Source organism: Actinomadura sp. HBU206391, from assembly GCF_014323665.1.
GTDB lineage: Bacteria > Actinomycetota > Actinomycetes > Streptosporangiales > Streptosporangiaceae > Actinomadura_C.
Window position 1 is genome coordinate 167,144 of the sequence record NZ_JABVEB010000001.1, and the last position, 112,613, is coordinate 279,756.

113 protein-coding genes, 1 tRNA gene and 2 pseudogenes (2 of these 116 running past the window's edge) are annotated in these 112,613 nt (G+C 69.5%); 68 read left to right on the forward strand and 48 right to left on the reverse strand.

What is annotated here, in order from left to right; genetic code table 11:
* The 6 genes from murJ to trxA form a co-directional block, all read left to right on the forward strand.
* Nucleotides 1-9: the 3' end of a murein biosynthesis integral membrane protein MurJ gene (murJ, locus tag HKK72_RS00870; protein WP_187232245.1), read on the forward strand. It extends 1,716 nt beyond the left edge of the window; only the last 9 of its 1,725 coding nucleotides appear in the window; its start codon lies beyond the left edge, outside the window; its stop codon occupies nt 7-9.
* Nucleotides 10-219: 210 nt separating this feature from the next.
* Nucleotides 220-1,908 (forward strand): protein kinase family protein, encoded by a 1,689-nt coding sequence (locus HKK72_RS00875; protein WP_187232246.1) that lies wholly within the window; start codon nt 220-222, stop codon nt 1,906-1,908.
* The gene (sigM, locus tag HKK72_RS00880) at nt 1,908-2,534 is read left to right on the forward strand and encodes an RNA polymerase sigma factor SigM (protein ID WP_187232247.1); all 627 of its coding nucleotides are present in this window, start codon (nt 1,908-1,910) and stop codon (nt 2,532-2,534) included. The genes HKK72_RS00875 and sigM overlap by 1 nt, the downstream gene beginning before the upstream one ends.
* Nucleotides 2,531-3,364: an anti-sigma factor family protein gene (locus HKK72_RS00885; RefSeq protein WP_187232248.1), complete on the forward strand. Its 834-nt coding sequence runs from the start codon at nt 2,531-2,533 to the stop codon at nt 3,362-3,364. The genes sigM and HKK72_RS00885 overlap by 4 nt, the downstream gene beginning before the upstream one ends.
* Before the next feature lie 107 nt (nt 3,365-3,471).
* A complete protein-coding gene (gene trxB, locus HKK72_RS00890) occupies nt 3,472-4,428 on the forward strand; it encodes a thioredoxin-disulfide reductase (protein WP_187232249.1) in 957 nt (318 codons plus the stop codon).
* Nucleotides 4,429-4,473: 45 nt separating this feature from the next.
* Nucleotides 4,474-4,788 (forward strand): thioredoxin, encoded by a 315-nt coding sequence (gene trxA / locus HKK72_RS00895; RefSeq protein WP_187232250.1) that lies wholly within the window; start codon nt 4,474-4,476, stop codon nt 4,786-4,788.
* A 101-nt stretch (nt 4,789-4,889) separates the two neighbouring features.
* Here trxA and HKK72_RS00900 read toward each other — a convergent pair whose 3' ends face one another.
* The 4 genes from HKK72_RS00900 to rsmG form a co-directional block, all read right to left on the reverse strand.
* On the reverse strand, nt 4,890-5,507 hold the full coding sequence (locus tag HKK72_RS00900; protein ID WP_187232251.1) for a GNAT family N-acetyltransferase: 618 nt from the start codon (nt 5,505-5,507) through the stop codon (nt 4,890-4,892).
* A gap of 250 nt (nt 5,508-5,757) precedes the next feature.
* Complete coding sequence (locus HKK72_RS00905; protein WP_187232252.1) at nt 5,758-6,705, reverse strand: ParB/RepB/Spo0J family partition protein; 948 nt, start codon at nt 6,703-6,705, stop codon at nt 5,758-5,760.
* Nucleotides 6,706-6,812: 107 nt separating this feature from the next.
* On the reverse strand, nt 6,813-7,634 hold the full coding sequence (locus HKK72_RS00910; protein ID WP_187232481.1) for a ParA family protein: 822 nt from the start codon (nt 7,632-7,634) through the stop codon (nt 6,813-6,815).
* Between the two features lie 422 nt (nt 7,635-8,056).
* Complete coding sequence (rsmG, locus tag HKK72_RS00915; RefSeq protein WP_315987022.1) at nt 8,057-8,659, reverse strand: 16S rRNA (guanine(527)-N(7))-methyltransferase RsmG; 603 nt, start codon at nt 8,657-8,659, stop codon at nt 8,057-8,059.
* Here rsmG and HKK72_RS41960 point away from each other — a divergent pair.
* Together HKK72_RS41960 and HKK72_RS00920 are read left to right on the forward strand one after the other, a co-directional pair.
* Nucleotides 8,591-8,731, forward strand: coding sequence for a hypothetical protein (locus tag HKK72_RS41960; RefSeq protein WP_315987024.1), 141 nt, complete (start codon nt 8,591-8,593; stop codon nt 8,729-8,731). The genes rsmG and HKK72_RS41960 overlap by 69 nt on opposite strands.
* Nucleotides 8,732-8,913: 182 nt before the next feature.
* Nucleotides 8,914-9,414: a DUF6458 family protein gene (locus HKK72_RS00920; protein ID WP_187232254.1), complete on the forward strand. Its 501-nt coding sequence runs from the start codon at nt 8,914-8,916 to the stop codon at nt 9,412-9,414.
* A gap of 68 nt (nt 9,415-9,482) precedes the next feature.
* Here HKK72_RS00920 and HKK72_RS00925 read toward each other — a convergent pair whose 3' ends face one another.
* The 5 genes from HKK72_RS00925 to rpmH all read right to left on the reverse strand — a co-directional run bounded on the left by HKK72_RS00925 (nt 9,483) and on the right by rpmH (nt 11,940).
* Nucleotides 9,483-9,965, reverse strand: coding sequence for a protein jag (locus HKK72_RS00925; RefSeq protein WP_187232255.1), 483 nt, complete (start codon nt 9,963-9,965; stop codon nt 9,483-9,485).
* Nucleotides 9,966-9,996: 31 nt separating this feature from the next.
* Nucleotides 9,997-10,962 carry a membrane protein insertase YidC gene (yidC, locus tag HKK72_RS00930; RefSeq protein ID WP_187232256.1) on the reverse strand — a complete coding sequence of 322 codons (966 nt, stop codon included), beginning with the start codon at nt 10,960-10,962 and terminating at the stop codon, nt 9,997-9,999.
* Nucleotides 10,952-11,278, reverse strand: a complete 327-nt coding sequence (gene yidD, locus HKK72_RS00935; RefSeq protein WP_187232257.1) for a membrane protein insertion efficiency factor YidD — start codon at nt 11,276-11,278, stop codon at nt 10,952-10,954. Before yidD ends, yidC begins: the two co-directional genes overlap by 11 nt.
* Nucleotides 11,275-11,664, reverse strand: coding sequence for a ribonuclease P protein component (rnpA, locus tag HKK72_RS00940; RefSeq protein ID WP_187232258.1), 390 nt, complete (start codon nt 11,662-11,664; stop codon nt 11,275-11,277). Before rnpA ends, yidD begins: the two co-directional genes overlap by 4 nt.
* Before the next feature lie 138 nt (nt 11,665-11,802).
* Nucleotides 11,803-11,940, reverse strand: coding sequence for a 50S ribosomal protein L34 (gene rpmH / locus HKK72_RS00945; protein WP_187232259.1), 138 nt, complete (start codon nt 11,938-11,940; stop codon nt 11,803-11,805).
* Between the two features lie 478 nt (nt 11,941-12,418).
* On the opposite strand from rpmH, the gene dnaA reads away from it, so the two are divergent.
* The 10 genes from dnaA to HKK72_RS00995 all read left to right on the forward strand — a co-directional run bounded on the left by dnaA (nt 12,419) and on the right by HKK72_RS00995 (nt 26,929).
* A complete protein-coding gene (gene dnaA / locus HKK72_RS00950) occupies nt 12,419-14,437 on the forward strand; it encodes a chromosomal replication initiator protein DnaA (protein WP_187232260.1) in 2,019 nt (672 codons plus the stop codon).
* A gap of 491 nt (nt 14,438-14,928) precedes the next feature.
* Nucleotides 14,929-16,056 carry a DNA polymerase III subunit beta gene (dnaN, locus tag HKK72_RS00955; protein ID WP_187232261.1) on the forward strand — a complete coding sequence of 376 codons (1,128 nt, stop codon included), beginning with the start codon at nt 14,929-14,931 and terminating at the stop codon, nt 16,054-16,056.
* A gap of 50 nt (nt 16,057-16,106) precedes the next feature.
* Nucleotides 16,107-17,003 carry a phosphogluconate dehydrogenase (NAD(+)-dependent, decarboxylating) gene (gnd, locus tag HKK72_RS00960; RefSeq protein WP_410050272.1) on the forward strand — a complete coding sequence of 299 codons (897 nt, stop codon included), beginning with the start codon at nt 16,107-16,109 and terminating at the stop codon, nt 17,001-17,003.
* 125 nt (nt 17,004-17,128) lie between these two features.
* On the forward strand, nt 17,129-18,268 hold the full coding sequence (recF, locus tag HKK72_RS00965) for a DNA replication/repair protein RecF (RefSeq protein WP_187232263.1): 1,140 nt from the start codon (nt 17,129-17,131) through the stop codon (nt 18,266-18,268).
* Complete coding sequence (locus HKK72_RS00970; protein WP_315987006.1) at nt 18,258-18,785, forward strand: DUF721 domain-containing protein; 528 nt, start codon at nt 18,258-18,260, stop codon at nt 18,783-18,785. The genes recF and HKK72_RS00970 overlap by 11 nt, the downstream gene beginning before the upstream one ends.
* 269 nt (nt 18,786-19,054) lie before the next feature.
* Nucleotides 19,055-20,995 carry a DNA topoisomerase (ATP-hydrolyzing) subunit B gene (gyrB, locus tag HKK72_RS00975; RefSeq protein WP_187232264.1) on the forward strand — a complete coding sequence of 647 codons (1,941 nt, stop codon included), beginning with the start codon at nt 19,055-19,057 and terminating at the stop codon, nt 20,993-20,995.
* A gap of 61 nt (nt 20,996-21,056) precedes the next feature.
* Nucleotides 21,057-23,564, forward strand: coding sequence for a DNA gyrase subunit A (gene gyrA / locus HKK72_RS00980; RefSeq protein ID WP_187232265.1), 2,508 nt, complete (start codon nt 21,057-21,059; stop codon nt 23,562-23,564).
* 48 nt (nt 23,565-23,612) lie between these two features.
* Nucleotides 23,613-25,019 carry a DUF3566 domain-containing protein gene (locus tag HKK72_RS41965; RefSeq protein WP_315987007.1) on the forward strand — a complete coding sequence of 469 codons (1,407 nt, stop codon included), beginning with the start codon at nt 23,613-23,615 and terminating at the stop codon, nt 25,017-25,019.
* Nucleotides 25,020-25,120: 101 nt separating this feature from the next.
* A tRNA-Ile gene (locus HKK72_RS00990) sits at nt 25,121-25,194 on the forward strand.
* A 304-nt stretch (nt 25,195-25,498) separates the two neighbouring features.
* On the forward strand, nt 25,499-26,929 hold the full coding sequence (locus HKK72_RS00995) for a Crp/Fnr family transcriptional regulator (protein WP_187232266.1): 1,431 nt from the start codon (nt 25,499-25,501) through the stop codon (nt 26,927-26,929).
* On the opposite strand, the gene HKK72_RS01000 is transcribed toward HKK72_RS00995, so the two are convergent.
* Complete coding sequence (locus HKK72_RS01000) at nt 26,898-27,884, reverse strand: phosphotransferase (protein ID WP_187232267.1); 987 nt, start codon at nt 27,882-27,884, stop codon at nt 26,898-26,900. The genes HKK72_RS00995 and HKK72_RS01000 overlap by 32 nt on opposite strands.
* Before the next feature lie 190 nt (nt 27,885-28,074).
* Nucleotides 28,075-30,858, reverse strand: coding sequence for a tetratricopeptide repeat protein (locus HKK72_RS01005; protein WP_187232268.1), 2,784 nt, complete (start codon nt 30,856-30,858; stop codon nt 28,075-28,077).
* A gap of 196 nt (nt 30,859-31,054) precedes the next feature.
* Between HKK72_RS01005 and HKK72_RS40465 the strand changes: the two genes are divergently transcribed.
* The 3 genes from HKK72_RS40465 to HKK72_RS01020 all read left to right on the forward strand — a co-directional run bounded on the left by HKK72_RS40465 (nt 31,055) and on the right by HKK72_RS01020 (nt 35,180).
* The gene (locus tag HKK72_RS40465) at nt 31,055-33,040 is read left to right on the forward strand and encodes a maleylacetate reductase and hydroxyquinol 1,2-dioxygenase domain-containing protein (protein WP_187232269.1); all 1,986 of its coding nucleotides are present in this window, start codon (nt 31,055-31,057) and stop codon (nt 33,038-33,040) included.
* A gap of 19 nt (nt 33,041-33,059) precedes the next feature.
* Nucleotides 33,060-33,440, forward strand: a complete 381-nt coding sequence (locus HKK72_RS01015) for a S26 family signal peptidase (RefSeq protein WP_187232270.1) — start codon at nt 33,060-33,062, stop codon at nt 33,438-33,440.
* Between the two features lie 105 nt (nt 33,441-33,545).
* On the forward strand, nt 33,546-35,180 hold the full coding sequence (locus HKK72_RS01020) for a Na+/H+ antiporter (protein ID WP_187232271.1): 1,635 nt from the start codon (nt 33,546-33,548) through the stop codon (nt 35,178-35,180).
* Between the two features lie 38 nt (nt 35,181-35,218).
* Here the strand turns inward: HKK72_RS01020 and HKK72_RS01025 are convergent, their stop codons facing one another.
* Nucleotides 35,219-35,554 carry a winged helix-turn-helix transcriptional regulator gene (locus HKK72_RS01025; RefSeq protein WP_187232272.1) on the reverse strand — a complete coding sequence of 112 codons (336 nt, stop codon included), beginning with the start codon at nt 35,552-35,554 and terminating at the stop codon, nt 35,219-35,221.
* Between the two features lie 117 nt (nt 35,555-35,671).
* Here HKK72_RS01025 and HKK72_RS01030 point away from each other — a divergent pair, with 117 nt between their 5' ends.
* The 14 genes from HKK72_RS01030 (at nt 35,672) to HKK72_RS01095 (ending at nt 49,122) form a co-directional block, all read left to right on the forward strand.
* Nucleotides 35,672-36,520, forward strand: a complete 849-nt coding sequence (locus HKK72_RS01030) for an MBL fold metallo-hydrolase (RefSeq protein ID WP_187232273.1) — start codon at nt 35,672-35,674, stop codon at nt 36,518-36,520.
* Nucleotides 36,521-36,567: 47 nt separating this feature from the next.
* Nucleotides 36,568-37,581, forward strand: coding sequence for an alpha/beta hydrolase (locus tag HKK72_RS01035; RefSeq protein ID WP_222720165.1), 1,014 nt, complete (start codon nt 36,568-36,570; stop codon nt 37,579-37,581).
* A gap of 10 nt (nt 37,582-37,591) precedes the next feature.
* Nucleotides 37,592-38,095, forward strand: coding sequence for a hypothetical protein (locus HKK72_RS01040; RefSeq protein WP_187232274.1), 504 nt, complete (start codon nt 37,592-37,594; stop codon nt 38,093-38,095).
* A gap of 249 nt (nt 38,096-38,344) precedes the next feature.
* Nucleotides 38,345-39,304, forward strand: a complete 960-nt coding sequence (locus HKK72_RS01045) for a TRAP transporter substrate-binding protein (protein ID WP_187232275.1) — start codon at nt 38,345-38,347, stop codon at nt 39,302-39,304.
* Nucleotides 39,301-39,828 (forward strand): TRAP transporter small permease, encoded by a 528-nt coding sequence (locus tag HKK72_RS01050; protein WP_187232276.1) that lies wholly within the window; start codon nt 39,301-39,303, stop codon nt 39,826-39,828. The genes HKK72_RS01045 and HKK72_RS01050 overlap by 4 nt, the downstream gene beginning before the upstream one ends.
* 5 nt (nt 39,829-39,833) lie before the next feature.
* A complete protein-coding gene (locus HKK72_RS01055) occupies nt 39,834-41,096 on the forward strand; it encodes a TRAP transporter large permease (RefSeq protein WP_261986445.1) in 1,263 nt (420 codons plus the stop codon).
* A gap of 109 nt (nt 41,097-41,205) precedes the next feature.
* Nucleotides 41,206-42,183: a LacI family DNA-binding transcriptional regulator gene (locus tag HKK72_RS01060; protein ID WP_187232278.1), complete on the forward strand. Its 978-nt coding sequence runs from the start codon at nt 41,206-41,208 to the stop codon at nt 42,181-42,183.
* Between the two features lie 102 nt (nt 42,184-42,285).
* The gene (locus tag HKK72_RS01065) at nt 42,286-43,809 is read left to right on the forward strand and encodes an acyl CoA:acetate/3-ketoacid CoA transferase (RefSeq protein WP_187232279.1); all 1,524 of its coding nucleotides are present in this window, start codon (nt 42,286-42,288) and stop codon (nt 43,807-43,809) included.
* A 64-nt stretch (nt 43,810-43,873) separates the two neighbouring features.
* The gene (locus HKK72_RS01070) at nt 43,874-44,938 is read left to right on the forward strand and encodes a zinc-dependent alcohol dehydrogenase (protein WP_187232280.1); all 1,065 of its coding nucleotides are present in this window, start codon (nt 43,874-43,876) and stop codon (nt 44,936-44,938) included.
* The gene (locus HKK72_RS01075; protein WP_187232281.1) at nt 44,935-45,978 is read left to right on the forward strand and encodes a Gfo/Idh/MocA family protein; all 1,044 of its coding nucleotides are present in this window, start codon (nt 44,935-44,937) and stop codon (nt 45,976-45,978) included. Before HKK72_RS01070 ends, HKK72_RS01075 begins: the two co-directional genes overlap by 4 nt.
* Nucleotides 45,975-46,739, forward strand: a complete 765-nt coding sequence (locus HKK72_RS01080) for an enoyl-CoA hydratase/isomerase family protein (RefSeq protein ID WP_187232282.1) — start codon at nt 45,975-45,977, stop codon at nt 46,737-46,739. The genes HKK72_RS01075 and HKK72_RS01080 overlap by 4 nt, the downstream gene beginning before the upstream one ends.
* Nucleotides 46,732-47,514, forward strand: a complete 783-nt coding sequence (locus HKK72_RS01085; RefSeq protein WP_187232283.1) for an SDR family NAD(P)-dependent oxidoreductase — start codon at nt 46,732-46,734, stop codon at nt 47,512-47,514. Before HKK72_RS01080 ends, HKK72_RS01085 begins: the two co-directional genes overlap by 8 nt.
* Before the next feature lie 52 nt (nt 47,515-47,566).
* Nucleotides 47,567-48,001, forward strand: coding sequence for a MaoC family dehydratase (locus HKK72_RS01090; RefSeq protein WP_222720167.1), 435 nt, complete (start codon nt 47,567-47,569; stop codon nt 47,999-48,001).
* Nucleotides 47,998-49,122: an acyl-CoA dehydrogenase family protein gene (locus tag HKK72_RS01095; RefSeq protein ID WP_187232284.1), complete on the forward strand. Its 1,125-nt coding sequence runs from the start codon at nt 47,998-48,000 to the stop codon at nt 49,120-49,122. Before HKK72_RS01090 ends, HKK72_RS01095 begins: the two co-directional genes overlap by 4 nt.
* A 279-nt stretch (nt 49,123-49,401) precedes the next feature.
* Here HKK72_RS01095 and HKK72_RS01100 read toward each other — a convergent pair whose 3' ends face one another.
* Nucleotides 49,402-50,289: an LLM class flavin-dependent oxidoreductase gene (locus HKK72_RS01100; RefSeq protein WP_187232285.1), complete on the reverse strand. Its 888-nt coding sequence runs from the start codon at nt 50,287-50,289 to the stop codon at nt 49,402-49,404.
* Between the two features lie 175 nt (nt 50,290-50,464).
* Here HKK72_RS01100 and HKK72_RS01105 point away from each other — a divergent pair, with 175 nt between their 5' ends.
* The gene (locus tag HKK72_RS01105) at nt 50,465-51,259 is read left to right on the forward strand and encodes a thioesterase family protein (RefSeq protein WP_187232286.1); all 795 of its coding nucleotides are present in this window, start codon (nt 50,465-50,467) and stop codon (nt 51,257-51,259) included.
* 201 nt (nt 51,260-51,460) lie between these two features.
* On the opposite strand, the gene HKK72_RS01110 is transcribed toward HKK72_RS01105, so the two are convergent.
* From HKK72_RS01110 to HKK72_RS40475, 3 genes are all read right to left on the reverse strand, one after another.
* Nucleotides 51,461-51,847: a RidA family protein gene (locus HKK72_RS01110; protein ID WP_187232287.1), complete on the reverse strand. Its 387-nt coding sequence runs from the start codon at nt 51,845-51,847 to the stop codon at nt 51,461-51,463.
* Nucleotides 51,848-51,966: 119 nt separating this feature from the next.
* A complete protein-coding gene (locus HKK72_RS01115) occupies nt 51,967-53,187 on the reverse strand; it encodes a YbhN family protein (protein WP_187232288.1) in 1,221 nt (406 codons plus the stop codon).
* Between the two features lie 136 nt (nt 53,188-53,323).
* On the reverse strand, nt 53,324-53,446 hold the full coding sequence (locus tag HKK72_RS40475; protein WP_261986413.1) for a hypothetical protein: 123 nt from the start codon (nt 53,444-53,446) through the stop codon (nt 53,324-53,326).
* Between the two features lie 131 nt (nt 53,447-53,577).
* On the opposite strand from HKK72_RS40475, the gene HKK72_RS01120 reads away from it, so the two are divergent.
* Nucleotides 53,578-54,195, forward strand: a complete 618-nt coding sequence (locus HKK72_RS01120) for a dihydrofolate reductase family protein (protein WP_187232289.1) — start codon at nt 53,578-53,580, stop codon at nt 54,193-54,195.
* A gap of 126 nt (nt 54,196-54,321) precedes the next feature.
* Here HKK72_RS01120 and HKK72_RS01125 read toward each other — a convergent pair whose 3' ends face one another.
* The 6 genes from HKK72_RS01125 to HKK72_RS01150 all read right to left on the reverse strand — a co-directional run bounded on the left by HKK72_RS01125 (nt 54,322) and on the right by HKK72_RS01150 (nt 60,235).
* Nucleotides 54,322-54,858 carry a hypothetical protein gene (locus tag HKK72_RS01125; RefSeq protein ID WP_187232290.1) on the reverse strand — a complete coding sequence of 179 codons (537 nt, stop codon included), beginning with the start codon at nt 54,856-54,858 and terminating at the stop codon, nt 54,322-54,324.
* A 111-nt stretch (nt 54,859-54,969) separates the two neighbouring features.
* On the reverse strand, nt 54,970-57,426 hold the full coding sequence (locus tag HKK72_RS01130; RefSeq protein ID WP_187232291.1) for an FtsX-like permease family protein: 2,457 nt from the start codon (nt 57,424-57,426) through the stop codon (nt 54,970-54,972).
* The gene (locus HKK72_RS01135) at nt 57,426-58,199 is read right to left on the reverse strand and encodes an ABC transporter ATP-binding protein (protein ID WP_187232292.1); all 774 of its coding nucleotides are present in this window, start codon (nt 58,197-58,199) and stop codon (nt 57,426-57,428) included. The genes HKK72_RS01130 and HKK72_RS01135 overlap by 1 nt, the downstream gene beginning before the upstream one ends.
* Nucleotides 58,200-58,311: 112 nt before the next feature.
* Complete coding sequence (locus tag HKK72_RS01140; protein ID WP_222720168.1) at nt 58,312-58,920, reverse strand: helix-turn-helix domain-containing protein; 609 nt, start codon at nt 58,918-58,920, stop codon at nt 58,312-58,314.
* 69 nt (nt 58,921-58,989) lie between these two features.
* Nucleotides 58,990-59,247 carry a hypothetical protein gene (locus HKK72_RS01145; protein ID WP_222720169.1) on the reverse strand — a complete coding sequence of 86 codons (258 nt, stop codon included), beginning with the start codon at nt 59,245-59,247 and terminating at the stop codon, nt 58,990-58,992.
* Nucleotides 59,248-59,368: 121 nt separating this feature from the next.
* Nucleotides 59,369-60,235 (reverse strand): SDR family NAD(P)-dependent oxidoreductase, encoded by an 867-nt coding sequence (locus HKK72_RS01150; protein ID WP_187232293.1) that lies wholly within the window; start codon nt 60,233-60,235, stop codon nt 59,369-59,371.
* 136 nt (nt 60,236-60,371) lie between these two features.
* On the opposite strand from HKK72_RS01150, the gene HKK72_RS01155 reads away from it, so the two are divergent.
* The 6 genes from HKK72_RS01155 (at nt 60,372) to HKK72_RS01180 (ending at nt 66,162) form a co-directional block, all read left to right on the forward strand.
* Complete coding sequence (locus HKK72_RS01155; protein ID WP_187232294.1) at nt 60,372-60,941, forward strand: TetR family transcriptional regulator; 570 nt, start codon at nt 60,372-60,374, stop codon at nt 60,939-60,941.
* Nucleotides 60,942-60,976: 35 nt separating this feature from the next.
* Entirely contained in the window at nt 60,977-61,585 is a 609-nt protein-coding gene (locus HKK72_RS01160; RefSeq protein WP_261986414.1) for a DUF1349 domain-containing protein, read from the forward strand.
* Between the two features lie 209 nt (nt 61,586-61,794).
* Nucleotides 61,795-63,411 (forward strand): alpha/beta fold hydrolase, encoded by a 1,617-nt coding sequence (locus tag HKK72_RS01165; RefSeq protein ID WP_187232295.1) that lies wholly within the window; start codon nt 61,795-61,797, stop codon nt 63,409-63,411.
* A gap of 269 nt (nt 63,412-63,680) precedes the next feature.
* Nucleotides 63,681-64,526: a class I SAM-dependent methyltransferase gene (locus HKK72_RS01170; RefSeq protein WP_187232296.1), complete on the forward strand. Its 846-nt coding sequence runs from the start codon at nt 63,681-63,683 to the stop codon at nt 64,524-64,526.
* The gene (locus HKK72_RS01175; RefSeq protein WP_261986415.1) at nt 64,490-65,536 is read left to right on the forward strand and encodes a saccharopine dehydrogenase family protein; all 1,047 of its coding nucleotides are present in this window, start codon (nt 64,490-64,492) and stop codon (nt 65,534-65,536) included. The genes HKK72_RS01170 and HKK72_RS01175 overlap by 37 nt, the downstream gene beginning before the upstream one ends.
* Complete coding sequence (locus HKK72_RS01180; protein WP_187232297.1) at nt 65,536-66,162, forward strand: TetR/AcrR family transcriptional regulator; 627 nt, start codon at nt 65,536-65,538, stop codon at nt 66,160-66,162. Before HKK72_RS01175 ends, HKK72_RS01180 begins: the two co-directional genes overlap by 1 nt.
* Nucleotides 66,163-66,262: 100 nt before the next feature.
* On the opposite strand, the gene HKK72_RS01185 is transcribed toward HKK72_RS01180, so the two are convergent.
* Entirely contained in the window at nt 66,263-66,589 is a 327-nt protein-coding gene (locus HKK72_RS01185) for a tetratricopeptide repeat protein (protein WP_187232298.1), read from the reverse strand.
* 82 nt (nt 66,590-66,671) lie between these two features.
* Here HKK72_RS01185 and HKK72_RS01190 point away from each other — a divergent pair, with 82 nt between their 5' ends.
* Together HKK72_RS01190 and HKK72_RS01195 are read left to right on the forward strand one after the other, a co-directional pair.
* Nucleotides 66,672-67,874 carry a DUF6183 family protein gene (locus HKK72_RS01190; RefSeq protein WP_187232299.1) on the forward strand — a complete coding sequence of 401 codons (1,203 nt, stop codon included), beginning with the start codon at nt 66,672-66,674 and terminating at the stop codon, nt 67,872-67,874.
* Nucleotides 67,875-67,996: 122 nt separating this feature from the next.
* Nucleotides 67,997-69,154: a M4 family metallopeptidase gene (locus tag HKK72_RS01195; RefSeq protein ID WP_187232300.1), complete on the forward strand. Its 1,158-nt coding sequence runs from the start codon at nt 67,997-67,999 to the stop codon at nt 69,152-69,154.
* Between the two features lie 528 nt (nt 69,155-69,682).
* Here HKK72_RS01195 and HKK72_RS01200 read toward each other — a convergent pair.
* A complete protein-coding gene (locus tag HKK72_RS01200) occupies nt 69,683-69,919 on the reverse strand; it encodes an acyltransferase family protein (protein WP_187232301.1) in 237 nt (78 codons plus the stop codon).
* Between the two features lie 123 nt (nt 69,920-70,042).
* The gene (locus HKK72_RS01205; protein WP_187232302.1) at nt 70,043-70,690 is read right to left on the reverse strand and encodes a TetR/AcrR family transcriptional regulator; all 648 of its coding nucleotides are present in this window, start codon (nt 70,688-70,690) and stop codon (nt 70,043-70,045) included.
* A gap of 112 nt (nt 70,691-70,802) precedes the next feature.
* Between HKK72_RS01205 and HKK72_RS01210 the strand changes: the two genes are divergently transcribed.
* On the forward strand, nt 70,803-71,573 hold the full coding sequence (locus HKK72_RS01210) for a TIGR03086 family metal-binding protein (RefSeq protein WP_187232303.1): 771 nt from the start codon (nt 70,803-70,805) through the stop codon (nt 71,571-71,573).
* A gap of 4 nt (nt 71,574-71,577) precedes the next feature.
* On the opposite strand, the gene HKK72_RS01215 is transcribed toward HKK72_RS01210, so the two are convergent.
* Nucleotides 71,578-72,297, reverse strand: coding sequence for a hypothetical protein (locus HKK72_RS01215; protein ID WP_187232490.1), 720 nt, complete (start codon nt 72,295-72,297; stop codon nt 71,578-71,580).
* A 199-nt stretch (nt 72,298-72,496) separates the two neighbouring features.
* Between HKK72_RS01215 and HKK72_RS01220 the strand changes: the two genes are divergently transcribed.
* Nucleotides 72,497-73,927: an HNH endonuclease gene (locus HKK72_RS01220; protein ID WP_187232304.1), complete on the forward strand. Its 1,431-nt coding sequence runs from the start codon at nt 72,497-72,499 to the stop codon at nt 73,925-73,927.
* Here HKK72_RS01220 and HKK72_RS01225 read toward each other — a convergent pair.
* The 4 genes from HKK72_RS01225 to HKK72_RS01240 form a co-directional block, all read right to left on the reverse strand.
* Nucleotides 73,906-74,583 (reverse strand): hypothetical protein, encoded by a 678-nt coding sequence (locus HKK72_RS01225; protein WP_187232305.1) that lies wholly within the window; start codon nt 74,581-74,583, stop codon nt 73,906-73,908. The genes HKK72_RS01220 and HKK72_RS01225 overlap by 22 nt on opposite strands.
* Before the next feature lie 236 nt (nt 74,584-74,819).
* A complete protein-coding gene (locus tag HKK72_RS01230; protein ID WP_187232306.1) occupies nt 74,820-75,329 on the reverse strand; it encodes an FBP domain-containing protein in 510 nt (169 codons plus the stop codon).
* A gap of 188 nt (nt 75,330-75,517) precedes the next feature.
* A complete protein-coding gene (locus HKK72_RS01235) occupies nt 75,518-76,966 on the reverse strand; it encodes a TROVE domain-containing protein (protein WP_315987008.1) in 1,449 nt (482 codons plus the stop codon).
* Between the two features lie 564 nt (nt 76,967-77,530).
* Nucleotides 77,531-78,142, reverse strand: coding sequence for a hypothetical protein (locus HKK72_RS01240; protein WP_187232307.1), 612 nt, complete (start codon nt 78,140-78,142; stop codon nt 77,531-77,533).
* Nucleotides 78,143-78,240: 98 nt separating this feature from the next.
* Between HKK72_RS01240 and HKK72_RS01245 the strand changes: the two genes are divergently transcribed.
* Together HKK72_RS01245 and HKK72_RS01250 are read left to right on the forward strand one after the other, a co-directional pair.
* Nucleotides 78,241-78,942 (forward strand): helix-turn-helix domain-containing protein, encoded by a 702-nt coding sequence (locus tag HKK72_RS01245; RefSeq protein WP_187232308.1) that lies wholly within the window; start codon nt 78,241-78,243, stop codon nt 78,940-78,942.
* A gap of 109 nt (nt 78,943-79,051) precedes the next feature.
* Nucleotides 79,052-79,606 (forward strand): dihydrofolate reductase family protein, encoded by a 555-nt coding sequence (locus tag HKK72_RS01250; RefSeq protein ID WP_187232309.1) that lies wholly within the window; start codon nt 79,052-79,054, stop codon nt 79,604-79,606.
* On the opposite strand, the gene HKK72_RS01255 is transcribed toward HKK72_RS01250, so the two are convergent.
* Nucleotides 79,588-80,067, reverse strand: a complete 480-nt coding sequence (locus HKK72_RS01255) for a DUF3592 domain-containing protein (RefSeq protein ID WP_187232310.1) — start codon at nt 80,065-80,067, stop codon at nt 79,588-79,590. The genes HKK72_RS01250 and HKK72_RS01255 overlap by 19 nt on opposite strands.
* 179 nt (nt 80,068-80,246) lie before the next feature.
* On the opposite strand from HKK72_RS01255, the gene HKK72_RS01260 reads away from it, so the two are divergent.
* Nucleotides 80,247-80,879 (forward strand): LysE family translocator, encoded by a 633-nt coding sequence (locus tag HKK72_RS01260; protein ID WP_187232311.1) that lies wholly within the window; start codon nt 80,247-80,249, stop codon nt 80,877-80,879.
* Here HKK72_RS01260 and HKK72_RS01265 read toward each other — a convergent pair.
* A complete protein-coding gene (locus HKK72_RS01265; RefSeq protein ID WP_187232312.1) occupies nt 80,842-81,285 on the reverse strand; it encodes a winged helix-turn-helix transcriptional regulator in 444 nt (147 codons plus the stop codon). The genes HKK72_RS01260 and HKK72_RS01265 overlap by 38 nt on opposite strands.
* Before the next feature lie 116 nt (nt 81,286-81,401).
* Between HKK72_RS01265 and HKK72_RS01270 the strand changes: the two genes are divergently transcribed.
* The 4 genes and pseudogenes from HKK72_RS01270 to HKK72_RS01285 all read left to right on the forward strand — a co-directional run bounded on the left by HKK72_RS01270 (nt 81,402) and on the right by HKK72_RS01285 (nt 83,602).
* Nucleotides 81,402-81,692: an NAD(P)-binding domain-containing protein gene (locus HKK72_RS01270; RefSeq protein ID WP_187232313.1), complete on the forward strand. Its 291-nt coding sequence runs from the start codon at nt 81,402-81,404 to the stop codon at nt 81,690-81,692.
* Nucleotides 81,693-81,787: 95 nt separating this feature from the next.
* Nucleotides 81,788-81,961 (forward strand): annotated as a pseudogene (locus HKK72_RS40480) (DUF664 domain-containing protein); the annotation flags it as partial.
* Nucleotides 81,962-82,148: 187 nt separating this feature from the next.
* Nucleotides 82,149-83,114, forward strand: coding sequence for a hypothetical protein (locus tag HKK72_RS01280; protein WP_222720170.1), 966 nt, complete (start codon nt 82,149-82,151; stop codon nt 83,112-83,114).
* 170 nt (nt 83,115-83,284) lie between these two features.
* Nucleotides 83,285-83,602, forward strand: a complete 318-nt coding sequence (locus tag HKK72_RS01285; RefSeq protein WP_261986416.1) for a hypothetical protein — start codon at nt 83,285-83,287, stop codon at nt 83,600-83,602.
* A gap of 106 nt (nt 83,603-83,708) precedes the next feature.
* Here the strand turns inward: HKK72_RS01285 and HKK72_RS01290 are convergent, their stop codons facing one another.
* Genes HKK72_RS01290 through HKK72_RS01310 form a run of 5 tightly spaced genes read right to left on the reverse strand, consistent with a single transcriptional unit; the run spans nt 83,709 to nt 87,830 of the window.
* Nucleotides 83,709-84,629: a patatin-like phospholipase family protein gene (locus HKK72_RS01290; protein WP_187232314.1), complete on the reverse strand. Its 921-nt coding sequence runs from the start codon at nt 84,627-84,629 to the stop codon at nt 83,709-83,711.
* 26 nt (nt 84,630-84,655) lie between these two features.
* A complete protein-coding gene (locus HKK72_RS01295) occupies nt 84,656-84,853 on the reverse strand; it encodes a ferredoxin (RefSeq protein ID WP_187232315.1) in 198 nt (65 codons plus the stop codon).
* 24 nt (nt 84,854-84,877) lie between these two features.
* Entirely contained in the window at nt 84,878-86,122 is a 1,245-nt protein-coding gene (locus tag HKK72_RS01300) for a cytochrome P450 (RefSeq protein ID WP_187232316.1), read from the reverse strand.
* A gap of 7 nt (nt 86,123-86,129) precedes the next feature.
* Nucleotides 86,130-86,618: a MarR family winged helix-turn-helix transcriptional regulator gene (locus tag HKK72_RS01305; protein WP_315987009.1), complete on the reverse strand. Its 489-nt coding sequence runs from the start codon at nt 86,616-86,618 to the stop codon at nt 86,130-86,132.
* Between the two features lie 57 nt (nt 86,619-86,675).
* Complete coding sequence (locus HKK72_RS01310) at nt 86,676-87,830, reverse strand: hypothetical protein (protein ID WP_187232317.1); 1,155 nt, start codon at nt 87,828-87,830, stop codon at nt 86,676-86,678.
* Between the two features lie 194 nt (nt 87,831-88,024).
* On the opposite strand from HKK72_RS01310, the gene HKK72_RS01315 reads away from it, so the two are divergent.
* The 3 genes from HKK72_RS01315 (at nt 88,025) to HKK72_RS01325 (ending at nt 90,896) form a co-directional block, all read left to right on the forward strand.
* Nucleotides 88,025-88,465, forward strand: coding sequence for an SRPBCC family protein (locus HKK72_RS01315; RefSeq protein ID WP_187232318.1), 441 nt, complete (start codon nt 88,025-88,027; stop codon nt 88,463-88,465).
* A 114-nt stretch (nt 88,466-88,579) separates the two neighbouring features.
* Nucleotides 88,580-89,248, forward strand: coding sequence for a hypothetical protein (locus tag HKK72_RS01320; protein WP_187232319.1), 669 nt, complete (start codon nt 88,580-88,582; stop codon nt 89,246-89,248).
* A 190-nt stretch (nt 89,249-89,438) separates the two neighbouring features.
* Nucleotides 89,439-90,896 carry a DHA2 family efflux MFS transporter permease subunit gene (locus tag HKK72_RS01325; RefSeq protein ID WP_315987010.1) on the forward strand — a complete coding sequence of 486 codons (1,458 nt, stop codon included), beginning with the start codon at nt 89,439-89,441 and terminating at the stop codon, nt 90,894-90,896.
* Between the two features lie 108 nt (nt 90,897-91,004).
* Here HKK72_RS01325 and HKK72_RS01330 read toward each other — a convergent pair whose 3' ends face one another.
* Nucleotides 91,005-92,219, reverse strand: a complete 1,215-nt coding sequence (locus HKK72_RS01330) for an FAD-dependent oxidoreductase (RefSeq protein WP_187232321.1) — start codon at nt 92,217-92,219, stop codon at nt 91,005-91,007.
* Between the two features lie 239 nt (nt 92,220-92,458).
* Entirely contained in the window at nt 92,459-93,106 is a 648-nt protein-coding gene (locus HKK72_RS01335) for a PadR family transcriptional regulator (RefSeq protein WP_187232322.1), read from the reverse strand.
* Nucleotides 93,107-93,326: 220 nt separating this feature from the next.
* Here HKK72_RS01335 and HKK72_RS01340 point away from each other — a divergent pair, with 220 nt between their 5' ends.
* A complete protein-coding gene (locus HKK72_RS01340; protein ID WP_187232323.1) occupies nt 93,327-94,877 on the forward strand; it encodes an FG-GAP repeat protein in 1,551 nt (516 codons plus the stop codon).
* A gap of 76 nt (nt 94,878-94,953) precedes the next feature.
* Here HKK72_RS01340 and HKK72_RS01345 read toward each other — a convergent pair whose 3' ends face one another.
* Together HKK72_RS01345 and HKK72_RS01350 are read right to left on the reverse strand one after the other, a co-directional pair.
* Nucleotides 94,954-97,272: an ABC transporter permease gene (locus tag HKK72_RS01345; RefSeq protein WP_187232324.1), complete on the reverse strand. Its 2,319-nt coding sequence runs from the start codon at nt 97,270-97,272 to the stop codon at nt 94,954-94,956.
* Complete coding sequence (locus tag HKK72_RS01350; protein ID WP_187232325.1) at nt 97,269-97,940, reverse strand: ABC transporter ATP-binding protein; 672 nt, start codon at nt 97,938-97,940, stop codon at nt 97,269-97,271. Before HKK72_RS01350 ends, HKK72_RS01345 begins: the two co-directional genes overlap by 4 nt.
* Before the next feature lie 138 nt (nt 97,941-98,078).
* Between HKK72_RS01350 and HKK72_RS01355 the strand changes: the two genes are divergently transcribed.
* Both HKK72_RS01355 and HKK72_RS01360 read left to right on the forward strand, forming a co-directional pair.
* A complete protein-coding gene (locus HKK72_RS01355) occupies nt 98,079-98,918 on the forward strand; it encodes a sensor histidine kinase (RefSeq protein ID WP_222720171.1) in 840 nt (279 codons plus the stop codon).
* The gene (locus HKK72_RS01360) at nt 98,915-99,565 is read left to right on the forward strand and encodes a response regulator (protein ID WP_187232326.1); all 651 of its coding nucleotides are present in this window, start codon (nt 98,915-98,917) and stop codon (nt 99,563-99,565) included. The genes HKK72_RS01355 and HKK72_RS01360 overlap by 4 nt, the downstream gene beginning before the upstream one ends.
* A 101-nt stretch (nt 99,566-99,666) precedes the next feature.
* Here HKK72_RS01360 and HKK72_RS01365 read toward each other — a convergent pair whose 3' ends face one another.
* Nucleotides 99,667-100,236, reverse strand: a complete 570-nt coding sequence (locus HKK72_RS01365) for a TetR/AcrR family transcriptional regulator (RefSeq protein WP_187232327.1) — start codon at nt 100,234-100,236, stop codon at nt 99,667-99,669.
* Between the two features lie 119 nt (nt 100,237-100,355).
* Between HKK72_RS01365 and HKK72_RS01370 the strand changes: the two genes are divergently transcribed.
* Complete coding sequence (locus tag HKK72_RS01370; RefSeq protein WP_187232328.1) at nt 100,356-101,330, forward strand: oxidoreductase; 975 nt, start codon at nt 100,356-100,358, stop codon at nt 101,328-101,330.
* Nucleotides 101,331-101,404: 74 nt separating this feature from the next.
* Nucleotides 101,405-102,043, forward strand: a complete 639-nt coding sequence (locus tag HKK72_RS01375; protein WP_187232329.1) for a hypothetical protein — start codon at nt 101,405-101,407, stop codon at nt 102,041-102,043.
* Nucleotides 102,044-102,103: 60 nt separating this feature from the next.
* On the opposite strand, the gene HKK72_RS01380 is transcribed toward HKK72_RS01375, so the two are convergent.
* A complete protein-coding gene (locus tag HKK72_RS01380) occupies nt 102,104-102,478 on the reverse strand; it encodes a nuclear transport factor 2 family protein (protein WP_187232330.1) in 375 nt (124 codons plus the stop codon).
* A 97-nt stretch (nt 102,479-102,575) separates the two neighbouring features.
* Between HKK72_RS01380 and HKK72_RS01385 the strand changes: the two genes are divergently transcribed.
* On the forward strand, nt 102,576-102,938 hold the full coding sequence (locus HKK72_RS01385; protein ID WP_222720172.1) for a nuclear transport factor 2 family protein: 363 nt from the start codon (nt 102,576-102,578) through the stop codon (nt 102,936-102,938).
* A gap of 5 nt (nt 102,939-102,943) precedes the next feature.
* Nucleotides 102,944-103,564 carry a suppressor of fused domain protein gene (locus tag HKK72_RS01390; protein ID WP_187232332.1) on the forward strand — a complete coding sequence of 207 codons (621 nt, stop codon included), beginning with the start codon at nt 102,944-102,946 and terminating at the stop codon, nt 103,562-103,564.
* Nucleotides 103,565-103,670: 106 nt separating this feature from the next.
* Here HKK72_RS01390 and HKK72_RS01395 read toward each other — a convergent pair whose 3' ends face one another.
* Entirely contained in the window at nt 103,671-104,018 is a 348-nt protein-coding gene (locus tag HKK72_RS01395) for a YybH family protein (RefSeq protein WP_187232333.1), read from the reverse strand.
* Nucleotides 104,019-104,154: 136 nt separating this feature from the next.
* Between HKK72_RS01395 and HKK72_RS01400 the strand changes: the two genes are divergently transcribed.
* Both HKK72_RS01400 and HKK72_RS01405 read left to right on the forward strand, forming a co-directional pair.
* Complete coding sequence (locus tag HKK72_RS01400) at nt 104,155-104,571, forward strand: MarR family winged helix-turn-helix transcriptional regulator (RefSeq protein ID WP_187232334.1); 417 nt, start codon at nt 104,155-104,157, stop codon at nt 104,569-104,571.
* Between the two features lie 203 nt (nt 104,572-104,774).
* Nucleotides 104,775-107,489: a penicillin acylase family protein gene (locus tag HKK72_RS01405; protein WP_187232335.1), complete on the forward strand. Its 2,715-nt coding sequence runs from the start codon at nt 104,775-104,777 to the stop codon at nt 107,487-107,489.
* 16 nt (nt 107,490-107,505) lie between these two features.
* On the opposite strand, the gene HKK72_RS01410 is transcribed toward HKK72_RS01405, so the two are convergent.
* The 3 genes from HKK72_RS01410 to HKK72_RS01420 all read right to left on the reverse strand — a co-directional run bounded on the left by HKK72_RS01410 (nt 107,506) and on the right by HKK72_RS01420 (nt 110,692).
* Nucleotides 107,506-108,045, reverse strand: a complete 540-nt coding sequence (locus tag HKK72_RS01410) for a hypothetical protein (protein WP_187232336.1) — start codon at nt 108,043-108,045, stop codon at nt 107,506-107,508.
* A gap of 40 nt (nt 108,046-108,085) precedes the next feature.
* Entirely contained in the window at nt 108,086-109,288 is a 1,203-nt protein-coding gene (locus tag HKK72_RS01415; protein ID WP_187232337.1) for a hypothetical protein, read from the reverse strand.
* 114 nt (nt 109,289-109,402) lie between these two features.
* A complete protein-coding gene (locus tag HKK72_RS01420; RefSeq protein WP_187232338.1) occupies nt 109,403-110,692 on the reverse strand; it encodes an SMI1/KNR4 family protein in 1,290 nt (429 codons plus the stop codon).
* A 272-nt stretch (nt 110,693-110,964) separates the two neighbouring features.
* Between HKK72_RS01420 and HKK72_RS01425 the strand changes: the two genes are divergently transcribed.
* On the forward strand, nt 110,965-111,105 hold the full coding sequence (locus HKK72_RS01425) for a hypothetical protein (protein WP_187232339.1): 141 nt from the start codon (nt 110,965-110,967) through the stop codon (nt 111,103-111,105).
* On the opposite strand, the pseudogene HKK72_RS40485 reads toward HKK72_RS01425, so the two are convergent.
* Nucleotides 111,102-111,299, reverse strand: a pseudogene (locus tag HKK72_RS40485) (glycoside hydrolase family 15 protein); the annotation flags it as partial. The gene HKK72_RS01425 and the pseudogene HKK72_RS40485 overlap by 4 nt on opposite strands.
* A gap of 384 nt (nt 111,300-111,683) precedes the next feature.
* Between HKK72_RS40485 and HKK72_RS01435 the strand changes: the two are divergent.
* Nucleotides 111,684-112,613 carry the 5' portion of a DUF7003 family protein gene (locus tag HKK72_RS01435; RefSeq protein WP_187232340.1) on the forward strand. It continues 501 nt past the right edge of the window, so the window shows 930 of its 1,431 coding nt (coding positions 1-930); the start codon lies at nt 111,684-111,686; its stop codon lies off the right edge, out of view.

The window sequence follows — 112,613 nt, forward strand, 5'->3', positions numbered from 1 at the left end:
CGCGGTTAGATCTAGCTGCAAGCGATGTAAGTCACAACAATTCGGGCAAGGACGCGGCAGGCGCGGGGAGAAGCTGAGTTAAGTGACAGGGCAAGCCATTACCATGTTGGTGACCTTGGCTCGCCGGGCAACCCCCGCGGGAACGCAAAAAGGAGGGTCGGAGGCGCAAGCTGCCACGCCACTGAGAATGGGACGCGACCACCTGCGCAGGATGACGCCTTGAGCACGTCCGTGATCGAACCTGGGACCCGCCTCGCCGGTCGCTATCGACTCGAAACTCGAGTCAGCGAAGCCGGCGGCTCGACATTGTGGAAGGCGATCGACGAGATCCTGGCCCGAGCCGTGGCCGTCCGGACCTTCGCGCCCGACTTTCCGCACATCAACGCGGTCGTGACCGCCGCCCGCGCGGCGAGTCGGCTGACCGATCCGCGACTGACGCAGGTCTTCGACGCCGACGACAGTGACGAGCTCGCGTACGTCGTGAGCGAGTGGGTCAGCGGCGAGACGCTGCACGCCATGGTCGCCTCACGCGGACCGCTGGAGCCCGGCCGTGCCGCGACGCTGCTGTGCGAGGCCGCCGAGGCCATCGCCGCCGCACACGCCGCCGGTCTCGCCCACCTCAAACTCACCCCGCGCGACCTGCTGTGGACCACCGGCGGCACGGTGAAGCTGCTGGGCCTCGGCGTAGAGGCGGCGCTGGACGGGGTCGCCTCCGAGGCCCCGGCGCTGGTCGACGCGCAGGGCCTCGGCCGCATGCTCTACCTGGCGCTCACGGCCCACTCGGTGGTGGCCGACGAGGGCGACCTGCCCGTCGCCGCCACGGCCGACGGGCGGCTCCCGGCGCCGCGCACCCTGCACGCCGGGGTTCCGCAGGGGCTCGACACCATCGTGCGCCGCACACTCGACATCGATCCGGCCCCTGATCAGGAGCCGTTGACCACTCCCGCCGCCCTGGCCAAGGCGCTGCGCGGAGTGCCCCGCACACCGCTGCCGCTCTTCGCCGGGCTCGGCACGCACCCGACCCCGGCGGTGCCCCGACCGGCTCCGCCGCGCACCCCACCGCCCCGGCAGGCATCCGGCTCACCGACGCAGACGGTCCCCGACCCCGCCCGCCGGCAGCCGCCCTCGCCTCGGCCCGCTCCCCAGGCGGGCTCGTCGCGGAGCGGGCCGAGGCGACCGGCCGCCCAGCCCGCCAGACCCGGGGCCACCCGGGCCACCCCGACCGCGCACGGCTCTACCGGGCACGGCTCTACCGGGCACGGCTCGGCCGGCCGGGGCACGCCGAACGAGTTCACGCGCCCCGCTCCCGTGCGGCCGCCGGTCAACCGGCCGCTCATCGCGGTGGCCGCGGCCGTCGCGACCATCGTCGTCGGCATCGGCGCCTGGAAGATCACCACGATGGGCGACGGCGGTCAGGGTTCGACGGCGACCACCAGCCCCCCGGCGACCTCCGCGCCGCCGGCTCCGGGCAAACTGCAGATCGCCCGCGCGTCCGGATTCGACCCCACGCAGCCCGACCATCCCGACCCGACCGCGCAGTCGACCGGCCAGGAGGCCGTCGACAGCAGCCCCTCGAGCGCCTGGCGCACCCAGACGTACGCCTCCGCCGACTTCGGCAGGCTCAAGGGCGGTCTCGGCGTAATGCTCGACATGGGGCGCCCAGTGAAGATCGATAACGTCCGCGCGACCCTCCCGGGCGGTGGCGGCGGAACTCTGCAGCTACGGGTGGGATCCGCGCCCGAGCTCGCATCGCTCAAGATGGTCGACCGATCGAGCTCCTCCGGCACGGTCACGCTCAAGCCCACGCAGCCGGCCGAAGGCCAGTACGTCCTGCTCTGGTTCACCAAGTTGCCCAGCGGGCTCAAGGCACAGATCAGCGACGTAGACGTCTTCGGCTGGACCGGCTGATGACCTTCGTGGGGGGCAGGCAGGCCGAGGTCGTGCCGGACAAGGAGCTGCTCTCCCGGCACGCCGCAGGTGACCCCCATGCGTTCGCCGAGCTGGTGCATCGCCACCGGGATCGGATGTGGGCGGTGGCTCTGCGGACGCTCGGCGACCCCGAAGAGGCGGCCGACGCGCTGCAGGACGCGTTCCTGTCGGCCTTCCGGGCTGCGGGCCGGTTCCGCGGCGACGCCGCCGTCACGACCTGGCTGCACCGGATCGTCGTCAACGCCTGTCTCGACCGGCTGCGCCGCAAGACCCTGCGGCCCGCGGTGTCGATGGGAGACGACGCGGCACTCGACTCGGTGGCGCCCAAGAGCGTCGACCCGACCTCGGCGCACGAGCTCGCCCTCGACGTGACGGCGGCGCTCCAGCAGCTGCCCTTCGAGCAGCGGGCGGCGCTGATCCTGGTAGACATGATGGGGTACCCGGTAGACGACGCCGCGAAGGTCCTCGAGGTGCCCGCTGGAACGATCAAGAGCCGCTGCGCTCGTGGTCGCGCTCGCCTCGCACCACATCTTCTCCATCTCAGGAACCGACGGCTCGCCACGAACGTCGAATCTGCGGAGGAAGGAGGTGGCAATCCCAAGTGAACTCTGCTCACCCTGACCACGAGGCTCGCCTTGACCACGAGGCTCACCTTGACTACGAGACCCTGGCCGACCTGGCCGAGGGCATACTCGATGACGACCACGCCGCCTCCGCCACCGAGCACCTGGCGGACTGCGACGAGTGTCGCGAACGCTCCGCCGAGTTGGCCGACGTGTCCCGGTTGCTGGCGGAGAGTCCCGTGCCGCCCATGCCGGCGAAGCTGGCCGCTCGCATCGATGCCGCCATCGCGGCCGAATCGGTGTCGACGGCCACTGTGGCGAGCCTGCAGGCCCGGCGTGGACGAATGCATCTGCGGATGCTGTCGGCCGCCGCAGCCGCGATCGTCGTGGTCGGTGGCGCGGTGGCGGTAGGCCGCACGGCGATGGACTCGCCCTCGACGCCGTCGGACGTCAACGCCCGGGTCCCGGTTCATCAGGAGCGTACGGACCGGTCGGAGGGCACGTCGTCGCCCGAGGCTCCCGGCGTCGCGAGCGTGGCTCCGAAGACGGCGCCACTGAGTTCCGCGAAATACCGGGTCACCCGGACCGGCACCGACTACCGCGACACCACCGTCGGCTCCCAGATCACCGACATGCTGCGCCGCGGCGATCTGCCGGTGACACAGCCGACCGAGCAGCTGTCCGCCTGCGTCGACCGGATCGCCGGCGGCAGGCAACCGCTGCTGGTCGACGTCGCCGACTACGACGGCGAGCCCGCCACCGTCATCGTGCTGCCGACTCAGAACCGGTCGGACCTGGACGTCTGGGTCGTCGGCTCAAAATGCTCCACGAAGGCATCGGACGTCCTCATGCGCACCCGCGCTTCACGCTGAAGGGCGCCGTTACCGCCCCAGGGAATCTCCGCGCCATAGGATCGGTTGTCGCAACTGGCGGCATGGGATGTGAAGCATCCGGTCCCGATCCATAGGAAGGCGCAGGAGTGAACGACGTTCGCAATGTGATCATTATCGGCTCGGGCCCGGCCGGTTACACGGCGGCCATCTACGCCGCGCGGGGCGATCTCAAGCCTCTCCTGATCGAGGGCTCGGTGACCGCCGGCGGGGCCCTGATGAACACCACCGACGTCGAGAACTTCCCGGGCTTTCCTGACGGCATCCTCGGCCCGGACTTCATGGACAACCTGCGCAAGCAGGCGGAGCGCTTCGGCACCGAGTTCATCACCGATGACGCGACCGAGGTCGACCTCACCGCGTCGCCCAAGGTCGTGAAGGTCGGTGACGAGGTCTACCTGACGAAGGCCGTGATCATCGCGACCGGCTCGAAGTACCGAGAGCTGGGCCTGCCGAAGGAGAAGCAGCTCTCGGGCCGCGGCGTCTCCTGGTGTGCGACGTGCGACGGGTTCTTCTTCCGCGACCATGACATCGCGGTGGTCGGCGGTGGCGACTCCGCCATGGAGGAGGCCATCTTCCTGAGCCGGTTCGCCCGGTCGGTGACCGTGGTCCACCGCCGTGACTCGCTACGCGCCAGCAAGATCATGCAGGACCGCGCGATGGCCAACGAGAAGATCAAGTTCGCCTGGAACAGCGAGGTCGTGGACATCGTCGGCGACGACCGGGTGAGCGGAATCAAGCTGCGCGACACCGTCACCGGAGACGAGAGCACTCTCGAGATCACCGGCCTGTTCATCGCCATCGGGCACGAGCCGCGCAGCGAGCTGTTCGTCGATGTGCTCGACACCGATGACGAGGGCTACCTGACCGTCGAGTCGCCCACCACCCGGACGAAGATCCCGGGCGTCTTCGCCAGCGGCGACGTGGTCGACCACATCTACCGTCAGGCCGTCACGGCCGCCGGCAGCGGATGCGCGGCCGCCCTCGACGCCGAGCACTGGCTCCAGGACGAAGACCTCGCGAAGCTGACCCACCAGAACGTCTGACGTCGACGCCAACGACCGCCGACGAGTGAAGGAGACACCCTCGCCATGAAATCCGTGAACGATGCCGACTTCGAGACCGAGGTCCTCAAGAACGACAAGCCGGTCCTGGTCGACTTCTGGGCGGAGTGGTGCGCCCCGTGCCGTATGGTCGCTCCGGTCCTCGAAGAGATCGCCAAGGAACACGGCGACAAGATCAGTATCGTGAAGCTGAACATCGACGAGAACCCTCAGGTGCCGGCCAGGTACGGCATCATGCAGATCCCGACCATGAACGTCTACTCCGGCGGCGAGGTCGTAAAGCAGATCATGGGAGCGAAGCCCAAGGCTGCCATGCTCCGGGAACTCGCAGAGTTCATCTGACGACCGGCCGACCGGCCGACGCGACATCTCACGCTACGGCGATGACGGCTCCGCACCCCACCCGGTGCGGGGCCGTACGCGTTCAGAGGGCTGAGAGCCGCTCAGGCGGGACGGAGTGCGCCTTCTGGGGTCATCGAGCCGAGAAGGCGCTCCAGGGCCACCTCGACGTCCTCACGCCACGAGAGGACCGACTTGAGCTCGAGGCGGAGCCGCGGGAACCGATGATGCGGCCGGACGGTCTTGAAGCCGACCGAGAGCAGATAGTCGGCGGGGACCATGCAGCTGCCCGCCTCGCCCTTGAGGTCGCCGAAGGCCTCGATCGCCTTCACTCCACGCCGGGTCAGATCCTTGGCGACGCCCTGTACGAGCATCCGGCCGAGCCCGCCGCCGGCGAACTCGGGCAGCACGTGCGCGGTCATCAGCAGCACGGCGTCCGCGCTGACGGGGCTGGTCGGGAAGGCCACCGAGCGCGGTACGTAGAGCGGCGGCGCGTAGAGCACGAAACCGGCCGGTGCACCGTCCACATAGACGATCTTCCCGCAGCTCCCCCACTCCAGCAGAGTCGAGGAAACCCAGGCCTCCTTCTCCAGCGCCGGATCGCCGGCCTCCATGGCCCGTTCCCCGTTGACGGGGTCGAGCTCCCAGAAGACGCAGCGTCGACAACGACGCGGGAGATCATCGAGATTGTCCAACGTGACGCTGACGAGACGACGCGACACCAGCAGGCACCCTTCTGGTACAGACCGCCTTCACGGAATTCCCGATTACCGATCAGATCCAGGGGCATCGTATCGGAGAGTCCGGCACGTCCACCGGCCACTCGCGCCTCGTGCGGGTCAAGCGATGTTTCACGTGGAACCGTGACCCGACCCAACATCGCGCCATGCCTGAGCCGCCGACTCCCCCTCTGCGGGCAAAGAAAGACCCGGAAGCCGGTAGCGGCTTCCGGGCCTTTTCCGGCAGAACCGATCAGTCTTCTTCGAGGGCGGTAAAGCCGGCAGCGTCCGGTGCCATGACCTTGATGATGCGCTCGAGGTCGTCGATGGAGGCGAACTCGACCACAATCTTTCCCTTGCGCTTACCTTGGTCGACCGAGACCTTCGTCTCGTACCGGTCCGAGAGCCGGTCGGCCAGCTCCCGAAGTACGGGTTGCACCGGCCTCCGAATGCCCACCTTGCGGGGAGTCGACGTCTTCGGCTCGGCGTCGCGGGTCGCGATGATCTCCTCGACCGCTCGTACGGACAGCCCCTCGGCCACGACCCGATGGGCGAGATGTTCCTGAGCCTCCGTGCTGTCGAGTGCCAGCAGAGCCCGCGCATGACCGGCGCTGAGAACGCCCGCGGCGACCCGCCGCTGCACGGCCGGCGGCAGGTTCAGCAGGCGGAGGGTGTTGGAGATGTGCGGACGCGAACGCCCGACGCGTGTGGCCAGCTGCTCATGAGTCGCGCCGAAGTCGTCCAGCAACTGCTGATAGGCGGCCGCCTCCTCCAGAGCGTTCAGCTGTTGCCTGTGGAGGTTCTCCATGAGGGCGTCCCGCAACATGTCAGTGTCGCTGGTCTCCCGGACGATCGCGGGAATGCTCTCCAGACCGGCCACCTGGGACGCCCGCCAGCGCCGCTCGCCCATGATGAGCTCATAGCGTTCCGGGCCGACCTCTCGCACGACCACCGGCTGTAGAAGGCCGACGATCCCGATCGAGGCGGCCAGCTCCTCGAGCGCCTCCTCATCGAACTGCTGCCGCGGTTGCCGCGAGTTCGGGCCGATCGACGTCACCGGAAGCTCGGCGAATCGCGCCCCGTTCACCTCCGCCAGAGGCGCGGACTCGGGAGAGCCGCCCACCGGCTCACTCCCCGGCACCGGCCCCGTGGGAATGAGAGCTCCCAGGCCCTTACCGAGTCCCCGTCGCTGCTGACTCACCACACCTCCTGTTGATCTGCCGCGCTCCGCGCGGCGGCTCGGGGCGCCTTTTGAGGCGCCCCTCGCAGTGCTGTTCGGTATCGACAACCCAGCGTTGACCGGGTCGGTCACGACGGTCGGCCGATGCGCTGTTGGGCCATTTCCGCTGCGGCCTCGTTGTAGGCCAGCGCACCGCTCGAACCGGGATCGTAGGTCATGACCGACTGCCCGTAGCTCGGTGCCTCCGACACCCGGACGCTGCGGGGGATCACCGTGTTGAGGACGACCTCGCCGAAGTGGGTGCGGACGTCCTCAGCCACCTGGGCGGCGAGGCGGGTCCGAGCGTCGTACATCGTCAGCAGGATCGTGGAGACCTGGAGCTGCGGATTCAGATGAGCCTTCACCAGGTCGACGGTCCGGAGCAACTGCCCCAGCCCCTCGAGCGCGTAGTACTCACACTGGATCGGAATGAGCAGTTCGTCGCCCCCGACGAGCGCGTTCACGGTGAGCAACCCGAGTGAGGGCGGACAGTCGATGAGGACGTAGTCGAACCTGCCCTTGTCGTAGGCGTCGAGCGCCCGCCGCAATCGCGACTCGCGTGCGACCTTCGAGACCAGTTCGATCTCGGCGCCCGCGAGATTCAGCGTGGCCGGGGCGCAGTAGAGGTTGGGCAGCTCGGGGGCGGCCACGACGATGTCGCTGAGCGGCGCGTCCTCGATGAGCACGTCGTAGACGGAGGGGACGTCGGCGTGGTGCTCGACACCGAAGGCGGTCGAGGCGTTGCCCTGAGGGTCCAGGTCGATGACGAGCACCTGGGCGCCGTGCATCGCGAGGGAGGCCGCGAGATTGACCGAGCTCGTGGTCTTGCCCACACCGCCCTTCTGGTTGGCGATCGTGATGACCCGACAATGGTCAGGGCGCGGCCAGTCGCCGTCGCCCCTCTTGGCCATCGCCTTCAGCGCGGCCGCGGCGACGGTCGCGGCCGGCGCCTCCTCGGGCAATGTTTCCCGTGAAACAGTGGCGTTCTTCAGTGCCTCGCGCACAAGCTGCGACTCCCCCTGGTTCGGCCCTCGACGTGGTGCCGATGCTTTTCCGCCGCGGCCGTTCGTCGGCACATAGCCGGTCTCGGCGGTCCCGGACGACGTGTTCCCCCACCCGGCATGTCCAGGCGGCGGGCCGTCGGACGGTTCTGACGCCGTACCGGCCGGCTTCACCGAGCTCTTCGAGGCGCTCTTGCCGCGTGACCTGGCCGGCGAGGTCCCCGGCTGCGGTTCAGCCTCCGTGGCGAGTTCGCCCGGCCACCCAAGGCCCGACACGTCGTCGCTCATCTCGTCGCCGGCATGGTCAGGCCAGCCCAATCCTGGTGCCGTGTTCATTTCAAACCTTTCCGCCGCTTTGACCGCTTCGACGCAGCGGCCCGCCGGGGGGCGCGTTCGGCGACCACACGCACAATCGTTGTCGGCGGATCGACCTTACCGTGGCCCACCTGTAGCAGCTCGGCCGTACGGATACCGAAATCCTCCAGAACTGGTCCGGCTTCCTTCAGTTCCGCTCCCGCACGTTCGCCCTTCAGCGCGAGAAGCTCTCCACCGGGCCGCAGAAGCGGCAGTGCCCAGCGGGCCAGCCGGTCGAGCGGCGCCACCGCTCTGGCGGTCACCACATCCGCGGCGAAGTCCTTGGTGACCTCCTCTGCGCGGCCGCGCCGTACCTCGACGTTGTCGAGGCCCAGCATCGTGACGCACTCGGAGAGAAAAGTCGTCCGGCGGAGCAGTGGCTCCAGCAGGGTGATCGAGAGATCGCGGCGTACGATCGCCAGCACGATGCCGGGCAACCCCGCTCCGGAACCGATGTCGACGACACTCGCCCGCTCGGGAATCACCTCGGCGAGCACCGCACAGTTGATCAGATGGCGATCCCAGAGACGGTCGACCTCACGGGGGCCGATCAGCCCGCGCTGAACGCCGGCCTCGGCCAGAAAATCCGCGTATCGCTCCGCGGCAGGCAGCGCGTCACCGAAGACCACGCGGGCCTCCGGCGGCGCCGGTAGTGAAACTCCCACTGAACGAATCGTCCCATAGACCGGACGGGCCGCGCACTCACTGAGTGCCGACGCATGTTTCCCGTACGTCCACCGGGTATCGACAACGCGAGAGCGGGACGGTCCGCCGGCGCGGGCGAGTCCTCGTACCACCCGGCAGCGAACTGTGCTCAGAAGGAGGGACCACCACAATGGGTCTCGGAGTAAGCCTGGCATTCGTTGCGATCGGCGCGATCCTCGCCTTTGCCGTTCGCTTCGATCTATCCGGAATCGACATCCATATGATCGGCTGGATCCTCATCCTGGTGGGCTTGGCCAACCTCGCCTTCACGCTGATGTACACGCGTCCTCGGCAGCGCGCTCGGCTGGCCGGGATGGTCGACGAGGATCCGCTCTACGTCGTGCGGCCCGAGGAGCCGACGCCGCACGTTCATATCGAGCAGCCGCATGTGCATGTCGACCAGCCGGTCGAAGAGACCGTGGTCGAGCGGCGTGTCGTCGAGACCCCCGTCCAGGAGACGCGTCCGCGCACCGAGCCGGCTCAGCCCGTGCCGCCGCAGCCGGCACAGGCGCCACAACAGGTGCCGCCGCAGTCGACGCGGCCGGTGCCGCCGCGGCCCGCTCCGACGCAGGAGCAGCCCGAGACGGCCGCGCCGCGGCAGACCTTCAGCCGACGCGATCTCAGGTCGTGAAACGCGAACGGCCGCGGTCCCGCTTCAGGCGGGGCCGCAGCCGTGGAGAACGCGTACTGCAGTGAACGTTATTGCGGGAAGACGACGACGTACCGGGTCGGCTCCTCGCCCTCGGACTCGCTGCGCAGACCCGCGGCCGCGATGGCATCGTGCACGATCTTGCGCTCGAACGGCGTCATCGCGGCCAGCGGCTTCGGCTCGCCGGTGCGCGTGACCTCGGCCGCCACGTCCTCGCCGAGCTTGGTCAACTCGGCCCGGCGACGCTCCCGGTAGCCGCCGATGTCCAGCATCAGCCGGGTGCGGTTCCCGGTCTTGCGGTGCACCGCGAGACGGGTCAGCTCCTGGAGTGCTTCGAGCACCTCACCGCGCCTGCCGACGAGCTCGTCGAGAGACGCGCCCACGACCGCGACCATGGCACGCTCGCCTTCGACGTCCATGTCGATGTCACCATCGAAGTCACCGATGTCGAGCAGGCCCTCGACGTAGTCGGCGGCGATCTCGCCTTCCTGCTCCAAGTCCTGCACGTTGACCTCGGTATCGGCCTGGCTCACGCGTCCTCCTCCTCGCCTAGCTGGTAGAAATCTAGCGCTTGGGGGATCCACTGCGCTTGCTGCGCGGCTTCTTCACCGGCTGCTGACGGATCACCTTGGGCTTGGCCTCCGGCTCGGGAGCCGGCGCGGGCGGCTCCTTCTTGAGCCTGCCCTTCAGCCCACCGGCCGGTGCGGGCGCGGTCTTGGTGGTACCGGGCTTGGCGCCGTTCTTGGCGGCGGCCCCCTGGGCGGCGCCGTTCGTCGTGATCGGGTACTTCTTGTGGATGTAGTGCGTCTGCGCCAGCGTCCACGAGTTCGAGGTCACCCAGTACATCAGCACGCCCAGCGGGAAGCCGAGGCCGAACAGACCGAAGATCGGCGCCAGGTAGACCATCATCTTCTGGGCCGACGCCATCGGGTTGTTGTCGTCCATGACCGGCTGCCGGCTCATGCTCGCCTTGACGCTGAAGTACGTGGTGGTGGAGCTGATCAGCACCGCGATCCCGCAGACGACGATGCCGCTGATCGTCCCGGCGCTCCACGCGTCGAGGAACTTCGTGGAGATCGAGGCGCCGAAGATGTCGGCGTGCTGCGCGCTGTGCACCAGGGCGGGGGAGATGCCGTGGCTGCCGTTGCCCTCCTTGGCGGTGGCGACGCCGTTGAGCACCCGGAACAGTCCGATGAAGATCGGCATCTGGACCAGCAGGGGGAGGCAGCCGGACAGCGGGTTGGCCCCCGCCTCCTTGTACAGCGTCATGACCTCTTGGTTCATGCGCTGCTTGTCGTTCTTGTACTTCTTGCGCAGGGCCTGAACCTGGGGGTTCAGCTCCTGCATCTTCCGCGTGGAGTGAATCTGCTTCACGAACAGCGGGAAGATCAGAAGTCGCATGAGAACGGTGAGCAGGATGATCGAGCCACCCCATGCCCAGCCGCTGTTGGCATCGAAGACGTAGCTGAGACCGGTGTGAATCTGAACGATCACCCAGGCCACGGCCCGGTACAGCGGATCAAGAGTCACCGGTCAGCTCCTTGTGCTCTATGAGGCGGTGCCGCTCTCCGCGCGGCTGAAGGTCTTCGTACGGTGCCACAGCGCCCTTCGGCGGTGGCACCGGGTCGTGCCCCCCTGGATGGAACGGATGACAGCGGCCGATCCTCAGCACGGTGAGCCAAGTGCCTCGCGCTGCCCCGTGCACCTGGAGCGCCTCCAGGGAGTAGGCGCTGCAGGTCGGATGGAACCGGCACTGCTGACCGAGCAGGGGGCTCAGGAAGCGGCGGTAGGCGGCGACGAAGAGCATGAGCACCCGCGCCACGGGCGTCGGCTTCCGCACTGTCATGTCCGCCCCTTGTCAGTCCGGACCCCGCCACCCCTGCCTGGGGACTGATCGCGCAGCAGGCGGTCGAGGGCCGAGTCGAGATCTGCGGCCAGGTCGTCATGGCCCGCGGACGCGGCCTTGGGGTTCGCGCGCACCACAAGCAGGCTACCTCGCGGAAGCCGTGCGACGCGGTCCGCGACCAGATGGCGCAGGCGGCGCCGCACTTTATTGCGTACGACCGCGTTCCCGACGGTGCGGGCGACGATGAAACCGGCCAGGGGCTCGGCATCGATCTCATCTCTGCGTAGCAGGTGGGTGACGATGTTCGGCCGTCCGGCGCGGCGTCCGCGCCTGACGGCCAGGGTGAATTCGGCCCGCTGCCGCATCCGTTGCCCGGACGGCAGCATGGCTATGCTCCACGTCGCACTCCGCGCGGCACCCGGCGGGCGGTCCACGGCCGTATGCCGCGTCGTCGCGCCGGGTCGCCGTGCTCGCGGGCGCTTCCCGGTTCAGACATGGTCAGCATCAGCCCGCTCGGAGATCGATCAGACCGCGACGCGGTCGCGGCCCTTGCGGCGCCGCGAGCCGAGAATGGCCCGGCCGGCCCGGGTGCGCATGCGCAGCCGGAAGCCGTGCTTCTTGTGGCGGCGACGGTTGTTCGGCTGAAATGTACGCTTGCTCACTCGAGACTCCAGGGCTGCGGTCAGGTTCAGGGTATGGATGACGCCGCATCACGGGGCGCGTGGGGTCCCCCGCAGCGAGGGCCCATGCCTTTGGGCATGCGACACCACATCGATGCGACTCGACCGTAGAACGTTACGGGTTATCCGCCCGTCCGGTCAAACGGGGGCAGCGCGGACGCGGCGTCCGTACCCTTGGAGGCGGGTCGGACAGGGCGCCCCGTCGCGTCTTGCACGCGTCGTAGAGGAGGGACTACCGTCACCCGGACGGAGCGTTGCCGGGAAGCGTTGCCGGCAGACGCTGCCGGCATCTGGCGGGGCACCCGGCGCCATGCGGACCTTTCCCCGGTCTAGACCCGTCCATCTCGCGGAGTATCACACCCGCTCGGTGACCGTGCACAACGTGTGGACAACTCTGTGGACGACGCGTGAGAGAGTAGGTCACTCCGCATCTCGGATGTGACAGGAGGGGAGCTTGCGCATGGACGGTCAGGACCTCGCTTCAGCGTGGGCACGGACACTCGAAGCCCTCTCCGCCGGCGAGCTGCCGCCGAACTACCGCGCCTGGCTGCCCCTTACCCGCCCGTTGGCCCTGGTAGAGGACACCGCGCTGCTCGCGGCGCCGAACGAATTCGCCAAAGAGGCGTTCGAGGTCCGGATGCGTGCCCTGATCACCCGGGAGCTCTCCCGGGAGCTGGGCCGGGAGATCAGGATCGCGGTGACCGTACAGCCTGATCAGCCGCGGTCCGCGCCGACCGCCGAGCCGTCCGGTTACGAGAACCAGCCGCAGCAGGGTTTTATCCACAACCCCGTCCCCAACCAGCAGCCGCCTGGTGGATATCCCGCTCCCGACGGCCGCGGCCACGAGCCTCCGTATCCTCCCTCGTTCCAAGAAGGTCAGCCGAGAGAGACGATCCACACCCCGCCGACCCACACTCCGGCGTACGGCACCGGCCAGCCCGGCGGATATCCGGGCCCGCCCGGGCCGGCGGACGGTGCGCAGAACGGGCCGCAGCAGGGCGGCGGTCATGGTCGGTCGCACATCACCGGGCACACGCTCGGCGGATCCCTCGGCAACGGCGGCGCCCCGCGCCAGTCCTCCGACTCTTTCGAACAGCCCGACCGATCGCGGTCGGATCGCCCGCGATCGGATTTCCCGCAGTCGGAGTACCCGCAGTCCGAGTACCCGCAGTCGGACTATCCCCAGTCGGAGTACCCGCAGTCGGAGTACCCCCAGTCCGACTATCCGCAGTCCGACTACGCGCAGCCCGATCGCAGGCGGTCGGACTACAACCGGTCCGACTACCCGCAGAGTGAGCGGGATCCCTTCTCGCTCGGGCCCTCGGCGGACCGGGCCGAGTCCGATCCCGCCGCACCCTGGCAGCCGCCCCGCCGGGCCTCCGTGCCCGAGCCGCGCTCGCCGCGGAACAAGGCGGGGGCCGAGCCCCAACCGCGGCCCGAGCAGGCGCGGCTGAATCCGAAGTACACCTTCGAGACCTTCGTCATCGGCTCGTCCAACCGGTTCGCGCACGCCGCCGCGGTGGCGGTGGCGGAGGCTCCCGCGAAGGCCTACAACCCGCTCTTCGTGTACGGGGAATCGGGCCTGGGCAAAACGCACCTGCTGCACGCGGTCGGTCACTACGCGCAGAGCCTCTTCAATGGGGCGCGCGTGCGTTATGTGAGCTCCGAGGAGTTCACCAACGACTTCATCAACGCCATCCGGGACGGCAAGGCGGACGGGTTCCGCCGCCGATACCGGGATGTGGACATCCTCCTCGTCGACGACATCCAGTTCCTCGAGAACAAGGAGCAGACGCAGGAGGAGTTCTTCCACACGTTCAACACCCTGCACAACGCGAACAAGCAGATCGTGATCTCCAGTGATCGGCCACCTAAACAACTGGTGACGCTCGAGGATCGGCTGCGCAACAGGTTCGAGTGGGGACTGATCACCGATGTTCAGCCGCCCGAGCTCGAGACCCGTATCGCGATCCTGAGCAAGAAGGCGGCACAGGAGGGACTCGCGGCGCCCCGCGACGTGCTGGAGTTCATCGCGTCGAAGATCTCCACCAATATCCGCGAGCTCGAGGGTGCCCTCATCCGGGTCACCGCCTTCGCCAGCCTGAACCGCCAGTCGGTGGACATGCAGCTGGCCGAGATCGTGCTGAAGGATCTGATCCCCGACGCCACCGGCCCGGAGATCACGTCTGCGACGATCATGGCGCAGACGGCGACCTATTTCGGGATCGCGATCGAGGACCTGTGCGGGCCGTCACGGTCCCGGGTACTCGTCACCGCTCGGCAGATCGCCATGTATCTGTGCCGGGAGCTGACCGAAATGTCGCTGCCCAAGATCGGACAGCAGTTCGGCGGCCGTGACCACACCACGGTCATGCACGCCGAACGCAAGATCCGCTCACTGATGGCGGAGCGTCGGTCCATTTACAACCAGGTCACCGAGTTGACCAACCGGATCAAGCAGCAGGCCCGCAACCGCTGAGTTCGGCGACTTTCACTCGACTTTCACAGGCTGGGGAAAACTCTGTGGATCCGTGTGGACGACCCGGGGGACAAGCTGCGGACAACTTGAGGACAATTCGTGGATGGACTGGGGACGCCGTGGGGACGAGCACAGGCGTGTTCGCGGCGTGTCGCCGGCCTCGGTGAATCCGCGGGGGACAACCTGCGGACAAGGCGTGGACAACCAGGGGACAGCGTGCGGACAACCGGTGGGAACAATCTGTTCATCCTCAGGCGGGGCCTCGCCGTCCACCCGGCATGCACACTGGCAGTGGATAGAAATTCGGGGTCTGAGCTGCGGAAACGACCTCTGTCCACACTGTCCACGGCCCCTATGACTGTTACTGCTCTTTCTATCTCTACAAGAAAAAATCTAGAACCATCTAAGGGCCTGGGGATCAAGCGTCCCGAGCGCCTCATAGATCTCTTCCACCACACCCTGAGTCCAAACCCAGCAGGAGGCGGGTCCACGTGAAGTTCCGCATAGATCGAGACGCCCTCGCCGACGCCGTCGCCTGGACCGCACGCACGCTGCCGGTCAGGCCTCCGGTCCCCGTGCTCGCCGGCATGCACATCGAGGCGGGAGACAGGCTGAAGCTGTCGGCGTTCGACTACGAGGTGTCCGCTCAGGTCGCCACGGACATCGATGTGGAGGACCCCGGCACCGCGCTGGTGTCCGGACGCCTCCTCTCCGAGATCTGCCGCAGCCTGCCGCCGCACCCCGTCGAGGTGACGACCGACGGTGCCAAGGTGATGCTCACCTGTGGAAGCGCGAAGTTCACCCTGCTGACGATGCCTGTGGAGGACTACCCGAGCCTGCCGGAGATGCCGCCGGCGGCGGGATCGGTGGGCAGCGACGAGTTCGCGGCCGCCGTGGGACAGGTGGCGATCGCGGCCGGCCGCGATGACACCATCCCCATGCTGACCGGTGTGCGTGTGGAGATCGAGGGCGAGACCGTCACCCTCGCCTCCACCGACCGCTACCGGCTGGCCGTACGGGAGATGCACTGGAAGCCGGAACGCCCGGACTTCTCCGCGGTGGCCCTGGTGCCCGCCAAGACCCTTGCCGACACCGCCAAGTCGCTGACCTCGGGCGCCGAGGTGGCGATCGCCCTCGCCGGCTCGGGCGGCCCCGGTGAGGGGATGATCGGTTTCTCTGGCGGCGGACGGCGGACGACCTCCCGGCTCCTCGACGGCGATTTCGTGAAGTACCGGTCGCTGCTGCCCAGCGAGTACGCCGGGCTGGCCGAGATCCAGACCGGAGCGTTCATCGAGGCGGTCAAGCGCGTCTCGCTGGTGGCCGAGCGCAACACCCCCGTACGCCTGTCGTTCAGCCAGGGCGAGGTGGTCCTCGAGGCCGGCACCGGCGACGAGGCTCAGGCCGTGGAGGCCCTGGAGGCGACGCTGGAGGGCGAGGACATCAACATCGCGTTCAACCCCGGCTTCCTCCTCGACGGGCTGTCGGCGATCGGCTCTGACACGGCGAGGCTGTCCTTCACGACGCCCACCAAGCCGGCGGTGCTCACGGGCAAGCCCCCGGAGGCGGGCGCCAACCCCAACTACCGCTACCTGATCATGCCGGTGCGGCTCTCGGGTTAGTACCCGATCATCGACGGGAAACCAGCCTCACCAGGCGCTTGAAAACACATATGAGGGGTGATCCGAACATGGAGCTGGGGATGATCGGCCTCGGCCGCATGGGCGGCAACATGGCCGAACGGCTTCGCCGCGGCGGGCACACAGTGATCGGTTATGACCGTGACCCGAAGATCAGCGATGTCGATTCCATGGAGGAGCTCGCGCAGAGGCTGGCCAAGCCCCGCGCGGTGTGGGTGATGGTCCCCGCCGGAGAGCCCACGCGGCAGACCGTCCACAGCCTTGGGGAAATCCTCGAGCCCGGGGACGTCATCATCGACGGCGGCAACTCCCACTACCTCGACGACCGGCGCCACAGCGAGGATCTCGCCGTCAAGGGGATCGGCTTCGTGGACGTCGGGGTCAGCGGCGGCGTGTGGGGCCTGCAGAACGGCTACGCGCTCATGGTCGGCGGGGAGGACGAGCATGTGAAGCGGCTCATGCCGATCTTCAACACCCTCAAGCCGGAGGGCGAGTACGGCTTCGTCCACAGCGGTCCGGCCGGTGCCGGCCACTTCGCCAAGATGGTCCACAACGGCATCGAGTACGGCATGATGCAGGCCTTCGCCGAGGGCTATGAGCTGCTCAAGGCCAGCGACGTCGTGCACAACGTGCCCGAGACCTTCCGCAGCTGGCAGGAGGGCACCGTCATCCAGTCGTGGCTGCTGGAGCTGCTCAACCGGGCGCTGGAAGAGGACCCGAACCTCGAGCGCCTCCGCGGCCGTGCCGACGATTCCGGCGAGGGCCGGTGGACCGTGCAGGCGGCCGTGGATCACGCCGTCCCGATGCCGGCGATCAGCGCGGCGCTGTTCGCCCGCTTCGCCTCCCGGCAGGACGACTCGCCGGCCATGAAGGTCATCGCCGCATTGCGCAAGGAGTTCGGGGGGCACCCGGTCGAGCCGGTGGCCTGACCCCGGCGGTACCACATGCACCGCCCCCGTCCACAGGTCTGTGGAGAATCGTCCACAGACTGGGGATGGACGGGGGTGTTCTCCCTTGGCTGCCGAGGCGGCGTGAAGGCCCTACCCTCGATCCCGTGCACGTCGCCCACCTCGCCCTCCAGGACTTCCGGTCGTACGCGTCCGCGGAGCTCCCGCTGGACCCGGGCGTCAGCGCGTTCGTCGGCCCCAACGGGCAGGGCAAGACCAACCTGGTCGAGGCGATCGGCTACATCGCCACGCAGAGCAGCCACCGGGCGGCCACCGACGCGCCGCTTGTGCGTCACGGGGCGCCGCGGGCGATCGTCCGGGCGGGAGTCGTGCGCGATGACCGGCAGGCACTGATCGAGATCGAGGTCAACCCGGGCCGGGCCAATCGCGCCCGGCTCAACCGCTCCCCCGTCCCCAGGCCGCGGGAGATCCTGGGGATCTTGCGGACGGTGCTGTTCGCGCCCGAGGACCTCGCCCTGGTGAAGGGCGATCCGGGTGAGCGGCGCCGGTTCCTCGACGAGCTGCTGACCGTACGCGCGCCCCGGTTCGCGGGGGTGCGCTCCGACTACGACCGGGTGCTCAAGCAGCGCAACGCGCTGCTCCGGTCCGCTGCGGCGCACCGGCGGGCGCCCGGCGCCGAGATGCTGGCCACCCTCGACGTGTGGGACTCCCATCTGGCACGGGCGGGCGCCGAGCTGCTGGGCGGCCGTCTCGAGCTGGTCGCGGCGCTGCGCCCGCTGGTCGCGAAGGCCTACGACTCCCTCGCCCCCACAGGCGCCACCGAGCTGGTCTACCGCAGCTCTGTCCACGGGGGTGGGGACGGCGACGGCGAGTTGTCCACAGACCGTGGATCATTGGTCGCGGCGACCGAGGCGGCGCTCGCCGAGTCGAGGCGCGCCGAGCTCGAGCGTGGCGTCAGCCTGGTCGGCCCGCACCGCGACGAGCTGCACCTGCGGCTCGGTGATCTTCCCGCGCGGGGATACGCGAGCCATGGCGAGTCCTGGTCGTTGGCGCTCTCGCTCCGGCTGGCGGCCTTCGAGCTGCTGAGGGCCGAGGGTGACGACCCGGTGCTGATCTTGGACGACGTCTTCGCCGAGCTCGACACGGGCCGGCGCAGCCGGCTCGCCGAGCTCGTCGCCCCCGCCGAACAGGTCCTGGTGACCGCGGCGGTTCCGGCGGACGTGCCGAGTGAGCTGAGCGGAGCCGCGTACGACGTTGCGGACGGAGATGTGACCCGTGCCCGATGAACCTGTGTCCGAGGAGCCGCGCGAGCGGAGCGAGCGCAATCCGACACAGCGGAGCGAGGCCGCGAACTCGGCGATCAGTATGGCGCGTGAGGCGCTGGCGCAGGCGAAGGCCGACGCCCGAAAGCGCGGGTCCGTGCCGGGATCGCAGCGGAGGAAGGCCCCGAGACCGGTGCGCGAGCCCGGCCGCGGCGGCGACCCGCGGGCGTTCGGCGCGGCGATCCGCGACCTGCTGGCCGAGCGCGGCTGGGAGCAGCGGGCCGCCGTCGGCGGGGTGTTCGGCAACTGGCGCGGGATCGTCGGACCGGAGCTGGCCGAGCACACCAGGCCGGAGCGGTTCGAGGACGGCGAGCTCGTCGTGGCCGCCGACTCCACGGCCTGGGCCACCCAGCTCCGACTGCTCGCCGCCACGCTGGTGCGCAGGCTGAACGAGGAGCTCGGCGACGGCACTGTACGCCGGGTCAAGGTCACCGGACCGGCGTCGGCTCCTCGACGGCGGGGCGCCTGGCGCGTTCGCTAACCTGTTCGTACGGCTACTCCCGAGTTTCGCGGTGAGCGCCACACACGGCCGAGGAGCCCCGGGGACGAGTAGGGGGATGTCAATCTTGCCCAGTTCGGCCGCCACACGCGACTTCAGCGCCCGTCAGTGCCACTTTTGGGTCGCTCACCAGATAGAATGTTTCTGACTTAGGACACTGCGCCGTTGTGGGCGGCCCGAAGGGGTGGCCGCCCTTACGTGTGTTACGGGGCACGCTCGAACGGCGGGTGTCCCTGGCAGGAGGACCTCCTTTGGCGTACGACGCTCGCTCGATCACTGTCCTTGAAGGCTTGGAAGCGGTGCGCAAGCGCCCGGGCATGTACATCGGCTCGACCGGTGAGCGGGGGCTTCACCACCTCGTGTACGAGGTTGTGGACAACTCCGTGGACGAGGCGCTGGCCGGGCACGCGGACAGCATCGAGGTCACACTGCTCGCGGACGGCGGGGTGCGCGTCCGCGACAACGGCCGCGGCATCCCCGTCGGCCTGGTGCCGGGCGAGGAGCGCCCGGCCGTCGAGGTCGTGCTCACCACCCTCCACGCGGGGGGCAAGTTCGACGGCAAGTCCTACGCGGTCTCCGGCGGCCTGCACGGCGTCGGCGTCTCGGTGGTCAACGCGCTGTCGACCCGCCTCGAGGTCGAGGTGCGCACGGACGGGCACGTGTGGCGGCAGAAGTACGAGGGCAGTCATCCCACGGCTCCGATCGCCAAGGGCGAGCCCACCGAGGAGACCGGTACCCAGGTCAGCTTCTGGCCCGACGACACGATCTTCGAGACCATCGAGTGGAACTTCGAGACGCTCTCGCGCCGGCTCCAGGAGATGGCCTTCCTCAACCGCGGCCTGTCGATCAAGTTCCAGGACGAACGGCCCGGCCACGCCAACGGTGAAGCGCGAACGGTGACCTACCACTACGAGGGCGGCATCGAGGACTTCGTCCGGCACATCAACGCCTCCAAGGACGCCGTTCACAACTCGGTGGTCGCGTTCTCGGACGAGGTCAAGGGCATGTCGCTCGAGGTCGCCATGCAGTGGAACTCCTCGTACTCCGAGTCGGTCCACACCTTCGCCAACACGATCAACACGGCTGAGGGCGGCACCCACGAAGAGGGCTTCCGCTCCGCGCTGACGAACATCGTCAACACCTACGCGTTCGGTCAGAAGCTGCTGAAGGAGGGCCGCGACGATCGTCTCTCCGGTGAGGACGTCCGCGAGGGCCTGACCGCGATCATCTCGATCAAGCTCGCCGACCCGCAGTTCGAGGGCCAGACCAAGACCAAGCTCGGCAACACCGAGGCCAAGTCGTTCGTGCAGAAGGTGTGCAACGAGCACGTGCGCGACTGGTTCGACCGCAACCCCGGCGAGGCCAAAGAGATCATCACCAAGTCGCTGCAGGCCGCTCGGGCGCGCATCGCCGCCCGGCAGGCCCGCGACCTGACCCGCCGCAAGAGCCTGCTCGAGTCGACGTCGCTGCCCGGCAAGCTGTCGGACTGCCAGTCGACCGATCCGGCCAAGTCGGAGATCTACGTCGTCGAGGGCGACTCGGCGGGCGGCTCGGCCAAGGGCGGCCGCGATCCGCAGTACCAGGCGATCCTGCCGATCCGCGGCAAGATCCTCAACGTGGAGAAGGCCCGCATCGACCGGGTCCTCAAGAACAACGAGGTCCAGGCGATGATCACCGCTCTGGGCACCGGCATCCACGACGAGTTCGACATCTCCAAGCTCCGGTATCACAAGATCATCCTGATGGCGGACGCGGACGTCGACGGCCAGCACATCCGTACGCTCCTGCTCACCCTGCTGTTCCGCTTCATGAAGCCGCTGGTCGAGGCCGGCCACGTGTTCCTGGCCCAGCCGCCGCTCTACAAGATCAAGTGGGACGCGCGCGGCCAGGAGGCCACCTACGCCTACTCCGACCGGGAGCGCGACGCGGTCATCGAAGCGGGCATGGCCCAAGGCAAGCGCGACCCGCGCCCGCGCGACCAGGTGCAGCGGTTCAAGGGTCTCGGCGAGATGAACCCCGCCGAGCTGTGGGACACCACGATGGACCCCGCCCACCGGGTGCTGCTCCAGGTCACGCTCGACGACGCCGCGCAGGCGGACGAGCTGTTCAGCGTTCTGATGGGCGAGGACGTCGAGGCCAGACGGTCCTTCATCCAGCGCAACGCCAAGGACGTCCGTTTCCTGGACGTCTAGTCGCGGCTCGGGCAGGCGCGATCGCACGACTTTTTCACGCTATTAAGAAGAGGTTCTCCACGTGACCGAAGTGACCACCGAGGGCGGCGTTCCGCACGACCGGATCGAACCGGTCGACATCCAGGTCGAGATGCAGCGCAGCTACCTCGACTACGCGATGTCGGTCATCGTCTCGCGGGCGCTGCCCGAGGTCCGCGACGGGCTCAAGCCGGTGCACCGCCGGGTGCTCTACGCGATGTACGACGGCGGCTACCGACCCGACCGCGGCTACTTCAAGTGCGCCCGCGTCGTCGGCGACGTCATGGGCAACTACCACCCGCACGGCGACTCGGCGATCTACGACACCCTGGTGCGACTGGCGCAGCCGTGGTCGCTGCGCTATCCCTTGGTCGACGGAAACGGCAACTTCGGCTCACCGGGCAACGACCCGGCCGCGGCGATGCGCTACACCGAGTGCCGCCTGGCGCCGCTCGCCATGGAGATGCTGCGCGACATCGAGAAGGAGACCGTCGACTTCTCGCCGAACTATGACGGCCGCAGCCAGGAGCCCGACGTCCTGCCGTCCCGCTTCCCGAACCTGCTGGTGAACGGCGCGGCCGGCATCGCGGTCGGCATGGCGACCAACATCCCACCGCACAACCTGCGCGAGGTCGCGGAGGGCGTGCGGTGGTTCCTGGACAACTACGCGGCCTCCGACGAGGTGCTGCTCGACGCTCTGATCGAGCGGGTCAAGGGGCCCGACTTCCCGACCAAGGGCCTGATCGTCGGGCGGCGGGGCATCGAGGAGGCCTACCGCACCGGCCGCGGCCTGATCACGATGCGCGCCGTCGTCGAGGTCGAGGAGATCCAGGGCCGGACCTGCCTGGTCGTCACCGAGCTGCCGTACCAGGTCAACCCGGACAACCTTGCTCTCAAGATCGCGGAGCAGGTGAAGGAAGGAAAGATCACCGGCATCGCCGACGTCAAGGACGAGACGTCCGGCCGCACCGGGCAGCGTCTGGTCATCGTGCTCAAGCGCGACGCGGTGGCCAAGGTGGTGCTCAACAACCTCTACAAGCACACCCAGCTGCAGGAGACCTTCGGCGCCAACATGCTCGCGCTGGTCGACGGCGTGCCGCGCACGCTGCGGCTGGACCAGTTCGTGCGCTACTGGGTGACCCACCAGATCGACGTCATCGTCCGCCGGACGAGGTTCCTGCTCCGCAAGGCCGAAGAGCGGGCGCACATCCTGCGCGCGCTGCTCAAGGCGCTCGACCGCATCGAAGAGGTCATCGCGCTGATTCGGGCGTCGGAGTCCGCCTCCGCCGCGCAGCAGGGCCTGATGAACCTGCTGGAGATCGACGAGGTGCAGGCGCAGGCCATCCTCGACATGCAGCTGCGCAAGCTGGCCGCCCTCGAGCGGCAGGCGATCACCGATGAGTACGACAAGCTGATGGCCGAGATCGCCGAGTACAACGACATCCTGTCCTCTCCCGAGCGGCAGCGGCAGATCGTCGGTGACGAGCTGGCGGCCATCGTCGAGAAGTTCGGCGACGAGCGCCGCACCCAGATCATCCCCTTCGACGGTGACGTGTCCATGGAGGACCTCATCGCCGAAGAGGACATCGTCGTCACCATCACCCGCGGCGGATACGCCAAGCGCACCCGGACCGACCACTACCGGGCCCAGCGGCGTGGCGGCAAGGGCGTACGCGGCGCGCAGCTGAAGCAGGACGACATCGTCGACCAGTTCTTCGTGACGACCACGCACCACTGGATCCTGTTCTTCACGAACAAGGGCCGGGTCTACCGGGCCAAGGCCTACGAGCTGCCGGACAGCGGCCGCGACGCACGTGGCCAGCACGTGGCCAACCTGCTGGCCTTCCAGCCCGACGAGCACATCGCTGAAGTGCTCGACCTGCGGGACTACACCGTGGCGCCGTACCTCGTGCTCGCCACCAAGCACGGCCGGGTCAAGAAGACGGCGCTGCAGGACTTCGACTCGCCCCGCTCCGGCGGCATCATCGCGATCAACCTGACCGAGGACGACGAGGTGATCGCCGCCCGGCTGGTCGGTCCCGAAGACGACCTGCTGATGGTGAGCACCGGCGCCCAGGCGATCCGCTTCCGGGCCTCCGACGAGTCACTGCGGCCGATGGGCCGTGCCACGAGCGGTGTCATCGGCATGCGCTTCGACGACGGTCACGAGATGCTCGACATGCACGTCGTGCACAACGGCGGCGAAGAGGACGTGCTCGTCGCCACCGAGGGCGGGTACGCGAAGCGGACGCCGGTCGACCAGTACCCGCTGCAGGGCCGTGGGGGTAAGGGTGTTCTGACCGCTAAGATCGTGCAAACCCGCGGCAGGTTGGTAGGGGCACTCATGGTTCGTCTGGATGATGAGGTATTTGCCATGACCTCCAACGGCGGCGTCATCAGAACCACCGCTGCCGAGATCAAGCAGTCCGGACGACAGACCATGGGAGTACGTCTCATGAACCTCGCCGACGGGGACAGCATCGTCGCCATCGCGAGGAACGTTGAGTCGATAGAGGACACGGAGACCGTCGAGGACACCGAGGGTGAGTAATTCGCCCCGACCTCAGGAAGTCTTCGGCCCGTCAGCCGAGGAGGACGCGTGAGTGCCCAGCCCAACCAGGGTAAAGGCCGAGCAGGTCGTGGCACGTCGAAGTCCGGTGCCGGGGGGGCGAGCGGTCGCAAGCCCAGGAAGACCACCGCGGCCAATTCGGCCCGGGACGAGGCGACCGTCAAGGTCCCGCCCCCCGAGCCCAAGGTCCCGGCGTCGGAACGCCCTGCGGCCGGCACTCCCGGCGACGACGCGTCCGCCAACGGAACGCACGCCCCGGGGGGTCCGGTGACCGATGAACAGAAGCTCGAGTCCGGCGCGTCGAGCACCTCGCCCGACGCCGGTTCGTCCTCGAGCCCGTCCTCGGGTTCGACTTCGAACTCGTCCTCGGGTTCGACCGCGGGCTCCTCGGGTTCCTCGGGGACGTCGAACTCCGGTGCGTCGGCGGCGGGCGCCGCATCGAGCTCGGAGGGCACGGCCGCGTCGCCGGGCATCACCCAGTCTCGAAGCACCCCGTTCCGAAAGACCCCGGCGTCATCGAGCACTTCAACGTCCCCGAGCACTCCGGCGTCGTCCAGCCCCCCGTCGTCGTCCTCCGCCGACCCGGCGCCCAAGCCGACCGCACCGAGGCCGTCAGCGTCGCCGTCGATCGTTGAGAAGTCCTCCTCGGCCGCGAGCCCGTCCCAGGGCGACCGGCCGTACTCGGGAAGCGGGTCGCCGTCCAGGGGCGCCGTGCCCGCACCCGCGACACCCCCTGGCGCCAGAACCGGCACCGGTGGCGCCGGCGGTGCGGGGAGCGCCGGCGGCACCGGCCAGAGGCCAGGTGGCGGCAGCCCACTGTGGAACCCGGCACCGGACGCCGCCGATCCGTCGGCGGAGCGGGGAGCCTTCGGCACCTCGTCGTCGATGTCGTACGACCCACGCGACGATGCGGGCGTCGGGACCGCTCCAGTCCCCCCACCCTCCGGAGCGAGCCCGAAGGTGCGCCTGGCCGGCCTGGCCAACAAGGCCAACAAGGCCGCGAAGGCGGCGGCCAAGGGAAGCAAGGGCTCCAAGCCCACCAAGCCCACCGGCGGCAAGGCGCCACGCAAGGCCCACCTCCAGCTCTCCCGGCTGGAACCGTGGTCGGTGATGAAGTTCAGCTTCGTGATGTCGCTGGTCGGCTTCGTCGTCCTGCTGGTCGCGGTCGGCGTGCTCTACATGATCCTCTCGGTTCTGGGCGTCTTCGACGCGATCACCTCGACCGTCACCGAGCTGACCCGGGACCAGGGCGCCAAGGAGGGCGGTCTGAACGCGGCGAGCTGGTTCTCCTTCGCCCGTGTCTTCGGCTACGCGTCTCTGGTTGGGGCGCTGAACGTCTTCCTCATCACGGCTCTGTCCACGGTCGGCGCCATGATCTACAACATGACCGCCGACCTCGTGGGCGGCATCGAGGTGACGTTGAAGGAGGCCGAGTAGGCCGGGCGGGTATCCTGGCTGCGCAGCGGGTAATTCGATTTCCGTTGCCCGACGCGATGGGGTAATCTCCCATCTCGTCGCCAGGTACGGCGGCGGCACCCGGGCCTATAGCTCAGTCGGTTAGAGCGCATCCCTGATAAGGATGAGGCCGGAGGTTCAAGTCCTCCTAGGCCCACACACCTCAAAGCCCCCACCGGATCACCGGTGGGGGCCTTTGACATGGCTCTCCTGTTCGGGCGGCCATCAGAAGTTCACCCGGCACCGCCCGGCACTCCCCGCCGTGATCATGCAGTTATTCGCGGGGATGCGCTGGCCGTTCTGCGAACGACTGCATGATCACGGCTGAGGGCCACCGTCCTCAACGGGTTCGCAGATGAGTCGTGTGACGCAGTGGCTGACCTCGGTCTGCTGTAGGCAGAGACGTAAGGCGGCATGCCCGGGCGATGACCAGTGCGAAGCATTGGGTGAAGGGGGCGAAGATGTACTCCGAATCGGTCGGCCGGACGTCACCGGGGGTGCCTTTCTGGCCGTCCCTCACCGCGATGGAACAGCGGGCGCTCATCGCCTCTGCCGAACGCGCCACCCTGCACGCCGGTACGGTCCTCTGCTCTGAGGCGGAGCCCGCGACGCAGGTCATCGTGATCCTTTCGGGTTGGACGAAGGTCTCCCTGACGAGGGACTCCAGAGAACGGATCATCGCTCTGCGCGGCCCCGGAGATCTGGTCGGCGAGCGAGCGGCGCTGCTGATCCGTTCGCGATCGGCCACCGTCGTGGCGCTCGACACCGTCGACGCACTTCTGGTGCCCGCCGAAACCTTCGCGGGCTTTCTCGATGAGCACGATCGAGTGCTCGCCCTGCTCGAACGGCAGATCTACGGACGCCTCACCGAGAGCCCCAGAGGGTCACCGGCCGGAAGCGACACCTCGGTCGAGGAGTTGATCGCCAGGCATGTCGCGGACATCGCCCTGCCGCGCACGGAGCCGGGCGGGCGGTTCACGCTACCTATCAGCCGGCAGGAACTGGCGGACTGGGTGGACGCGCCGGGGAGCGAGGTCGAGCGCATCCTGTCGTCCTGGGAGCGGAACGGCATCGCATCCAGCCTGCCTTACAGCCTCACCATTCTCGACGCCGCCGCGCTCGGCAGAATCGGCGGCGGATCGCCACAGATGGAGGGCGTGGGCGCCTCCCATGCCGCGTGGGCCGGCCAGAACTGTTCGATCCTCTACACGGACGTCGCGGCCTTCAGCGACCACATTCGCACCGACGAGGACCGCCGTACCGTCCGGCGCGCGATGTACGAGACCGTGCGGGGCGCCTTCGAGGACTCGGAGCTGCCTTGGGCACGGATCTACCGGGAGGACCGCGGCGACGGCACGCTCATGGTCGTCCCGCCTTCGATACCGACCTCGTCTCTGGCGGATCCGCTGCTGTCGCACATCGGCGTCCGGCTTGACGCGTACAACCGTGAGGCCGACGACCGTGTCCGCATCCAGCTCAGGGTCGCGCTCGATGTCGGCCCCGTGATGCCGGACCCCGAGGGGGTCTCCGGAGAGGTGATCATTCAGGCCGCCCGGATGTTGGACGCGCGAGACTTCAAAGCCGAGTTGGCGGACACCGGCGCGGACCTCGGCTTCATCGTGTCGCAGTTCGTGTACGACAGCGTCGTCAAGCACGGTCGGGAGGTGGGTCGGTCCAGTGCCTACCGGCAGGTCGAGGTTCGGGTGAAGGAGACCGAGACGACGGCGTGGATGTACCTCGCCCACGGCGCCCGCCCGCTACGGGGTCGTTCACCGGTTTCGCAGGCGATCGCGCCGACCTCACCCGGCCCGAGCACGGGTGCGCAACTCAGCGGTACCGTCGATGTCCGGGGAGATCTGGTCATGGGGAACAAGAACCAGTATCGGCACTGACTAACTCGCGAGGGCGTGACACCCGATGCGTGCCGGTCCGCGGCCAACGCGCCTCGACCTCGCGCAGCAGCCCGCGCCACTTGCCCGGTGACCTGCCCACCGCGAGATTCCGCGTGGTGATGAAGCGGAACATCCAGGGCACGGCCTCGGCGCCGGCCTTGACGTCGAATCTGTCCAGATAGACGTCCATGAACAGCTGGGCGGCGGACAGATGGTCGCTCCCGGCTTGGTGGCACCCGAGGTGGAGGGCGCCGAGCGCCGCGTCGTACAGGTAACGGTCCTCATGGGCCAGGTCCCAGTCGATGATCCCCGTGACGGCGCCACCCCGCACGAGGATGTTCCCGGGGCGAAAGTCCTGGTGGGTGATCCCGGTGAGCCCCAGCTCGACCTCGGCGGCCTGCCGGCCCAGCGTCTCCAGATTCCGGCGGACCGTGGCCACATCTCTGCGCGGACGCCCTCGAAGGATCATGTCGGCGGCGAAGGCGTTCTGCTCGGCGAGCACGGTACAGATCGGCCAATGGTACGGAGCGAGGCCGTCCTGAACCTCGCCGAGAGGATTCGGAGACGATTCGGCGATCTCATGGATCCGCGCCAGGTGGTGCGCGGCGGCCCTGATCAGGAGTGGCTTCCGCCAATCGGGTGCGGGGTCGTGCTCGATGTACGGCCTGACGAACCAGTGGTGCGAGCCGATGTCCACCCATGGGCCCGATGAGGGGGTGACGGGCGGTTCCGCGCGCCTGACCGTCTCGCTGCGCAGGCTCAGCAGCTCGGTGATGTCGAACTGGAAGTGAAAGGGAATCCGCCGGGGATCCTTGCGAACCTTCGACAGTACGTACTTTTTGCCGCTGAAGCGGTAGATGAAATGGAGGCTGTAGGATCTCTTGATATGCAGGAATTCAGGCGCCGCATGGTGATAGTGCGTCGCGAGAACGTCACGCCAGGAGAGGTCGGTCAAGGTCCATCCGTGGTGGCGGGTACCCGTCCCTCGACTGGCGGCTCTGTTGGCGGACGTTGTCGAGCCGCCGGATTTCGAGCAGCGTCGAAGAGCTGTTGATGCACGGGTGACTTTGTGTCATTAGCGGCTGGTGGGGTCAATGAGACCACAGTGAAGACCGTGGTCGGGGTCGGATTCCAGCAAAGATCCCTTAATCTTCATCCAGGCCAGAGGCCGGCTCGAGGCGATGGGCCTCGGCGAACGCCTCGGCCGCGTCCTGTTCGCTGCCGAGTTCCATGAGGATCACTCCGTACAGCCGCAGCGTCCGGCTCCGGCGGCCGGTGACGTCGAGTTCCTTCTCCAGGTCCATGGCGTCCCGGATGTGCTTCACCGCTTGGTCGTGGTCGCCCATCGCATGGGCGATCTCGGCGAGAACCCGCAGGGTCACCATCCTGCCGTAACCGTCCTCGACCTCGGCCCCGATGCTGCACGCCAGCATCCCGGTGCGGTGGGCCTTCGGCAAGAGCCCGATCCGTTGATAGACCTTGCACAGCAGGTCGAGGGAGTTCGCCTCGCCTCGCCGGTCCCCGATCTGCCGGCGGAGCCGGAAGGACCGCGCGGCGATCTTTCGAGCGGCACCCACCTGGTGGCGGGAGCGGGCGATCAGGGCCAGAGCGTTCAGCGCGGTCGCCTCGCCGAAACGGTCACCGATCGAACGGCTGATCTCCAGCGATCGTTGTGCGTCCTCGTGCGCCCGTTCGTAGGCCCCTTTGCGACGGTAGCTGCGACTGAGGCTGTTCAGCGCCTCGGCCTCTCCGTGGCGGTCGCCCAGCTCCTGGAGGATGTCGAGAGCCTCCAGACCAGCACGTACGGCCTCGTCCATGTCGCCGAGGCGCCGCAGGATGGTGGACAGATAGACGAGGACCTGGCCTTCGCCCTGCCGGTCGGCGATGGCCTGGCGGAGGCGCAGGGCGTTCTCGACGTAGTTCCGGGCCTGCAGATGCCGGCCCAGCCACATGTGCAGATAGCCCATGAAAGCGAGGGTCTCCCCTTCGCCGTGCCGATCCCCGATCTCCCGGCGGATGGCCAGTGCCTGGTCGGCGGACTCCAGGGCCAAGGACGCACGCCCCCAGCCGTTGTAGATGCGGGCGATGCTGTAGAGCGTCTCCGCCTCGCCCCGGACGTCCCCGATGTCGCGGCGGATGACAAGCGCCTCGGCGGCCCGGTCGAACGCCCGTTGGTAGTCACTCAGTCCTTGATGGCCGCGGGCGGTCGTGTCGAGCGTCGTCGCCTCACCGTGCCGATCCCCGATCTCACGGCGGATGGTCAGTGCCATGCCGCTGACCGCGAGGGCATTCCGATACTCGCTGAGGACCAGGTGGATTCGGGCGATGTTGTCGAGCGCGACCCCCTCTCCGTAGCGATCGCGAATCTGCCGGCTGAGGCGGTGGGCCCGCTCGGCCTCGGCGAAGGCCTCCCGCGCCTGGCCCAGCTCGCGGTAGGCCACCGCCAGGTGATGGCGCATGAAGAACTGAGATGGGAGGTGGTTCTGTCGTTCGGCGGCGTCCAGGCCCAGCCGGTGGACGGCGATGTTCTCGTGGCTGTACCGGCGCAATTCGAAGAAGTCGTACACCGCGTCCGCGAGCTCCCAGGTGAGCTGTTCCCACCCGAGCCTCGAGGTCTGACGGACGACCTCGATCAGGTTGCGGTACTCCGCGGTGAACCATTCCAGGTGACGCGCCCGTTCGGTGGGGTCCACGTCCACGGGCGGGGCCGCCAGCTCATGGCCGATGGTGCGCCGATACCGGTCGAGAAAGCGCCCGGCCTGCTGCGCTCTGGTGAGGTACCACGTGGCCAGGCGCTGCAGGGCCGACTCGCGCACGAGACTGTCGTCCTCCTCCTCTGCGCGCCCACGTGCGTACTCCCTGAGCAGGTCGTGCAGCTGGTACCGGTCGGAGGCGATGGCCTGAACCAGGTTCGCGGCCTCGAGCCGGCCGAGTGTTCGCTGCGCTGCCTCCGGGGTCACGGCGAGCAGCGCGCTCGTGGACTGCCGGGTGAAGCTGGGGCCCTCGACCAGCCCCAAGAGCCGGAACGTCGACTGCAGCTCCGGCTCCAGTCCGCGGTACGACAGGTCGAAGGCGGCTCCGACGGCCTTGTCGAGGCCCCGTCCCACTGCGAGGTTCGACAGCCGGTCGCCCTTGCTCAGGACCTCGACCGCCTCCGCGACCGACTGCTGCGGACGTGTCGCCAGGTTGGCCGCGGCCACGCTCAGCGCGAGCGGCAGCCGGGCGCACATCCGCACGAGCTGCGTCGCGGCCTCGGGTTCGGCGTCCGTGCGTTCCTGCCCGGCCACCGTGCGAACGAGTTCGAGCGCCTCTCCGGCGGGGAGCAGGTCCAGTGGCACCGTGCGAGCGTGATCGCGGGCGACCAGCCCGGCGAGGTCGTCGCGCGCGGTCACCACGACCACACACGACGAGCTCCCCGGCAGCAGGGGATGCACCTGCTCGGCCCCCACGGCGTCATCGAGCAGGATGAGGATCCGCTTCTTGGCCAGCTGCGACCGGTAGAGGCTGGCGAGCTCGTCCTCATCCACGGGAATCCGCCGGGCCGGGACGTTGAGCGCGCGGAGAGCCTGACCCAACGCCTCGCGCGGAGAGAGAGCGACCCGGTCGGAGTAGCCGCGCAGGTCGATGAAGATGTGGCCGTCCGGGAAGTGGTCGGCCATCAGATGAGCCCAGTGCACGGCCAGGGCGGTCTTGCCGATCCCCGGCATCCCGGTGATCGCGATGATCAGCGGGGACAGCGCTCGCTGGTTCTCCTCGACCAGCCTGTCCAGCTTGGCCAGGGTCTCGCCCCGTCCGGAGAATCCGTGAATGTCCAGTGGAAGCTGCCGGGGAGGCTCGGGCGCGCTGTACGGTCCGCTGTTGAGGTGGACGATTTTGTCGCGGGCGACTGCATCGCCGCCGAATCTCGCTTCGCCTGGAAAGGTCGCCACTTCAACCCCTCGCCGCCATGGTCGGCGTTTTGCTTACGACGGTAGTACGCAGCGCGACCGGCGAATGTGTACGCCGCCACAGAACTCCCCCGGCCCCGCCCTGGGCTTCGCTTACCCCACACCGTCCGCCCATGCCGAACGGGCTGATACTTGCCTGGACGACTCTGTGTTCTGGACGACATGACAGGCGGATCGGATGCGGACTTTCGTGTACACGTCGCACCCTGCCAGGGTGGTGTTCGGAGCCGGCACCGCCGGGCGGGTTCGCGACGAGGTCCTACGACTGGGCGGTTCGCGCGCCCTGCTGCTGACCAGCCCACCGCTGGCGAAAGCGGCCGAACAGGTACGTGAGGCGCTCGGGCCGGTCGCTGTGGCCGAGTTCGACGGCGCGGCGATGCACACGCCCTCCGAGGTGACCGAACGGGCGCTGAACGTCGCCGTCGAGCACTCGGTGGACTGCCTGGTCGCCGTCGGAGGCGGCTCGACCACCGGGCTGGCCAAGGCGCTGGCGCTGCGCACCGACCTTCCGCAGGTCATCCTGCCCACCACCTACGCGGGCTCTGAGGTCACCCCCATCCTCGGCGAGACGGTGGGCGGCCGGAAGACCACGCAGTCGTCGCCCTCGGTGCGACCCGAGACCGTCATCTACGACGTCGCCTTCACCGTCGGACTGCCCGTCGCGATGTCGGTGACCAGCGGCGTCAACGCGCTCGCGCACGCCGTAGAGGCGTTGTACTCGCCCCAGGCCGATCCGCTCACCGACGAGATGGCCCTGGACGCCATCGGCCGGATGGCCCGCGCCCTTCCCAGGATCGCCGCGAACCCGTCCGACCTCGAAGCACGCGCCGACGCCCTGCAGGCGGCATGGTTGTCCGGCACCTGCCTCGGCACGGTCGGCATGGGGCTGCACCACAAGTTGTGCCACACGCTCGGGGGCGCGTTCGACCTGCCGCATGCCGAGACGCACACCGTGGTGCTGCCGCACGCCATGGCCTACAACGCGCCCGCCACGCCCGACGTCATGCGGCGTATCGCCGACGCCCTCGGAGTCGCCGACGCACCGCGCGGGATGTTCGACCTGATCGCCGGTCTGAACGGGCCGACCACGCTGCGCGCGCTGGGGATGGCGGAGGCCGACCTGCCCCGTGCGGCCGAGCTGGCCACCGCGACCTCGTACCCGAACCCCCGCGAGCCGACCACCGAGGGGATCGCGGACCTGCTGCGCGACGCATGGGAAGGACGTCGCCCCGCCGCGCGGACGCAGCCCTCCGGTACGACGACCGCCGGTACGCCTGCCACGGGCATGCCGATCGCATCAGAGCTCGACCGGCTCACCGAGCAGGTCGTCGCCAGCTTCGACCGGGCTCCGGACCCGCGGACCGGACGACTGCTGACCGATCTGGTACGGCACCTGCACCAGTTCGTCACGGCCAACGACGTCACCGAGGAGGAATGGCGCCACGCCATCGACTTCCTCACCCGCACCGGGCAGCTCTGCAGCGACACGCGCCAGGAGTTCGTCCTGTTGTCCGACGTCCTGGGCGTGTCGAGCATGGTCGACCTGCTGACCAATTCCCGCACGCCCGCCACGACGCCGTCGGCGGTTCTCGGCCCTTTTTACGTGCCGGGGCCGCCCGAGGTCGAGCACGGTGCCGACATATCCGGCGGCCTGCCAGGTACGCCGCTGTGGGTGGACATCAGGATCACCGACCTTGACGGCGACCCCGTCCCCGGCGCCGTGGTCGACGTCTGGCAGTCCAACGAGGACGGCTATTACGACGTCCAACTCCCCGACCTGGACGGCCCGGTGCTGCGCGCCCGGCTGCGCACCGATGCCGATGGGCGCCTGACGTTCTGGTCGATCCTGCCGTCGGAGTATCCGATTCCGGGTGACGGCCCGGTCGGCCGGATGCTCGAAGCGGTCGGGCGGCACCCGTACCGAGCACCGCACCTCCATTTTATGATCATGGCGCCGGGCCACCAGCGGCTGGTCACCCAGCTGTTCGTCGACGGCGGTGCGTACCTGGACTCCGACACCGTGTTCGGGGTCAAGGACCGGCTGGTGGTCGAGTTCGCCTCGCGGAACGGGCCGGCGCCCGGCGGCCGCCGCCTCGACGGCGAATGGCGCTCGCTCGAGTTCACGTTCCGCATCGCCAAAATCGATGGACGGCGGTTTCAGTGATCCCGCATGCTGTTGGTCGATGGGAAAGATGGACGCTTTCGCCGCCAGGATCGCCGATGGGGACACTGTGGAGTTCCGCCCCACGGGTTCCTCGATGGTCCCGTTGATCGGGAGCCGCGAACTGGTCACCGTCGCCCCCGTCGACCCCACGAGAATCGAGGTCGGCGACATCGTCCTCGCCAGAGTCGCCGGGAGCGTCTACCTGCATCTGGTCTCCGCTCTCGACCCGGCCAGACGCAGAGTGCAGATCAGCAACAACCGAGGCCGGATCAACGGCTGGACGGGCTTCGACCGCGTGTTCGGGATCTGTCTCGCGGTCGAGGGCGTGGACCGGCCGGGAGCCCTGGCGAAGGTGCGGCATCACCCACCCGAGGCTTCCGACCTCCGGGACGAACGGTGACGACCAGCCGTTTATCCGGCTCCAGGTCGGGGATCACACCGCCCGAACAGCGGTGAGGGTCGTGGCGACCGTGCAGCCGTGTCGCGGCGATGAGGAGACGACCACGTGTACGACCCCCACACGCTGCAGGTGCTGGTCCTGCTGGGAGTGAGCGTCCTGGCGGCGACCGTGCTCGCCCGCCGGTTGCGGGTCGCCGCACCGGTCGTCCTGCTGGTCGCCGGTGTGGGCCTCGGCTTCGTTCCTGCTCTGCGCGACGTGAAACTGGCGCCCGAGGTCGTGATCCTGCTGTTCCTGCCCGCCCTGCTGTACTGGGAGGCGCTGACCACCTCGCTGCGGGAGATTCGGGCCGACCTGCGCACGGTCCTCCTGTCCTCGGTGGTGCTGGTGTTCGTGACGGCCGGAGCGGTCGCCGTGGTCGGGCACGCCCTCGGGCTGAGCTGGCCGGTCGCGTTCGTGCTCGGAGCCGTGGTGGCGCCCACCGACGCGAGCGCCGTCGGCGCCGTGATCAGGCGGCTCCACCACGGGCTCCCCCACAGGCAGCTCACGATCCTGCGCGCGGAGAGCCTCGTCAACGACGGAACCGCCCTGGTCGTCTTCGGCATCGCGACCGCGGTGGCGACCGGCGAGGAGGAGTTCAGCTGGCTCAGCGCGGCAGGCGACTTCTCCGTGTCCTACGGCGGCGGTGCGGTGATCGGCCTGGTGGTCGCGTGGGTCACGCTGCGGACCCGTAGATTCATGGACGACGTCGTACTCGAGAACGGGATCAGCGTGCTCACCCCGTTCCTGGCCTTCCTGCTGGCCGAGGAGATCCACGCCTCGGGCGTGCTGGCGGTCGTGGTGTGCGGCCTCGCGCTCACCCAGGCCGGTCCGGCCCGCATTCCCGCACGCACCCGCGTACAGGCGTACGCGTTCTGGGACCTCACCACGTTCCTGCTCAACGGAGCGCTGTTCATCCTGGTCGGTCTCCAGCTGCGCGGGGCGGTCGAGAACCTCCCGCACGGCTCGCTGTTCACCACGGTCATCACCGCTCTGGCGGTCGCCGCCGCCGTCATCGGCAGCAGAGTGGCCTGGTTCTACACCGTTCCGTACGTCATCCGCGCGATCGACCGGCGCCCGGCCCAGCGCGAGCGCCGCATGAGCGCGCGGCACCGCATGCCGCTCGCCTGGTCGGGGTTTCGCGGCGGGGTCTCACTGGCCGCGGCGCTCGCGATTCCGGTCACCGTCATGGACGGCACGGAGTTCCCGGACCGGGACGCCCTGATCGTGGTGACCTTCGGAGTGATCCTGACGACGCTGCTGCTGCAGGGCCTGACCCTTCCCGCGGTCCTGCGCTGGGCGCGCATGCCCGACGACGACCACATGCGCGCGGAACAGCTGCTCGCCGAACGGGCCGCGACCGAGGCCGGTCTCGCCAGGCTCACCGAGATCGCGGAGCGCCTGGACGTGCCCGAGGCGGCGATCAATGAGGTCCGGGAGGACTACGAGCGCCGGCTGGAGCTGCTCACCGCCGCCGAGTCGCGAGAGAGCGAAGCGGCCCGGCATGAGCGCGACCACCACCTCTCGGGCTCGCTGGAGCCCGAGCCGCACACGGCGCTGCGCGCCGAGCTGCTGTCGATCAAGCGGGCCGCCGTCATCCGGTTGCGCGACGACCGGCGCATCGGCGACGCCGTCCTGCTCCGCGTGCAGGCGCGGCTCGACGCGGAAGAGGTCCGGCTGACGGCTCCGTCAACGGCCGACTGAACCGGCCGACTGAACCGGCCGCCTGAGTTGGGCGCCTGTCAGGGCCGATCGTCCTGGGCCAGTGCCCAGTCGCAGATCGCGGCGAGCGGTTCCTGCAGTGTCTTGCCGAGCGCGGTCAGCGCGTACTCCACATGCTGCGGTGCGGTGTCCTTGATGACCCGGCGTTCGACCAGGCCATCGGCCTCCATGCCGCGCAGCGTCTCGGTCAGCACCTTCTGGGTGACGCCCGGGAGCCTGCGGCGCAGTTGCGCATGCCGCTGGGGCCCGGCGAGCAGCGCGTAGATCACCAAGATCCGCCATTTGGCGGCGAACCGCTCCAGCGCCTGCCGGGTCGCGCAGCTCGCCTCCAGCACGTCGGGAATCACCAGTGCCATCCAGACCTCCCTGCCGTGTCGGCCGCCGCGGGCATGGGCACCGGAAAGTGCCTTCTGGCCGGTGCCCGTGGATCGCCCTAGCGTCTCGATCAACGGTAATCGGAAGGACGCCTGCTCATGAGCCCGCTCAGAATTCATACCTACACCGCCGCCGAGTCCGGCATCCTGGTGAACAGCCATCTGCTCGAGACCGACGACGGCGTGCTGCTGGTCGACGCCAACCTGCTGGTGTCGGACGCCAGGGCTCTGGCCGCCCGGCTGGCCGCGCTGCGCAAACCACTGCTCGCGGCCTTCGTGACGCACCCTCACCCCGACCATTTCAACGGCCTGCCGTACGTGGTCGACGACGACGTGCCGGTCTACGCCACCGCCGAGGTCGCCGAGACGATCGCGAAGCTCGCGGTGCCCAAGCGCGAGCAGTGGCAGCCCGTCTACGGTGAGGAGTGGCCGGACCGCTACCGCGTGCCCGACCACCTGCTCGCCGATGGCGAGATCGTCGAGGTCGGGGGCCTTCGGGTGCGGGTGCACGATCTCGGGGCCGGTGAGAGCGACGCGGACTCGTACCTGCTGGTCGAATCGGATGAGCGGCGCCTCGCCTTCATCGGCGATCTGGCGTTCGGCGACCTCCACTCCTACACGGCCGACGGCCACTCCGGCGCCTGGCTCCGCACCTTGGACCGGCTGACGGCCGAGCTGGACGGCGTCCCGCTCTATCCCGGTCACGGGGTGCCGGGCGACATCGGACTGCTCGCCGAGCAGCGGCGCTACCTCCTCATGTACCGCGAGACCGTACGCCGCCTCGCGGCCGGCGCGCCAAGCCTCACCGAAGAGCAGAAGCGGCACTTGAGCGCCACCATGACGCGCTTCTCACCCGGAGCGCCCTTGGCCTGGTTGGTCGAACTCGGCGCCGACGCGGTCGCGGCCGAACTCGCCGCCGAACTCGTGGCCGAGCCCAGCGTCGTATGACCGCTTGCCGCATCGGCCCGACCACTCCCTCCACGACAGGAGCAGCGATGTCCGCCCACCGATCCAGTGCCGATCAACCCAGCACCGATCAACCCAGCACCGATCAACCCAGCACCGATCAACCCAGCACCGATCAACCCAGCACCGGGCAACACAGCACCGGGCAACACAGCGCCGTCACCACCGAGCGCGTCGACTTCGACGGCGATGGCTTCAGCGACGCCGACGGGGTCGGCCTGGTCGGAGAGCTGAGGTTGCCGGACCGCGCCGGCCCGGTGCCCGCCGTCGTGCTGACCGGCCCGTTCACGGGCGTGAAGGAACAGGTCACCGGGCTGTACGCGGAGCGGCTCGCCCGGGCGGGCATCGCGACCCTGGCCTTCGACCACCGTGGTTTCGGCGAGAGCGGAGGCCGGCGCGGGCATGAGGACAGCCAGGGCAAGCTGACCGATCTGCGATCGGCGGTCGGACTGCTCGCCGATCGCGCCGAGATCGATCCGCACCGGATCGGCCTGGTCGGCATCTGCCTCGGGGGCGGGTACGCGGTGCGCGCCGCCGCCTCGGACCCGCGGGTCAAGGCGGTGGCGGGGATCGCGGGGGCGTACAACAGCCCGGCCTGGTTCGTCGAACGAATCGGCGCCGACGCCTACCGCTCCGCGCTGCGCGGTTTCATCGACCGCTACGACGAGTACCTGCCGGTCGTGGCGCCTGGCGGCGGTGAGGCGGCGATGGGCGGTGACGAGCCGTACTCCTACTACGGCACCGGACGGTCCGCGTCGCCGCACTGGGACGACCAGGTGACGAGGGGATCGCTGCACTCGCTGATGACCTTCGACGCGCTCGGCGCCGCGGCGTTGCTCGGCGCGACCCCGTTGCTCGTCGTCCATGGCAAGGTCGACGCCTACTGCAGCCCGGAGCTCGCGGTGGAACTGCACGAGCGGGCCGCGGGCGCGAAAGAGCTCGTATGGTTGGACGCCGGCGAGCATGTCGACCTCTACGATGTGGAGCCGTACGTCACCGAGGCGGTGGAGGCGACCGCGGAGTTCCTGCACCGCCATCTCTGAGGAGCCGATCGTGCCGGACCGGGTGGCCGCCGTCCTCATGACGTCCGACTGGCGAGTGCTTGCCGTGCGCCATCGGCACCCGGACGGGGCCGAGTACCGGACCCTGCCGGGCGGCACGGTGCGCGAGACCGATCCGGATCATGATGGCGCGCTCCGACGCGTCCTTCGCGCGCTGCTGAGGTGTGCGGTCGAGGTCGGCCCGCTGGTCTGCGTGGTGCGGACGGGAGAACAGGACGAGTACGTCTTCGCCGCGTGGGCCGAGGACGGTGGAGACCTGCCGGGACCGGATCCGGCCGAAGCCGAACCGGCTCCTGGAGCGTTCGTCTGGGACCACGTCGTCTACGACAAGTCCGCCATCTACGCCGCCGGTTTCGTGCCCCACCAGGTGACGTACTTCCTCGCCGGGCACTGTCATCACGGGCACGATCCTCGGCGGCTGCCCGACGTGCGGTCGCGCCGGCCCTCGGTCCGGCGCCACCACGGGCCGGACACTTCCGGCCGCCCGCCGCGGTAGACCCGGCCCGCGGCCTCTCGACCATGCTCTGCTGACGTCCGTCCACCGGGCTCCGGCGGGCGCGAATCGGGCCCGAGGTCTTGACGGTGATGTGAATAACACGTTAAGAAGGGCGACCAAGTAACCGGTTACATCTGATTCGCGCAGCCTACGCAAGTCCCTGACGTGGGAGGTTCCGCCATGGCCAACTCGCCCCCAGACAAAGGTCCCCCCCGAGCGCGGTCGCTCGGCAGGCGCAACTTTCTCGCGGTGGGGCTGGTGGGCCTCGGGGCCGTGTCGGCGCCCGCGGTGGCGGCCGTACGAGCGGCCCAGGGCAAGGTGCTCAGGGTCGGTGACACCGTGGACGCCCACAACCCCGAGGTGGTCGCCGAGCACTACTTCCTCCAGCGGCTCACGGCGTTGTCCGACGGCCGGCTGACCGGGCACGTCTACCCCAACGCCGTGCTGGGCAGCCACGACCGGATGAACGAACAGCTACGCAACGCGACCCTGGAGGTCGCGAAGACGAGCGTGGCCAACCTGGAGGTGTACGACCGGCGGCTCGGCGTTTTCGCGCTTCCGTACGCCTTCGACACCAGGCAGCGCCTGTACGCGGCACAGGACGGGCCGCTCGGCCGCCGGCTCGCCGCGATCCTCGAAGGGCACGGCCTCAGGGTGCTCGGCTGGTTCGACTCGGGCGAGCGCAACATCTACAACACCAAGCGCGCCCTCCACGAACCGGCCGACCTGCGCGGCCTGAAGATGCGCGTGCAGTCGAACCAGATAATGATCGACACGTTCAACACCCTGGGCGCGCAGGCCACGCCACTGGACACCGCCCAGATCTACTCCGCCCTCCAGCAGGGCGTGGTCGACGCGGCCGAGAACTCGCTCACCTTCTACGTGCAGCAGCACCACAACGAGGTCGCGAAGTACTACTCGTACACGCGCCATTTCTTCTCGGTCGATCCACTGCTGGTCAGCGACCGGTGGTTTCGCGCGCAGAGCGCCGCGGACCAGGACGCGATCCTCCAGGCGGGCCGGGAGGCCCAGAACAAGGAGCGGGAGCTGTGGCTGCGGTCCGACGAGCAGTACCTCGGCGCGGCCCGGCAGGCCGGCTCGCACCTCAACGAAGCGGACACCGCAGCGTTCAAGAAGGCGGTGGCCGGTGTCTACGCCAGGCACCGCTCGACGTTCGGCACGCTGCTCGACCTGACGGATTGGAGGTGAGCGCCGTGCAGGAGTCCCCCGACCGGCCGTCGCCGCTCGCCAGGATCGAGAACGTCGCGCTCGCGGTGGCGCTGTGCGGCATCGCCGTGGTGGTCCTGCTGCAGATCGCCTCGCGCCTGTTGCTGGGCGACCCGCTGTCTTGGTCGACCGAGGGCGCGACCATGTGCCTCATCTGGTCGGCGTTCCTCGGCTTCGCCGTCGCGGCGCGCGAGCGCGGGCACGTCGCCCTTTCGGTGGTGGAGGACCGGCTGTCCGGCCGCGTCCTGTACGTGGTGCGGCTCGTGCAACTGGTCGTCTTCGCCTTCTTCCTCGGCGCCCTCACCTACGGCGGCGCCCAGATGGTGATCAGCGAGTTCGGCACGGTATCGGCCGCGGGCATCCCGCGGTGGGCGGTGTTCGCCGCAGTGCCGGTGGGCTCGGGCCTCGCACTGCTCCACGTGGCGGGGCAGGCCTTGACGCTGACCTCCGACCGGGCCGGCGAGCGCACCGGCCGTCTCATCGAGACCGTGGAGGGCACGCTGTGATCGTCATGCTGGTCGTACTGGCCGTGTTCGTTCTGGGTGGTGCGGCGATCGCCGCCGCCATGGGCGCGACCGGCCTGATCGACGCCCTCGTCGCCGGGCTGCCGGTCCAGAACGTCGCCCAGGCCATGTTCTCGGGCATGGAGTCGTTCACGCTCCTGGCCATCCCGCTGTTCATCCTGACCGGTGAGATCCTGCACCGTTCCGGCGCCGCGGACCGGCTGGTCGCGTTCGTCAACTCGTGCGTCGCGTGGCTGCCCGGCGGTCTGGGCGTCAGCGTCGTCGGCTCGACGATGGTGTTCTCGGGGCTCTCGGGTTCGGTCAACGCCGACGCGGCGGCCATCGGCTCGACGATGCTGCCGCCGATGGAGAAGGCCGGCTACCGCAAGGAGTGGTCGTCGGCCATCGTGGCGGCCTCGTCGGGCACCGGCGTGCTCATCCCGCCGTCCATCACGATCATTGTGCTCGGGACGATCGCCAACCTGTCGGTGACCAAGCTGTTCCTCGCCGCGCTGCTCCCCGCGCTCGTCGTCGGGCTCAGCAAGGTGATCGTGATCCTCTTCTACGCGAAGTTCGTCGAGCCGCCGGTCGAAGGGGTGCGGCTGAGCGCGCGCGAGATCGGCCGTACGTTCGTCCAGGCCATTCCACCGCTCATCGCACCGCTGGTGATCCTCGGGGGCATCTTCAGCGGCGCCTTCACCGCCACGGAGGCGGCCGCGGTCGCGGTGCTCTATTCCGCGCTGCTGGCGCTCGCCTACCGCACCGTCCCGGCGCGCGAGTGGGGCCGGATGCTGGTGCGGGTCGGCCGGACCAGTGGCGTGGTCCTCGCGCTGGTGGGGGTCGCGCAGATCCTCGCCTACATGCTCGCCTACGACCGGGTCGAGGTGGCGCTGGCGGAATGGGCCTCCGGGTTCACCGGCGACTACCTGCTGTTCGTCCTGGTGCTCATCGTGGTCTTCTGGATCATCGGTGCGCTGCTGGACGGGATGCCCGCCCTGATCGTGCTGGTGCCGCTGTTCCTGCCGCTGGCCCAAGAGGCGGGCATGAGCCCACTGCACTTCTCCGTGCTCGCCCTCGCGATCATCGGCATCTCGCTGGTCACCCCGCCGCTCGGCACCGCCTGTTTCATCGTCAGCGGCATCGCCGATGTGAGCATGGTCAAGCTCATCCGCCCGATGGCGCCGTTCATCGCCATCATGTTCATCACCATGATCCTGCTCGCGTACGTCCCGGGCTTCGCCGAGTGGATCCCCAGCATGTACGGCGAATGACGACCTTCCGTCCGCTACGGTCGGACAGGAGAGGGCAGGCGGGCGGAGGAGTCGGGTGCGCGGGCAGCGGCGAGACGGTGTCGAAGGCGGGCGGCCCACCATCCGCGACGTGGCAGGCCGGGCGAAGGTCTCGGTCGCCACGGTGTCGAGGGTGTTCGCCGGGTCGGCGGGCGTGTCGGCCGAGCTCACCCGGCGGGTGCTCGACACCGCCGCGCAGCTCGGCTACACCCCGCACGTGGTCGCGCGCAGCCTGGCCAGCGGCCGCAGCCACATCATCGGCATCCTCGTCCCGAACCTCGCCAACCCGCACTTCTACGCGCTCATCAAGCAGGTGCTGCACGACGCCGGGCGGGACGGCTTCCAGGTCCTCGTGGCCGACTCCGACGAGTCGCTGCCCGCCGAGCGCGAACTCGGCATCAGCCTGCTGCAGCGCGCCGACGGCTTGATCATGTGCGGCCCCCGCTGCACGCCCGGCGTGCTGCGGGAGCTCCTCGGCCAGGGCCGGCCGGTCGTCGTCGTGGACCGGAAGATCGACGATCCCGTCGTGTCGAGCGTGGTGATGGACGCGCACGGCGCCATGCGCGCCCTGGTGCAGCATCTGGTCGATCTCGGCCACGAGCACGTGACCTACCTGCACGGCCCGGCCCGGTCGTGGCAGGAGCAGGAGCGCTGGCGGGCGCTGCGCGGCTTCCGCAGGCGCGGGCTACAGGTCAGCGAGGTGGCGACCGGCGCCACGGTCGAGGACGGGCACCGGGTGGCCGACGAGGTGATCGGCACAGGCTGTACGGCGGTGGTGGCGCACAACGACCTCAGCGCCATCGGGCTGATGGCGGCACTGAACGAGCGAGGCGTACGGGTACCCGAGAACATGTCCGTCACCGGTTACGACGACATCCCGTTCGGGCGGTACATGTCGCCCTCGCTCACCACGGTGCGAACCTCTCAGGAGGAGGCCGCGTCGGCCGCATGGCTGGCGATGCGGGGCCTGCTGGAAGGGCACCGCGCAGGGTCGCGCACGGTGATCGCCTCCGAACCGGTGCTGCGCCGTTCCACCGCTGCTCCGAGGATCACCGCCGACCTCGGCTGATCCCCACGAGCGTCCCCGGCCGTACCGGAGGATCGCCTCCCGATGTTGACAGCGGGTGCGGCGGCGTAGTTATGTAACCGGTTACAAGCGTTAGGAGCGAAGATGGGATCTGGACCACGGTTCGTCTCCGCCGACGAGGCGGTGGCGGGCATTCCCGACGGCGCGACCGTCGCGCTGACCGGTTCCGGCGGAGGCGTTCTGGAGCCGGGCTCGCTGCTCGCGGCCGTCGAGCGCAGATTCCTCAGCACCGGCAGCCCGCACGGCACCACGCTCGTGCACGCGCTCGGCCTCGGCGACCGTGACCGGCTCGGAACGAACGCGTTCGCGCACGAGGGCATGGTCAAACGGGTGATCGGCGGCCACTGGACCTGGTCGCCACGGATGATGAAGCTCGCCGCCGAAGACCTGATCGAGGCGTACGCCCTGCCGTCCGGCGCCATCAGCCTGCTGCTGCGCGAGATCGGGGCACGGCGACCCGGCCTGATCACGCGAACCGGGCTGCACACCTTCGTGGACCCGAGGAACGGCGGCGGCCGGGTCAATCGCGCGGCGCGCGAGGAGATCGTCGAACTCACCGGCTTCGACGGCGACGAATACCTGCGCTACCGGCCGTTCCCGGTCGACGTCGCGCTCATCCGCGGCACCGAGGCCGACCGGCACGGCAACATCGGCTGCGCCGACGAGGCGGCACTGCTCGACGTCGGCGCGGTGGCGCAGGCCGCCAGGGCGTCGGGAGGCACGGTGCTGGCACAGGTCAAGCGGATCAGCGAGACGCCGCTCGATCCTCGTGACGTCGTCGTTCCCGGCGAACTCGTCGACGTGGTCACCGTGTGCCCGGACCAGTGGCAGACCTACGCCGCCGAGCACGATCCGGCGCTGTCGGGGCCCGCCGACGACACCTCTTTCCCGGTCGACCTGGCCGACCCGGTGCGCGCCGCGGTGGCCCGCCGCGCGGCCATGGAGGTGCCCGACCAGGCCGTGCTCAACGTCGGCTTCGGGATGTCCGCGCACGTCATCGACGTTCTCGCCGAGCAGGGCAGGCTGAAGGGCACCACGATCGCGATCGAGCAGGGCCTGTTCGACGGCGTCCCCGCGTCGGGCGACCTGTTCGGCATGTCGCGCGGCGCCTCCGCGCGGGTGCCGTCCACGACGCAGTTCGACCTGTTCGGCATGGGAATGCTCGACGTCTGCTGTCTCGGGCTGGCGCAGGTGGACGCGTGGGGCTCGGTCAACGTCTCGCAGTTCGGCGGCCGGGTGATCGGCCCCGGCGGGTTCATCGACATCTCGCAGTACGCGCGCAAGGCCGTCTTCTGCGGAACCTTCACCGCCAAGGGACTGCTGGTGGACGTCCACGACGGCGGGATCACGATCACCGCGGAGGGCGAGGTGCCGAAGTTCGTCGAGGCGGTGGAGCAGATCACCTACTCGGGGCAGTTCGCGCTGCGGGAGGGGCGTGAGGCGCTCTTCGTGACCGAGCGCGCGGTGTTCCGGCTCACGACCGAGGGCGTGGAGCTCACCGAGGTGGCCTGCGGCGTCGACATCGAGCGCGACATCCTCCCGCACATGGGGTTCAGGCCGCTGATCAGGAATCCGCGGCCGATGCCGGCGGAGGTGTTCCGGGCATGACGGCGCCGGCCCTGATCGGCGACCGCGACGAATCGGCGACCGACCGACGAGGAAGGGACGAGGCATGCGACAGGTGAGGGTCACCGGGCCGGGCCGGGTCGAAGTGGTGGAGGCGCCGGCGCCTGAGCCCGGCGAGGGCCGGGTGCTGCTCGAACTGCACTCGGCCGGGATCTGCGGCGGCGACCTGTCGCTGGTGCGGGGCACCAACGCCATCGCCCGCTACCCCACCGTCCCCGGCCATGAATGCGTCGCCCGGGTCGTCGTCGCCCCCGGCGGCAGCGGTCTGAGCGAAGGCGACCACGTGGTCGTGTACCCGACGGTGTCGTGCGGGCGGTGCCGGGCCTGCGCGGCCGGCCGCACCAACCAGTGCGCCGACATCGCGGTGATGGGCCTGTCCCTGCCCGACGGCTGCTTCGCCGACCGCTTCGTGGTCGACGCCGAACAGTGCGTGCCGCTGCCGGAGGATGTCGGGCCCGAGCACGGAGCCCTCATCGAGCCGGTCGCCGTCGGCTGCCATGTGGTCGCCCGCGGAGGCGTAAGGGACGGCGACACCGCCCTGGTGATCGGATCGGGCACGATCGGCATGTCCACCGCGATGGTCGCCCGCGCCATGGGCGTCGGCCGCATCCTGTTCGCGGACCTGCATCCGAGCCGCGCGAGCGTGCTCGCCGAGCTCGGCTTCCACGATTTCACCGTCGCCTCGGGGGACGAGCTGGTGGCGTGGACCGAGGCTCAGGCCGGCCGTGTCGATCTGGTCTACGACACTGTCGCCCAGTCGGCGACCGCCGGGGTCGCGGCCGAGGTGCTCGCCGGCGGCGGCCGCTATATCGCGATCGGCGCGGCCAAGCCCGGCCATCGGCTGGAGCTGCCCTACGAGCGGTTCTACGCCCGCGAGCTGTCGATGATCGCCTGCCGGAACTACAGCCGTGCCGACTTCCGCGCCGCCGTGGAGCTGATCGCGGGCGGCCGGGTCGACCCGCGGCCGCTGCGCACCGGCGTGTACGGGCTGGCGGACGTCCAAGAGGCGTTCACCGCCCTCACCGAGCGTCCGGCGGACCACCTCAAGATCCTCATGACCCGGTCGGAGCTGGTCGGCTCCAGCGAACTGCTCGCCGGAGGCCCGCGATGAGCCGCCGGGTCGCGGTGCTCGGCGCCGGGCTCGCCGCAGGCCCGCACCTTGTCGCCCTCGAGCACGCCGGCTGCGAGGTCGTCACCGTGGCGACCCGTGATGAGCAGCGCGCGGCGCGGGTGCGCGGCCGGTTCCCCGGAGCACGCCGGTGCTGGCCGCCCGAGACCGCCCTGGCCGACGGCGTCGATCTGGCGCTCGTCCTCTCACCGCCCAGCACCCATCTCGAACTCGTCCGGGCGGTGGCGGAACGCGGGATCGACGTGCTGGTGGAAAAGCCACTAGACGTCGACCTCGCCCGCGCCGACGAGCTGGTGCGCACCGCCGAGCGAGCGGGCATCGGCCTGGCGGTCTGCTTCCAGCACCGGGCCAAGGCGGCCGGCCGGCGGCTGCGCGACCTGGTCGCCGGAGGCGGCCTCGGCACTCTCACCGGCGGCAGCGTCAACGTCCAGTGGTGGCGGCCGCAGAGCTACTACGACGAGCCGGGCCGGGGCACCTACGCCCGCGACGGCGGCGGCGTGCTCATCACCCAGGCGGTGCACGTCCTCGACCTCTACCTCTGGAGCGTGGGCCCGCCGCGCCGGGTGATGGCGCACGCGACCACGTCCGACCTGCACCGGCTGGAGGCCGAGGACACGCTCGGCGCCCTGCTCGACCACGGCGACGGCGGGATCGCCACCCTGCATGCCACGACCGCCGCTCCCCCCGGCCGGGACGAGCAGATCACGGTCTCCGGTGGCGCGGGCACCGCTGTGCTCACCGGCGGCGAGCTCGTCCTGTGCCGGGCGGACGGCTCCCCGGCCGAGACCTTGGCCACCGAGCCCGGGAGCGCGACCGCCGCCGACCCGTCGCTGATGCCGGCCGGCTGGCACCAGACCGTCCTCGACGACGCGCTGGACGCCTTCGCCACGGGCCGGGAACCGCTCGCCGGCGGACGGTCGGCGCTCTCGACCCAGCGAGTGATCGCAGCCCTCTACGCCTCGGCCGCCGCAGGCCGGTGGGTCGACGTCGACGACCGTGCGCTGCTCGGGGAGGTGCGATGAGAACCGTACGCGACGGGCACCTGCTGACCCTGACCCTCGGTCGGCCGGACAAGCTCAACGCGATGAACGCGCCGGAGTGGCGGGCCCTGCACGCGGCCGTCCGCAAGGCCGAGGACGATGAGGGCGTCCGCGTCATCGTGCTGCGCGCCGAGGGCCGGGCCTTCTGCGCGGGGAACGACCTCACCGCGATGGCCGAGTGCCGCACTCGGGCGCAGGCCCGCGCGTACTTCCTCGACACGATGCTTCCCGCGTTCGCCGCTATGGCCACCAGCCCGTTGCCGATCATCGCCGAGGTGGGCGGCATGGCGATCGGTGGCGGGGTGGAACTGATCCAGTTCTGCGACCTGGCGGTGGCGGCGCGGTCGGCGACGTTCCGGCTGCCCGAGGTGCGCGTCGGGGTTTGGCCCACGGTCTTCGCCGGTGCGGCTCCCTCGCTCGGGCAGCGCCGGCTCGCCCAGGTGCTCGCGCTGACCACCGAGCCGCTCACCGCCGAGCAGGCCCGTGCCGCCGGGCTCGTCACCCACGTGGTGGACGACGCCGAGCTGGCCGAGGCCACCGCCGAGGTCGCGCGCGGTGTCGCCAACGGCGCCCGCGCCGCGGTCGGGCACACCAAGCGGTTCGCCAACCGGGAGCTGATCGAGCACGGGCTGCCGGCCGTACGGGCGGCGCTCGAGGTCATGATCGAACAGACCATGTTCACGCCCGAGTACGAGCACGGCGTGGCGGGTTTCACCGGCCGGCGGGAGGCGGCCGATGGCTGATCCGGGTGCACGTGAGCACGCGCCGCAGAGGGCCGTGGCGGGCCGGCCGGCGCGGTTCGACTTCACCGGCCGCACCGCCCTGGTGACCGGGGCGGCCGGCGGGATAGGCGGCGCCATCGCGGCCGGGCTGGCCGCTTCGGGCGCGACCGTGTGGTCGCTGGACCGCGACGACACGGTGCGGGCGGCGGCCGACCGGATCGGCGGCCACACCATCGTCGGCGACGTGCGCGACCCCGGCCTGCCCGAGGCCGCCCTGAGCCGGATCGGCGACGTCGACCTCCTCGTCCTCGCCGCCGGAGTGCAGGTGCGCACCACCGGGTCCGGCATCACCGAGGACGACTGGCAGCGGCTCGCCGACGTCAACCTCAGCGGTCCCTACCGGATGATCCGCGCGGCGGTGCCCCATCTGCGGCGGCGCGGCGGAGGATCGGTGCTGGCGGTCTCGTCCATGTCGGCCGACCGCGCGGTCGCCGGCATCGTGCCGTACGGGGCGACCAAGGCGGCGCTCTCCCATCTCATCCGCGGCCTGGCCGTCGAGCTCGGCGAGCACCGCATCCGGCTGAACGGCATCGCGCCCGGCTACGTGCTGACCGCCATGACCGGGTCCCTGCTGGCCGACGAGGAGCGGGCCGCCCGGATCCGCGAGCGCATCCCGCTCGGCCGGCCGGCCGACCCCGAGGAGATGGTCGGCCCGAGCCTGTTCCTGCTGTCCGACGCCGCCGCCTACGTGACGGGCCAGATCCTGGCCGTCGACGGCGGCTACGCCCTGTCATGAACGGCGGCTACGCCCTGAACCGCGGCTACGCCCTGTCCTGAGGAGCCACATCGTGGGATTCACCGTGGGTGACGTCGTCACCTTCAGCAAGACCGTCTCGGAGAGCGACGTGTACCTGTTCGCCGGCGTGACCGGCGACCTCGCGCCCAACCACGTGGACGCGCGGTACATGGCCGGCACGCCGTACGGGCGCCGGATCGCACACGGCGTCCTGGTCCTCGGCTACACGTCGACCGCCTCGACGCGGGCGCTGGAACGGGCCGCCGAGCACGCGGTGTCCTACGGCTACGACCGGGTGCGTTTCACCGCACCCGTCTACTTCGGCGACACCGTCACCGTCCGCTACACCACCGAGCGGATCGACGCCGACGAGCGCAAGGTCTACTCCTCGGTGCTGGTGGTCAACCAGGACGACGTGGTGTGCCTCGCCGCCACCCACGTGCTCAAGCTCATCGATGCGATCGCGGATGGAGAACCGACCAGATGACGACCACCGACGGCCTGACCGACATGGTCCGTTCGTTCGTGGCGGCCGCGGTGCGCCCGGCCGCCGAGGACCTCGACGCCACCGAGCGCTTCCCCGCCGAGATCTACGCGCGGATGGGCGAACTCGGCCTGTTCGGCATCACCGTGCCGGAGGCCGACGGCGGCTCTGGCGGCAGCGTGGCCGACTACGTCACCGTGATGGAGGAGCTCGCCTACGGGTACGCGAGCGTCGCCGACCAGTGCGGGCTGGTCGAACTGGTGGCCTCGCTGCTGGCCGGGTTCGGCACGCCGAAGCAGAAGAAGACGTACCTGCCCGGGCTGCTCGCCGGCACCGAACGCTGCGCGTACGCCCTCACCGAGCCGCAGGCCGGCTCGGACCTCGGCGCCCTGTCCACCAACGCGCGCCGCGACGGGGACGGCTGGGTGCTCAACGGCGAGAAGATCTTCATCCACAACGCGCCGGTGGCCGACTTCGCGATGGTGCTGGCGGTGACCGACCCGGCCAGGCGCAAGCGCGGCGGCATGTCGATGTTCCTCGTCGACAGCTCTCTTCCGGGCGTCCGGCAGGCCTACCACGAGAAGAAGATGGGCCAGCGCGCCTCGCAGGTCGGCGGCTTCGTCTTCACGGACGTACGGCTGCCCGCCGACGCATTGCTCGGCGGCGAGGGCGAGGGGTTCGGCGCCGTCATGTCGGTGCTGGAGAAGGGCCGGCTCGGCATCGCGGCACTGGCCAACGGCATCTGCAGGGCGGCACTCGACACCGCACGCGAACACGCCCTCTCGCGGCAGCAGTTCGGCAAGCCGATCGCGCAGTTCCAGGCGGTCGCCTTCAGCCTCGCCGACATGGCGACCGACCACGCGGCCGCTCGCCAGCTGATCGAGCACGGCGCCGACCTGCTCGACCGGGGCGTCGACGCGGGCTCGGTCTGCTCGATGGCCAAGCTCTTCGCCTCCGAGGCCAGCATCCGCACCACCTCGCGCGCCGTGCAGATCCTCGGGGGCAGCGGTTTCATCCGCGGCGTCGAGGCCGAACGGCTCTATCGTGACGCACGGATCACCACGATCTACGAGGGCACCAGCGAGGTGCAGCGCATGATCATCAGCCGCGCGCTGCTCCGCTGACGCGACCGGTGAACGAGCCCGATGGCGATCGACCGGATGCGGTCACTGTCCACAGACTGTGGAAAACACGGTGGGTAACTGATCGTCGACCTGTCAACGACCTTGACCTCGGCAGGCCGCCGTCAGCGCTTCGGGCGTCCGTTGCCCCACGGGCGGCGCGGCCTCGAGCGACGCCGTACCGTGTTCATCCGCAGCCCTGAAACCGGCTGACCCGCCATCTCGCGAACTCTGGCCGCCACTGTCCACAGGTTGTGGAGAACTCGGCAGGTCGGATCCGCGTCAGCCGCGCTCCTCGGCGACCCGCTCCCGTACGGCCGGGACGACCTCCTCGGCGAAACGCCGCATCTGGGTGTCCTGGTCGCCTTCGGGCCACAGGATGAACGTGTCCATGCCCGAGCCGACGGCCAGGTCGGTGAGCTCGTCGGTCCACTGCTCGACCGGCCCGTTGAGGAAGCCCTCGGACGGCCCGACGGTGATCGCGCCGTTGACGTTGTAGAGCCGGCGGATGTCGGAGGGCTTGCGCCCGGCGTCGGTCGCGGCGGCATCGATGCGCGCATGCAGCTCCGGCAGCCGGTCCGGCGTCGCCCAGGTCGCCGAGGGCAGCCAGCCGTCGGCGGCCCGCCCGGCCAGGGCCAGCGCGCGGGGCCCGCCGACACCGAGCCAGATCTCCATCCGGTGCGCGGGCACCGGTCCCGCGTGGGCGCCCTTGAGCCGGTAGTGCTCGCCGTCGAAGCGCAGGCCGCGCTCGCCGCTCCACACCTTGCGGATGACCGTGACCGCCTCCTCCAGCGCGTCGATGGCCTCCTTCGGGCTGCGACGCGGCCCGCCGTACGCCTCGATCGCGTCCCAGAACGCCCCCGCGCCCAGCCCGAGCTCGGCACGGCCGCCGCTGAGGACGTCGAGGCTGGCCGCCGCCTTGGCGAGAACGGCGGGCGGCCGTAGCGGGAGGCTCACGACATCGGGGAAGACGCGGATCCGCTCGGTGGTCGCCGCGATCATGCTGAGCAGCGTCCAGGTGTCGACATAGCGCCGCTGGTAGGGATGGTCCTGCACGCCGACCAGGTCGAGGCCCAGCCGATCGGCCGTCCGCGCGGTGTCGAGGAGCGGATCGCTCGCGTTCGGCACCAGGAAATAACCGAACTCCAGTGGCCTTCCGTAGTCGCCCATACCGGCCTCCTCCTCTTTGAGGTTCCGCAGCTCAGAACCTCGGCGGGCCCCCGGTTGTTCCGCTGTCGGCGCCGTGCCCGCGCGGCGGTTACCGCACGGGTAATGGACCGGGCGCAGGCGGTGCCGCGAACCTTGGAGCTCGCGACGACGCAGCCAGCCGGAGAGGTCGACGCCCATGACCGCCGCTCATCCCTTCGACGCCGACACCGAGGTGACGCCCGCCGGCGACGGCCGGTTCGCGGCCACGCTGACCGAGCGGTGGACCGCGCTGACCGGTGCGCCCAATGGCGGATATGTCCTCGCGGTCTGCCTTCGGGCGCTGCGGTTCGCGATGCCCTTTCCCGATCCCGTGGTCGTGTCCGCCACCTTCATGCGCCCGGCGGCACCCGGCCCCGCGGAGGTCCGTACGGAGCTCCTGCGGTCCGGCAGGCGGGTCGCGACCGGCGAGGCGCGGCTGGTGCAGGGGGATGCCGAGGTGGTGCGCGCCGTGGCGTCGTTCTCCGATCTCCGCCTGGCCGACGGACCGACTCTGATCCTCAACCGGCCGCCCGCGCTGCCGCCGCCCCAGGACGCCGTCGACCCTCTCGGCGGCGGCGCGATACCGGGGATCACGATCGCCGACCGGGTGGAGTACCGGACCGTGGAGAAACCGGGCTGGCTGCGGGGCGAGCCGACCGGCGATCCGCGCTCAGAGCTCTGGATGCGGTTCAAGGAGCGGCGCGACACCGACCTCGTCGCGCTGGCCATGCTGGTCGACGCCGTCTCACCCGCCGTGATGGAGTTGGGGGCGTCCGGGTCGGCCACCCTCCAGCTGACGGTGCACTTGCGCGCTCATCCCGCGCCCGGATGGCTCGCCTGCCGGATGGCCACCCGCCATCTGATCGACGGTTACCACGAGGAGGATTTCGAAATCTGGGACTCCGATGGAGCGCTGGTCGCGCAGTCTCGGCAGTTCGCCCTGCTCCGCTGATCCGCGCCCTCCCGCCGATCCAGTTTGCCCACAGGCCTGTGGATAACTCGCCGTCGGGAGTCGGATCGGCCAAGTCCCGGCGGGCGGGCGATGCGCAGTCGGTATACCGGCCGAGCATTGATCGACGTCGATGCGAGCCGGCACGGACCATCCACGCCGGTCGTCCACAGGCCTGTGGAAAACCAAGGGGGATTTCCGGCCTCACGCCGCGGCGATGATCTCGATCTCGACCATCCAGTCGCTGACCAGCGTCTCGGCGACGATGGCCGTGGTCGGGACGGCCCGGCCGCCGAGGGCCGCCACGCGCGCCCTCGCGTTCGCCTCGGCGTATGAGACGTCACGCAGATAGCTGGTGACGCGTACGACGTGGTCGACGGTGAGGTCGGCCGAGGCGAGGATGGCCCGCAGGTTCGACCAGATGAGTTCGAGCTGCTCTTCGAGCGTGCTCCCTGGCACCCCGCCCGGATCCAGCCCCATGGTGCCGGCGACGAACAGCAACCGCCCGGCGCCCCGCACCTCCAGAGCGTGTATGTAGTCGTCACCGGTGGCGTAGACGCCCTCAGCCGGGTCGTGCGGCACGGTCTGCATGGGGCGTTCCTCACTGCTGTGGACGGACCTGACATCCAACTGCGCTGTTCAATTGCGCTGCTATTCAACGGGGAACCGGCGGTCGGTATCCATCGGATTTCCGTCCCGCCGGATGCCGTTCACAGAGTGTTGCGGCGGATGAGCACCGTGAAGGTGAGCGCGGCCGGAGCGAGCGGCAGCCACAGGGTCATCAGCCGGTAGCCGAGGACGGCCGCCACGGTGATGGCCCCCGGCACTCCCAGCCCGATGAGGGTGATGCCGAACGCCGCCTCGAGCCCCCCAGCCCCGTTGGGGCTGGGCAGGAACGCCGCCGCGCTGGTGGCCAGCAGGTACGCGCTCGCGACCGCGGGAAGCGCGATGCCGGACCCCAGGGCGTGCAGTACGGAGTACAACACCAGCACGTGGCATGCCGTCACCGCCAGCGAGCCGAGGAACAACTGGGCGAGCCGCTCGGGCCGGCGCGACAGCTCGCGCATCCCGTCGCGGCCGGTGCTGAGCGCGACGTCGCAGGCGTGGCGCACGCGTCGGCGTACGCCGGGCAGGCCCAACGCGATGGCGACCGCGGTCACCACCACGACGGCACCGACCGTGAGCGCGACGCCCGACCGGGCGATGGACGGGACGGTCAGCGGGGGCAGGGTGCCGGGGAAGGCGGCCAGCACCAGCACGAGTGCGACCACATGGACGACCACGCCGGCGGCGACGTTCACCGCGACGGCCGTCAACGCGGCCGGCATGGCGACGGCCTTCCGCACGAGGAAGCGGGCGTTGACCGCGCCGGCGCCCACGCCGGCCGGGCTGAACTGGTTGGCGAACGTCCCGGCGAGCTGGGTGGCGACCAACGGGCCGAAGGGCAGCCGCGCGGGCACCGAGCCCTGCTGTGCGACCGCCGAGGCGACCCAGCTCATCGCGGTCGCCAGGCCGGCCGCGGCGAGCCAGTAAGGATCGCCCGCGAACAACAGCCCGATGCCGTGGCCCAGTGTCTCGGCGTTCATGATCGCCCAGATGACGAGGACGCCGGGAGCGGCCACGGTGAGCAGCAGGCGCCAGAGGCGGCGACGCGTGAGCAGTGCGGGCCGCGCGGCCGGGGCGTCGGCTGAGATGACGGCGACTTCCGCTGCGGCTGCGAGTCCGGGAGCGACCTCGCCGCGAAGGGATTCGCCGGCCGCCGGCCGCTCGCCGACGAGCCTCGGCCGCTCTTCGAGCGCGACACCGCCGCGGTGGCCCGGCTGTCCGGCGACGACGCCCGTCCGGTGTCTCTGGTAGGCGTCGCGGTGCGCGGTGCGCGGACCGCCGGGCCGATCCGCGCGGGTCCTCGCATGCCTCACCGTCGTCGTCACAGTCGCTCCTCAGCTGCGGTCATATCGCTTGGAAACCGTGTGACAAGCGTGTCAACCAAGGGACGAATTTGCTCTGGCCCTAGCACCTCACCTGAAGGTGGGGCAAACCCCACCTCGATGCGGCCGTCAGCACCACTCAGCGGCGGGCGACCGAGGTGAGCTGCTCGCGCGCAAGCGCGCGCAGTCGTTCCAGGCGTTCGCCGTCGAGGGTGTCCGGTGCCGGTGTGAAGACGAAGAGCCGCTGGTCCTCACTGGGCAAATCGTGATCTTGCGTGTGCGTCCGGAGCAACCGACAATTTGAAGAGTCTTGACAAATAAATACGTCGGTGAGACCTTGAGGAGGCAGCAAGACGATCAGCACCGAACTCAGACATAGAGACGGAGCGACCCATGAAGCTCACGATGACCACCTTCCTGTCCGTGGACGGCGTCATGCAGGGACCGGGAGGGCCCGAAGAGGACCCGAGGGACGGGTTCGACAAGGGCGGCTGGCTGGTCCCCTACTACGACGACGACCAGGGGAGGCTCGTCGGCGAGTGGTTCGCCGCGGCGGACGGCTTCGTGCTCGGGCGACGGACCTACGAGATCTTCGCGGCTCATTGGCCGCGCGTAACCGACGAGAACGACCCGGTGGCGTCCCGGCTCAACAGCCTGCCGAAGTACGTCGCCTCGACCACCCTGGACAAGGTCGAGTGGAACAACTCGACGCTCATCTCGGCGAACGTCGCCGAAGAGGTCGCCAAGCTGAAGGAGCAGCCCGGCAACGAACTCCAGATCCACGGCAGCGGCGCCCTCGCCCGCACCCTGATGGAACACGACCTCATCGACGAGTACCGCCTGTGGATCTACCCGGTGGTCTTGGGCGACGGCATGCGTCTCTTCGAGCCCGGTGGCACGCCCAGCGCTCTACGGCTGGTCGACACCAAGACCACCGGTACCGGAGTCGTGATCCACGTCTACCAGCCGGCGGGCCGGCCGGAGTACGGCACCTTCTCCCTCGATCAGTGACCCTGGCCGCACCCCGGATCCCGGATCCCGGCGAGACGACGCCGCACCGTTGCGCGCAAACGGTGCGGCGCGGCCGCGGCGATCGCCGCTTCACGTCGGATCCGTCGAGGTGGTCGTCGCTCTCCACTAAGAGATCTTCGGCAGGACGTCCTCTCGCCACGCCCGGAGGCGCTCGGCAAGCGGGCCGCGGCCGGTCAGGACGTTGCGCACGTACGCATCACGCTCTTGGGCGAGTACCGCGGCCTCCCAGACGGACGGTGCCAGACCCACCTGAGCCGGCCGCAGCGAGCCGGGCCGGTCGGCCGGGCCCGTGAAGACCGACAGTCTCGACATGTAGCCCTCCACCCAGCTGTGGACGAGCACGTAGTCACCGTCCTCGCCCAGGTGCACGATGAGGCAGCCGAGCCCCAGCGCACCGAATCTGCGATCCGACCGCAACCGGTCGGCGGCCAGGTCGAGCGCGGCCTTCTCGAGCTCCGGCCCCGCCTCGCGCCCGGGGGCCTCGATGACGTACACCTTCATCTGGTGACCGTCCAGCGCGCGTACGCCGGTGAACCGGGTGGTCCGCTCGTGGTAGGCCTCGGTGAGTTCGAGCAGTGCCGCGTCGTCCACGCTGCCGGGCGGCGCCTCGGCCGGATCCGTTGTCGTGTGCTGATCGGTCATGCGTCCTCACCTCTGGCTCATGCCGGTGGTCGTTCACGGCCGGTGGTTTCACACGAAACACCCCGTGTGCCGCTCATCTTCCGGCCTGCACGACCTCCGGTCGAGGAGCGGTCAGCTCTCGCGAGCACCGATCGCCTCGGCCGGGTCGGCGGTCAGTGCCAGCCGGCCGGGCACGGCCGTGGCGAGCAGCGCCAGTACGGCTCCGGCTGCGATGACGGCCAGATAGATGAGCGGCGGAAAGGCCGGCCGCGCCGACCCGGTCATCCCGGCGCCGTACGCCGACAGCGTGACGTACGCGATGACCGTGCCGAGGGCGATGCCGATGAGGGCCACGACGAGGGTTTCCAGGCGCAGCATGCGCAGGATCTGCCGCCGAGTGGTGCCGATCAGCCGCAGCAGCGCGAACTCGCGAGTCCGCTCGGCGGTGGCCATGGCGAGCGTGTTGACGATGGCGATCGCCGTGAACGCGATGATCAGGCCCATGACGACGAGGTTGACCTCACTGCTGCTGTCCTGCCGTGCCTCGCGGAGCGCCTGCGCCTGCACGGAGGAGAGCACCTGGACGCCGGGGTGTCCTCCCACCGCCTTCCGCAGCGCCTCCGCCGTGCCGCCGGCCACGAGCACCTGCGGGGGCAGCGGGTCGTCGACGTGCGAGGCGATGGAGCTGTACGGCAGCAGCACGTCGCCGAAGCCCAGGCCACGGTCGTAGATCGCGGCGATGCGGGCGCGGACCGGGGTGCCGTCGCCGAGCGTGAGGCGCATCTCGTCGCCGAGGCCGGCGTGCATGTGCCCGGCGGCGGTGGCGCTGACCGCCATGGTGCCCTCGGCCAGCCGGTCGAGCGATCCGCTGCGGACGCCGGGGTCGATCGTCTGCGTCAGGCCCTCGGGCGTGACGCCCTGGGCGGTGTACTTGCCGCGCCCGGCGCGGATCGTCGTCGGCATGATCTCGGTGACGGCGCGCACGCCGGGCAGGCCGCGTACGGCCTGGGTGGCGGCGTGCGGCACCCGGCCGGCCAGCACGTTCTCGGCCTTCGCGCCGTCGCCCGACTGCCGGGTCGCCGCGTCGCCGACCGTGGCCGGCACGAACAGGATCGTGCAGGCCATGCCGATCGCGAGGGTGAGCGGGGTGATGACCGAGGCCAGCCGACGGGTGTTCGCGGTGGTGTTGGCGGCGGCAAGATGCCCGCTGACCCTCGACAGCCGTAGCGGAGCGGCCAGCAGCGTCAGGGCGACGCGCGCGATGACCGGGCCGAGCAGCGCGACCGCGAACGCGGCGAGGACGACGGACAGGAACGTCACCGGGGTTGCGGCGGCCTCGGTGTCGAGCCCGTGGAGCACGACCAGCAGCGTGATGTGCCCGGCCAGCACCACCAGCCCGATGAGCGTGCGCGCCCACGGCGGCCTGCGCCGTTCGATCGCCGCCTCGGCGAGGGCCTCGGCGGGCCGGATCCGCGCGGTGCGGCGTGCGGACAGGCGGGCGGCCGCCCAGCCGGCGAGCAGGGTGGCCCCCAGGCCGGCCGCCATCGGGAACGGGCTCAGCACCAGGTCGAGGTTCTGCGGTATCACGCCGTAGTCCACGAAGAGCGAGCGCAGCACCCGTGCCAGCCCCAGACCCGCGACCGCGCCGAGCAGGCCCGCGGCCACCCCGATGAGCAGCGCCTCCCGGCCGATCAGTTGCCGGACCTGCCTCGGTGTGGCGGCCACCGCGCGCATCAGCGCAAGCTCACGCCGCCGCTGTTCGATCGACAGCGCGAACGTGCCGACCACGACGAGGATCGCCACGAGCAGCGAGGTGCCGCCGAGCGCGCCGCCCATGCTGACCAGTGTCACCCGCGCCTTCGACGCGTCGATGAACTCCAGCGGCCCGCGTGCGTCCCCGGTGTAGACCTTGGCGGGCGTGCCGCGCAGCGCCTCGCGCACGGCCTTCTCGGCCGAGGCCGGGAAGACGCCGATCGCGGAGACCCGCCCTGGCCGCCCGGCCAGCCGCCGCGCCTCCTCACCGGAGAAGAACAGGCTGCCCTCGCGGGGCAGTGCCTGTGCGGTGACACCGACGACCGTGTACGTCTTCGCCTCGGCGGTGGCCGGCACCGTGACGGTCTCGCCCGGCCTTAGCCCGGCGCGGGCGTCCACGACGACTTCGCCGCCGCTGCGCGGTGCCCGGCCGGCCGCGAGCGTGAAGGGCGTGAGCGCCGCGGAGTCCCAGGCGTGCCCCTGCGCCGGCCCGCGCTCGGTCCGCGCCGGGAAGGTCACCTCGGGGACGACCTTCTCGACGCCGGGCAGTGCCTTGAGCCGCTCCGCGAGGTCGGCGGGCAGCCAGGCGCGCTCGGTGAGCGGCTTGGACTTGGTCTTGACCTTGTCCTTCTTGTGCTCGGTCCAGTGGACCTGCTGGTCGGCGCCGATCAGGATCGGCGCCCCGGCGTACCGCTGCGCCGGGATGCCGCCGCGCAGGCCGGTCTCCAGCAGCACGCCACAGGCGGTGATCAGCGCGGCCGCGCACATGAGGGCGACGAACGCGCCGGCGAAGGCACCCTTGCGGGTGCGCAGCGTGTTCCAGGCGAGCGACAGCATCAGGCCCGCCCTCCCAGCGTGGCCATGCGCTCGGCGACCCGGTCGGCGGTCGGCCGGGACATGGATTCGGCGATCCGCCCGTCGGCCAGCAACAGCACGGTGTCGGCATGGCCGGCCGCGACCGGGTCGTGGGTGACCATCACGACGGTCTGGCCGGTGTCGTCCACGGCCTCCCGCAGCAGCGTGAGCACCTCGCGTCCGGTGACGGTGTCGAGCGCGCCGGTCGGCTCGTCACCGAAGATCACCTCAGGGCGGGTGACGAGCGCGCGGGCGATCGCGACCCGCTGCTGCTGCCCGCCGGACAGTTGCGCCGGCCGGTGATGGGCGCGGTCGGTCAGGCCGACGCGGGCCAGGATCTCCGCCACCCACGTGCGGTCGATCCGGGTTCCCGACAGCCGCAGCGGCAGCGTGATGTTCTGCGTGACGTCGAGCGAGGACACCAGGTTGAACGCCTGGAAGACGAAACCGACGCGGCTGCGCCGCAGCTCGGTCAGCCGCACCTCGTTCATGCCGGTCAGATCGGTGCCGCCCAGCAGCACGGTGCCGGAGGTCGGTGTGTCCAGGCCGGCCGCGCAGTGCAGGAACGTCGACTTTCCGGAGCCCGACGGGCCCATGATGGCGGTGAAGGTGCCGCGCGGGATGCCGATCGTCACGTCGTGCAGTGCGGTGACGGCGGCGGCTCCCCTCCCGTACACCTTGCGCACCGAAGCCAGGCTCACCGCGTCGGCGCTCGCTGTCGGCGCGCCGGCGGCGCCCTTGTGCTTGAGCAGCATGAGCTGCTCTCCTTTCCCTGGGAAGTGCGTTTCGGTGAGAAGCCCTCACGGGCGTCGTGCGTGCTCTCCACTCCTGGTCCGCCGAGCGGCCACTCGGCGGACCAGGCTCATCTCACTCGGGCTCGGCACCCACGTCGGCGTCGTCGGCCTTGGCGGTGTCGTCCGGAGCGGGGAAGGCCAGGAAGCGGGCTGACACCGGGCGGGCGTCGCCTGGAATCTCCGCGCCGTCCCGCTTGAAGCGGTTCACGAGCTTGATGTACTCCTCGAAGAACGCGCGGAGCTCGTCCAGCGTGAGGTGCAGGACCGAGCGGGAGTACGGCACCGCGTCGGCCCACTCGCCCATCTGCTCCCGCTGAAGCTGAAAGCGGGCGAACTGCTCGAAGTCGGCCTCGAACGACATGCTGTTCATCTCGTCGAGCACGGCCCGCATCTCCGGGCTCTGGCGGCTGTACGGCGGGAAGCGGCGGTCGCCGCGCACCGCGCGCCACCATCGCTCCCGGCCGTGTGCCTTCTCGGGCATCTCCTCGACAAACCCGTGCTTGGCCAGTTCTCGAAGGTGGTAGCTGGTCGCCCCGGTGTTGAGCGCCAGGGCGCGGGCGAGGGTGGCCGAGGTGGCCGGGCCGTGCAGCGCCAGCTCCTCGATGATCTTCTGGCGCCGTGGATGGGTGAGCGACTTCAGCACTTCGAGATCGTTGATCTCCTGCGGCATGGGCGAGCTCATAGATGCACAATATGCTGTGCACAGAGAATTGTGCAACCCCCGCCGATGCGCGTGCTCAGAGGCGCGTGCTCAGGCGGCGAGTCGATAGTCGGCGTAGGCGCGGGTCACCGCGTCCAGGGCCCAGTGCATCCGATCCGTGTACGTCTCGGGATGGTCGCCGGCCTCCTGCGCCACATACGCCGCGCAGAACTCGTGCGATCCGGAGCAGGCGCCGAGCCGGTCGTGGATGGCCTGGCGCACCTGATCCGGCGTGGGGTCGGCGGATGGCTGCAGGTCGCAGGCGAACAGCACGTCCGCCAGATCCGGAACTCTCATCGTGGTCGACATCAGGTGGCTTCTTCCCTCCGGGGGCCGCCGCCCCCTCTCACTTGCAATGCTGCCTGCCGGCGGCCCTGACGGCATCGAGGGACACCCCCAGATCGGGGTGGGCGTTAGCCCCCACCGCGCCTCAGAGCTCTCCGAGCGGGTCCAGTTCGGCGGCGGTGGCGGAGTCGTGGTCGGTCGACAGGCTGAGCTCGCGCCACTGGGCGTCGGCGTCGGCGCGGGCCTGCTCCACGGCGGCGGCGTAGCGGACGGCGTCGCTGCCCAGCAGCAGCCGCACCGGCGGTCGGTCCAGCTCGACGACCTTGAGCACCACCTGGGCGACCTTGGCGGGATCGCCGGCGGCGTTGCCGGCGCCGCCGTCCCTGAGCCGGGCCATGGCGCCCACGGTCTGCTGGTACGGCTCGCTGATCGGCGGAATCGACATCGACGAACCGGCCCAGTCGGTGCGCATGCCGCCGGGCTCCAGCACGGTGACCTTGATCCCGAGCGGGGCCACCTCCTGGGCGAGGGCTTCGGAGAATCCGGCGACGCCCCACTTCGCGGCCTGGTAGGCCGACAGGCCCGCGGTGGTCACCCGGTCGCCGACGGAGGAGATCTGGATGATGTGCCCGGACCCCTGCTCGCGCAGTACCGGCAGGGCCGCCTTGGTCACGTTGACGACGCCGAGCAGGTTCGTGTCGATCTGGGCACGGAAGGCCTCGGCGGTGATGTCCTCGACCGAGGCGAGATCGGCGTAGCCGGCGTTGTTCACCACCACGTCAAGGCGTCCGAACGCCTCGACCGCGGTGCGCACGGCCGCTTCGGCGGCGGCCGGATCGGTGACGTCCAGCGCCACCGTGCGCACCCGGTCGCCGTACCGCTGCGTCAGGTCGGCGAGCGATCTCGGGTCACGGGCCGTGGCGAGGAGCCGATGGCCGTCCGCCAGTGCCGCCTCGGCGATCTGACGGCCGAGACCACGCGACGATCCGGTGAGCAGGAAAACTCTGGTCATGATGTGGGGACCTTCCACTGGAGATGTCGATCGGGACGGGGCGGTGTGCTCCGGCCGTGCGACTAAACGGTTAGTTGAAGCAAAGCATTCTCTGCTCCGTGCTGTCAACTAACCGGTTAGCCGATACGGTGTTCTCATGGCCGGGGACGCAGAGGTGACCAAGCGGCGTCTTCTCGACGCGGCGACCGCCGAGTTCGCCGCCTTCGGGATCGCCGGGGCGCGGGTCGACAGGATCGCTGCCGCCGCGAAGTCGAACAAGGCGCAGATCTACCACTACTTCGGCAGCAAGGACGCGCTGTTCGACGCGGTGTTCAACGCCCTCGTCGTACAGACCGTCCGCGAGACGCCGATCGACCCGGCCGACCTGCCCGGCTACGCCGCGCGGTTGTTCGACGGCTTCGAGGATCATCCGCAGGTGCCGCGGCTCGCGACCTGGTACCGCCTCGAGCGCGCCGGCACCCAGGAGCCGCTGGAGACGATCGTGTCGAGCAACCGCGACAAGGTCGCCGCCATCGCCACGGCGCAGAAGGAGGGGCGTCTCCCCACCCGCTTCGCCGCCGAGGACCTCCTCGCGCTCGTCCTCGCCATCGCCTCGATGTGGACCACGCTGACGCCGGAGTTCGCCGCGCTGGTGAGCGGGCACGGCCGCGACCACCGCCGCCAGATCGTGATCGACGCCGTGACCGCGCTGCTGTCCGGGCGTTGAAAAGCGCCCCTGGCACTCTCGTCCGAGGGGAACCGATGCACATGGATGGGCGGCGCGCGGTCGGCTGGAGCGAGGCGACCTGGCTCAACCCGCCACTCGCCGTCGAGCCGGATGGCGACGATCTGGTGGTGACCACCCGGGACAGGACCGATTTCTGGCGCACGACGAGCTATGGCTTCGTACGCGATGACGGGCACGCTCTGCTGACGGGGCTCCCCGACGGATCGGCCGTCGAGGTGAGCTTCCTCGCCTCGTTCGACGAGTTGTACGACCAGGCCGGGGTCATGGTCCGTGTGGACGCGCAGACCTGGATCAAGGCCGGCGTCGAGATGACCGACGGCGTGCCGCACCTGGGCGCCGTGGTCACCCGCGGTCGGTCCGACTGGTCGCTCGCTCCCGTGCCGGAGTACGCGGGGCGCGAGGTCACTGTACGAGCCAGCCGCTCCGGCGATGCCGTGACGATCAGGGCGCGATGCGAGGACCGGCCCTGGCGCATGGTGCGGTTGGCTCCGCTCGCGCCGGAGGCCGCTGCGTTCGCCGGCCCGTTCTGCTGCTCACCGCAGCGGGAGGGACTGCGCGTCCGGTTCACCCGGTTCGCCGTCGGGCCTGCCGACGCCGCACTCCACGCCGTCCCCGACGCCTGACGCCATACGCCTGCAGCAGGCCCGGCCCGGACGGCCGCCGCCGGCCGACCCTGCGATCGGCCTCCGCGTCGTCGCGACTCGATCACGGTGCGTCAAGCTTCGGCAAAGTTAAGGTGAGAAACCTTCCGCTGGGCATCGTCTAACGTCCAAAATCTCCCCTGATTCACTGTTCGCACGAATTAAGGCTTTTCAGCCTGTCTGGGGGGTTTGTGAAGAAGCTTGCCGTTGCCGCCGCGACAGCCGGTCTGCTGGCCGGGCTCGGTCTCCACGGCGCCACGAGCGCGTCGGCGGCCTCGGACCAACCCCGTGCCTTCCAGCCGGCGAAGCTCGCCTGGCATCCCTGTCAGGCGGACATCGTCACGGGAGCGAAGGCCTACGACGGCCTCGGCGCGACCCCGGTATCGACGAGGATCCAGTGCGCCGAGCTGCGGGTTCCGCTGGACCACGCCCGCCCCTACGGCCAGAAGATCACTTTGCAGCTGACCCGCACCCCGCACACGGGCGAGGGCAAGGCCAAGGGCGACATCGTCGTCAATCCCGGGGGTCCGGGCGGCGGGGGCGCCCTGTTCGGCCCGCAGGTCTTCGCCCAGAACTCGGCACCGATGCAGGCGGCCTACAACGTCATCGGGTTCGACCCGCGGGGCATCGGGTTCAGTACGCCCAAGCTGAGCTGTGACGTGACCTACAGCAACGCCCCGCGCCCGGCGTACGGCGACGGCGGGAGGGAGACCGACGCGGCCTGGCTGAAGCGGTCCAAGGCCTACGCCGACGCGTGCGCGGAGAAGTTCGGCGCGGGTGCGAAGGTGAACCTGCTCGACCACATCAAGACCATCGACTCGGTGCGGGACATGGACACGATCCGGGCGGCGCTGGGCGATGAGAAGCTGGACTACTACGGCGCCTCGTACGGCACCTACCTCGGGCAGACCTACGCCACCGTCTTCCCGAAGAACGTCGGCCGCATGGTCCTCGACGGCAACGTCGGCCCCGGGAACGTCTGGTACGACGCCCAGCTCGCCCAGGACCGCGCGTTCGACAAGAACATCGAGTACTACTTCGGCTGGATCGCCAAGTACGACCAGCGCTACCACCTCGGCGACACGCAGGGGAAGGTCCGGGACTTCTACTACGACCTCGAGGCCGCGCTGGCCGACAAGGCGGTCACCTACACGGACCCGCGGACCGGCGTGGTGACCGCGGTCGGCCCGGACGAGCTCGTCGACACCGTCCAGAACGCCGCCTACCGGCGCAGCCAGGCCGTCTGGGACGCGTACGCGAGCGCGCTTTCGGCGTACAAGTCAGGCGACGAGGCGGCCTTCGCCGGCACCTTCGGGGCGCAGACCACCGGCGGCAGCGACGACAACGAGTTCGCCGTGTACAACGCCGTCCAGTGCACCGACGCACAGTGGCCGCAAAGCTGGCGGAAGTGGCACCGGGACGCCGTCGCCGTCAATGACGAAGCCCCCTTCGAGACGTGGGGCAACGTCTGGTTCAACGCCCCCTGTCTCTTCTGGCACGCCAAGGCCGGTACGCCGATCAAGGTCGGCCACACCAAGGACCTGCCGAAGAACATCCTGATGTTCCAGTCCACCGAGGACGCGGCCACGCCGTACGCGGGCGCGCTCGAGCTGCACAAGATCCTCAAGGGCTCGCGCCTGGTGGTTCAGGACGGCGACCGTACGCACTGCATCGTGCACCGCGGCGACCTCCGGCCGGGCGGCGTCGACGCCTACTTCGACGCCTACTTCCTGAACGGCACCCGGCCCGAGAAGGACACCGTGCACGTCTCGCAGCTCGGCGATCCGACGCCGCCGCCGGTTTCGTAGAACCGGTGTCGCGGGCGCGGAAAGGGGCCTCTGAACGGCAGAGGTCCCTTTCCGCTGCGCCTAACTGGCCGAGACGATTCGCAGGACTCCCGATGGGAGGTCCGACGTGGTCGAGATCGCGGCCCGCGACGCGACCGCTCTGATCGACCAGGCTCGCGACCGTCTCCAGCGATAGCCACCGGCAGGACGTTGACGATCCGTCGATCGCGGTCCATGATGAACGTGTGTTCATGAACAGATGTTCATTTCGCCTACCACTGGAGGGTTCGATGTCGGGCATCGTCAACACCGCGCAGGCCGAGGCGTGGAACGGGTACGAGGGCGAGCACTGGGCCGCCCATGACGACCGCTATGACGCCGTGAACAGCGGATTCAACGAACTTGTGCTCGACGCGGCCGAGATCGGCGAGCGGCACCGGGTGCTCGACGTCGGCTGCGGCAACGGCCAGCTGACCCGGCTGGCCGCCCGCCGGGCGCGCATCGGGTGGGCCTACGGGGTCGACCTGTCCGCTCCCATGCTCGCCACGGCACGCGCCCGCGCGGATGAGGAGAACGTCTCCAACGTGACCTTCGAACGCGGCGACGCCCAGGTCCACGCGTTCCCGGAGGCCGGCTTCGACGTGGCCGTCAGCCGATTCGGGATCATGTTCTTCGCCGATCCGGTCGCCGCGTTCGGCAACATCGGCGGCGCTCTGCGACCCGGTGGACGGCTCGCCTTCGTCTGCATGAAGGACGTCGAAGGCACCGACCTCGGTGCCGTCTTCGGCGCGATGGTCCCGTACCTGCCCACGCCCACGGGACCGGCCGGGACCGGCCCGACGTCGTTCGCCGACCCCGCGCGCATCCAGGACGTGCTGACCGCCGCGGGCTTCCAGGACGTCGCCTGTACGCACGTGGAGGCGGACCAGATCTGGGGGCGGGACGTCGCGGACGCGGCCGAGTTCATCAGCGCCTGGGGACCGATCCGGTTTCACATGGAACAGGCCGGTCCGGATGCCGCGGCCAAGGCGCGGGACGCGCTCACCCCCGCACTGCGGCCGTTCGAGACGCCCGACGGGGTCTGGCTGCGTGGCACGGCATGGCTGGTCACCGCCGTCCGCCCCGGGCCGGCCTGATGGACCGGATCGTCGTGCTCGGCGGGTACGGGGCAGTGGGACGCGAGGCGGCCACCGCTCTGGCGGAGTGGTTCCCCGGGGCGGTGGTGGTCGCGGGGCGTGATCTCGCGAAGGCGCGAACCGTCCCCGGGGCCGTACCGCTCCAGGTCGACCTGCGCGACGACGCCGACCTCGAACGGGCCGTGGACGGCGCCGACACCGTGCTCATGTGCGTCGAGCAGGACAACGTGCGGGTCGCCGAGGCCTGCCTCGAGCGTGGCGTTCACTACCTCGACCTGTCGGCGTCGCATGAACTGCTCGCCGCCATCGAGCAGCTCAACGGACTCGCCGTGCAGCGCTCCGCCACGGCCGTGCTCAGCGTGGGCCTGGCGCCCGGTGTCACGAACCTGCTGGCCCGCCACTGCGCCGAGCAGGCCGGCGGCACCGAGGTACGGATAGGCGTGCTGCTCGGCGCCGGGGAACGGTACGGGCCGGCGTCGATCGAGTGGACGCTCGACGGGTTCGCCGCCATCGGCCCGTCATCGCGGATGCGCTTCCCGCCGCCGTACGGGACGCGTACGGTCCATCGTTTTCCGTTCTCGGACCAGTACACCCTGGCCGGAGCGTACGGCATCGATCGCGCCACGACCGGGCTGTGCCTGGACTCGCGGGCGCTGACGGCTCTACTGGCCGCGGCACGCCGCACCGGCGCCACGCGGCTGCTGCGCAGGCCACGCGTACGCGCCGCCGCCTTGGCGGCGCTCATGAGGGTGCACGTCGGCAGCGAGGGGTTCGCCGTGACCGCCACCGCGGGCACGTTCACGGCGTCGTTCAGCGGTCACCGGCAGCGCCGGGCGACCGGCCTCACCGCGGCGCTGCTCATCCGGCGGCTGGACGCGCTGCCGGCGGGCGTCCGGCACATCGACCAGGTCGTCGAGCCGGTCGAGTTCCTCAGCGAGCTCTCAAAGCACGGCTTCGACCTCGACCTCGGCACGGCTGACGACGAGCCCGCTCACTACGATGCGGAGTGATGTCACCGAGAAAAGCGGCGATCCTGCGCGACGGCGGCGGTGATCGGAGCCTGCGCGAGCATCTGATCGCCACCGCCGAACGGATGATCTCCGAGCAGGGAACGGTCGGGCTCACCGTGCGCGGGATCGCCCGCGCGGCGGGAGTCGCCGACGGCGTGCTCTACAACCATCTCGCCGACAAGGAAGAGCTGCTGGCGCACGCGCTGCGCGCGCATGTCCGCACCATCGAGCGCGGCCTGGGCGAGCTCCCCGAGCCGGGCGCCGGCACCGTCGAGGCCAACCTGCGCGCTCACATCGCGTACGGTCTGGCGCTGCACCAGGCGATCCTGCCGGCTCTCGCGGGGCTGATCGCCCAGCCCAAGGTGCTCGCCAGGTTCACCGAACTGGCCGAGGGCGGCACGGACTGGCGCGATCGGCTGATCGGCTACCTACGGGCGGAACGCGACCTGGGCCGGGTCGCCTCCGACGCCCAGGTGGACGCCGCCGCGGCGATGATCGTCGGCGTCTGCCATGAGACGGTGCTGTCGATGTTGTTCCACGGCGCCGCGGCGCCGGCGTTGCCGCCCGTGCCGCCGCCGGCGATCGACGACCTGGTCAAGGCCGTACTCCACGGCATCGGCCGCTGAACGCCGTACCTGTCCGAAACCGGGCCGGTCCGGAACGTCGGCCGCGCACGCTACTTTCGCACCGCGGACGACGCTTGCCGGGCGATCCGAGCGGTGGTCGTCAGGACTCGCCGGTCATGACGGCGTGCATCCGCAGGTGCGGTACGGCCTCGGCCGGCCGGTTGCGCCGTTGCAGGGTGCGGCCGAGCAGCAGGTGCGCGTACGCCTCGGCCGGGTCCTGTTCCAGCACCCGGCGCAGTTCGGCCTCGGCTCGGCCCAGTTGGGCCGAGTGGTAGTACGAACGGGCGAGGAGCAGCCGTACGGAGAGGTTGCGGGGGTACTCGGCGACCACTCCGGCCAGGATCCGGGCGGCCGTGACGTAGTCGGCCATCTCGAAGTACAGCTCTGCGCGCCGGTAGTCCTCGGCCGGCGCGATGGTCGTCTCCATGCGTCACTCCTTGGGGTCGTCACCGGCGAACAAGATTGACCGGTCGCCTATTTCCGCCTCCACCAGCTGAAAGGATCGGCCGGTGGCTGCTTTGCGAAGGTTGTCCCCGACCGAGAAGACCGTTCAGCGGGTCCTCGCCTCGTTCCGCAATCGGGCGACACGCCCGGGCACCCCCCGGCCGGTGCTGAAGTGGTTGAGCTCCGGCCGTTGCGATCTGGTGGAGGAGCTTCTACTCGGCCTGGTGACGACGCGGCGGCCGACGTACGAAATGGTCAAGGTGTTCCGCGAGGTCCTGCAGCGGCTCGCGCGCATGCGCGGCGCGGACTCGGTCGCCGCCGTGCTCAGGGTCGCGGACCTGGCCCGCGCCACCGCCGCCGACCGGGCGGCCGACCACGGGCCGAACTCGCCCGGGCCATGGTTGCGCAACGGCGACCGTGATGTCGCCGCCTGGCTGTGCGACGGTCAGAAGCTCGACCGCCTGACGCCGCTGTTCGCCACCGCGGCACCGGACGACGAACTGGCCGCCTGCCTGCTGCACGAGGCGGTGTTGCGGCACGGCGACCTCGGCTCGAACGCGGAGGCGGTCGGCTTCGCAGCCCGGCTGCGCGGGGCGGGCCACCCGCTGGGCCACCTGCCGTTGCGGTTGCTGGAGACGGAGCGGTGGTACGCGCCCGAACGTCGGCTCGAGCCCCAGTACGTACACGACGGGTACTCGGCGCCGTACGAGTCACGACCGCGCCCGTCCCGTGCCGCGGACGGGCCACCCGACCTCGAGGTGCTCGCGGTCGAGGTCGAGTGGCCGGCCGCGCGTCGGGCTCAGCAGGCCTTCCCCGACTACCGGATCGGAACGGACGGCGAAGCCGAATCGCGTCGCTACCTGCTCGACCGCCCGCTCGCCCCGGAGGCGTTCGGCGCCTCGACACTCGTGCGTCTGCCGGCCGACTGCCTCAGTGGCGCCGGGCCCGAGCAGGTGCGCGCCTGGCGGGCGGGCACCGAGGACGTCTGGGCGCTGCTTTACGTGGAGTCGCTCACGGGCGGTCCCTACCACCACGGTCGCGGAGCCGCCTACAGCCGTGCGGCCGCATGGGAGGCGCTCGCCGCCCTCTGTGACGCGACCGGTGAGTTCGCGGACATCGAGGAAGCCGCCACCGGATGCACCTGGCTGCTGTTCGCCGCGGACTCCGGGTGGTTCATGCAGGTGGACGAGAGCCTGGACATCGGCATCGCCGCGCTGTGGCCCGACCACCGAAACGTTGTCCTCCTGGCCGCCACCGACTCGGACTAGCCTGATCTTCCTCAAAAGACACCTTCCAGCCAGATCGGCGGTTGAGGTCGCGCGAGGTTCCTCGACTCGATTGGGCCCACAGGGCCCTCTGCATCGCTCATTGAACCTGCCACGATCTTTTTATGATCTTCAGACGAGAAATCGGTTACGCAAGCCGTGAACACGGTGACCGAGGCGCCGGCGCGGTCGAGTATCTCGGCGTGATCGTGCTCGTCGTCTCGGTCGCCGGCGCACTGGGGACCTCCGGCCTGCCTGGCATGATCTCGGGCGAGGCCACCCAGGCCATATGTCGGGTCATGCAGGAATCATGCGACCGGCAAGTATATGGATTCGTGGAGGAATCGGGTCCGCATGCCGCTGAGCGGCACGTGGCCCAATGGCAGCTGGAAATGCCGACCGGACGAGTAGCCCCGCAAACAGCGGGCGGATCAGCACGTCCGCAAATGCCGATCTATGTCTATGACAAATTCACTGGCATGCCCAAGGAAAGCAACCTCAGGCGAACAAATGGCAATGCGCCGACCGAAGATCCTGATGTAAATAAGGCCTTTGAGCTGACAACGAAGGTTGGGGATTATTTCTGGGATCGGTTCAAGCGCCGCTCTTACGACAATAAGGGGGGGCGAATCAACATCCAGCTGGAGGATAGAGAATCAAGCCCGCGCTTGCTAGGAGTTGCGAATTCCATCGTGATCCACCCGGACTTCCTGGCCCTGGATGTGATCGGCCATGAATTCGCCCATGGCCTGGGTGGAGATTTCCCCCCCTCTGTTCGTATGCCTTGGGGTGAGTCAGGCGCCATAGATGAGTCCATCGCGGACATCTTCGCCAGCAATATTGACGATAACTGGGAGATTGGTGAGGATATGAGTGTGGGCGCGCGGCGCGATATGTCGAATCCGGGGCGCTTTGGGCACCCAGCGCATGTCTACAATTACGTATACCTGAAATCAGAAGGTGGGGATGACGGGGCTCACATCAACAGCGGTATTCTCAATTATGCCTATTATCAGATGGTGGAAGGTGAAGGTATTGGTATCGGCCGTAAAGTCGCAGAACAAATCATCTACCGAGCGCTGACCAAGTACATGACTAAAGTAGACACCTTCGAAGGTTTCCGCACGGCCAATCTCAAGGCCACACGAGAACTCTATAGAAATAACGACAAAATCTATAAAAAGGTCAATGCCGCGTTCGCCAAGGTCGGTCTCAACGGAAGCTGGAAATCCCCAACTCACCCGGGTAGACCCAACGACAGGGCACCCGGCACGGTGTCGTGATTCACGGACGTACGGCATCGGAGCCGAGACGGCGGGCAACGCGCCGGCCGAGACGCCGCATCGGCAATGATGCTCAGTACCGCTGAACGCTTGCCGATCTGGCCGCGCTCCGCGCGATGAATGGACGGTTCCGGTGAACATCACCGTGAGGATTCCCAGTCCCTCCCACGGTATGACCCTCCCGTTCACGGTGACCAACGTGATCGCGAGGACGCCGCCGAGAATTGCGCCGGCGGCTCGTAGCGGCGCCCTGTCGGATGACGCGGCGAAGATCGACACCACCAGCAGAACGACGGTGAACACGACGATCGGTCCGATGCCCGCAGTCCGCGACAGCAGCGTGGTGGGAAGTGCGATGCCGACGAAGATCGCTTCGACGGCCAGAACCGCCGCGATGGAGGTCAACGGGTCGCGCTGTTCCAGGTCGCCCCGCAGTCCTTCGATTCCCAGGCCTAAGGGCAGCACAAGAGGGACGCACGCAAACAGCAGGACCGGGTAGATGCGGAAGAACCGCCCGATCCAGAAGTCTCATACTCGGCCGTGCCGTTCCAGGGAAGCGGGGGCGATATAGCCGCTGATGAGGAAGAACACCAAGACGCCGTAAGTGCCCGGATTGAGCAATGTGAGCCCTACCTGAGAGCGTAGGTGGGGCGTGTAGTAGTACGTCACATGGTGCAGGGCCACGGTCAGCGCCGCTATGCCCCGCAGCACATCGGGCCAGGCCAGACGAGGTACGACGGGCGCGACCATCGGAGGATCGGTCACGCTCTGTTCAAGTGTCCTATAAGACGCTAAGCGCACGTTCTCCTTGCTTTTCGCCACGTGTTCACTTATAGCGCTCATAACCATGGCGACGACGAGCGCGATGCGCATAGTAGGAATTCCGAATCAAGGCCGCCAGCGCCGGCTCAGCTCGCCCGCCTGTGGCGCAGGACCGGGCAGAGGCGGGTCGCCGTCGCTCGCCAGGCCGTCGAGCAAGAGCGCCAGGTAGCGCCGGCGCAGTTCCCTGGTGCGGCCGGCGTCAGGGACGCGGACCGCCGCGCACCCCTCGAGGATGAGTCCGATGTCCTGGACCACCGCGTCGGGTCGGAGCCGGCCGTCGGCGTGGGCCCGATCGATCAGCGCCGCGGTGAGCGTGCCGGAGCGCTGCGCGTCCTGTCGCATCTCGTCGGTCGGTGTGAACGTACCGGCCAGGTGGACGGTCAGTGAGTGCACATCGGCCTCGACGACGCGTTGCAGGAAGCGGGACAGCGCGGTCCAGCCGTCGGGTTCGGCGGCGGCCGCCTCGGCCTCGGCGATGAAGCGACGCAACCCGTCGTGGCACAGCCGACGCAGCAGATCCTCCTTACCGGCGTACCGGCGGTAGAGGGCGCTGATGCCGACTCCGGCACGATCGGCGACGGCGGCGATCGGTGCCTTCGGATCCTCGAGGAACACGTCGCGGGCGGCTTCCAGGATCACCGCGTCGTTGCGTGCGGCCTGTCTGCGGCGGCCGGACATGCCGGTCGCGGAGGTGCTGTCGGTCTGCTTCGGCATGCTGCCGATGATAACGCTGGAACGGATCGTTCCGCTCTGCTAGAGTTCAAACAGAACGAAGCATTCCGTTCTGATGTGCGCAGGAAGAGGGCCCGCGCGGAGGGGATGGACGATGAACGAGAACACGGTCACCGACTGGAGAGCGCTGCTGGACGGCGACCACCGCGCACTGCGCGGAGCCGTCATCGGCGTCGCACCGGCAGAGTGGAGCCGCCCCACGCCGTGCGAGGACTGGTCGGTCACCCAGGTGCTCCAGCACGCGGCCGGCGACCAGATCGGCTACGCCGCGCCGATCACGGACGGGCCGTGGCCGACCGAGGACCCGTTCGCGCCCTCAGGCCACATCGACGAAGACCCACTGGCCTACGTCGACCGGGCTCTGGAGATCTCCGCCCGCGCCTGGACGAAGGTCGGCGACGATGCGCCCGAGGTGCCGACGCCGCTCCCACAGGGCCCGATGCCCGCGTGGCTCAGCGCCGGAGCGTGCGCCCTCGATGCGGCCGTACACGCCTGGGACATCGCCGTCGCCACCGGACAGCGATCACCGCTGTCCCCCGGGATGGCCCGTCAGCTGATGATCGTCGCCACCCGCATCGTCCCGCCGCTGCGGGGGTACGGTGCGTACGCACCGGAACTCGACGCGGGCTCCGACGCCGATGACGTCACGATGCTGCTGTGCTTCCTCGGGCGCCGGCCCCGTGAACGCCCGATCACGGCGGATCATGACCGCGCTGCGATCACCTGTCGCGTGCCGGCGGGTCACGGAGGACACGCTGAAGCCGTTCCCCCGCGACCAGGAGGCCCCGTTGATCGTCAGTGCCGCGCTGTCGTCGGGCTGCTACCGCCACCCGGACGAGGAGTAGCGCGGAGAGGCTTCGAGTGATGGGTCAGGGCGTGAGCGCGGCCGAGACCTGGGCCAGCCGGTGCGGCGGCGGAGCGAACGGATTGGCCGGGTTGCGAAAGGAGTAGTGGCCGTCGTTGACGCGAACGCCGAGGTCCGACGTCGTCCAGTGCGCCGGGCCGCAGGCGCCCTGCCCCTCAAGAAGGAGTTCCGCGAGGCGGCCGGGGTCGGGCACAGCGGTGCGGTCGGCCAGCGCGGGGGCCAAGATCGCTGGGGCGTCGTCGGGAAGGTCGTCGTCGCCCAGCGCCGGTAGCAGGAGCAGCAGGCGAGCATGGGGATCTGCCGCGCTGCCGCCCGGCTGACCGTTGAACGCGATCGCCGTCAGCTCGGGCCACGACAGGCCGGGTCCCATGAAGTGCCCCTCGTCCGCTGCGAGGAGCTCCGCCTGCTCCCAGTCGGGATGGTGGAGGAGGTAGTCGGTGCCGGGGTCGTCCTCGAAGGTGCGGCACACGATGTGGAAGCGGTGGCCTGCGGTGAGTGCCAGGGTGAACGTCGGCCAGTCGGCGGTGTCGTTCATCTGGAGGTGGAACTCTCCACTGGCCTCGTAGTCCGGACCGAACAGAAGTTCTTCGGCCTCCTCGCTCCCAGCGCAGGAATGGAGGTGGCCGAGCCAGAACAGGTGCTCGTCGAGGAATTCGCGGTGGTGGGTGTAGGGGCCGCCGCTGTACCCCGGAATCGCGACGGGGTGGAGATCCTCGCTGTGCATCGTCACGACCACATCCTGACGCGTGGCGCCACCCGGAATGATCGCGTCGGGAGAAATGCACGGCGATCGGCGACCTGACAGGCAACGCGACCCAGGCCCTCGCAGGCAGGGCGGCCGTGCCGACCTCGGCGAAGTCACCTCGTCCGTCCCTGTCTCTACGTAGAATTCGAACATGAGTTCGAACAAGAGGTGGTCGGCGATGACGGCGCTAAGCCCGATCAAGCACGAGACGGTCGTGGCCGCGGAGCGGCTCGAGACCGAGATCTGCGAGCTGGCGGGACATCTCGCGGCGGCGACCTGCCGTTACCTGTTACTCCTGGCGGAGTTCGACCGCCGGGATGGCTGGGGCGGCTGGGGTATCCGCTCCTGTGCCCAATGGCTGTCGTGGAAGTGCGGCATCAGCCCCGCCACCGCTCGTGAGCAGGTACGGGTGGCGCGTTCCCTCGCCGTGCTGCCGGTGACCACGGAGGCGTTCTCGGCGGGACGGCTGTCGTACTCGAAGGTCCGTGCCCTCACCCGGGTCGCCACCTCCGACAGCGAGGCCGAACTGGTCGAGACCGCGCTGGTGACGACGGCCGCCCAACTGGAACGGATCGTCGCCGGGCTGCGCAAGGCCACCCGCACCGACGTCATCGAACGCCATTCCCGCCGCAAGGTCACCTGGCACTACGACGAGGACGGATCGTTCGTACTGACCACCCGGCTGGATCCCGAGGAGGGCGCCATCGCCCTCGCCGCTCTACGCGCCGCCCGAGCACCGGATTCCGACCACGCCCCCGCCCCGGCCCACGACGTGCCCGACGTTTCCGCGGAAACGTCTCGCGCCGGGGAGGCCGAACCGCTGGCCTTGCCGGACGCTCTCACCGCCATCTTCAGTGCCTACCTGGGCGAGAAGGTACGCGAAGCGAGCGATCCGGAGGCCTTCCAAGTCGTCCACACCGACCCCGACTCCCTGGCCGCCGAAGGCCCCGGTGAGTCCCCGGCCGCACCCGGCAAGGACGTCACGCCAGGCGAGGACACCGGCCGGCCGGGCGGCCACCTCGACGACGGCCCCGCCCTGCACCCCGACACCGTACGGCGGCTCGCCTGTGACGCCTTCACCGTGACGCTCATCCACCGCGACGACGGCAGTGTCATGGACGCCGGTCGCCGAACGCGGCGGATCGGAGTACGCCTGCGTCGCGCTCTGCGCACCCGTGACCAGGGACGTTGCCGATTCCCCGGCTGCCGGCGACGCCTGCACCTCCATGCCCACCATGTCGTGCACTGGAGTCATGGCGGGCCGACGAATCTGGACAACCTCGCCTCGCTGTGCACCGCCCACCACTGGCTCGTTCACGACGGCGGCTACCGCATGTGGCTGACTCGGAGCGGCGACCTGCGCTTCGCCACCCCGGCCGGAGTGCCCATTCCGGCCGTCCCCGCAGCGGCGCCCGTGACCGGCGACATCCGAGACCTGCACCGGGCCGACATCACTTCCGACACCGTCACCCCCGACTGGGACGGCACCCGGCTCGACCTCGATAACGCCGTACTGGCCCTCCTCCAACCCGCGGCTCGTCCCCGGGATGTCCCCGGTGAGGCGAGGCGAGTGCGGCGAGCGGAGGTCTACCGGCCGATCGGCACGTAGCGGCGTTCGCCGCCGTCGTGCGACAGGCGGAACCGAGCCGGGTCGCGGACGCAGGCGGCCAGCAACCGGTGCGCCTCCTCGTCGGCGAGCTCGTCGAGCACCTCGAATCCGGTGAACGCGGTGCGAGCGAGCCGCGCCTGGAACCGATACTCGTACTCCTCCTCGCCGAAGTAGGTGAGCGCGATGCGCCCCTCCCACTCCAACCCGAACTCGAGCGGGGCATGCCGCACCGGAAAGCGAATCCGGTGGTCCGCGACCGAGTCGTGGCCGAGCAGGTAGATGTGGAACGCGAAGTCCTCGTCCTCGAATTCGTCCACCTCTTCCGGCCGGTCCACCACGAAGGTTCGGCCGGTGAGCGCGTCGAAGTCCAACGGCTCGTCAGGCGTGCCCGCCACGAAGCCCATCCCGGAGCTGATACGGCACTGGTGGTAGTTGTTCCAGGCGAACTTGGATTCGAAGTCCGACCGCTCCTCGTCCTCGTCCTCCTCCTCGACGCCGTCACCGTCGTCCGCGTCGTAAAAGGCGCTCGTCAGCTCGAAGGCGAACCGCAGGCCGACATCCGGATCGAGCCGGCCACCCCAGGAGAACTCGACGATCGCGTGACCATCGGGCCACGGATTTCCCGGGAACACGATCCGATCGTCATGCGCCACCATGGCCGCTCCTTCTCCGCTGGGGAGGCGGACCTGCTCTCGGGTGGCCGCCGGTCGTGAGTTTGACGCAGACCCTAGTGGAAGGCGGGCGTGACCCAGCCCGCCATGACGCAGCTCGTCTCTCGACTGCAAGAGGCGGGTCTCGCCGTTCGTGCCGGCGACCCGCAGGACAGAAGGGGCGCACCTCGAACTCTTCGCCACCAAGACGATCTAGCGGCGCCGTTGCCGGCCGGCCTTGCTCAGCCGCCGCTGCCGTCGAGCACCTTGTCAAGGAACGCTTCCAGATTGCCGAGGGCCCGGGTGACCTGTTCCTCCACGGTGAGCGCCTCCTGGTACCGGGCTCCCAGGTCGGGGGTCTTCTTGCCTCGTACGTACAGCGGGCAGGCAAGATCGGCGCACATGTAGGCGCCGACCGTGTTGCCCCGCCGGCCTGCCGCGCCGACCCTCGGCGCGACCTGCAGGCTCACCCCGGATGCGGTGTGCGGGGTCAGGCAGATCGAACAGACACTGGTCTTCATGGCGCCCTTGGGGCCGTTCGCCGGGACCCGCAGTGTGACGCCGGTCAGCCGGCCATGGTGCTCGGCCACCAGCTGGCCGCGTTCGGGCGCGCCCGGATCTCGCCAGCCGAGGAAGTCGAGATCGGCCCACGGAAGGTCGGCCAGTCCCTTGGGAAGGGAGAGCCGCTGCGCCTCGCCCTTGGAGCAGTTGACGAAGGAGCCGCGTATCTCGTTCGCGTTGAGCGGTCGCATGCTAATGGACGTTAACAGCCCCAAAGTGGCAGGTCATCCGATTTTCGCCCGCGACGCGGGCGTCGGCCGGAGGGTCGCGAAAGTTCCGACCTCGGGCGGACGGATACACGGGTGGGTCGTCGCCGACGAGCGCCGACGGCGTCGCCTGAGCGATGACCATCACCCGTACATCCGCCCGGACGTCCTGATCAGCCCAGCCACGGCCAGTCGGCGTCACGCCCGGCCTCGAGCAGCGGGATCATGCGGAACGTCTGGTCCGTCATGCCTCCCAGCTCGTGCCGGTTGCCGGAACCGGCCGACATCGCGGCGCGGGAGTACCCGGCGAGGTTGAACGCGTACATCGGCACCTTCTTCGGTGCCGCGCCGCCCACATCGCCGGCCCAGTGGCTGCCGAACGTCTGCATGTCGGACAGGATGATCACCCGGTCGTGGCGGCGGTAGGCGGCCTTCACCGAGTCGGCGATCCGGGTGCCGTGCCCGACCTCGCCGATCCGGCCGCAGAACCGCTCGACCTCACGCAGCACCGATGCGCCGCGACGGACGTCGTGACGGAACGTACGGTCGGCGAAGCCCACCAGGTCGACCTCGTTGCCGCGCGCGGCGAGCGCCACACCGAACAAGGCGGCCATCTGCGCGTACGTCATCTTCGAGCGTGCCGACACCCCCATCCCCGACATCGACCCGGACGTGTCCACGAGCACGAGGGTGCGGCCCTTGACCACGGGCAGATTCCGGGTCGCATGGGTCAGCGCCCGGTCGAGGGCGTGCCCCCACCGAAGCGACGGGGCCGCCAGGTAGGCCGAGAAGAACCGGAACGGGAACTGCCGCGACCGCGCCACCTCGCCCGGGTCCGCGAGCTTCGCGGCGACCTGCTCGGCGACCTCGTCGCGAACCCCGGCCTCGTCCCAGTTCCGCAGATTGCGCAGGCGCGCCATGTATCCCATGGACGGGATGACGGCCTCCCAGGCCTGGGCGTCCATCGGGCCCTGGAGCCACCCGGCCAGCGCCTCCCAGGTGATGCCGGCCTGACGGAGGACCTCGCAGCCGCCCGGTGCCGTGAGGATCGCCCGGCGGTCGGCCACCGGCGTCGCCATGAGCTCGGCGCGCGCCCGCAGCGTCGACAGCGCCTCGGGGATCTGCTCGCCGCGGTCGTGCCGCCGGTCGAGGGCGTGCCGGAACAGAGCGCCCTGCCAGGACCTGCCCGGGTCGGGCACCGGGTGCACGAGGTCGATGACGTCGCCGAAGCGGAACCCGCGCGAGTCGGTGTCGTACTTCAGCAGGGACCGCTCGTTGTACATGCGGCGCACCGCGTCCGCGACACCGCGCTTGACCGGCTTGGGCACCGCCCGGCCGTACGTGGCGATCCAGTACGCCAGCGCCTCACCCGGCTCGTCGGCGCGCTGCAGGACGCTGTCGACCAACCGGCGGTTGCCGCCGTTCACACCGGCCGCGGTGCGAGCGCGTACGGCTTCGAGCGCGGCGACGACGGACGCGGACCGCATGTTCGCCTCGCCACGCAGCCACGGCAGGAACGACGCCATCCACTCGCCGTCGGCAACGGCGACCTGGTGGACCAGGTCGCGGAACCGGGCGTCGCGGGCGCCGGCCTTCTCGTAGAAGGTGTCCTCGCCGACCATGTTCGCGACCGCGAGGAGGAACAGCTCCGACTTGGCGTCACGCGCGAATCCGGGGGGGGCCCTCGTGGGTACGCCCCGACGGGGTCCGCTCGGACGTGATCGGGCTCGAGACCGCGGGCCGGGTGCCGGCCCGGTTGAACTTCGCCATGACGTGGAAGGCTCCTTCCCTGGAGTGGGGAGGAGCCCTTGTCTTCGCGGTGGTGCCCGAGATCAGGAGTCGGCGACGGTCCGACACGTCCGCTGCTCTGCCGTCTGAGCTACACCGCCCCAAGGCGGTGGTGGGACTCGAACCCACGACCCGCGGATAACAAGAAGTATCCGTTGCCTGCGCACCGGGCACCGCGAAGCATCCGGTTCCTCCCGAGATCAAGGTGGTGACGGGTCGCCCTTGCGGGCGATCCAAAATGCCTTTCGGCATTCGGGGAGTCGAACCTCGAAGTACCCGTACACCTGCGCACCGGGAGGTGCTATTCAATCGAGGCCTTTCCGGAATTCACCGGAAGGGCTTGATTAGAAATTAGCGTGCGCCGGTGTCGATCGCATCCGCATTAACGGGCGGAAGGGTCACACCAGGCCGCTCTCGGTGAGGAGCCTCATCCAGCTGTCCCGGTGCCGGCCCTTTCGGTCACGGCGCGTGACGGCGTCGCGGCCGAGGACGGCCCTGATGAGCTCGGGATATCCTCCGCCGAGGACATGGACGTTGAAGAACGAGACGATGTCGGATGACAGCTCCGTGACGTCGAGCTCCTCGTCATCGTCGGCGTTCTCATAGGCGAAGACATAGTCGTCCCCGTCCATGAAGAAGACGCTTCCGTCCTCGGCGTCCAGACTGATTCCATTGCCGCCCTCGATCTCGTCGTAGGCATCGGCGGGAATGCCATGGCGTTCGCGGCCGATCGTGAGCGGAGAACCCAGCGGGCAGTACGGATTGATTGTGCGACCGGCCCAGGCGTCCGGGCTCGCTATCTCGCCCGGCTGCCGGAAGATGAAGAAGTCTCCGCCGAGCCGGTAGAACAGGCCGAAGACATCGGTGACGCCCTCGGGGAGTTCTGGAATGGGCACCAGTTCACGCGGCCCCTCGATGGTGACACCGAAGTGATGCTCGGCCTCGACCCGCCTGATCAGGTCCAGCTTCGATCGGATCTCGGCCAGCCCCTGTCGACCGCCCTCGTTCATCGAACAACCCCTTGCCGTCCGGGAATCCCTGCGCGGCGACACCTTCCCATACCGGGGTGACGAAGGTTTGTGGTAGCGGGTCGTGCCACACTTTTCGGATGGGCTTGGAAGTCGAGAGTCGACCGTCCGACTCTCCGTACATCGAGCGGGTGTGGCGGAGCCGCAGCCATGGCGTCGACCGGATGATGTCGATTGCGTCATCGCACTGGGATCTGGTCATCTGGGAGCAGTGCGGTCAGGTCAACGTGACTGTTCAAGGGCCGGAGACGACGGCGAGCCCAGCTCCGGTTCCCGAGGACGCCACGTTCTTCGGGATCAGCTTCTCGCTCGGGACTTCGATGCCGCATCTTGCGATCAACCGGCTCGTCGACGGTTTCGCGGAGATCCCCGACGCGACGCGCAGATCGTTCTGGCTGAAGGGCTCCGCCTGGCACCTTCCGGGCTACGACAACGCCGAGGTGTTCGTACGGCGGATGGTGCGCGAGGGTGTTCTGGTCTGTGACCCGATCGTCGCCGCGGTGCTCGGTGGAGCGGCGCCGGACGTGTCCGAACGCACCGTCCAGCGGCGCTTCCTGGCGGCGACCGGACTCACCCGCGGTGCCATCCGGCAGATCGATCGTGCCAGGCAGGCGGCGGCCCTGATTCAGGAGGGCGTACCGGCCCATGACGTGATCCACCGGCTCGGATACTTCGACCAGCCGCACTTGGCGCGGTCAATGACGCGTTATGTCGGGCGGACCGCCACGCAGTTGAGCGCCCGGGATCAGTCGGAGCCGCTGTCGCTTCTGTACAAGACCTGAACTCTCGTGCCCGCCTAACCTCTGAGGGCAGTCATCGAGGCCAGGCTCACCCAGTTCCTCGCTGGGACATCACGGGACGCGCCGGCCCGGCAACAAGGAGATCGTCATCATGCGCAAGGTTGTTTCGGCTCTGTTCATCTCGCTCGACGGCGTCGCCCAGTCGCCGGACAAGTGGCAGTTCGAGTTCGACGAGGAGATGGGCGCGGTGTTGACCACGGCGCTGGAGACCACCGACACGGTGCTCCTCGGCCGGGTGACGTACAGCGAGTGGGCCGGGTACTGGCCGACCGTGACCAGCGGCGAGGACGTGGGGTTCGCGAACTGGATCAACAACTCGCCCAAGTACGTCGCCTCGACCACGCTGGACAACGCCGACGACTGGGCGAACAGCACGCTCATCAAGGGCGACCTGGCCGCTGCGGTCAAGCAGCTCAAGGCCGGCGAGGGCAAGGGGATCTCGGTCGCCGGCAGCCCTGGTCTGGTCGCGTCTCTGTTGGATCAGGACCTGCTCGACGAGCTGGTGCTGCTGATCCACCCCGTGATCGCCGGTGAGGGGCGCAAGAAGCTGTTCGCCGACGACACCCGGCTGAAGAAGCTCCAGCTGGTGAGCGCCCGGCCGACCAGCAGTGGCGTGGTCATCGCGACCTACCGACCGGCCGCATAAGGTGCGGCTCGGCCGGCGCGGAGCCTTGTCCGCCAGGCCGCGACCATGATGGCGATGGTGATGACGCCGGTGAGCGCGGTGCAGGTTCCCCACACGAGGGCGTCCATGAAGTCCGGGCTCTGCCGCGCGTCCTGGATGTAGTCCTTCGGATCCTCGAGGGCGTAGCGGACGACCACCTTCTCGCCGACATCCGGTCTGTCGTAGGTGTAGAAGTCGTACAGCCTGGTGGAGATCCGCCGCCCGTCGCCGGTGGTGAAGCTCACGAGAAGGTAGTCCTTGCCCCTGTACGGGAACTCCGACCCGGTGACGGTCGCGGTCGCGGTGCGCCCGTGGTCGCGCAACGCGGTCGCGACGTCGTGGCTGTGCAGGGCCGCCCGGCCGAAGATGACCGGCAGGCTCGCGAAGACGAGGAATCCGATGATGACGGCCCGCTGCTGAGAACGGGTGTTGGAGCGGCTCATTCTTCCCCCTGGGCTTTCCCTGGTGGGACGCTCGCGGGCCGCTCCTTGTGCGCGGCGAAAGATGGCCACCTGCGGCCTGATCCCAAGGGGCGGAAGCGCGGCGGCGGAGCCCGCAGCGGCACGGCGATCGCGAATGCGCCTCAGATCAGAATGGCGAACCGTTGTGCCATCATCGCGTCATGCCGATCGACCAGCACCTGCTCGCGCTCTTCGCCGTCACCACGATCATCGCGATGATCACTCCTGGGCCCGACATGCTGTTCGTTCTCGGATGCGGCATGCGAGGCGGTCCGCGCGCGGGCCTGCTGGCCACGGCCGGGGTGGCGACGAGCGAGGCCGTTCACATCGCCGTGGCGGCGGCGGGACTGGCCGCCCTCTTCGCGGCGGTGCCGGTCGCCTTCACGGTGGTACGGATCGTCGGGGCCGCTTATCTGATCTACCTAGGCGTCCAGATCATTCGTCACCGCAAGGACGCTCAGAGCGAGGCGCTGGAGGCGGGCAACGGGATGTCGGCCCGCCGCGCGTACGTCAACGGCCTGTTGACCAACCTGCTGAACCCGAAGATGGTCACCTTCACGATCGCGTTCCTCCCCCAGTTCATCGACCCGCGGCTGGGTCACGTCTGGATGCAGTTCGCGATCCTCGGCGCCATCCTGATCGTCTTCGAGTTCCTCGTCGACGGCACGGTCGGCGTGCTGGCGGGACGGATCGGCGGCTGGCTGCGTCGCCGGCAGACCGCGCGCCGTCGAGTCGACGTCACTACGGGCGGCGTCTTCATCGGCCTGGGAGTGGCACTCGCCGTCGATCGGTGACCTCGGGGGCACGTGCGGCGTCGTAGGCCTCGTTCGCGGTGTCGATGTCCTCGGCGTGTTCATCGGCCCACCGCGTCACCGCTCGCATCAGGGGCAGCAGGCTCTGCCCCAGCGGGGTGAGTGCATAGTCGACGCGTACCGGCACGGCGGGGGTGACCGTGCGGGAGACAAGGCCGTCCCTTTCGAGGTGGCGCAGTGTCTCGGTGAGCATCTTCTGGCTCGCCCCGGCGATCGCGGCGGCCAGCTCGCCGTAGCGGCGCGGCCCTTCGGCGAGCTCGTTGAGGAGGACCGCGACCCATTTGTCGCCGATCCGGTCCAGCAGCCGGTTGGTCGGGCAGGCGGTGAAGCGGCTCTGGTACGAGATCCGGCTCTCCGCCCGTCGCTGAGCGGCGGTGCGAGTGGTCATGACATCCCTTCGCGTGCGCTGGCCACTGTGAAGTGCGTACTTCCGGTCCACGGTAGCGCCGCCTAACTTCTCTGCTTGACCAGCGCATTCTCCATCTGATCAAGGAGCGACAGGCCATGACGACGATCGGCATCCTCGGCTCGGGAAACGTGGCCCGCGCGCTCGCGGGCGGGCTGCACGCCGCAGGGCATGAGGTGACGGTGGGTTCCCGCGACCCACGCGGAGCCGCGGCGGCGCGATGGGCCGGAGCACAGCGGGCCGGCTCGCAGGTCACCGGCTCGCCGGTGGCCGTCGTCGCCCTGGCCGAGGCGGCGGGCTCGGCCGAGGTGGTCGTCAGCGCGATACCGGGCTCGGCGTCGCTGGAGACGCTCGCCGGTCTTGCCGCCCCCTGTCCGGCAAGGTTCTGATCGATATCGCCAACGCCACCGAGTTCGACGCCGACGGCTTCGCGTCCGCGCTCCTGTACCCGGGCGGCAGCCTTGCCGAGGAGATCCAAGAGTGCGCGCGTTCCCGTGCCATCACGGACGCGGCCGGCTCCCTCGACATGACCGGGAGGTGGCGCGACAAGGTCTTCTCGCTCCGCTGGGTGCTCGCTCACATGATCGAGGAGTACGCGCGGCACAACGGTCACGCCGACCTGCTCCGCGAGCGAATCGACGGAGCCACCGGGGAGTAGGGACCCATCCGTCCCTTTGTGACCAGTTCACCGATCCGCCCGGCCGCGTTCGCGTGGCCGCGCGTTGCGGACGAAAGAGTCTGCGCTGGGCCCGCCACCTGATCGTCGGGCACGTTCGCGTTCTCGACGGCGCGGTGTGCGCTCGGCCCGAAGTCCCGTCCATCGCCGGTGTTCTTCCCTGGAGTGCATGATGCTCGCCCGAACCAAGGTCGTTGCTGGGCTGACCGCTTCGATCGCCGCTGGAACAATCGCCCTGGGCGCCGGCCTCGTGTCCGCCCAGGCGTCCGCACCGACGCCCGCGCTCGGCACGAGACCCGCCGTCGCGCGCGCCGAACCGCCGGTGTTCACGGCCACTCTCAACAAGTCGTACGAGACCTTCGACGCGAACCAGGCCGTCGCCGTCGACAAGAACTACTTCTACGTGATCGACAACCGCAAGATCACCAAGCACGACAGGTCTACCGGCAAGCCGCTGCTGCAGTTCGTCAGCGACAGCTCCGGCCCGATCATCCACATGGACAGCGGTGTCGTGGTGAACGGCAAGCTGTACGCCGCGCACTCCAACTACGACGAGTCGCCGATGGAGAGCTCGATCGAGGTGTTCGACACCAAGACGATGCGGCACATCGGCACGCACAGCTTCGGCATCTTCCGCGGTTCGCTGACCTGGCTGGACCGCCACGACGGTGCGTGGTGGGCCGGCTTCGCCAACTACGACCAGGTTCCGGACGGCGAGACCGAGCCGTACGGCGAGACCTACAACACGCAGGTCGTCAAGATGGACGACCACTTCGAGGTCGTCGAGTCGTGGACGATTCCGAAGACGATCCTCGACCGGTTCAAGCCGATGAGCAACTCCGGCGGATCGTGGGGACCCGACGGCCGGCTCTGGCTCACCGGTCACGACCTCGGCGAGGCCTACGTCATGAACGCCCCGTCCGCGGGCGCGGAGCTCGAATGGGTCGCGACCGTGAAACTCCCGAACGTCGAGGGACAGGGCATCGCGTGGGACCGCTCGAGCAACAAGCCGACGTTCTGGGCGATCAAGCGCTCCACCTCGCAGGCGCTGAGCTTCAATGCCCCCTACCGCTCGATCAGCGACCCTCACACCGCGAACTGGCAGGTCTTCGGCCCCGGCGAGTTCCAGCAGTGAACGGCCGCCGCTGACCGCTGTCAGCCTGCGCGCCTGAGTCGGCGCGGCAGGCCACGGATCGAGGGCCGGGCCATCCGGCCCTCTTTTCGTGACACAGGATCTCCACAACATCCGCGTACGATCGCACGCCACCTCTACCTGGTACCGAACTCGATCGTGGTGTCGCGCGGTTGCCCGCACGTGTGCGCCCGGGCCTGCTGGAGAAGGCGGTCGAGGCCGGGTTGCGCAGCCTCTTCGTCGGCTTCGAGACGGTGAACGCCGGCAACCTCAGCGAGCAGCGCAAGTGGCAGAACATCGACCGCGACTACGGCGCGGTGATCCGCAGGCTGCACGAGAACGGCGTCATGGTCAACGGCAGTTTCGTGTTCGGCATGGACGACGACGGCCCGGACGTCTTCGACCGTACGGTCGAGTGGGCGATCGGCAACGGGGGTCGAGACGGCGACCTTCCACATCCTCACGCCGTACCCGAGTACCCGGCTGCATGAGCGGATGGCCGCGGCGGGCAGCCGAGCCGGGCGGGCACTGCCGATGCTCGAGGCCATCCTCGCCGGTTTCGGCACCCAGCCGGTCGCGGGCACGGGTCGGACCGGGTCAGCGAGCCGTGGCCTTGGCGGCCCAGGGCCTCAACCCGCTGGGAATCGCTCGGCCGACGACCCGGCGGCGACGATCCGTATCGGCCCGGGCCGGGATTCGTGAGGGGTGCCGGTCGCCCGCCGCGGCCTGGTCGTCCAGCCAGGCGCTGACGAGTCGTTCGCCCTCCTCGATCAGGGCAGGGGTGTCGCGGAAGTCGAAGAGGTTCGCGGTCTCGAGACTGGGCGCGGGCAGCATCCGTACCTCGTGGTGGGCGCCGGCGATCGCGGTCAACGAGGCGTGGCCGAGCAGTTGGCTCAGCGCGCGCAGCACCACCGGCGCGGCCCCGCGCGGGACGGACTCGGGGGCGCTCTGGCCGAGGGAGGGCAGTACGTAGCTGACCTCCGCGCCCAGGGCGTCGGTCTGCAGCACGGGGGTGGCCGCGGCGATCCCGCCGTCGTACAGCAGGGTGCCGCCGACGTCGACGGGAGGGAACACGCCCGGCAGCGCGGTGGTGGCCAGCAGCGCCCGCACCGTGGGCCCCTCGGACAGGACGACCGGGTCGCCGCTCGCCACATCGGTCGCGACCACGTGCGCGGGCAGCACCAGCCGGTCGAGGTAGGCATCGCCCAGCTCACGTTCGAGCAGCCGCCGCAGGGCCTTGTGGGAGGAGACCCCGCCGGCCCGGCCGATCAGCGCGTGCGCCAGGGTCCACGCCGATACCGGGAAGACGCTCTTGCGCTTCACCGAGCGCCACAGCGTCTCGAGCCGCTCGATCCCGTCCAGAGTCGGCTCCAGCGCGAAGCCGACCGCGTTGATGGCTCCGGCCGAGCAGCCCACCACGAGATCGGGCCGGATTCCCGCCTTGGTGAGCGCACGCAGCATCCCCACCTGGGTGGCGGCGATGCTGCCACCACCCTGGAACACGAAGGCGGTCCGCATCCTCCTCGTCGCGGTCCTCGGCCCGGTCAAGACCCGGTCACCGTGATGGCGAGGGCAGGGCAGAGCGAGGCGGCCCGGCGTACGTCCTTGTGCGCGTCGGCCGGTGGGTTGTCGTCCAGCAGCACGACGATGCCGTCCTCATCACTCTGGTCGAACACGCCGGCCGCCGACAGCACGCACTGCCCGGAGCCGACGCACTTGTCCCGATCGACGCTCACGCGCATGGTCTCTCCTCTCCCACTGTCCGATCACCAGGTCACGGGCAGTTCGTACACCCCGTAGATGAGTCCGTCGTGCTTGAACGGCACCTGGTCGCGGTCGACGGCGAGCCGCAGGCCGGGGATGCGCCGGTAGAGCGTTCCGTAGACCACCTGGAGCTCCACCCGGGCGAGCGGCTGGCCGAGGCACTGGTGCACGCCGAAGCCGAAGGCCACGTGACCGCGCGCGTCCCGGTTGAGGTCGAGCCGGTCGGGGTCGCTGAACACGTTCTCGTCCCGGTTGGCCACCTCGTTGGCCACGATCACGCCATCGCCGGCGCGGATGACCCGGCCGCCGATCTCGATGTCCTCGAGCGCGACCCTGCGCCGGCCCGAGTGGACGATGGACAGGTAGCGGAGCAGCTCCTCGACGGCCCCGGCGATCAGCTCGGGGTCGTCGGTCTCGCGCAGCCCGGCGAGCTGGTCAGGGTGCTCCAGCAGGGCCAGCGTGCCGAGCGCGATCATGTTGGCGGTCGTCTCGTGCCCGGCGACGAGCAGCAGCATGCCCATGACCGCGAGTTCGTGCTCGGTGAGCTCGCCGGTCCGGACCTGCTCGACGGCGAGCTTGGACAGCAGGTCGTCGGCGGGGCGGGCCAGTTTCTCGCCGACCAGCCGCTCCAGATAGTCGATCAGCCGGTCGACGGCGTCGCGCATCGCCTCAGGCGACACGCCCCGATTGACCAGGACTCTCGTGTTGCGCTGGAAGAAGTCGTGGTCGGCGTACGGCACACCGAGCAGCTCACAGATCACCAGCGACGGTACGGGAAGGGCGAACGCCTGTACGAGGTCGACCGGCTTCGGGCCGGCCAGCATGTCGTCGATCAGGCGGTCCACGATCTGCTGGATCGCCGGGCGCAGCGCCTCGACCCGCTTGATGGCGAAGGGCGCGGTGACCATGCGGCGGAGCCGGGCGTGCTCGGGGTCGTCCATGCTGATGAAGGCCCGTGCTCGCCCTCTGCGCTCGCGCGAGGCGGCGGTGATGTGCGGGTAGCCGGGACGCGTGACGTCGGCGCTGATCCGCGGGTCGGCCAGCAGCGCGCGCTGCTCGGCATGGCGGGTAACCAGCCACGGCGTGGCGTCGTCCCACGTCCGGACCTGCACGATCGGAGCCTCCGCCTGCAGTTCCCTCAGCGCGGGGGCCGGGTCGAAGGGGCAGCCGGTGGCCCTGGCCATCGGATAGTCCGGGATGTCGCTCGGTCGCGCGGTCGCTCCCGATCCGGCCGTGCGCACGGACATGTCTCCCTCACTTCCTGCCACGTTCGTCCGCGGTGGCCTGCTTCGCGGCGTCGAGTGCGGCCGCCACCACGGTGTGGTCGATCAGGTGACGCAACGCGGGAGCCGCGTCGGCGAGCGCGCGCTGTTCGGCGGGATCCAGCGAGCCGATGAGGCTGGACAGGAATGCCGCCCGTCCGGCCCGGCGCCGCCGGATCATCTCCCGCCCGGCATCGGTGATGGCGACCAGCACGATCCGGCCGTCCGACGGATCACGCCGCCGTTCCACCAGGCCATGCTGCTCCAGCCGCGAGACCATCGCGGTCATCGACGGCTGACTGATGCCCTCGTCGACGGCAAGTTCGGTGATCCGGCGCGGACCCGCCGACTCGAGCATCGACAGCGCCGCGATGCCGGTGAAGCCGATCTCCGGCAGCGCGGCCATCTGCCGCACCACGAACCGGGAGATCTCCTCCAGCGCCCTCGCCGTCTCGGCCTGCTCCCGCGCGCTCAACGTCACAGGACAAGTATATAGCTGTTCTATATAGATTCCCTATGTACGTCTCGTCACACCAGGTCAGGCCAAGTTCGGCGCCCTCGATGGCGCCGAGGCGCCCGTGAGGCGGTCGTAGCGGTAGATCCGTACGTAAGACTCGCGGATGTTCCGCAGGCCACGGACTCTGACGATCAGTACGCCGAGGCGAACGTGGTCCTCGGTCGTGATCCGGAGCCATGGCTTCCCGTCGCGCAAAGCCGTGACCTCCTCGACCAGATCGCCGTCGCGACCTGCCGCGATCGCGTAGACGGGCCCTTCGGGCGGAGCGATGTCGATGCCACCGTCCTCCCGGAGCGTGAAGGTGAGCACGAGGTTCCCGCGCCCGCCGTTGGCGTCGCCGACGAAGTCGTACAGCGGCGCCGGATCGCCCACGTAGTACTTCAGGCGGCCGAGCCCGGTGACGTCCATGCCGTTGTAGAAGTTGCGGCCCGCTGAGTCGAGCCAGAAGTGCGGGTTATGGGTTTTCGCGGTGAAATCCGGGCCGGAGTTGTACGAGATGTGCCAGTGCGGCGGGTTGTCGGCATGCAGCGTGTTGTTGGTCTCGAACCCCATCAGCACGAACCGGTGCCCCTTCGCGGCGGCGACCGGGACGACGCCGGAGTCCCGCAGGATCGCGTGCGCGGCGATGAGCTGGTGGATCACCGACTTCACCGGGCCGGCCGGCCAGGGCACCGTCGTCCACGGGCCGGCGACGCGGTCGGGGTCGTTGTGCTCGATCCGCCAGTTCATGCCCGGCGAGATGTCGGGGAAGCTCCAGACCTGCAGCGTCGGCTGGTTCGCGTCGGCCGTCGCCTGTGTCATCGGCAGCGTGAAAGAGACGGTGTGCGGGTCGCGAAGGCCACGACGCACCTTCAGCCGGGTCTCCTGGTGGACGACGGCCTCCACGAGAGTGTCCGGCCAGCGGACGGTCACCTCGATGCCGTCGGTGTTCCGTGGGCCTCGCACGAAGGTGTAGTACTCCGCGCGGGAGGCCACGGAGTAGTTCGCGCCAGGCACGATCTCGTAGCCGGCAGGCAGGACGATCTCGGGCCGGCTGGGTTCGGCGGGCCGGCGACGTACGACGCGGAACGCCGCGTAGGCGGTGTCCGCCGCGCGGGCGGAGCCGGGCAGCGCCACCGCCAGGCCCACTGCGGGCACGCCGGCGAGTAGCGATCGACGGGACAACGATCCGGGCATGGGAACGTTCCTCTCGACTGCGACAGTTCGGGGGTCTTTTCGCTGGTCCGGCGCGCCAGATTTGATCTTCGGCGCCGGGCCGACCCATGACAACGACCCGCCGGCGGAACGTCGGATGAAATGTCGGGGGCTGCCGGTCAGTGCCGATTTCCGAATGCGGGTGTGTGGCCGTGGAGGTACGAGAGGATGGGCGCATGGGTAACGTCACGGCCACCGCGGGGAAGACGTTCAGCGCGAGCCCGGAACGGGTGCTCGCCGCACTCTCCGACTACGACGGTACGCGCGCGAGGCTGCTCACCGAGCACTTCAGCGAGTACGAGGTGCGCGAGGGCGGTCAGGGTGCCGGCACCGTGGTGCACTGGAAGCTCGCCGCGACCAGCAAGCGCACGCGCGACTGCCTGATGTCGGTCAGCACGCCGCGAGGCGACACGCTGGTGGAGCGCGACTCCAACTCGACCATGGTGACGACGTGGACCGTGTCGCCGGCGGGCGAGGGTGCAGAGGTACGGATCGAGACGACCTGGGCCGGCGCGGGCGGCATCGGCGGGTTGTTCGAGCGCACCTTCGCGCCCAAGGGCCTGCGGCGCATCTACGACGAGCAGCTCGTCAAGCTGGAGACGGAACTCGCGAGCTGATCCCGTCCATCCCCGAGCAGATCAGCGCGACCACGCGGCTGCCGAGCCCGAGCACGACTAAATAGGCGGCGGTCCTACTGGCGGTTCGGCAGGCGTTTGTGGGAGTTTGCCGGGATGGTCGCTCCGCTCCCCGATGCGGCATCGCGCTCTGTACGGCCACGGCGTGCGGTCCTCACCGTCATCCTCGCATTGGTGCTCGTGGTGGGCGGATGCGGAGTGACGGGCGCCTGGTGGTTCGGGTCGTTCACCGACGACGGGCGGTTCGAGCGGGTGGACGCCTGCACCCTGTTGCCGCCGGGCGCGCTGCCCCGGCTCGTACGGGACCCGGTGCCCGATCGCGATGGTGAGTCGCACCCGCCGCGCACGGCCATCGGCTGGGGCGGGGGCGATCTGACCGCGGTCTGCAAATGGTCCAGTTCGGTCGCCGGCCGGGATGCTCCGTTCCGTACGGTCCGGTTGTACGCCGAGACCCGTACGGCCGATCCCCCGTACGAGAGCGCCCCCGAGCGCGCACGCGAGCTGTTCGCCGGCTGGCGGAGCAGAGCGGTTCCCGGGGCGGACGTGCGCGACGAGCCGGGCCTGGCCGAAGAGGGGTTCAGCCTGGTCGACCAGATGAGCATCCTGGTCGTGTTCGCTCGCATCGACGTCTACGACGTACACGTCAAGTTCCGGACGTCGAACCTGCTGGTCGACCTGTCCGCTCGTACTCACACCCGTCCGTCGGCGGAGCTCCGGGCGCGGCTGGTGGCGGTTGCCCACCAGGTGGCTGCGGGAATGCGGTGATACGCGTTATTGGTTTGCCAAACTGTCGGTGCCTCTGGCCATGATGTCTGGAGTACCGATACCAGCAGCCAACCGCCCGCTCGGGCGGCTTTTTGATGATTGGACCACCGCGTTGCCGACTCTCACCTCACCCAAGATGGCGGCCGATCCGCCGGAGACGCCAGGATCGGCGGGAGGGCTTGATCGCGGTGTGCTCGCCGTCGCTATGGTCGTCGTCCTCGGCGCGATCATGTCGATTCTGGACGTGACCGTCGTCAACGTCGCCATCAACCATCTCGCCGCGGAGTTCGACGCGCCGCTGTCCACCATCCAGTGGGTGGCCACCGGCTATACGCTCGCCCTCGCCACGGTCATCCCGGTCACCGGCTGGGCCTCGGCCCGGTTCGGCACCAAACGGCTCTACATGATCTCGATCGCGCTCTTTGTGATCGGATCGGCGCTGGCCGGTCTGGCCTGGTCGGCCGAATCGCTGATCGTCTTCCGGGTCCTGCAGGGCCTGGGCGGCGGGATGATCATGCCGGCCGGTATGACGATCCTCACTCAGGCCGCAGGCCCGAAGCGGGTCGGCCAGGTGATGAGCGTCGTCGGAATCCCGATGCTGCTCGGGCCGATCTGCGGGCCGATCCTGGGCGGCTGGCTGGTCGACGATGTCTCCTGGCGCTGGATCTTCTTCATAAACCTCCCGATCGGCGTCGTCGCGCTGTTCCTGGCCGCGAGGATCCTGGCGCGCGACACCCCGCAGCCGGGCGAACGCCTCGACGCCCTCGGCCTCGTGCTGTTGTCGCCGGGCCTGGCCTCGCTCATCTACGGCCTGGCCAAGGGCGCGCAGAAGAGCGATTTCAGTTCGCCCGAGGTTCTCATCACCACCATCGCGGGAGCGGTGCTGGTCGCCCTGTTCACGCTCCGCGCGTTGACCGCCGAGAACCCGCTGATCGACCTGCGACTGCTCAAGCGGCGCTCGGTCGCGGCGGCCTCGGGCACCATGGTGTTGTTCATGTGCGCGTTCATGGGCGCCATGCTCCTGCTGCCGCTGTACTACCAGATCGTGCGGCAGGAGAGCGCGTTGACGTCCGGTCTGCTGCTCGCCCCGCAGGGCCTCGGCGCGATGGTCACGATGCCGATCGGCGGCAAGCTCACCGACCGTATCGGCCCCGGCCGGGTCGTCCTGGTGGGCATGCTGGTCGTCGTGGGCTCGGTGGCGGGCTTCACCGCGCTTCTGGAGGCCGACACCTCGTACTGGATGCTCGGCGCGGTGCTGTTCGTCATGGGTATGGGCCTGGGCATGACGATGATGCCCACCATGGCCGCGGCGATTCAGACCCTCGCACACGACGAGGTGCCGAGGGCCAGCACCATGCTGAACATCATCCAGCAGGTGTCGGCCTCCGTCGGCACCGCGCTGCTGTCCGTACTGCTCGCCAACAACCTGGCGGACAAGCTCGGTGGCCCGAGCGGCGGTGGCCTCTCCGCCACCCAGAACGTCACACCCGAGATCATGCAGAAGATCGCGGGCCCGATGGCGGACGCCTTCCAGAGCACCTACTGGTGGGCGTTGGGCCTGCTCGCCCTGGCGTTCATCCCGGCGCTGCTGCTGCCGCGGCGCACGCCGGACGACCAGCCGGTCGACGCGCCCATGCCGATGCACTGAGCGTGCCGATGCACTGAGGTCGGTACTGAGCCGGGCCGGCGACACCGCGCGATCTCGCGTAGGTGTCGCCGGCCCGGCTTCGGTTCTGCGGGGAGCGGACCCACTCGTCTAGACGGTGGAGGCGGTGTCGGACGCCGCCGTGACGGGAGCGTCCCAGTCGATGGTGTAGCGCTGTTCCCAGCCCATGGTCTTCTCCATGTTCATGGCCTTGAACATGATCGGCATCATCACCGACATGGCCTTCCGTGCCACCGGGCCCGGCGTCTTGGCGTGGTTGATCTTAACGCCACGCGTGGTGATCTTCTCCACTCTGGCCCGGCGCAGTCGCTCGTACGCGGCGAACGCGGGCGACGGGCCGGGTAGGTCGCGCAGGCAGCGCGCCAGCTGGACCGCGCTCTCGATGGCCATCGACGCGCCCTGCCCGGTGCTGTTGGACGGCGCGTGCACCGCGTCGCCGACCAGCACCATCCGGCCGCGGTACCAGTGCGGCACCGGCGGCATGATGTGCAGCGCACCGACGACCTGCAGCGTCTCGGCGGTCGTGCGCCTGGCGAGCTCGTCGCCGGGGACATCGCCGGCGTAGGTCTCCCGCAGCGTGCGCAGCCAGTCGTCGGCGGGGATCGCCCGTGCCTCGTTCAAAGTCATGTACTTCTTCGAGGGCAGGTTGGCGCCCCACCCGATCCTGCCGTCGGGCCGCCGCCAGTACAGGTAATAGGCGCGCCTTCCGAAGGCGAAGGTCATGGTGTCGGCCGCCAGGTCGAGGTCGGCGTCGGCGTGGCCTTCGAAACCGAGCATGCCGGTATAGCCGGCGCCGGGCGCATTCGGGTCGATCAAGGTCCGGACGGTGGAGCGGACGCCGTCGGCCCCGACCAGGATGTCGGCGTCGGCGGTGGAGCCGTCGGCGAACCGGGCGGTGATGCCGGCCGGACCCTCGTCGACGCCCACCAGGCGTTTCCCGTACGCGAACCCCACACCCGCCGCGACCGCCCGGTCGTGCAGTGCCCGGTGGAGGTCGCCGCGTTCGACCATCTGCAGCGGCGGCAGGTCGGGGAGGCCCGGCAACTCGCTCGGCTTCCTGCCGCCCATCGACATCCTCGTATGCCGTATCGGGGTGGCGATGGAGCGCACCGCGTCGTCGGCGCCGACGACGCCCAGTGCGGCCAGGCCGTTCGGCGCGAGGGCGAGCGCGCCGCCGATGCCGTTCGACTCGGCGGGATAGGCCTCGTAGACGGTCGCTTCGATGCCCGCCTTGAGCAGAGCGGTCGCTGCGACGGGCCCGGCGATACCGCCGCCGATGACCAGTGCGGTTCGTACTTCGGACATGGCTGTCTCCTGTCGGGCATGCGTCGGCACCGGTCGCCGACGTGGGGATTCGCGGTGAGTGCGAACCGTGCCGCGCAGAGAACCCGGCTATCCTGCTGGTTGCCACCTCGTGGCCGAGTTCGTCGTGCACGGGCGCCGGTTCGAGGGGAGTCCCGGTGGCGGTGTTGCCGCACCACCACCGGGACCTCGTCTGGAACTGACCCTGTCTCTGACTGATCCCGTCTCTAACCGATCTGGGCTCAGTCCGGTGTCGCTCCCCTCTCGGCGAGATCGGCCATCTCTTCCGGAATCTCGCCGGTCGTATGCCAGGCCTGCCATGTGGCGAGGTCCGGGTGGGTGCCGGACGTCAGCTCGTCGAGCATCGAACGGACCCAGGCCGCCTCTGCCTCGAGAATCGTCAGGCTGTACTCGCTCTCGACGAGGAACAGCCGGGGGATCTCCTTGGCGTTCTCGGCGATCGAGGCCCGCTGGATGCTGATCGACTCATCGAGCCGGCCGAGCCGGGCCTGGAGGAGGGCGATCACCTCCTGCGGCGGCAGCACGACGAGTACCGAGAGGCCGGCCGCGAACTTCGGGTGTTCCGGTTCGGGAGAGGAGATCAACTCCCGCGTCCACTCGACCAGTTCTCGCCGGCCGGCCTCGGTGATCTGGTAGATCGTGCGTTCCGGGCGCGCACCCTGCCGGGTGCTCCCGATGGTCTCGAGCAGACCGTGCTTCTCCATGTTCTGCACGACGGTGTAGAGCGAGCCCCACTTGACGTTCATGTCCCGGTCTTTGCCGCGGGCACGCATGATCGATGCCATCTCGTAGCGGTGCATCGGCCGCTGCTGGACCGTGGCGAGCACGGCGAGCGCCAGCAGATTGTCGACCTTGCGCTTCCTGGCCATCGAATCACCGTCCAGTTACTCGTACACGAATATACGGCGACGAATAACTCCGCGCAAGTCCTGATCTCTCGCAATCCGAGTGACGTGCCAGCGTCGAACTGGCACAAAGCGGTCAGCAGTAAGAGCAGGTACGGGTAAACCGTCGCCATCCCCGGCCCGTCACCTCCGTGACACACCAAGGAAACGGGGGATTGGTTTGCGGTTCAACAGACCGGTAGCGATGATCGCGGCGTTGGGCGCCGCGACGCTTTCGGCGTCCGCGTTCAGCGCGGGTACGGCGGAGGCCTCTCCACGGGCGGCGCAGTGCGCCCCTCACGGCCCCGACTTCAACGGGGACCGCTGCGGCGACATCGTCGTCGCCGATCCGGACGCCACGGTGGCGGGCAGGCTGCGGGCCGGGCGGATCAACGTGCTCTACGGGAGCGAAGGCGGTGTTAGCGCGGGCGATCGTGGCCTGCTGGCCCAGGGACAGCCCGGCGTCGGCGACAGCCCGGAGGCCGACGACAGGTTCGGCGCCATCGTGCAGGCGGCGAACATCAACAACGACTCCTACGCCGATCTCGTGGTCGCAGTGCCCTCGGAGTCCGTCGGCACCGCCGACGACGCGGGCGTCATCCATGTGATCTTCGGGTCGGCCGGCGGGCTCGGCGGCGGACAAGTGGGCACCGTGCTGCGGCAGGGGGTCCACGGCATACCCGGCAGCTCCGAGGCGGGTGACAGGTTCGGTGCCGCTGCCGCCGTCAACCGGACCACCGGCGACTTCACCACCGCGCCCGCCGTGGCCTTCGGCGCGCCCGGCGAGGACGTGGGCAGCCTCGCCGACGCCGGCGCTGCGGGTGTCGTGACGTTCGACCCCGGTACCGGCGGGGTCACGAACGCCGTCAGGATCACGCAGGACAGTCCCGGCATCGGCGGTGGGTCGGAGGCCGGTGACAGGTTCGGTGCCGCGGTCGAGCTGTTCCAGGGCCCCGGCGGCTTCAGCTGTGGCGTCACCGGTGTGAAGGGCTTCACGCTGGTCGTCGGAGTGCCCGGCGAGGACCTGACCGGCGGACAGGACGCCGGCATGGTGCACCTGGCCAGGGACCTCAGCACGGACACCCCGCTGACGCAGGACTCGCCCGGGGTGGACGGCGCCCCGGAGGCCGGCGACCAGTTCGGTGCGAGCCTCGCCCTCGGCTCGTCCTGCGAGCACGACGGCCCATCGCACGTCAAGCTCCTGGTCGGCGTACCGGCCGAGGACCTCGGCACGGCCGCCGACGCCGGGATGGTGCACCTGTTCGCCACCGATGACGACGAGCTGCCGCTGCCTCAGCGGTGGAGCGTCAACCAGGACAGCGCCGATGTCGCCGATGCGGCGGAGGCGGGCGACCGGTTCGGCTCCGTGCTCGCGCTCGGTGGGCCGTGGCGGGACGGTCTCGGTGAGCCGTTGGTGGTCGGTATTCCGGACGAGGACATCGGCACCGTCAAGGACGCCGGCGGGGCGCAGGTCTTCGGCGACGAGGCCGGCACGCCCGGAACCGGTGACGTGTTCCTCTCCCAGTCGGACGTGGGCGAGGTGCCGCAGGCCACCGACCACTTCGGTGCCGCGCTCTCCAGCCGTTTCGACCATCTGCTGGTCGGTGCCCCGGACGACGTGACGTACAGCGTGGGCGCCGTTCACGGGATCGCATGGCCGAGCGTCTTCGGCACGTCCACCCCCGACCTGCTGTTCGTGCCCGGCAGGGACGAGATCCCCGCGGACGCGGCCCGCTTCGGGGCGGGGTTGGCCTGATCACTACGGCTACCCGGCCGGCTCGAACTCCACGTTCGGTCCGGCCGGGTGCGGGTCCACGCCTGAGCGCGAGAACTCATTCGCTGCGCAGCGCCGTCGCGGTTCGCAACCTGGACGCCCAGGTGGCCGGGATCAAGGCGCCGAGAGTCCCGATGACGATGCCGGCCGAAGCGAGCAGGACGAGGCTGAGCGGTCCGTACACCTGGAGATAGGCGTCCGGCAGAGTGATACCGCCGGTCGCGGCGGCCTTCGGCATGACGACGTGGTGCGCGACGACGCCGATGGCGATACCGATCAGCCCGCCGGCCAGCCCCAGGGCCACCATGGACGTGAGCACGACGGTCATGACCTGGCGTGGGGTCGTGCCCAGGGATTTCAGGATGCCGAAGTCGCGGGTGCGGTCCCGGGTGTTGAGGACCACGGTGTTGAAGACGCCGAGGGCCGACACGACCATCAGTCCGAGGGTGAGCATCATCATGAGACCGAGCACGACGTCGATCCCGCCGCTGTCCTGCGTGGAGATGGCGAGACTCTCGCCGAGTACCCGGTGAAGGGAGTGCACGTAGGCGTCGAGGCTCACCCCCTTCTTCAGCGCCATCTCGAAGTAGGTGGGTTGAAGGCCGGGCATGATCGCCGACATGGTCGCCCAGTCGGTGATGATCTGGTCCCTGCCCATGGCCTGACCGACGATCCGCAGAGCCGTCCGGCGACCCTCGAACTCGACGTTCACAGTGTCGCCCAGTCTCATTCCGCTGGACTTCAGGAACGGGCCGGTGACGACGACCTCGGCCGGATTCTGAAGCCATCGGCCCCGAGCCAGGTCATAGCCATGCCGTGCGTAGCCGTCCGGGTAGGCCTTCATATCGGTGGCATCGTTGATCCCGATCACGTGCACGGGCTGGACGGCGGCAGGGATCACCTGCTCGGTCCCCGGCAGGGCCCGCAGCCGCGCCTCGGCCTGTGCGGGGCTCAGCGCGGGACCGGGCTTCGGCCCCCCCTCCACGGCCGGGGGGATTCTGGCCGACAGAGCGGTGTCGACGGAGATCGCTGCGACGTCTCCTCTGTCCTGCCCCTCCACAATGGCGTCGACCGACCTGACCAGGCCGGAGGCGAAGGTCACCGCCGCGACTCCGAACGCGACGGCCGCCAGAGTGAGCGCGGTACGGCCGGGCCGGGCGAAGGGCAGGCCGAGGCCGAGACTGACCGGGCGGGGCAGCGACGTCCTGGCGAGCAGCCGCTGGACGCGCAGAGCCCTGCCTCTGCGCGGGGCGGCCCCCGCGCTCACGGCTTCGGCCGCGGAGAGCCTGCCCGCCCTGATCGCGGGGACCAACGAGGTGACCGCGACCAGGGCGCCGACGCCGGCGAGGGCGACCACGTCGACCCAGAGCGCGACGCCGGTCGCGGTGGGGATGTCGAGTGCGTCATCCATGCTCGACGTGATGAGCCTGGCGAGCAGATTGCCGGCGATGACACCGAATGAGCAGCCGATGACGCCGGGCACCGCGATCATCACGACATAGACGCCGGTCACCTGGGCGGGCGTGAACCCGAGTGCCTTCAGCACTCCGATATGGCGGTAGCCCGAGACCACCGCGCCACTGACCACGTTTCCGATGATCAGCACTGCCGCGATCAGGCCGAGCACCCCGAAGGTCATCAGGAAGGGGATGGCGGCCTTGGCGCCTTCCGTGGCATCGAGTCGGGCGATCCGATAGGACTGGCTGCCCGCCACGGCGCCTGGTGGCAGGTCCGCGGTTACCGCGGACACGCCGGTCGAGGAGTCCGCGAAGCGGTAGAGCATCTGGAAGCCACGCGGATCGAGTGCCTGAGCCTGTGCGGGTGTGACCCACCCGTCGGCGGCCTGAGTGATCGACCTGGCGACGCCGACGATGGTGAGCGGCGAGTGGCCTGGAATCGTTACTCGCTTGCCCACGCTTTCGCAGGAAGCGGAGCCACGACAGTGTAGGTGCGGGTCCTTCCCGATCACGATCTCGCCCGGCCCGCTCAGCCAGCGCCCCTCGACCAGCACGAGCCGATCGACCGGGCCGTTCTGATCCGCTCTCCCCACCACCGTGATCGGGCCGGGCCGCAGGCCGACGACGTTGGCGTCCTGTACGACCACACTGGCGAAGGGACCGGCGGAGGCGGTGACTCCTGGCCGGTGCGCGGTCGCGCTCAGCCGGTCCGCCGAGACCTTGTCCCCGTCGTACGACACGTTCAGATGCGCCCCCTGCAACCGGGCGAAGGCCTTGTCGTACGGCTTGTCCACCGTGGCGAGCAACCCGAGCGCCAGCACGATCGTGGCCGTCGAGACCATGACGACCACACCGATGATCAAGGTCTGCAGACGCCTTCTGCGCACGGCCGCGCGGGCGGCCCGCCAGGTCGCCCTCATCGGACGGCCTCGGTGACCCTGCCGTCGGCGAACTCGATGACGCGGTCGGTGCAGCGCGACGCGAGCTTCTCGTCGTGGGTGACCATCAGCAACGTCTGGCCGATCTGGTTGAGATCCTGGATCAGGTCCATCACCTGCTCGCCGGACCGGCTGTCGAGGGCCCCGGTGGGCTCGTCGGCGAGCAGCAGCGACGGGCGGTTCATGAGGGCCCGCGCGACACCGACCCGCTGCCGCTCACCCCCGCTGAGAACCGCCGGATAGGCGTTGCGGCGATCGGCGATGCCGAGTTCCTCGAAGAGTTCCATGGCTCGGGCCTGGGCCTGCTTGCGCGACGTCCCGATCAGCTGGGCGACCAGGATCACGTTCTCCAGCGCCGGGAGGTCGTCGAGCAGGTTGAAGAACTGGAACACCATGCCGATCCGGCGGCGCCGGAACTTGGCGAGCGCCGTCTCGTTCAGCGTGGACAGGTCCTCGCCCTGGAACACGACCGAGCCCGACGTCGGCCGGTCGAGCCCCGCCACCATGTTGAGCAGCGTCGACTTCCCGCTGCCTGAGGGCCCCATGACCGCGACGGCCTCGCCCTGCCGGATGTCCAGGGTGACGCCGGCCAGCGCGGTCGTATCCCCGTACTCCTTGCGCACGTTCGTGAGCTGCACCAGATGTTCCATGCCGCGAACGTTAGATCCACTCGCATGGGCGGGCCATCGGGCGCGGGGTGTAACTCCGCGCCGGTGTCATCCGCGTGATGTACGGTTCTCGCCCGCCGGAAGGATGCAGATCCGCCCGCCGACCGTCACGATGGGTGAATGCTGGTACGCCTGGTCTGCTCGGCCTACCTCGTGGCGATCGCCGGCGTCTCCTTCGCCGCCGCCGGCACCACGCTGCACCTGCCGGGTTGGACCGTCCCGTGGATCGTGGCCGCCGTGGTCACTCCCCTGTATCTCGCCGCCAGAATGCGTCGCGTGCGAACCCGGGAGCTCGGCGAACGGACCTGGCTGCTGGAGAAGGAACGCGAGACCGCGGCCCGGCTCGCCGTCGAAGGCGAACGAGCCCGGGTGGCGCGGGAACTCCATGACATCGTGAGCCACAGCGTGAGCGTGATGGTCGTCCAGGCCGGGGCCGCGCGCCACGCTCTCGAGGAAGGCGAGTCGACCGACGCCCTGGCCGCCGTTGAGAAGACCGGCCGCGACGCGATGACGGAGCTCAGGCACCTCCTGGGCGTGCTCGCTCCCGATCAGGAGGGCGCGGACGCACTGGCCCCCCAGCCCGGTCTGTCCCGCCTCGGCACGCTCGTCGACCGCATCGCCTTCGCCGGCCTGCCGGTCGAGGTCACGATCAACGGGGAGCCCACGCCGCTGCCGACCGGAATCGACGTCACCGCCTATCGGGTCGTCCAGGAGGCGCTCACCAACGCCCTCAAGCACGCGCCGGGTTCGCGGGCCGAGGTGATCGTCGGCTATGGCACCCGCAACCTGCGGATAGAGGTGCTCAACACCGGCTCGAACGCACCCGTGAACGAGGGCCAAGGCAGAGGCCTGATCGGCTTGCGCGAACGAGTGGCCCTGTACGGCGGGCACCTCGACGCCCGGCGCCGTTTCGGCGGCGGCTATCGCGTGCGAGCCCGGATCCCCATGGAGCGCCCATGACCCGAGTCGTGATCGTCGACGACCAGACCCTGGTCCGCACCGGCTTCCGGATGATCCTCACCAAAGGCGGCATCGAGGTCGCCGGTGAGGCCTGCGACGGGGCCGAGGCGGTGACACTCGTCCGGCGGCTGCGGCCCGACGTCGTTCTGATGGACATCCGGATGCCCGAGATGGACGGCCTGGAGGCCGCCCGCAGGATCCTCGAGCACGACCCCGGCTGCAAGTTGCTCATGCTGACGACCTTCGACCTCGACAAGTACGTCTACGCCGCGCTCGCCCTCGGAGCCAGCGGCTTCCTGCTCAAGGACGTCACCCCCGAGCACCTCGTGGCCTCCGTCCGGCTCGTCGCCACCGGCGACGCCCTCCTGGCCCCCTCGATCACCCGCAGGCTCGTCGAGCGCTTCGCCCGCGCCGACCGGGTCCCCGAGATCCACCGAGACCTGTCCTCGCTGACGCCGCGCGAACTGGAGGTCCTCCGGTTGCTGGGCCGAGGCATGTCCAATGCCGAACTGGCCGCCGAACTGCACCTCAGCGAGGCCACGGTGAAGACCCACCTGGCCCGGATCTTCGCGAAACTGAACCTGCGCGACCGGGTTCAGGCCGTCGTCGTCGCCTACGAGACCGGTCTCGTCGCCCCCGGCGAATGACCAGACGCATCTGGCGATCTTCGGAGGCGCGCGCGCAGGCCGTGTCGTCGTCAACTACCTCCGCCAGGCCATGGCCATCGCCTGACGGCGGTCGTCGGTGCTCAGTCGGGTACGGTTCGGAGCCCCTGGCAGATGACGGCGATGATCGGGTCCAGTGCGGCGCTTCCGCCGTCCCGCGACAGGCAGCCCGCCATCAGGGCCTTCACGTCGGCGTAGGCGACGTCCGCCCGGACCGCTCCCGCCTCCTGGGCGCATGCGAGCAGCTCGCGCAACCTACCGGTCACGTCGTATCCGGCGCGTACGGCGGTGGTCTCCAGGTCATAGCCGGCGCCCGCCAGGGCTTCGGCGAGTCCTCGGTGCGCCGCGCCCTCGCGGACGAGGGTGGCGAAGAACATGAAGAACGCGGTCCCCGGGTCCTCCGACTCGGCCAGTGCATCGGCCCGGATCGTGAGCTGTTCCATCCGGCTGAGCAGGATTGCCGCGAACAGCTCCTCCTTCGTGGGGAAGTGACGGCTCACGGTCCCGGTGCCCACGCCTGCGCGCCGGGCGATCTCGTGCACCGGCACTGACAGGCCTTCGGTGGCGAAGACCTCCGCCGCCACCTCCAGCACCCGGGCACGGTTGCGCCGGGCGTCGGCGCGCAGCGTCCGGCCGGGCTGCTCGTTCTCCATCGCTGAGCAGACCTCCCTGTGGCTGACAAGCGGGATGGGCGTCCCGTATATTGAAGAAGCGGGACGACCATCCCGACTTTACCGACTCCATGGGCTCCACGGACCGGAGGCGATACGCAATGAGCCACAACACGCCTGGGCGGCGGTGGACGGCCGCCGACATGCCCGACCAGCGGGGCCGAACGGTCGTGATCACTGGCGCCAACACCGGAATCGGCTTCGAGACGGCCCGGGCGTTCGCCCGGCACGGTGCCACGGTCGTGCTGGCCTGCCGAAACCCGGGCAAGGCGGCGGACGCCGCGGCCCGCATTCGCACCGACGCGTCGGAGGCGAAGCTCAGCACGCTGCAACTGGACCTGGCCTCCCTGGCGTCGGTCCATCGCGCCGCAGGGCGACTCCGGACCGAACACGCCCGAATCGATCTGCTCATCAACAACGCCGGCGGGATCAGGACGCGGTACGGCCGAACCGAGGACGGCTTCGAACTGACCCTCGCCACCAACCATCTCGGCCCGTTCGCGTTGACCGGGCTGGTACTGGACCGGTTGCTCGCGGTGCCCGGCTCGCGGGTCGTGACGGTCAGCAGCATCGGCCACCGGCGCGGCACCATCAACTTCGACGATCTCCAGTCCCAGCGCGGATACCGGTCTTCGACCGCCTATTTCCAGTCGAAGCTGGCGAACCTGATGTTCACCTACGAGTTGCAACGCCGGCTGACCGCAGCCGGAGCGCAGACCATCGCGGTCGCCGCCCACCCCGGCAACGCGCGCACCGAGTTCGGCCGGGAGATGAGCCCGTTCGTCAGAATCATGATGAGCCCGCGGCTGCGCATGTTCACCTGGTGGCTGATGCAGAGCCCGCCCATGGGCGCCCTGGCGGCGCTGCGCGCCGCGGTCGATCCGGACGCGAGCGGCGGTGACTACTACGGTCCGCCCGGCCGCGCCCAGTTCACCGGCTTCCCCACCCGCGTCGAGTCCAGCGCCCTGTCTCATGACGGTGAGGCGCAACGCCGCCTGTGGCGCGAGTCCGAGCGACTGACCGGCATCACCTACTCCACCGGGGAATCGGCAGGCAGGCAGGCGACACCGATCTGAGCAGGATTCGTCGTCGGCTACGAGACCGGTCTGATCGCCCCCGGCGATTGACGGGATGCGCAACACTTGCGCGGATGAGACCGGAACCTGAGGTATCTGAGTTCATCGTCGAGGTGGACCGTGACGTCGTGCTCGCCGCGCGCAGGAGGGCTGTACGAGCCAAGCGTTTCTCCGCCTGGTCAATGATGGTGTTCGGCGCAGTCTTCGTCACCTTGGCGATACTGTCTCGGGTCATGATCGTTTCGGTGGGGGACGGAACCGGATCGCTCGCCTGGCCGGTACTGCAGGGATTCGCGGGCCTGAGCCTGTTCGTCGGATCGTTGGCCGACTTCGTCGCCGCCCGGCGTCTACGCGAGCTCTGGAACGCCATGGACGTTCCGGCGGTCGCGATGCGGATGTCCGCCCAAGGCCTGCTTTGCAGCACCAGCAATCCGACGGATCAGCTGTTCCTACCCTGGCCTGTAGTCACCGGCTTCCAGCTGAAGAGGTGGCGTAGGCAACGGTTCCTGGTGCTCGGTCTCGCGCCGGGCGTGACCCCGAGCACTCCGGGTGTCTCCGGTCTGGATCACCCGGATGTGCAACGCGTCCTGCATCGCAAGGAGTTCGGCATCAAGGGGATCCGCTTCGCCGTGAGCACGCTCCGCCCGCCGATCGAGGAGATCGACCAGGCACTCGCCCACTTCACCCAGGGCAGGGTCCGAATCCATCCCTGATCATCCTTCGACCACCCGGCCGGCTCGATCCACGTTCGGTCCGGCCGGGTGGTCGAAATGTCAGAGAGTGGCCTGCGCCTGCCGGCGGCGGAACTCATCGAAGGGCGTGCGGTCGAACACGAACCGGTTGTGGACGATCTTTCCGTCGCGAACCGTGTAGAACTCGGCCGCCGGTGCGCTCTTGGCCGGGATCGTCTCGGCGTCGTACATGAGCACGGCCGTGCTGTCGTCTCCGAACGCGGCGATCATCTCCGCTCTGATCAGGAACCGCTCGGCGAAGGGCGCCAGGAACTCCCGGTACGCCTGGATGCCGTCGATCCGCCCCGCCGGGGCGTCGCACACGACGTCGTCAGCGATGTACCTCATCGCCGAGTCGAGGCCCTTGCCGGTCCACGCGCGGTGGTGGGCCAGCGCCTGCAAAGCTGGGCTGGTCATAGATGTCTCCTTCCGGTGGTGCCTGTTACGACACCGGCGATACCGCGGCGATGTTCACGGCGCACCGCCCGCACCCGGGTCCGCGCAGGAGCGCGACGTGGTCCGCCGCTTCGCCGAGGCCTTCAGCACCGACGACATCGACGCGCTGGTCGCTCTGCTCACCGACGACGCATGGCTGGCCATGCCCCCCGCTCCGCACGAATACCACGGGGTCACGGCGATCGCCTCGTTCCTACGGGCGAGCGCCACTTGGCGCGCCGGCCGGCGGCTACGGTTGCGCCCCACTCGCGCCAACGGGCAGCCGGCATTCGGTTGCCACCTCGCCGACGCCGTCGAACAACCCACCGGGATCATCGTGCTGACGCTCACCGGCGATCGCATCCACGGCATCACGCGGTTCCTTGACGCCCGGCTTCTGCACCATTTCGAACCATCGGCGACCTCGAGCTATCTACAGTAAAGCGAATGGACGATCCGGACGCGGCACTCGAAACGGCCGAGCGGCGGTTCAGGGAACTAACTGATCCGCGACGGTTCGAGGGGCTTCTCGACCACACCGAGCGCCATCTGGGACGGTTGCGCCACGCGGAGCCGCCGGACGCCATCGGCGGGCGCAACCGCGGGTTCGCCATCGCCTTCTACGATCACCCTGACCTCGACATGGTCTCGGCCGCCACGAACGGAGTGCGGTTCCAGCGGATCACCGCGCTGTTCCCCCAGGAGTACGTCTGCTCCGCCCGGCCCGGCCAGGAGACCGAGGCGGGCTACCTTCTCCACGTCGTCGCCGACCGGGTGGTGCAGAGCGGTGAGGGTCACGAATACGAAGGCGGCTACCTGAACGCCGAGCCGCTGATCCCTGACACCCAGATCTGTGGGCTGTTCGCGGAGCCGCATCCCTACGCCGACGAAGAGTTCAATCTCTTCCGCGATGACCAAGGCGAGATCGCCGTGGAGTTCATCACCCTCGTGCCGGTGACCCGGGCCGAGTTCGAGTTCCTGCGCGAACACGGGGACGAGGAGATGTTCGAGGTGTGGTCGGAGCGAGAGACCGACCTACTGGACATCTACCGGGCTTCCGCGGTCTGACTCAGAAACGACCCCGGAGGGCTGCTGCCTGTTGGAGCGACCCTGCGTCGGAGGGTGCAGGGTATTACGCAGGGCCGCCCACGAAGGGGTGGTCGAAGACGTACTTCTACGTGCCGTCAGGCTGGCGGCGTGCGACCTCGGACGTTCTTCCGCGCATATCGACCGGATTTCCGTCCTCATCGCTACCGCCGGTCAGATGGAAGTCGATGGATCCCATCGCGAGGTCACCGTTCCGCAGCCAGTAGCGCGGTTCGAAAGTGATCTTTCCGCGCAGGCCGACGAGCCAGCGCAGGTTCGACTCGATGGCGGCCGGACCGGAGACGGGCTCCGCGTCTGGGCTTGGCACGAGCACGGCGCCGGGCTCGTACAGGTCGAGCATCGCGGCGACGTCGCCGGCGTTGAGGGCTTCGGTCCAGCGAATGTTGATCTCTTCGGGGAGTCGTGCGACGGTCATGGGGTCCCTTTCGATTGCGGCGGTCAGGGTCGGTGGGGCCGCGGTCGAGCGTCTGCCCGAGACGGCGGTGGCGACACGGTGGTGTTCAGGCAGCCCGGCAGGGTGACTCCACATAGGCTTGGCGACGTCGGGCGCGTTGGCCGACGAATTCGGACGCACCTCGAAGCTGCTCGGGGGTCGGCTGACGAACCGGCTGGTCGGCCACGAGCTGTCGATGCCTCGCGCTCAGCTGCTCGTCGAGTCGATGAGATCCGGTCCGCTGCGGATCACCGAACTCGGCGGTCGCATCGGTATCAGTCAGGGCACGGTCTCCACCCTCGCCGAGGCTCTCGTCCGTGAGGGACTCCTCGAGCGTCGCGCGGATCCACGGGACGGGCGCGCCACCCAGGTGATCATCACTGAGGCCGGACGCCGGCGCGCCGCCGCGTGGCTGCACGATTACGAGATCGCGGCCGAGGAGGTGTTCTCGGCTCTTCCCGCAAAGCAGTGGTCCGCTCTGCTGGCGGCCCTCCGCACTCTCTCGGCCGGCGGGCCGGGCCCGGATGAGGAATGAGAGACGGCCCGCCATCTCCAGCACGCCGGCCGGGTGACGAGCGAGGAATGGCCGACGCCGCCATTCCTGCGCACAAGGAGCAAGACCGCCATCCAGGTCTTGTCCTCGGCCAGCGGATCGGCGATACTCGCGGAGCTATTGGAATCTTGTTCCAATAGCTTTCGCGCTTCTCTGCCTGTCCGCCGGCCCCGTTGGAGGACACCGTGCGTCGAAGCAGGGTCCTGACCGCCGTAGCGGTCATGGCGGTCGGTCTCGGCACCTCCGCGACGCCCGCCCATGCGGCCGAGGACCCGTACGGGCGCGTGCTGAGCATCCTGCCGCCCGGCCAGTCCGGCGGGATCAACGCCACCGACCTCGCGAAGGTGCTGCTCGGCGACCCCGTGGGCCGGGTGGCCGTCGACGGGAAGAACGCACCGAAGAACTTCGCCGACCAGCTGGAGATGCACGACGCGCTGGGCCGGCTCGGCCCCGGTGAGATCGCGAACGCCGACCTGACGAAGTACTACAAGGACGCGGGCTTCGAACCCGACCGGGTCGTCCGCCAGGCCAGGCCGAAGCCGGGCGTGACCATCCGGTGGGACTCCTACGGTGTGCCGTTCATCAAGGGTGCGACCCGTGCGGACGTCGCCTGGGGCGCCGGCTACGCGGGCACGATGGACCGGATGTTCCTGCAGGACGTACTGCGGCACGCGGGCGCCGCACGGTCGGCGGAGTTCCTCGGCGCGACCGAGGCCAACGTCGCCATGGACCAGGAACAACTGCGCACCGCGCCGTACACCGAGCAGGAGGCCGCCGACCAGATCACGACCGCGGCCGCTCGCTACGGCGCCGACGGGGCTGCACTGCTCCCCGTCGTGGACGCCTATCTCGCGGGCGTCAACGCCGCACAGGGCAGGCTGTGCCCGCTCGGCCTGCCCGTCGGAGTGGACTGCCCGGCGGAGTATGTCGCCTTGGGCAAGACGCCGAAGAGGTGGACCCGCGCCGACCTGACGTACGTCGCCTCGCTCGTCGGCGGCATCTTCGGCAAGGGCGGCGGCGGGGAGTACGCGAACGCGCTGTGGTTCCAGCGGCTGCGGCAGCGGTTCGGCGACGCCGAGGCCCGCAAGGTCTACGACGATCTGCGCGCCAAGAACGACCCGGAGGCGCCGACGACGGCCACCGTCACCTTCCCGTACGGCGGCAGCGGCGGCATCGATCCGGCGCGGCCCGGCGTGGCGCTGCCAGACCTCGACGGCCCGCAGGCACCGGGCACCGGCGCGACCGCCTCCGGCGACCTGCCGCGGCTGGACGACCTGCTCGGTAAAGGTAGGCGGCCCGCCCAGCCCGGCCGGTTGGACGTCCCCTTCGGCACGGTCGACCTGCGGCAGACGGCGAACGGGATGAGCAACGCGGCCCTGGTCGCGGCCGACCACACCCGCAGCGGCCACCCGGTGGCGGTGTTCGGCCCGCAGACCGGTTACTACACTCCCCAGCTGCTGACCGAGCAGGTCCTCGACGGGCCGGGCGTCAAGGCGCGCGGCGTGGCGTTCGCGGGGACCAACCTGGTCGTCCAGCTCGGCCGGGGCGTCGACTACGCGTGGTCGGCCACGAGCGCGAGCAGCGACATCGTCGACACCGTCGCCGAGCGGTTGTGCAACATGGACGGCTCGCCCGCCACCGTGAACTCGCAGGCGTACCTCAAGAACGGGGTCTGCACTCCGCTGGACTCGCGTACGCACACCGAGACGGCGCTGCCGAACCCGACCGCGCCCGGCCTGCCGAAGAGGCTGACGTTCCAGGTGCTCCGCACCCATCACGGCATCGTTCAGCTCCGTACGACCGCGGGGGGCACACCGGTGGCGATCGCGGCGCAGCGCAGCACCTACCGGCGCGAGGTCGACTCGATCATCGGCTTCGCCCGCGCCAACGACCCGGGCCACGTCCGTGACGCCGCCTCGTTCCAGCGGGCGATGGAGGGGGTCGACTACACGTTCAACTGGTTCTACGCCGACAGCCGCGACATCGCCTACTTCGGCTCGGGTCTGCTGCCCGAGCGCTCGGCCGAGGTGGACTTCGACCTGCCCCGCTGGGGCGACGCCCGCTATGACTGGCAGGGCTTCCTGCCGTTCGAGAGCCACGCCCGCCAGATCAACCCGCCGACCGGCCACCTGGTCAGCTGGAACAACAAGCAGGCGCCCGGCTTCTCGGCCGCCGACAGCGCCTGGGGCTACGGCCCGGTGTACCGCAGCCTGGCGCTGTCCGACCGGATCGCCGGTGCCCGCGACGTGACCCGCGAATCGCTCGCCGGTCTCGTGCAGGACGCGGCCACCGTCGACTCGAGGGCCCGCCACACGCTGCCGATGCTGCTCGACGCGCTCGGGGACGACCCGCAGGCCGCCGACGCGGCGGGGCTGCTCCGCGCCTGGCTGGCGGGCGGCGCGCACCGGGTGGACCGGGATCGCGACGGCTCGTACGACCACCAGGCGGCGATCGCGATCTTCGACGCGTGGTGGGAGGACGCGGCCAAGAGCACGCTGCGCGGCGGCCTCGGCTCGCTCGTCGACCAGCTGCCCCAGCGGCTCGACGACCACCCGCGGCAAGGACTCGGCTCGGCGTGGAACGGCGTCGCCTGGTACGGGTACGTCAGCAAGGACCTGCGGCAGCTGCTCGGACAGCCGGTGACGGGCGGGTGGCATCGCTCGTACTGCGGTGACGGCTCACTCGCCGCCTGCCGCCAGGACCTGCGGAGTTCTCTGTCCGCGGCGGTGTCGCGGCTGCTCCAGGCGCAGGGTGTGACGACCGCCGGTGCCCTGACCTATGACAAGCACACCGACGACATCCGCACGGTCACCGCCGGCGTCGTCGGCGTCCGTCCGATCGACTGGCAGAACCGGCCGACCTTCCAGCAGGTGGTGGCGTACACGGCGCAGCGTTCCTGATCAGGGTGCGACCAGGTCAGAGCAGGGGGGTGTAGGACGTCTCATAGACGGAGTCGCCCTCTTCGTGCCGGGCGATGGGCTGGAAATCCGGGACGGTGCGAGCAGCGCTGGACCGCAGACGCGCGAGGGCCTCTTCGGCGGTGGGAGGCACCACATCGAGCAGGGCGAGAAGCGCGGCGCGGTCGGCGGGGAAATCGGGATCGTCGTCGGTGATCTCCTTCTCCAGCTCCTCGACTGAATGGCCGCGGCCCAGCTCCTGCCAGTAGGGGTAAGCGGCGATCAGAGTGACGGCCTCGACCAGGTCGGAGGCGAACAGCGTGGCCCCGCCCTCGGAGTCGGTGTACAGCACCGGGCGTGGACCACCCGGCGCGCCGCACAGGAAGTAGGTGCCGCCGGCGCCGTCTCCCGCGATCGGTGTCAGCGGCAGGCCGGACGGGATCCTCAGCTCTTCGATCGGGTCGCGACGTGCGATGTCGAAGTCACCGGGCCACGCCAGCAGTCCGGCCAGATCAGGTTCGGCTTCGATGCGGCGGAGGAGATCATCACTAGCGGTCATGGGCGGACTCTAGCGCCACGACGAGCGCGCCGATGGTCGGTCAGAGACGGCCGGAGGGCCGGCGCCCGCCTTTGACGGCCACGACCTGCTCGGGGGTGAAAGGCGGGCTGAGCAGGTCATCGCGCTGGGCCTGGCAGCGGAACAGGTCGGCGATGTAGTGCATGCGGTCGGGCAGGTCCGACCAGTCCCGTGCACCGGTGCCGAGCAGGCTGTCGGTCGTCGGGTCGATCTCGCGGAGCAACGCCAGCAGTTCCGGGTCGGACAGCTGCGAGAGCACCGGCGGGAACTCGGCGGGCAGGTCCTGCCCCAGATAGAGCAGCTGACCGCTGGGCAGCGAGAGCGTCATCATGTGCTCGGTGACCGCGTGGCGGGCCACCGTGCGCGCATGGCGGGCCAGATGCTCGCAGGCGACGCGCAGCAGGCGCCGCCTGCCCGACAACGCCAAGATCGCCAGGCGGAGCCGCCGGCGCAGGCCGCCGCCCGGTAGGAGCAGATCGAGGAGCCGGCGCTCGACCTCGTCAGGATCGACGATGGGCGCCTCGAGGGCCGCGGTGATCTCCGGTTGCAGCCGGGTCTGCTCGTGCACGCCGATCTCGAGGTTGGCCAGGAGCAGCAGCTCGGCCAGGCGTTTCGGGTCCGAGGTGAACAGTGCCTGGTGGTATCGGGTGAAGGCCTGCCGGAGGTACCGCTGCCCCTCTGGCGGATCACCCGGCCGGAGCGCGGCGCAGAACTCCGCGATCTGATGCTCGCCGTCCGCCTGCTCTCCGGAGAAGGCGGCCAGGAAACGGGCGAACTCGCGGGCGATCTCCGCGAAGACCTTTCGGTTTCCCTCGGCGGCCGCGTCGCCCGCCGCATCGAGGCCGACGACCGCCGCGACCGTTTGGAGCACCAGCCGGTCGGCGTCGCGGCGGACGCGCCGGGGGATGATCCACCGCAGGCGCCGAACGACCAGCGCGGCGCAGTCCCGAGTGTCGGGAGAGGAACCCAGCAACCGTTCGAGGTGACGCGCCAGGTCCTCCTGCCGGATGGTCTGACCGGCCTGCTTGGACGCCCAGACCGCGAACGTGCACCAGTTCGCCGCTCGGCCGATGCGCGTGACCAGCGCTGTGGACAGCTCGTGGTAGCACTGTGTGATCTGCAGGTTGCGCACGACCGGATCGGTGTGCGCGGTGATCCGGTCGACCTCGGACATGGTGGGCACGCCTGCGCCCTGGGAGGCGGCCTCTGCCGGAGTGGTGCTCACGGGCGTCCGCAGCCGGCGTCGAAGTGCGCGTTGACGCTGAGCGCCATCCCCCACCTCACCATTCCCTCGAGGCCGCGATCTTTTCGCGGGAGGGACACGGCCGGCGCCTGTGGCTCACTCGTGGTCACCCCGCCGCATCGAGAGGATCTCCCGTCCCCTGTCCGCAGTGATCATCTCAGCGAGCACCGGATGGGCGAACAAGGCGACCGGGGCGATGTGGTCCTCGCTCACCGGGCGCCACAGCCTGATGGCCTCCCGCAGCTCCGGCCACGCGGCATCGGTGAGACGCCGCCGGGCCTCATGAACACCTCCGACGTCCTCGAAGGACAGGCCGGCTGCGATCCCGGGCGAGCTCCGCGGGGCGGTGACCGGGCCCTGCTGCCGGAACGCGGGGTCGGCGGTGAGGCGATCGATGATCTGATGCACCGCCGTGTCGAATTCGGGGTTTCCGAACGTGAGACGGGAGCCGGGGTCGCGGAGCCGCGCCTGATACTCGGCGATGAGCAGCTGCATCGATTCCCCTCCGCGCTGCATGAGTAGTTGCAGCGTGGCACGCTCGCGGCGGTGGGTGAGCCGGTCCTCGGTGAACAGCAGGGGCAGCAGTTCTTCGGTGAACAGCGGATCTTGCAGGAACTCGGCTGGGTCGTCGCGGTTGAGCACGATATGGCTCATGACCACGGTGTACCAGTTGCCGAGCATGGCCAGCATCTGAAAACGCAGCAGCCTGGCCCGGTCACGTCCGAAGCCCTCCGCCTCTTCCAGCACGGCCAGGGGTTCGTCGATCTCGCCGGCGAGTGCGGCGAGCCGCGCCTGTTCGACCCTGTCGTCCCAGTGATCCCGTGTCTGTCCCGCCGGTTTCCGGAGGGCGTGGAACGACGTGTACAGGTCGTACATCAGGTCGTGGAAGGAGCCGTGGCGTACCGGTCCCGTCCCAGACCACGAGGCGAGCTCGTAGGCGGCCCATTCGCCGCTCTCGTCCACGTCGTTCGGGTCGAGAAAGAGGACGCAGGCGTCACCCGTGAGGGAGATGCGCAGGGACCTTCCAAGGACGTCGCCGTCGTCCTCCTCGTCCTTGTCCGCGTATCCCCCGTACGCGTCGATCCAGTCGCGGTCGGCCGTGTCGCGCAGCCACTCGAGCTCGGCCGCGCCCGTGAGCCGGTCGATGAAGTCGCCCGCGTTGCGCCACCCGTTCGTCACCAGGAGGAATTCGCGCAGCGATGGTGGCAGCGAGTGGCCGAGCCGGGCCTCCGCGGCTGCGACCTCCTCGGCACTCGCCGGAGCGAAGCCGAGCCAGGCGTCCCGTATGACGTCCTCGTCCAGCGGCTCTTCCTTCTCGGGATCGTGCGTGGAGATCCACTCCTCGCTCCAGCGCTTCAAGAAGGGCTGCCACCGCTCGCGTTCCATCGACCGTTCCTCTGTGCTCGGTATCGCTGCGCCCACATCACCAGACGGGTACGACGTTTCGCATCGGCTCGGCGAGGTGACGGAAAGAACGGTTCTTGTCAGACTTTTCCGCAACGATGCGGCGGATGCCACCGACGACACGGCAGGGAAAGCGGCGGGTGTGGGTTCCGGCGGGCGAGCGCCGCATGGCGCGCGGATGGTCTCCTGCGGTTGCGTCCGACTCGCGCCAACGGACTTCTCCGTGTAACCCCTGCCGAGTGAACGAGCGAGTCATGCACATCGCTAATGCCGTCGAGCGGCTACAGGCCGTCACCCGTGTGGTCCTCGCGGACTTCGAGGGCAAGCGGGGCTACCCACCCGGCGAGAATCTGGTCGTCCCGGCCTCAGGGCCAGAGGACTTCTTGGCGGCCTAGCTGAGCGCCTGGGCCGTACGGATCAGGTTGATATGGGTGAACGCCTGAGGGAACCAGCCCAGCTGGCGCGCCTGGACGGGGTCGTACTCCTCGGCGAGCAGGCCGACGTCGTTGGTGAGGGTGAGCAGCCGCTCGAACAGCTCCATGGCCTCGTCCTTGCGCCCGATGAGCGCGAGCGATTCGGCCGGCCAGAAGACGCCTATCGCCTGCCACGCCGTACATGACCTGGAGGTCCTCCGGGCGGCCCGCGACGGCGCGGAGCAACCAGTCGCGGGTTCCGGGTGGTGCGATGGGCTCCACGCGAACACGAACGCCCGGCGTTGCCGTGCGGCGATCGGTGCCGGTGTGCCGGTCGCCCATGGGCCGTCGCGACCGACGAGGGCGGCTGATCGCGTGTCGCCGATGAGGGCATAGTCCTCGATCCGCACGTGGCCCACGCCACCCGCTGGGAGGCACGCCATCGCGGGCGGGTCTTCACCTGTTTGACCTGCGGAAACACCCCTGGTGTCGGTCTCCTGCGAGGTGTCCTCATCCGTTGGGCCGGCCCGTACGTCGGTGGGGTCGTCTAGCTTGGCGCCGTGGATCACGACGAGGGCCCGCTCGGCCCGAACCTGCGCGCCGCCATCAACGACGCGATGCTCCCCGTACGCGACCATCGAGGGCTGATGCCGCTTGACGAGGCGCGCACGCGTCTCTCCGGTCTGGCGGTCTTCCGGAAGGGCGAGGGGGCGCTCGTCGGCGGCAGGTTCGTGCTGGAGTCGGACATGACGTGGGCGGCGCTGCTCAGTCTCGAAGGCGCGGAGGAGTTCGTAGGCCACGCGCGGCGGCTGCGATGGGAGTTCCACGTTCGCGGCCGGGACAATCTCGCCCTCACCGAGCGCTATGGCGACGGCGTCCTGCCGTGGATCGCGGATCGGGTGGACCGCAACGGGATGCTGCACAACGTCCCCTGGTGCGTGCTGCCGTGCCTGCTGGCCTCGGGAGCCGAGCAGGCGTACGAAATCGCCGCCAGGGTCCGGGGTGTGACGGAATCGATCGACGGCGGCTTGTTCTCGCCTCACCATCAGGATGTCGAGGTCCTGTGCCAGTGGATCACCCGCCATCCGGAGCGGGGCCACCGGCTGCTCGCCGAGCGCGCGGCCGCGGAAGACGAGATCGCCCAGGAGACGATCCGTACGCTCCACAGCACCGACCCCCGGGGAACGACTCACCGGCTCACCGCCGCGGTCGGTGCGGCCGCGACCGAGGCGCTCCTCGACCGGCTCGCTCTGGTGACGCGGTCCCTGCCGGCCGCGATACAGGCCGCGCTCGATGCCGCTCCGCAGGTCGAGGCGCCGCCGAGCGATCCGCTCATGATCGCCGAGCTGGACGAGTACTCCGCGGACTTCGACTTCCCGATCTGGGACAACACCAATTATTTCTGTGCGGCGATGCGGATGACCGGGTTCATCAACCCGGGCGGCACCGACGGCCTGGTCTTCCAGTCGCTCGTGACCGGCCTCGGCGAG

Coding starts and splice junctions, on each gene's coding strand:
- HKK72_RS01135 (WP_187232292.1), bottom strand. CDS start 58,199: ATGCTGCTCAAGCACAAGGGCGCCGCCGGCGCGCCGACAGCGAGCGCC.
- HKK72_RS01080 (WP_187232282.1), top strand. CDS start 45,975: ATGAGAACCGTACGCGACGGGCACCTGCTGACCCTGACCCTCGGTCGG.
- HKK72_RS01065 (WP_187232279.1), top strand. CDS start 42,286: ATGGGATCTGGACCACGGTTCGTCTCCGCCGACGAGGCGGTGGCGGGC.
- HKK72_RS01255 (WP_187232310.1), bottom strand. CDS start 80,067: ATGAGCCGCTCCAACACCCGTTCTCAGCAGCGGGCCGTCATCATCGGA.
- HKK72_RS00910 (WP_187232481.1), bottom strand. CDS start 7,634: ATGGCCAAGAGGGGCGACGGCGACTGGCCGCGCCCTGACCATTGTCGG.
- HKK72_RS01160 (WP_261986414.1), top strand. CDS start 60,977: ATGCACATGGATGGGCGGCGCGCGGTCGGCTGGAGCGAGGCGACCTGG.
- HKK72_RS01100 (WP_187232285.1), bottom strand. CDS start 50,289: ATGGGCGACTACGGAAGGCCACTGGAGTTCGGTTATTTCCTGGTGCCG.
- HKK72_RS00995 (WP_187232266.1), top strand. CDS start 25,499: ATGTACTCCGAATCGGTCGGCCGGACGTCACCGGGGGTGCCTTTCTGG.
- HKK72_RS01225 (WP_187232305.1), bottom strand. CDS start 74,583: ATGGTGGCGCATGACGATCGGATCGTGTTCCCGGGAAATCCGTGGCCC.
- HKK72_RS01280 (WP_222720170.1), top strand. CDS start 82,149: ATGATGCTCGCCCGAACCAAGGTCGTTGCTGGGCTGACCGCTTCGATC.
- gnd (WP_410050272.1), top strand. CDS start 16,107: ATGAGGGGTGATCCGAACATGGAGCTGGGGATGATCGGCCTCGGCCGC.
- HKK72_RS01310 (WP_187232317.1), bottom strand. CDS start 87,830: ATGCCCGGATCGTTGTCCCGTCGATCGCTACTCGCCGGCGTGCCCGCA.
- HKK72_RS01140 (WP_222720168.1), bottom strand. CDS start 58,920: ATGAGCTCGCCCATGCCGCAGGAGATCAACGATCTCGAAGTGCTGAAG.
- HKK72_RS01110 (WP_187232287.1), bottom strand. CDS start 51,847: ATGCAGACCGTGCCGCACGACCCGGCTGAGGGCGTCTACGCCACCGGT.
- HKK72_RS40465 (WP_187232269.1), top strand. CDS start 31,055: ATGCGGACTTTCGTGTACACGTCGCACCCTGCCAGGGTGGTGTTCGGA.
- HKK72_RS01085 (WP_187232283.1), top strand. CDS start 46,732: ATGGCTGATCCGGGTGCACGTGAGCACGCGCCGCAGAGGGCCGTGGCG.
- HKK72_RS01025 (WP_187232272.1), bottom strand. CDS start 35,554: ATGGCACTGGTGATTCCCGACGTGCTGGAGGCGAGCTGCGCGACCCGG.
- trxA (WP_187232250.1), top strand. CDS start 4,474: ATGAAATCCGTGAACGATGCCGACTTCGAGACCGAGGTCCTCAAGAAC.
- HKK72_RS01075 (WP_187232281.1), top strand. CDS start 44,935: ATGAGCCGCCGGGTCGCGGTGCTCGGCGCCGGGCTCGCCGCAGGCCCG.
- HKK72_RS01180 (WP_187232297.1), top strand. CDS start 65,536: ATGTCACCGAGAAAAGCGGCGATCCTGCGCGACGGCGGCGGTGATCGG.
- HKK72_RS01290 (WP_187232314.1), bottom strand. CDS start 84,629: ATGCGGACCGCCTTCGTGTTCCAGGGTGGTGGCAGCATCGCCGCCACC.
- HKK72_RS01120 (WP_187232289.1), top strand. CDS start 53,578: ATGAAGCTCACGATGACCACCTTCCTGTCCGTGGACGGCGTCATGCAG.
- HKK72_RS01240 (WP_187232307.1), bottom strand. CDS start 78,142: ATGAACGAGGGCGGTCGACAGGGGCTGGCCGAGATCCGATCGAAGCTG.
- HKK72_RS01155 (WP_187232294.1), top strand. CDS start 60,372: ATGGCCGGGGACGCAGAGGTGACCAAGCGGCGTCTTCTCGACGCGGCG.
- HKK72_RS01355 (WP_222720171.1), top strand. CDS start 98,079: ATGCTGGTACGCCTGGTCTGCTCGGCCTACCTCGTGGCGATCGCCGGC.
- HKK72_RS01410 (WP_187232336.1), bottom strand. CDS start 108,045: ATGACCGCTAGTGATGATCTCCTCCGCCGCATCGAAGCCGAACCTGAT.
- HKK72_RS01030 (WP_187232273.1), top strand. CDS start 35,672: ATGAGCCCGCTCAGAATTCATACCTACACCGCCGCCGAGTCCGGCATC.
- HKK72_RS01250 (WP_187232309.1), top strand. CDS start 79,052: ATGCGCAAGGTTGTTTCGGCTCTGTTCATCTCGCTCGACGGCGTCGCC.
- HKK72_RS01210 (WP_187232303.1), top strand. CDS start 70,803: ATGAACGAGAACACGGTCACCGACTGGAGAGCGCTGCTGGACGGCGAC.
- HKK72_RS01215 (WP_187232490.1), bottom strand. CDS start 72,297: ATGCACAGCGAGGATCTCCACCCCGTCGCGATTCCGGGGTACAGCGGC.
- sigM (WP_187232247.1), top strand. CDS start 1,908: ATGACCTTCGTGGGGGGCAGGCAGGCCGAGGTCGTGCCGGACAAGGAG.
- HKK72_RS01125 (WP_187232290.1), bottom strand. CDS start 54,858: ATGACCGATCAGCACACGACAACGGATCCGGCCGAGGCGCCGCCCGGC.
- HKK72_RS01345 (WP_187232324.1), bottom strand. CDS start 97,272: ATGAGGGCGACCTGGCGGGCCGCCCGCGCGGCCGTGCGCAGAAGGCGT.
- HKK72_RS01380 (WP_187232330.1), bottom strand. CDS start 102,478: ATGACCAGCCCAGCTTTGCAGGCGCTGGCCCACCACCGCGCGTGGACC.
- HKK72_RS41960 (WP_315987024.1), top strand. CDS start 8,591: ATGGCGATCCCAGAGACGGTCGACCTCACGGGGGCCGATCAGCCCGCG.
- rnpA (WP_187232258.1), bottom strand. CDS start 11,664: ATGCTGCCGTCCGGGCAACGGATGCGGCAGCGGGCCGAATTCACCCTG.
- HKK72_RS01335 (WP_187232322.1), bottom strand. CDS start 93,106: ATGGCCAGGAAGCGCAAGGTCGACAATCTGCTGGCGCTCGCCGTGCTC.
- HKK72_RS01370 (WP_187232328.1), top strand. CDS start 100,356: ATGAGCCACAACACGCCTGGGCGGCGGTGGACGGCCGCCGACATGCCC.
- HKK72_RS01420 (WP_187232338.1), bottom strand. CDS start 110,692: ATGGAACGCGAGCGGTGGCAGCCCTTCTTGAAGCGCTGGAGCGAGGAG.
- HKK72_RS01260 (WP_187232311.1), top strand. CDS start 80,247: ATGCCGATCGACCAGCACCTGCTCGCGCTCTTCGCCGTCACCACGATC.
- HKK72_RS01315 (WP_187232318.1), top strand. CDS start 88,025: ATGGGTAACGTCACGGCCACCGCGGGGAAGACGTTCAGCGCGAGCCCG.
- HKK72_RS01015 (WP_187232270.1), top strand. CDS start 33,060: ATGGGAAAGATGGACGCTTTCGCCGCCAGGATCGCCGATGGGGACACT.
- HKK72_RS01170 (WP_187232296.1), top strand. CDS start 63,681: ATGTCGGGCATCGTCAACACCGCGCAGGCCGAGGCGTGGAACGGGTAC.
- HKK72_RS01230 (WP_187232306.1), bottom strand. CDS start 75,329: ATGCGACCGCTCAACGCGAACGAGATACGCGGCTCCTTCGTCAACTGC.
- HKK72_RS01220 (WP_187232304.1), top strand. CDS start 72,497: ATGACGGCGCTAAGCCCGATCAAGCACGAGACGGTCGTGGCCGCGGAG.
- HKK72_RS01095 (WP_187232284.1), top strand. CDS start 47,998: ATGACGACCACCGACGGCCTGACCGACATGGTCCGTTCGTTCGTGGCG.
- HKK72_RS00920 (WP_187232254.1), top strand. CDS start 8,914: ATGGGTCTCGGAGTAAGCCTGGCATTCGTTGCGATCGGCGCGATCCTC.
- HKK72_RS01055 (WP_261986445.1), top strand. CDS start 39,834: ATGCTGGTCGTACTGGCCGTGTTCGTTCTGGGTGGTGCGGCGATCGCC.
- HKK72_RS01390 (WP_187232332.1), top strand. CDS start 102,944: ATGGACGATCCGGACGCGGCACTCGAAACGGCCGAGCGGCGGTTCAGG.
- HKK72_RS01195 (WP_187232300.1), top strand. CDS start 67,997: ATGATCTTCAGACGAGAAATCGGTTACGCAAGCCGTGAACACGGTGAC.
- HKK72_RS01295 (WP_187232315.1), bottom strand. CDS start 84,853: ATGCGCGTGAGCGTCGATCGGGACAAGTGCGTCGGCTCCGGGCAGTGC.
- HKK72_RS01130 (WP_187232291.1), bottom strand. CDS start 57,426: ATGCTGTCGCTCGCCTGGAACACGCTGCGCACCCGCAAGGGTGCCTTC.
- HKK72_RS01270 (WP_187232313.1), top strand. CDS start 81,402: ATGACGACGATCGGCATCCTCGGCTCGGGAAACGTGGCCCGCGCGCTC.
- dnaA (WP_187232260.1), top strand. CDS start 12,419: ATGGACGGTCAGGACCTCGCTTCAGCGTGGGCACGGACACTCGAAGCC.
- HKK72_RS01105 (WP_187232286.1), top strand. CDS start 50,465: ATGACCGCCGCTCATCCCTTCGACGCCGACACCGAGGTGACGCCCGCC.
- HKK72_RS01205 (WP_187232302.1), bottom strand. CDS start 70,690: ATGCCGAAGCAGACCGACAGCACCTCCGCGACCGGCATGTCCGGCCGC.
- HKK72_RS01425 (WP_187232339.1), top strand. CDS start 110,965: ATGCACATCGCTAATGCCGTCGAGCGGCTACAGGCCGTCACCCGTGTG.
- HKK72_RS01350 (WP_187232325.1), bottom strand. CDS start 97,940: ATGGAACATCTGGTGCAGCTCACGAACGTGCGCAAGGAGTACGGGGAT.
- HKK72_RS01245 (WP_187232308.1), top strand. CDS start 78,241: ATGGGCTTGGAAGTCGAGAGTCGACCGTCCGACTCTCCGTACATCGAG.
- HKK72_RS01070 (WP_187232280.1), top strand. CDS start 43,874: ATGCGACAGGTGAGGGTCACCGGGCCGGGCCGGGTCGAAGTGGTGGAG.
- HKK72_RS01035 (WP_222720165.1), top strand. CDS start 36,568: ATGTCCGCCCACCGATCCAGTGCCGATCAACCCAGCACCGATCAACCC.
- HKK72_RS01150 (WP_187232293.1), bottom strand. CDS start 60,235: ATGACCAGAGTTTTCCTGCTCACCGGATCGTCGCGTGGTCTCGGCCGT.
- HKK72_RS01175 (WP_261986415.1), top strand. CDS start 64,490: ATGGCTGGTCACCGCCGTCCGCCCCGGGCCGGCCTGATGGACCGGATC.
- HKK72_RS01185 (WP_187232298.1), bottom strand. CDS start 66,589: ATGGAGACGACCATCGCGCCGGCCGAGGACTACCGGCGCGCAGAGCTG.
- HKK72_RS01360 (WP_187232326.1), top strand. CDS start 98,915: ATGACCCGAGTCGTGATCGTCGACGACCAGACCCTGGTCCGCACCGGC.
- HKK72_RS01330 (WP_187232321.1), bottom strand. CDS start 92,219: ATGTCCGAAGTACGAACCGCACTGGTCATCGGCGGCGGTATCGCCGGG.
- yidD (WP_187232257.1), bottom strand. CDS start 11,278: ATGACAGTGCGGAAGCCGACGCCCGTGGCGCGGGTGCTCATGCTCTTC.
- HKK72_RS01395 (WP_187232333.1), bottom strand. CDS start 104,018: ATGACCGTCGCACGACTCCCCGAAGAGATCAACATTCGCTGGACCGAA.
- HKK72_RS01340 (WP_187232323.1), top strand. CDS start 93,327: ATGATCGCGGCGTTGGGCGCCGCGACGCTTTCGGCGTCCGCGTTCAGC.
- HKK72_RS01365 (WP_187232327.1), bottom strand. CDS start 100,236: ATGGAGAACGAGCAGCCCGGCCGGACGCTGCGCGCCGACGCCCGGCGC.
- HKK72_RS01320 (WP_187232319.1), top strand. CDS start 88,580: ATGGTCGCTCCGCTCCCCGATGCGGCATCGCGCTCTGTACGGCCACGG.
- HKK72_RS01235 (WP_315987008.1), bottom strand. CDS start 76,966: ATGGTCGGCGAGGACACCTTCTACGAGAAGGCCGGCGCCCGCGACGCC.
- HKK72_RS01145 (WP_222720169.1), bottom strand. CDS start 59,247: ATGTCGACCACGATGAGAGTTCCGGATCTGGCGGACGTGCTGTTCGCC.
- HKK72_RS01265 (WP_187232312.1), bottom strand. CDS start 81,285: ATGACCACTCGCACCGCCGCTCAGCGACGGGCGGAGAGCCGGATCTCG.
- HKK72_RS01375 (WP_187232329.1), top strand. CDS start 101,405: ATGAGACCGGAACCTGAGGTATCTGAGTTCATCGTCGAGGTGGACCGT.
- HKK72_RS01300 (WP_187232316.1), bottom strand. CDS start 86,122: ATGTCCGTGCGCACGGCCGGATCGGGAGCGACCGCGCGACCGAGCGAC.